Annotated in this window: 105 protein-coding genes, 3 tRNA genes and 2 pseudogenes (2 of these 110 only partly in view); 67 read left to right on the top strand and 43 right to left on the bottom strand. The window is 64.0% G+C overall.

The genetic code is table 11. The features are described 5' to 3' along the window. From infB to pnp, 5 genes are all read left to right on the top strand, one after another. A protein-coding gene (gene infB, locus B9N43_RS05660) for a translation initiation factor IF-2 (RefSeq protein ID WP_145841343.1) crosses the window boundary here: on the top strand, positions 1 to 1,872 show its 3' portion. 930 nt of this gene lie to the left of the window's left edge; 1,872 of the gene's 2,802 nt are visible here — the last part of the coding sequence; the start codon falls outside the window, past its left edge; its stop codon occupies positions 1,870 to 1,872. A 9-nt stretch (positions 1,873 to 1,881) separates the two neighbouring features. Then, positions 1,882 to 2,250, top strand: coding sequence for a 30S ribosome-binding factor RbfA (gene rbfA, locus B9N43_RS05655; RefSeq protein ID WP_145841342.1), 369 nt, complete (start codon positions 1,882 to 1,884; stop codon positions 2,248 to 2,250). Continuing rightward, the gene (truB, locus tag B9N43_RS05650; RefSeq protein WP_145841341.1) at positions 2,247 to 3,164 is read left to right on the top strand and encodes a tRNA pseudouridine(55) synthase TruB; all 918 of its coding nucleotides are present in this window, start codon (positions 2,247 to 2,249) and stop codon (positions 3,162 to 3,164) included. Before rbfA ends, truB begins: the two co-directional genes overlap by 4 nt. 159 nt (positions 3,165 to 3,323) lie before the next feature. Further along, complete coding sequence (gene rpsO / locus B9N43_RS05645) at positions 3,324 to 3,593, top strand: 30S ribosomal protein S15 (RefSeq protein ID WP_145841340.1); 270 nt, start codon at positions 3,324 to 3,326, stop codon at positions 3,591 to 3,593. 115 nt (positions 3,594 to 3,708) lie between these two features. After that, positions 3,709 to 5,835, top strand: a complete 2,127-nt coding sequence (gene pnp, locus B9N43_RS05640) for a polyribonucleotide nucleotidyltransferase (protein WP_222428818.1) — start codon at positions 3,709 to 3,711, stop codon at positions 5,833 to 5,835. A gap of 117 nt (positions 5,836 to 5,952) precedes the next feature. Here pnp and dksA read toward each other — a convergent pair whose 3' ends face one another. The 3 genes from dksA to queD all read right to left on the bottom strand — a co-directional run bounded on the left by dksA (position 5,953) and on the right by queD (position 7,197). Next, complete coding sequence (gene dksA, locus B9N43_RS05635) at positions 5,953 to 6,381, bottom strand: RNA polymerase-binding protein DksA (RefSeq protein WP_145841338.1); 429 nt, start codon at positions 6,379 to 6,381, stop codon at positions 5,953 to 5,955. Positions 6,382 to 6,563: 182 nt separating this feature from the next. Further along, positions 6,564 to 6,653, bottom strand: a tRNA-Ser gene (locus B9N43_RS05630). A 103-nt stretch (positions 6,654 to 6,756) separates the two neighbouring features. After that, positions 6,757 to 7,197: a 6-carboxytetrahydropterin synthase QueD gene (queD, locus tag B9N43_RS05625; RefSeq protein WP_145843459.1), complete on the bottom strand. Its 441-nt coding sequence runs from the start codon at positions 7,195 to 7,197 to the stop codon at positions 6,757 to 6,759. 256 nt (positions 7,198 to 7,453) lie between these two features. Between queD and B9N43_RS05620 the strand changes: the two genes are divergently transcribed. Further along, a complete protein-coding gene (locus B9N43_RS05620) occupies positions 7,454 to 8,098 on the top strand; it encodes a radical SAM protein (RefSeq protein ID WP_315904559.1) in 645 nt (214 codons plus the stop codon). Between the two features lie 12 nt (positions 8,099 to 8,110). On the opposite strand, the gene B9N43_RS05615 is transcribed toward B9N43_RS05620, so the two are convergent. Beyond that, a complete protein-coding gene (locus tag B9N43_RS05615) occupies positions 8,111 to 8,404 on the bottom strand; it encodes a helix-turn-helix domain-containing protein (protein ID WP_145841337.1) in 294 nt (97 codons plus the stop codon). Positions 8,405 to 8,609: 205 nt separating this feature from the next. Between B9N43_RS05615 and B9N43_RS05610 the strand changes: the two genes are divergently transcribed. Next, the gene (locus B9N43_RS05610; RefSeq protein ID WP_145841336.1) at positions 8,610 to 9,851 is read left to right on the top strand and encodes an aspartate kinase; all 1,242 of its coding nucleotides are present in this window, start codon (positions 8,610 to 8,612) and stop codon (positions 9,849 to 9,851) included. A 56-nt stretch (positions 9,852 to 9,907) separates the two neighbouring features. Further along, positions 9,908 to 10,000, top strand: a tRNA-Ser gene (locus B9N43_RS05605). 256 nt (positions 10,001 to 10,256) lie between these two features. Here the strand turns inward: B9N43_RS05605 and B9N43_RS05600 are convergent. The 4 genes from B9N43_RS05600 to B9N43_RS17520 form a co-directional block, all read right to left on the bottom strand. Further along, positions 10,257 to 10,733 (bottom strand): Arm DNA-binding domain-containing protein, encoded by a 477-nt coding sequence (locus B9N43_RS05600; protein ID WP_222428817.1) that lies wholly within the window; start codon positions 10,731 to 10,733, stop codon positions 10,257 to 10,259. Then, positions 10,718 to 10,945 (bottom strand): excisionase, encoded by a 228-nt coding sequence (locus B9N43_RS05595; protein ID WP_145841335.1) that lies wholly within the window; start codon positions 10,943 to 10,945, stop codon positions 10,718 to 10,720. The genes B9N43_RS05600 and B9N43_RS05595 overlap by 16 nt, the downstream gene beginning before the upstream one ends. 216 nt (positions 10,946 to 11,161) lie before the next feature. Further along, the gene (locus tag B9N43_RS05590; RefSeq protein ID WP_145841334.1) at positions 11,162 to 11,482 is read right to left on the bottom strand and encodes a hypothetical protein; all 321 of its coding nucleotides are present in this window, start codon (positions 11,480 to 11,482) and stop codon (positions 11,162 to 11,164) included. Continuing rightward, a complete protein-coding gene (locus B9N43_RS17520) occupies positions 11,479 to 11,607 on the bottom strand; it encodes a hypothetical protein (RefSeq protein ID WP_261379395.1) in 129 nt (42 codons plus the stop codon). Before B9N43_RS17520 ends, B9N43_RS05590 begins: the two co-directional genes overlap by 4 nt. Positions 11,608 to 11,632: 25 nt before the next feature. Here B9N43_RS17520 and B9N43_RS05585 point away from each other — a divergent pair, with 25 nt between their 5' ends. Then, the gene (locus B9N43_RS05585) at positions 11,633 to 12,283 is read left to right on the top strand and encodes a helix-turn-helix transcriptional regulator (RefSeq protein ID WP_145841333.1); all 651 of its coding nucleotides are present in this window, start codon (positions 11,633 to 11,635) and stop codon (positions 12,281 to 12,283) included. A gap of 55 nt (positions 12,284 to 12,338) precedes the next feature. Here the strand turns inward: B9N43_RS05585 and B9N43_RS05580 are convergent, their stop codons facing one another. Continuing rightward, entirely contained in the window at positions 12,339 to 15,002 is a 2,664-nt protein-coding gene (locus tag B9N43_RS05580; RefSeq protein ID WP_145841332.1) for an aldehyde dehydrogenase family protein, read from the bottom strand. 423 nt (positions 15,003 to 15,425) lie between these two features. On the opposite strand from B9N43_RS05580, the gene B9N43_RS05575 reads away from it, so the two are divergent. From B9N43_RS05575 to B9N43_RS05480, 20 genes are all read left to right on the top strand, one after another. Next, positions 15,426 to 16,085 carry a TetR/AcrR family transcriptional regulator gene (locus B9N43_RS05575; RefSeq protein WP_145841331.1) on the top strand — a complete coding sequence of 220 codons (660 nt, stop codon included), beginning with the start codon at positions 15,426 to 15,428 and terminating at the stop codon, positions 16,083 to 16,085. Positions 16,086 to 16,135: 50 nt separating this feature from the next. Beyond that, positions 16,136 to 17,311: a sulfotransferase family protein gene (locus tag B9N43_RS05570; protein WP_145841330.1), complete on the top strand. Its 1,176-nt coding sequence runs from the start codon at positions 16,136 to 16,138 to the stop codon at positions 17,309 to 17,311. Continuing rightward, positions 17,308 to 18,723, top strand: a complete 1,416-nt coding sequence (locus B9N43_RS05565; RefSeq protein WP_222428816.1) for a hypothetical protein — start codon at positions 17,308 to 17,310, stop codon at positions 18,721 to 18,723. The genes B9N43_RS05570 and B9N43_RS05565 overlap by 4 nt, the downstream gene beginning before the upstream one ends. 38 nt (positions 18,724 to 18,761) lie before the next feature. Beyond that, a complete protein-coding gene (locus tag B9N43_RS05560) occupies positions 18,762 to 19,619 on the top strand; it encodes an SDR family NAD(P)-dependent oxidoreductase (protein ID WP_145841329.1) in 858 nt (285 codons plus the stop codon). A gap of 19 nt (positions 19,620 to 19,638) precedes the next feature. Next, a complete protein-coding gene (locus B9N43_RS05555; protein ID WP_145841328.1) occupies positions 19,639 to 20,397 on the top strand; it encodes an SDR family NAD(P)-dependent oxidoreductase in 759 nt (252 codons plus the stop codon). A 23-nt stretch (positions 20,398 to 20,420) separates the two neighbouring features. Beyond that, a complete protein-coding gene (locus B9N43_RS05550) occupies positions 20,421 to 21,446 on the top strand; it encodes a TIGR03617 family F420-dependent LLM class oxidoreductase (RefSeq protein WP_145841327.1) in 1,026 nt (341 codons plus the stop codon). A gap of 60 nt (positions 21,447 to 21,506) precedes the next feature. Next, a complete protein-coding gene (locus B9N43_RS05545) occupies positions 21,507 to 22,715 on the top strand; it encodes an acetyl-CoA C-acetyltransferase (protein WP_145841326.1) in 1,209 nt (402 codons plus the stop codon). 31 nt (positions 22,716 to 22,746) lie between these two features. Next, complete coding sequence (locus B9N43_RS05540; protein ID WP_145841325.1) at positions 22,747 to 24,933, top strand: 3-hydroxyacyl-CoA dehydrogenase NAD-binding domain-containing protein; 2,187 nt, start codon at positions 22,747 to 22,749, stop codon at positions 24,931 to 24,933. 92 nt (positions 24,934 to 25,025) lie between these two features. After that, positions 25,026 to 26,117: an acyl-CoA dehydrogenase family protein gene (locus tag B9N43_RS05535; RefSeq protein ID WP_145841324.1), complete on the top strand. Its 1,092-nt coding sequence runs from the start codon at positions 25,026 to 25,028 to the stop codon at positions 26,115 to 26,117. A 13-nt stretch (positions 26,118 to 26,130) separates the two neighbouring features. Further along, on the top strand, positions 26,131 to 27,357 hold the full coding sequence (locus B9N43_RS05530; protein ID WP_145841323.1) for an acyl-CoA dehydrogenase family protein: 1,227 nt from the start codon (positions 26,131 to 26,133) through the stop codon (positions 27,355 to 27,357). 19 nt (positions 27,358 to 27,376) lie between these two features. Further along, positions 27,377 to 28,048 (top strand): nitroreductase, encoded by a 672-nt coding sequence (locus tag B9N43_RS05525; protein ID WP_145841322.1) that lies wholly within the window; start codon positions 27,377 to 27,379, stop codon positions 28,046 to 28,048. A gap of 36 nt (positions 28,049 to 28,084) precedes the next feature. Continuing rightward, a complete protein-coding gene (locus tag B9N43_RS05520) occupies positions 28,085 to 29,269 on the top strand; it encodes a CaiB/BaiF CoA transferase family protein (RefSeq protein ID WP_145841321.1) in 1,185 nt (394 codons plus the stop codon). 17 nt (positions 29,270 to 29,286) lie between these two features. Next, the gene (locus tag B9N43_RS05515) at positions 29,287 to 30,300 is read left to right on the top strand and encodes an LLM class F420-dependent oxidoreductase (RefSeq protein WP_145841320.1); all 1,014 of its coding nucleotides are present in this window, start codon (positions 29,287 to 29,289) and stop codon (positions 30,298 to 30,300) included. Between the two features lie 41 nt (positions 30,301 to 30,341). Next, positions 30,342 to 31,958: an AMP-binding protein gene (locus B9N43_RS05510; protein ID WP_145841319.1), complete on the top strand. Its 1,617-nt coding sequence runs from the start codon at positions 30,342 to 30,344 to the stop codon at positions 31,956 to 31,958. 70 nt (positions 31,959 to 32,028) lie between these two features. Beyond that, on the top strand, positions 32,029 to 32,793 hold the full coding sequence (locus tag B9N43_RS05505) for an SDR family NAD(P)-dependent oxidoreductase (protein WP_145841318.1): 765 nt from the start codon (positions 32,029 to 32,031) through the stop codon (positions 32,791 to 32,793). Positions 32,794 to 32,800: 7 nt separating this feature from the next. After that, the gene (locus B9N43_RS05500) at positions 32,801 to 33,613 is read left to right on the top strand and encodes an enoyl-CoA hydratase/isomerase family protein (RefSeq protein ID WP_145841317.1); all 813 of its coding nucleotides are present in this window, start codon (positions 32,801 to 32,803) and stop codon (positions 33,611 to 33,613) included. 249 nt (positions 33,614 to 33,862) lie between these two features. Further along, entirely contained in the window at positions 33,863 to 34,663 is an 801-nt protein-coding gene (locus tag B9N43_RS05495) for an SDR family NAD(P)-dependent oxidoreductase (RefSeq protein WP_145841316.1), read from the top strand. Between the two features lie 30 nt (positions 34,664 to 34,693). After that, entirely contained in the window at positions 34,694 to 35,554 is an 861-nt protein-coding gene (locus tag B9N43_RS05490) for an SDR family NAD(P)-dependent oxidoreductase (RefSeq protein WP_145841315.1), read from the top strand. A 225-nt stretch (positions 35,555 to 35,779) separates the two neighbouring features. Further along, positions 35,780 to 36,841 (top strand): hypothetical protein, encoded by a 1,062-nt coding sequence (locus B9N43_RS05485; RefSeq protein WP_222428815.1) that lies wholly within the window; start codon positions 35,780 to 35,782, stop codon positions 36,839 to 36,841. A 112-nt stretch (positions 36,842 to 36,953) separates the two neighbouring features. Beyond that, positions 36,954 to 37,892: an SDR family NAD(P)-dependent oxidoreductase gene (locus B9N43_RS05480; RefSeq protein WP_145841314.1), complete on the top strand. Its 939-nt coding sequence runs from the start codon at positions 36,954 to 36,956 to the stop codon at positions 37,890 to 37,892. Positions 37,893 to 37,955: 63 nt separating this feature from the next. Here the strand turns inward: B9N43_RS05480 and B9N43_RS05475 are convergent, their stop codons facing one another. From B9N43_RS05475 to B9N43_RS17355, 12 genes and pseudogenes are all read right to left on the bottom strand, one after another. Further along, positions 37,956 to 38,663 carry a TetR/AcrR family transcriptional regulator gene (locus tag B9N43_RS05475; RefSeq protein ID WP_145841313.1) on the bottom strand — a complete coding sequence of 236 codons (708 nt, stop codon included), beginning with the start codon at positions 38,661 to 38,663 and terminating at the stop codon, positions 37,956 to 37,958. A 273-nt stretch (positions 38,664 to 38,936) separates the two neighbouring features. Then, positions 38,937 to 41,480 carry a TonB-dependent receptor gene (locus tag B9N43_RS05470; RefSeq protein WP_186453993.1) on the bottom strand — a complete coding sequence of 848 codons (2,544 nt, stop codon included), beginning with the start codon at positions 41,478 to 41,480 and terminating at the stop codon, positions 38,937 to 38,939. A 348-nt stretch (positions 41,481 to 41,828) separates the two neighbouring features. Further along, a complete protein-coding gene (locus B9N43_RS05465; RefSeq protein ID WP_145841311.1) occupies positions 41,829 to 43,007 on the bottom strand; it encodes a hypothetical protein in 1,179 nt (392 codons plus the stop codon). A 33-nt stretch (positions 43,008 to 43,040) separates the two neighbouring features. After that, the gene (locus B9N43_RS05460; RefSeq protein ID WP_145841310.1) at positions 43,041 to 44,174 is read right to left on the bottom strand and encodes a phosphotransferase family protein; all 1,134 of its coding nucleotides are present in this window, start codon (positions 44,172 to 44,174) and stop codon (positions 43,041 to 43,043) included. 56 nt (positions 44,175 to 44,230) lie between these two features. Next, the gene (locus tag B9N43_RS05455; protein WP_145841309.1) at positions 44,231 to 45,274 is read right to left on the bottom strand and encodes a zinc-dependent alcohol dehydrogenase family protein; all 1,044 of its coding nucleotides are present in this window, start codon (positions 45,272 to 45,274) and stop codon (positions 44,231 to 44,233) included. Positions 45,275 to 45,283: 9 nt separating this feature from the next. After that, a complete protein-coding gene (locus B9N43_RS05450) occupies positions 45,284 to 46,243 on the bottom strand; it encodes a hypothetical protein (RefSeq protein ID WP_145841308.1) in 960 nt (319 codons plus the stop codon). 6 nt (positions 46,244 to 46,249) lie between these two features. Then, positions 46,250 to 46,678 carry a nuclear transport factor 2 family protein gene (locus tag B9N43_RS05445; RefSeq protein ID WP_145841307.1) on the bottom strand — a complete coding sequence of 143 codons (429 nt, stop codon included), beginning with the start codon at positions 46,676 to 46,678 and terminating at the stop codon, positions 46,250 to 46,252. Continuing rightward, positions 46,675 to 47,397: a molecular chaperone TorD family protein gene (locus B9N43_RS05440; protein ID WP_145841306.1), complete on the bottom strand. Its 723-nt coding sequence runs from the start codon at positions 47,395 to 47,397 to the stop codon at positions 46,675 to 46,677. The genes B9N43_RS05445 and B9N43_RS05440 overlap by 4 nt, the downstream gene beginning before the upstream one ends. 66 nt (positions 47,398 to 47,463) lie before the next feature. Then, positions 47,464 to 50,334 (bottom strand): molybdopterin-dependent oxidoreductase, encoded by a 2,871-nt coding sequence (locus B9N43_RS05435; protein WP_145841305.1) that lies wholly within the window; start codon positions 50,332 to 50,334, stop codon positions 47,464 to 47,466. 12 nt (positions 50,335 to 50,346) lie between these two features. Then, entirely contained in the window at positions 50,347 to 51,396 is a 1,050-nt protein-coding gene (locus B9N43_RS05430; protein ID WP_222428814.1) for a 4Fe-4S dicluster domain-containing protein, read from the bottom strand. 14 nt (positions 51,397 to 51,410) lie between these two features. Continuing rightward, on the bottom strand, positions 51,411 to 52,088 hold the full coding sequence (locus B9N43_RS05425; RefSeq protein ID WP_145841304.1) for an ethylbenzene dehydrogenase-related protein: 678 nt from the start codon (positions 52,086 to 52,088) through the stop codon (positions 51,411 to 51,413). 313 nt (positions 52,089 to 52,401) lie between these two features. Then, a pseudogene (locus tag B9N43_RS17355) lies at positions 52,402 to 52,677 on the bottom strand (ATP-binding protein); the annotation flags it as partial. A gap of 873 nt (positions 52,678 to 53,550) precedes the next feature. Here B9N43_RS17355 and B9N43_RS17515 point away from each other — a divergent pair. From B9N43_RS17515 to ald, 7 genes and pseudogenes are all read left to right on the top strand, one after another. Then, positions 53,551 to 53,661: pseudogene (locus tag B9N43_RS17515) on the top strand (IS3 family transposase); the annotation flags it as partial. 270 nt (positions 53,662 to 53,931) lie between these two features. After that, positions 53,932 to 54,740 (top strand): IS5 family transposase gene (locus B9N43_RS05410; RefSeq protein ID WP_145841302.1). Its coding sequence is split into 2 segments (ribosomal slippage): positions 53,932 to 54,280 and positions 54,280 to 54,740, totalling 810 coding nucleotides; the frame shifts between segments, so codons are not numbered across the junction. A gap of 226 nt (positions 54,741 to 54,966) precedes the next feature. Next, positions 54,967 to 56,238, top strand: a complete 1,272-nt coding sequence (locus B9N43_RS05405; protein WP_145841301.1) for an AAA family ATPase — start codon at positions 54,967 to 54,969, stop codon at positions 56,236 to 56,238. Beyond that, positions 56,238 to 56,912 carry an RloB family protein gene (locus B9N43_RS05400; RefSeq protein WP_145841300.1) on the top strand — a complete coding sequence of 225 codons (675 nt, stop codon included), beginning with the start codon at positions 56,238 to 56,240 and terminating at the stop codon, positions 56,910 to 56,912. Before B9N43_RS05405 ends, B9N43_RS05400 begins: the two co-directional genes overlap by 1 nt. Positions 56,913 to 57,328: 416 nt before the next feature. After that, complete coding sequence (locus B9N43_RS05395) at positions 57,329 to 57,604, top strand: hypothetical protein (RefSeq protein WP_145841299.1); 276 nt, start codon at positions 57,329 to 57,331, stop codon at positions 57,602 to 57,604. A 99-nt stretch (positions 57,605 to 57,703) separates the two neighbouring features. Next, positions 57,704 to 59,866, top strand: coding sequence for a DEAD/DEAH box helicase (locus B9N43_RS05390; RefSeq protein ID WP_145841298.1), 2,163 nt, complete (start codon positions 57,704 to 57,706; stop codon positions 59,864 to 59,866). A 45-nt stretch (positions 59,867 to 59,911) separates the two neighbouring features. Then, positions 59,912 to 61,021: an alanine dehydrogenase gene (ald, locus tag B9N43_RS05385; RefSeq protein ID WP_145841297.1), complete on the top strand. Its 1,110-nt coding sequence runs from the start codon at positions 59,912 to 59,914 to the stop codon at positions 61,019 to 61,021. Positions 61,022 to 61,317: 296 nt separating this feature from the next. Here ald and B9N43_RS05380 read toward each other — a convergent pair. After that, positions 61,318 to 62,072 (bottom strand): IS5 family transposase gene (locus tag B9N43_RS05380; RefSeq protein ID WP_145841296.1). Its coding sequence is split into 2 segments (ribosomal slippage): positions 61,318 to 61,751 and positions 61,751 to 62,072, totalling 756 coding nucleotides; the frame shifts between segments, so codons are not numbered across the junction. A 163-nt stretch (positions 62,073 to 62,235) separates the two neighbouring features. Here B9N43_RS05380 and B9N43_RS05375 point away from each other — a divergent pair. Further along, positions 62,236 to 63,384: an HD-GYP domain-containing protein gene (locus tag B9N43_RS05375; protein ID WP_145841295.1), complete on the top strand. Its 1,149-nt coding sequence runs from the start codon at positions 62,236 to 62,238 to the stop codon at positions 63,382 to 63,384. Positions 63,385 to 63,741: 357 nt separating this feature from the next. On the opposite strand, the gene pyrF is transcribed toward B9N43_RS05375, so the two are convergent. The 4 genes from pyrF to B9N43_RS05360 are packed head-to-tail and all read right to left on the bottom strand — an operon-like array spanning position 63,742 to position 67,391. Then, positions 63,742 to 64,776, bottom strand: coding sequence for an orotidine-5'-phosphate decarboxylase (gene pyrF, locus B9N43_RS05370; protein WP_261379394.1), 1,035 nt, complete (start codon positions 64,774 to 64,776; stop codon positions 63,742 to 63,744). Between the two features lie 5 nt (positions 64,777 to 64,781). Further along, entirely contained in the window at positions 64,782 to 64,949 is a 168-nt protein-coding gene (locus B9N43_RS17145) for a hypothetical protein (RefSeq protein WP_186453991.1), read from the bottom strand. Continuing rightward, on the bottom strand, positions 64,930 to 65,523 hold the full coding sequence (locus B9N43_RS05365) for an AAA family ATPase (protein WP_145841294.1): 594 nt from the start codon (positions 65,521 to 65,523) through the stop codon (positions 64,930 to 64,932). Before B9N43_RS05365 ends, B9N43_RS17145 begins: the two co-directional genes overlap by 20 nt. Before the next feature lie 2 nt (positions 65,524 to 65,525). Then, the gene (locus B9N43_RS05360) at positions 65,526 to 67,391 is read right to left on the bottom strand and encodes a glutamine--tRNA ligase/YqeY domain fusion protein (RefSeq protein WP_145841293.1); all 1,866 of its coding nucleotides are present in this window, start codon (positions 67,389 to 67,391) and stop codon (positions 65,526 to 65,528) included. Between the two features lie 111 nt (positions 67,392 to 67,502). Between B9N43_RS05360 and B9N43_RS05355 the strand changes: the two genes are divergently transcribed. After that, positions 67,503 to 67,982 (top strand): SRPBCC family protein, encoded by a 480-nt coding sequence (locus tag B9N43_RS05355; protein ID WP_145841292.1) that lies wholly within the window; start codon positions 67,503 to 67,505, stop codon positions 67,980 to 67,982. Here B9N43_RS05355 and B9N43_RS05350 read toward each other — a convergent pair. Next, positions 67,979 to 68,698, bottom strand: coding sequence for a pseudouridine synthase (locus B9N43_RS05350; protein WP_145841291.1), 720 nt, complete (start codon positions 68,696 to 68,698; stop codon positions 67,979 to 67,981). The genes B9N43_RS05355 and B9N43_RS05350 overlap by 4 nt on opposite strands. 227 nt (positions 68,699 to 68,925) lie before the next feature. On the opposite strand from B9N43_RS05350, the gene B9N43_RS05345 reads away from it, so the two are divergent. Both B9N43_RS05345 and crcB read left to right on the top strand, forming a co-directional pair. Continuing rightward, positions 68,926 to 71,361: a TonB-dependent receptor gene (locus B9N43_RS05345; RefSeq protein ID WP_145841290.1), complete on the top strand. Its 2,436-nt coding sequence runs from the start codon at positions 68,926 to 68,928 to the stop codon at positions 71,359 to 71,361. A gap of 117 nt (positions 71,362 to 71,478) precedes the next feature. After that, on the top strand, positions 71,479 to 71,862 hold the full coding sequence (gene crcB / locus B9N43_RS05340; protein ID WP_145841289.1) for a fluoride efflux transporter CrcB: 384 nt from the start codon (positions 71,479 to 71,481) through the stop codon (positions 71,860 to 71,862). 211 nt (positions 71,863 to 72,073) lie between these two features. On the opposite strand, the gene B9N43_RS05335 is transcribed toward crcB, so the two are convergent. From B9N43_RS05335 to B9N43_RS05325, 3 genes are all read right to left on the bottom strand, one after another. Continuing rightward, positions 72,074 to 72,697, bottom strand: a complete 624-nt coding sequence (locus B9N43_RS05335; protein WP_145841288.1) for a uracil-DNA glycosylase family protein — start codon at positions 72,695 to 72,697, stop codon at positions 72,074 to 72,076. Positions 72,698 to 72,702: 5 nt separating this feature from the next. Further along, the gene (locus tag B9N43_RS05330) at positions 72,703 to 73,101 is read right to left on the bottom strand and encodes a DUF488 domain-containing protein (protein WP_145841287.1); all 399 of its coding nucleotides are present in this window, start codon (positions 73,099 to 73,101) and stop codon (positions 72,703 to 72,705) included. Positions 73,102 to 73,175: 74 nt separating this feature from the next. Next, entirely contained in the window at positions 73,176 to 75,146 is a 1,971-nt protein-coding gene (locus B9N43_RS05325) for a monovalent cation:proton antiporter-2 (CPA2) family protein (protein WP_145841286.1), read from the bottom strand. Between the two features lie 69 nt (positions 75,147 to 75,215). Between B9N43_RS05325 and B9N43_RS05320 the strand changes: the two genes are divergently transcribed. From B9N43_RS05320 to B9N43_RS05300, 5 genes are all read left to right on the top strand, one after another. After that, on the top strand, positions 75,216 to 76,199 hold the full coding sequence (locus B9N43_RS05320) for an SIS domain-containing protein (protein ID WP_145841285.1): 984 nt from the start codon (positions 75,216 to 75,218) through the stop codon (positions 76,197 to 76,199). Then, entirely contained in the window at positions 76,199 to 76,720 is a 522-nt protein-coding gene (locus B9N43_RS05315; protein WP_145841284.1) for a KdsC family phosphatase, read from the top strand. The genes B9N43_RS05320 and B9N43_RS05315 overlap by 1 nt, the downstream gene beginning before the upstream one ends. Further along, the gene (gene lptC, locus B9N43_RS05310; RefSeq protein WP_145841283.1) at positions 76,717 to 77,295 is read left to right on the top strand and encodes an LPS export ABC transporter periplasmic protein LptC; all 579 of its coding nucleotides are present in this window, start codon (positions 76,717 to 76,719) and stop codon (positions 77,293 to 77,295) included. The genes B9N43_RS05315 and lptC overlap by 4 nt, the downstream gene beginning before the upstream one ends. Continuing rightward, a complete protein-coding gene (gene lptA / locus B9N43_RS05305) occupies positions 77,292 to 77,882 on the top strand; it encodes a lipopolysaccharide transport periplasmic protein LptA (RefSeq protein ID WP_145841282.1) in 591 nt (196 codons plus the stop codon). The genes lptC and lptA overlap by 4 nt, the downstream gene beginning before the upstream one ends. 304 nt (positions 77,883 to 78,186) lie before the next feature. Continuing rightward, a complete protein-coding gene (locus tag B9N43_RS05300) occupies positions 78,187 to 78,750 on the top strand; it encodes a phasin family protein (RefSeq protein ID WP_145841281.1) in 564 nt (187 codons plus the stop codon). An 80-nt stretch (positions 78,751 to 78,830) separates the two neighbouring features. Here B9N43_RS05300 and B9N43_RS05295 read toward each other — a convergent pair whose 3' ends face one another. From B9N43_RS05295 to B9N43_RS05280, 4 genes are all read right to left on the bottom strand, one after another. After that, on the bottom strand, positions 78,831 to 79,577 hold the full coding sequence (locus B9N43_RS05295) for a competence/damage-inducible protein A (protein WP_145841280.1): 747 nt from the start codon (positions 79,575 to 79,577) through the stop codon (positions 78,831 to 78,833). Between the two features lie 179 nt (positions 79,578 to 79,756). Continuing rightward, positions 79,757 to 80,476 (bottom strand): EI24 domain-containing protein, encoded by a 720-nt coding sequence (locus B9N43_RS05290; RefSeq protein ID WP_145841279.1) that lies wholly within the window; start codon positions 80,474 to 80,476, stop codon positions 79,757 to 79,759. After that, entirely contained in the window at positions 80,469 to 84,479 is a 4,011-nt protein-coding gene (gene hrpA, locus B9N43_RS05285; RefSeq protein WP_261379393.1) for an ATP-dependent RNA helicase HrpA, read from the bottom strand. The genes B9N43_RS05290 and hrpA overlap by 8 nt, the downstream gene beginning before the upstream one ends. Continuing rightward, positions 84,476 to 85,468: an integron integrase gene (locus B9N43_RS05280; RefSeq protein WP_145841278.1), complete on the bottom strand. Its 993-nt coding sequence runs from the start codon at positions 85,466 to 85,468 to the stop codon at positions 84,476 to 84,478. Before B9N43_RS05280 ends, hrpA begins: the two co-directional genes overlap by 4 nt. A gap of 133 nt (positions 85,469 to 85,601) precedes the next feature. On the opposite strand from B9N43_RS05280, the gene B9N43_RS05275 reads away from it, so the two are divergent. The 9 genes from B9N43_RS05275 to B9N43_RS05235 all read left to right on the top strand — a co-directional run bounded on the left by B9N43_RS05275 (position 85,602) and on the right by B9N43_RS05235 (position 90,664). Beyond that, a complete protein-coding gene (locus B9N43_RS05275; protein ID WP_145841277.1) occupies positions 85,602 to 86,045 on the top strand; it encodes a hypothetical protein in 444 nt (147 codons plus the stop codon). A gap of 113 nt (positions 86,046 to 86,158) precedes the next feature. Beyond that, the gene (locus B9N43_RS05270; protein ID WP_145841276.1) at positions 86,159 to 86,905 is read left to right on the top strand and encodes an SAM-dependent methyltransferase; all 747 of its coding nucleotides are present in this window, start codon (positions 86,159 to 86,161) and stop codon (positions 86,903 to 86,905) included. Between the two features lie 136 nt (positions 86,906 to 87,041). Then, positions 87,042 to 87,650: a PIN domain-containing protein gene (locus B9N43_RS05265; protein WP_145841275.1), complete on the top strand. Its 609-nt coding sequence runs from the start codon at positions 87,042 to 87,044 to the stop codon at positions 87,648 to 87,650. Positions 87,651 to 88,127: 477 nt separating this feature from the next. Continuing rightward, complete coding sequence (locus tag B9N43_RS05260; RefSeq protein ID WP_145841274.1) at positions 88,128 to 88,478, top strand: TM2 domain-containing protein; 351 nt, start codon at positions 88,128 to 88,130, stop codon at positions 88,476 to 88,478. A gap of 104 nt (positions 88,479 to 88,582) precedes the next feature. Beyond that, positions 88,583 to 88,978, top strand: coding sequence for a hypothetical protein (locus B9N43_RS05255; RefSeq protein WP_145841273.1), 396 nt, complete (start codon positions 88,583 to 88,585; stop codon positions 88,976 to 88,978). Positions 88,979 to 89,097: 119 nt separating this feature from the next. Continuing rightward, a complete protein-coding gene (locus B9N43_RS05250; protein WP_145841272.1) occupies positions 89,098 to 89,388 on the top strand; it encodes a BrnT family toxin in 291 nt (96 codons plus the stop codon). After that, positions 89,360 to 89,620 (top strand): CopG family transcriptional regulator, encoded by a 261-nt coding sequence (locus tag B9N43_RS05245; protein ID WP_145841271.1) that lies wholly within the window; start codon positions 89,360 to 89,362, stop codon positions 89,618 to 89,620. The genes B9N43_RS05250 and B9N43_RS05245 overlap by 29 nt, the downstream gene beginning before the upstream one ends. A 42-nt stretch (positions 89,621 to 89,662) precedes the next feature. Further along, positions 89,663 to 90,127, top strand: a complete 465-nt coding sequence (locus B9N43_RS05240) for a hypothetical protein (RefSeq protein ID WP_145841270.1) — start codon at positions 89,663 to 89,665, stop codon at positions 90,125 to 90,127. Positions 90,128 to 90,217: 90 nt separating this feature from the next. Next, on the top strand, positions 90,218 to 90,664 hold the full coding sequence (locus tag B9N43_RS05235) for a hypothetical protein (protein WP_145841269.1): 447 nt from the start codon (positions 90,218 to 90,220) through the stop codon (positions 90,662 to 90,664). On the opposite strand, the gene B9N43_RS17350 is transcribed toward B9N43_RS05235, so the two are convergent. The 4 genes from B9N43_RS17350 to B9N43_RS05210 form a co-directional block, all read right to left on the bottom strand. Then, the gene (locus B9N43_RS17350; RefSeq protein WP_261379392.1) at positions 90,568 to 91,128 is read right to left on the bottom strand and encodes a transposase; all 561 of its coding nucleotides are present in this window, start codon (positions 91,126 to 91,128) and stop codon (positions 90,568 to 90,570) included. The two genes, B9N43_RS05235 and B9N43_RS17350, sit on opposite strands and share 97 nt — an antisense overlap. Continuing rightward, positions 91,125 to 91,904 (bottom strand): transposase, encoded by a 780-nt coding sequence (locus B9N43_RS05220; RefSeq protein ID WP_145841268.1) that lies wholly within the window; start codon positions 91,902 to 91,904, stop codon positions 91,125 to 91,127. Before B9N43_RS05220 ends, B9N43_RS17350 begins: the two co-directional genes overlap by 4 nt. 103 nt (positions 91,905 to 92,007) lie before the next feature. Further along, on the bottom strand, positions 92,008 to 92,262 hold the full coding sequence (locus B9N43_RS05215; RefSeq protein WP_145841267.1) for a Txe/YoeB family addiction module toxin: 255 nt from the start codon (positions 92,260 to 92,262) through the stop codon (positions 92,008 to 92,010). After that, a complete protein-coding gene (locus tag B9N43_RS05210) occupies positions 92,259 to 92,510 on the bottom strand; it encodes a type II toxin-antitoxin system Phd/YefM family antitoxin (RefSeq protein WP_145841266.1) in 252 nt (83 codons plus the stop codon). The genes B9N43_RS05215 and B9N43_RS05210 overlap by 4 nt, the downstream gene beginning before the upstream one ends. Positions 92,511 to 93,335: 825 nt before the next feature. Between B9N43_RS05210 and B9N43_RS05205 the strand changes: the two genes are divergently transcribed. The 12 genes from B9N43_RS05205 to fumC all read left to right on the top strand — a co-directional run bounded on the left by B9N43_RS05205 (position 93,336) and on the right by fumC (position 105,210). Next, positions 93,336 to 94,208, top strand: a complete 873-nt coding sequence (locus B9N43_RS05205) for a hypothetical protein (RefSeq protein ID WP_145841265.1) — start codon at positions 93,336 to 93,338, stop codon at positions 94,206 to 94,208. Between the two features lie 189 nt (positions 94,209 to 94,397). Next, positions 94,398 to 97,460: a formate dehydrogenase-N subunit alpha gene (fdnG, locus tag B9N43_RS05200; protein WP_145841264.1), complete on the top strand. Its 3,063-nt coding sequence runs from the start codon at positions 94,398 to 94,400 to the stop codon at positions 97,458 to 97,460. Positions 97,461 to 97,480: 20 nt separating this feature from the next. Next, positions 97,481 to 98,368, top strand: coding sequence for a formate dehydrogenase subunit beta (fdxH, locus tag B9N43_RS05195; protein WP_145841263.1), 888 nt, complete (start codon positions 97,481 to 97,483; stop codon positions 98,366 to 98,368). Continuing rightward, positions 98,365 to 99,000 carry a formate dehydrogenase subunit gamma gene (locus B9N43_RS05190; RefSeq protein ID WP_145841262.1) on the top strand — a complete coding sequence of 212 codons (636 nt, stop codon included), beginning with the start codon at positions 98,365 to 98,367 and terminating at the stop codon, positions 98,998 to 99,000. The genes fdxH and B9N43_RS05190 overlap by 4 nt, the downstream gene beginning before the upstream one ends. A gap of 53 nt (positions 99,001 to 99,053) precedes the next feature. Beyond that, complete coding sequence (gene fdhE / locus B9N43_RS05185; RefSeq protein WP_145841261.1) at positions 99,054 to 99,992, top strand: formate dehydrogenase accessory protein FdhE; 939 nt, start codon at positions 99,054 to 99,056, stop codon at positions 99,990 to 99,992. A gap of 151 nt (positions 99,993 to 100,143) precedes the next feature. Then, positions 100,144 to 102,045, top strand: a complete 1,902-nt coding sequence (gene selB, locus B9N43_RS05180; RefSeq protein ID WP_145841260.1) for a selenocysteine-specific translation elongation factor — start codon at positions 100,144 to 100,146, stop codon at positions 102,043 to 102,045. 1 nt (position 102,046) lies between these two features. Further along, positions 102,047 to 102,142, top strand: a tRNA-Sec gene (locus B9N43_RS05175). Positions 102,143 to 102,178: 36 nt separating this feature from the next. Then, the gene (locus B9N43_RS05170) at positions 102,179 to 102,685 is read left to right on the top strand and encodes a superoxide dismutase family protein (protein WP_145841259.1); all 507 of its coding nucleotides are present in this window, start codon (positions 102,179 to 102,181) and stop codon (positions 102,683 to 102,685) included. Further along, a complete protein-coding gene (locus tag B9N43_RS05165) occupies positions 102,685 to 103,125 on the top strand; it encodes a glycine cleavage system protein H (protein WP_145841258.1) in 441 nt (146 codons plus the stop codon). Before B9N43_RS05170 ends, B9N43_RS05165 begins: the two co-directional genes overlap by 1 nt. Continuing rightward, a complete protein-coding gene (locus B9N43_RS05160) occupies positions 103,122 to 103,490 on the top strand; it encodes a DsrE family protein (RefSeq protein WP_186453990.1) in 369 nt (122 codons plus the stop codon). The genes B9N43_RS05165 and B9N43_RS05160 overlap by 4 nt, the downstream gene beginning before the upstream one ends. Before the next feature lie 79 nt (positions 103,491 to 103,569). Beyond that, positions 103,570 to 103,806 (top strand): DUF2789 domain-containing protein, encoded by a 237-nt coding sequence (locus tag B9N43_RS05155; protein ID WP_145841256.1) that lies wholly within the window; start codon positions 103,570 to 103,572, stop codon positions 103,804 to 103,806. Between the two features lie 9 nt (positions 103,807 to 103,815). Next, positions 103,816 to 105,210, top strand: a complete 1,395-nt coding sequence (fumC, locus tag B9N43_RS05150; protein ID WP_145841255.1) for a class II fumarate hydratase — start codon at positions 103,816 to 103,818, stop codon at positions 105,208 to 105,210. 46 nt (positions 105,211 to 105,256) lie between these two features. Here the strand turns inward: fumC and B9N43_RS05145 are convergent, their stop codons facing one another. Beyond that, positions 105,257 to 106,672 (bottom strand): MBL fold metallo-hydrolase RNA specificity domain-containing protein, encoded by a 1,416-nt coding sequence (locus B9N43_RS05145; protein WP_145841254.1) that lies wholly within the window; start codon positions 106,670 to 106,672, stop codon positions 105,257 to 105,259. Positions 106,673 to 106,867: 195 nt separating this feature from the next. On the opposite strand from B9N43_RS05145, the gene B9N43_RS05140 reads away from it, so the two are divergent. Beyond that, entirely contained in the window at positions 106,868 to 108,640 is a 1,773-nt protein-coding gene (locus B9N43_RS05140; protein WP_145841253.1) for a DEAD/DEAH box helicase, read from the top strand. A gap of 31 nt (positions 108,641 to 108,671) precedes the next feature. Here the strand turns inward: B9N43_RS05140 and B9N43_RS17510 are convergent, their stop codons facing one another. The 4 genes from B9N43_RS17510 to B9N43_RS05120 all read right to left on the bottom strand — a co-directional run. Then, on the bottom strand, positions 108,672 to 109,610 hold the full coding sequence (locus B9N43_RS17510) for a COG2958 family protein (RefSeq protein WP_145841252.1): 939 nt from the start codon (positions 109,608 to 109,610) through the stop codon (positions 108,672 to 108,674). A 136-nt stretch (positions 109,611 to 109,746) separates the two neighbouring features. Continuing rightward, on the bottom strand, positions 109,747 to 110,472 hold the full coding sequence (locus B9N43_RS05130; RefSeq protein ID WP_222428810.1) for a M48 family metallopeptidase: 726 nt from the start codon (positions 110,470 to 110,472) through the stop codon (positions 109,747 to 109,749). Positions 110,473 to 110,474: 2 nt separating this feature from the next. Continuing rightward, complete coding sequence (locus B9N43_RS05125) at positions 110,475 to 113,771, bottom strand: type I restriction endonuclease subunit R (RefSeq protein ID WP_145841251.1); 3,297 nt, start codon at positions 113,769 to 113,771, stop codon at positions 110,475 to 110,477. Next, positions 113,768 to 114,036 carry the 3' portion of a restriction endonuclease subunit S gene (locus B9N43_RS05120; protein WP_145841250.1) on the bottom strand. 964 nt of this gene lie beyond the right edge of the window, so the window shows 269 of its 1,233 coding nt (coding positions 965-1,233); its start codon lies off the right edge, out of view — the gene reads right to left on this strand; the stop codon is at positions 113,768 to 113,770. The genes B9N43_RS05125 and B9N43_RS05120 overlap by 4 nt, the downstream gene beginning before the upstream one ends.

Genomic DNA, 114,036 nt, shown 5'->3' with positions numbered 1-114,036 from the left:
CGCGGCGATACCGGTGGTGGCGCCGGCGGCTGGCGCGGCGGTCCACGCGGCCGGCAGGGCGGGCGGCAGGGCCAGGGCGAGCAGGCCGCGCCTCAGCAGGTGGAGGCCATCGTGCGCGATGTGCATGTGCCGGAAACCATCAGCGTCGCCGACCTGGCACACAAGATGGCGGTGAAGGCGGCCGAGGTCATCAAGACTTTGATGAAGATGGGCATGATGGTGACCATCAACCAGCAGCTGGACCAGGAAACCGCGATGATCGTGGTGGAAGAACTGGGCCACAAGGCTTTTGCCGCCAAGCTGGACGATCCGGACGCCTTCCTCGACGAGCACCATCATGAAGAGCACAAGGATGCCGAATTGCTGCCGCGCGCTCCCGTGGTGACCGTGATGGGCCACGTGGACCACGGCAAGACCTCCTTGCTCGACTATATCCGCCGCGCCAAGGTGGCGGTGGGCGAGGCCGGCGGCATTACCCAGCATATCGGCGCCTACCATGTGGAGACGGCGCGGGGGACGATCACTTTCCTCGACACGCCGGGCCACGAGGCTTTTACCGCGATGCGCGCGCGCGGCGCCAAGGCGACCGACATCGTGATCCTGGTGGTGGCGGCCGATGACGGCGTGATGCCGCAGACCAAGGAAGCGATCCACCATGCCAAGGCCGCGAACGTGCCGCTGGTGGTGGCGGTCAACAAGATCGACAAGCCCGACGCCAATCCGGATCGGGTCAAGCAGGAACTGGTGGCCGAGGGCGTGGTGCCCGAGGAATACGGCGGCGATTCGCCTTTCGTGCCGGTGTCTGCCAAGACCGGCCAGGGCATCGACGACCTGCTGGAAAACGTGCTGCTGCAGGCCGAGGTGCTGGAGCTGACGGCGCCCAAGGACACGCCGGCCAAGGGCCTGGTGATCGAGGCGCGGCTGGACAAGGGCAAGGGCCCGGTAGCGACGGTGCTGGTGCAGTCCGGTACCTTGCGCCAGGGCGACGTGCTGCTGGCGGGCCAGGTCTACGGCCGGGTCCGCGCGATGCTGGACGAGAACGGCAAGCCGATCAAGGAAGCCGGTCCCTCCATTCCGGTGGAAATCCAGGGTCTTTCCGACGTGCCCGCCGCCGGCGACGAGGCCATGGGCCTCATGGACGAGCGCAAGGCGCGGGAAATCGCCCTGTTCCGCCAGGGCAAGTTCCGCGACGTGCGTCTGGCCAAGCAGCAGGCCGCCAAGCTGGAGTCGATGTTCGAGCAAATGGGCGAGGGCGAGGTCAAGTCGCTGGCCCTGATCGTCAAGGCCGACGTGCAGGGCTCCCAGGAGGCGTTGGTGCATGCCCTGGTCAAGCTCTCCACCGACGAGGTGCGGGTCAATGTGATCCATGCCGCCGTGGGCGGAATCAGCGAGTCCGACGTCAATCTGGCCTCGGCCTCCAAGGCGGTCATCATCGGCTTCAACACTCGCGCCGATGCGGGCGCGCGCAAGGCCGCGGAAGCGTTCGGCGTGGACATCCGCTACTACAACATCATCTACGATGCGGTGGACGAGGTGAAGTCGGCCATGTCCGGGATGCTGGCGCCGGAGAAACGGGAGAACGTCATCGGCATGGTCGAGATCCGCCAGGTGTTCCGCATTCCCAAGGTGGGCGCGGTTGCCGGCTGCATGGTCACTTCCGGGGTGGTGCGGCGCAACGCCCACATCCGCCTGCTGCGCGACAATGTGGTGGTGCATAGCGGGGAACTGGACTCGCTCAAGCGCTTCAAGGACGATGTCAAGGAAGTTCGCGAAGGCTTCGAGTGCGGCCTTTCGATCAGGAACTTCTCCGACATCAACGAAGGCGATCAACTGGAAGTGTTCGAGATCCAGGAAGTCGCCCGGACCCTGTAAGCACCGCTCATGCCCAACCAGCGAGGTTTTTCCCGGTCGGACCGGGTCGTCGAGCAGATCCGCCGCGAACTGGCGGATCTGATTCGGCTCGAACTCAAGGACCCGCGGGTCACCCTGGTGACTCTGACCGCTGTGGAAATCACGCCGGATTACGCGCATGCCAAGGTGTTCTACACCACCCTGGCCGATGGGGAGCAGCGCGTGGAGATCGAGCGCGGGCTGAAGCGCAGCGCCGGCTTCCTGCGGCGCGAACTGGGGCGGCGGGTCCGCATCCACCATACGCCGGAACTGCATTTCGTCTACGACACCTCGGTCGAGCGCGGCGCCCAGCTTTCGCAGCTGATCGACGCCGCGGTCCAGTCGGACAAGCCTCAGTGAGCGCTCCGCGTCGCCCTCCACGCCGTCCGGTGGATGGCGTGCTGCTGCTCGACAAGCCGACAGGGCTGACCTCCAATGCCGCCTTGCAGAAGGCCCGCTGGCTGCTGAACGCGGCCAAGGCGGGCCATACCGGCACGCTCGATCCTCTGGCGACCGGCCTCCTGCCCCTGTGTTTCGGCGAGGCCACCAAGTTCGCCGGCGAATTGCTGGACGCGGACAAGGCTTATCGGGCCACCATCCGCCTGGGTATCACCACCGACACCGCGGACGCCGAGGGCCAGGTGCTGGAAACACGCCCGGTGCAGACGGGGCGCGACCAACTGGAGGCGGCGCTGGTGCGCTTTCGTGGAGAGATCGAACAGGTACCGCCCATGCATTCGGCCCTGAAGCGAGACGGCAAGCCTCTTTACGAATATGCGCGGCAGGGTATCGAAGTGGAGCGCCAGCCGCGCCGGGTCACCATTCACGCCCTTGATCTGCTGTCTTTCGACGGGGAGCTGGCGGTGGTGGACGTGGCGTGCAGCAAAGGCACTTATGTGCGCACCCTGGCCGCCGATCTCGGCGCGGTGCTGGAGTGCGGAGCCCATCTGGCGGCGTTGCGCCGCACCCGCATCGGCGGCCTGCGCGTCGAGAACGCCGTGACGCTGGAGGCGTTCGAAGCGCTTGCGCTGGAAGCGCGGGATCGCTGCCTGGCGCCGCCCGACACCCTGGTGGCGGATCTGCCGGTGGCGCGATTGACGGCCGCCGAGAGCGCTCGGGTGCTGCATGGGCAGGGCGTGCGCTGGGAAGGTAACGCGGGCGACCGGTGGCGCTACTACGGGGCCGACGGGACTTTCATCGGCCTGGGCGAGCTTTCCGCCGACGGCTGGCTCAATCCCAGGCGCCTGATCGCGGCGTCCACGACGCCCCGCTGAGTTGTGCCGCTGATTCGTTCTTGCGGCCGACGGGAGCGATCGTTATAATCCGCGCCTTCGCCCATGGCTCGATAGTTTGTGGGCGAAGGCAGCAGGGGATGCAGGGCTCTATCAAACCGGGGCGGCATCCTTCCATTCATAGCGTTTGAGAGATGAAAAATGGCTATTACCACCTCCGCCAAGGCCCAGATCGTGGCCGATTACCAGCGTGCCCAGGGCGACACGGGTTCTCCCGAAGTGCAGGTCGCCCTGCTCACCGCCCGCATCAATGACCTGACCGGTCACTTCAAGGAGCACACCAAGGATCATCATTCCCGCCGTGGCCTGCTCAAGATGGTCAGCCAGCGGCGCAAGATGCTGGATTACCTGAAGCGCAAGAACGCCGACAGCTATCGGGCGCTGATCGAACGTCTCGGCCTGCGCAAGTAAGCGGCGCCGATGCCCACAGGGGCAGACTGACGGGCCGGCTCGACCTCTGGTCGGGCCGGCTTTTTTATTGTTGTTGATGTTGTGATGTCCGGCGCGAATGGTCGTGCCGATCGAGATGAAAGGAAGAACAGTGCTGACTGCGATCAAGAAGAGTTTCAATTACGGTGCCCATACCGTCACCCTGGAGACGGGCGAGATCGCCCGCCAGGCCGGCGGCGCGGTGATGGTGAATATGGACGACACGGTCGTGCTGGCCTCCGTGGTGGGCGCCACCAAGGCCAAGCCGGGCCAGGATTTTTTTCCCCTGACCGTCGATTACGTCGAGAAGACCTACGCGGCCGGCAAGATCCCCGGCGGCTTCTTCAAGCGTGAAGGCCGGCCTTCCGAGAAGGAGACCCTGACCTCCCGCCTGATCGACCGCCCGATCCGCCCCCTGTTCCCGGACGGCTTCTACAACGAAGTGCAGGTGGTTTGTACCGTGATGTCCTGCAATCCCGAGATTGACCCGGATATTCCCGCGATGATCGGCGCTTCCGCCGCCCTGGCCATTTCGGGCATCCCGTTCAACGGCCCGATCGGTGGCGCCCGCGTCGGCTACATCGACGGCCAGTACGTGCTGTGCCCGACCAAGAGCCAGCTGGCCAACACGCAACTCGACCTGGTCGTGGCCGGTACTGCCGCTGCCGTGTTGATGGTGGAGTCCGAGGCCAAGCAGCTTTCCGAAGACGTGATGCTGGGCGCCGTGGTCTTCGGCCACGAGCAGATGCAGGTCGCCATCAATGCCATCAACGAACTGGTGGAACAGGCTGGCAAACCCGAATGGGACTGGCAGGCGCCGGCCAAGGACGAGGCCCTGATCACCCGCATCGACGAGCTGGCTGAAGCCGATATGCGCGAGGCGTATCGCATCACCAGCAAGCAGGCCCGCACCCAGAAAACCCGGGAGATCGCTTCCAAGGTGACCGAGGCGCTGTGCGTGGAAGGCGGCCCCGACGCCAACACCGTTGGCAATCTGCTGTTCGAACTGGAAGCCCGCATCGTCCGCAGCCAGATCCTCAACGGCGAGCCGCGCATCGATGGTCGCGATACCCGTACCGTGCGTCCCATTGCCATCCGCTCCGGTGTGCTGCCCCGTACCCATGGTTCCTCCCTGTTCACCCGCGGCGAGACCCAGGCCCTGGTGGTCGCCACCCTGGGCACCGGGCGCGATGAGCAGATCATCGATGCTTTGCAGGGTGAGTACCGCGAGCGCTTCATGCTCCACTACAACATGCCGCCCTATGCCACCGGCGAATGCGGCCGCGTCGGCTCCCCCAAGCGTCGCGAGATCGGTCACGGCCGCCTGGCCAAGCGCGCCCTCGTCGCCGTGCTGCCCAGCGCGGAGGAGTTCGCCTACTCCATGCGCGTCGTTTCGGAGATCACCGAATCCAACGGTTCCTCCTCCATGGCCTCCGTCTGCGGCGGCTCCCTGGCCCTGATGGACGCCGGCGTGCCCTTGAAGGCCCATGTGGCCGGCATCGCCATGGGCCTGATCAAGGAAGGCAACCGCTTCGCGGTGCTGACCGACATCCTGGGCGACGAGGACCACCTGGGCGACATGGACTTCAAGGTGGCCGGCACCGACAACGGCATCACCGCCTTGCAGATGGACATCAAGATCCAGGGCATCACCAAGGAGATCATGCAGGTGGCCCTGGCCCAGGCCAAGGACGCCCGTCTGCATATCCTGACCCAGATGCAGCAGTCCATGTCCGGCGCCCGCGAGGATGTCTCCGCCTACGCACCCCGCATGATCACGATGAAGATCAACCCCGAAAAGATCCGCGACGTGATCGGCAAGGGCGGCGCCACCATCCGCGGCTTGACCGAGGAAACCGGTTGCGTGATCGACATCCAGGACGACGGCAGCGTCACCATCTCCTCGGTCAATGCGGACGCGGCCCAGGTGGCCAAGAAGCGCATCGAGGACATCACCGCCGAGGTCGAAGTGGGCAAGGTGTATGAAGGCACGGTGCTGCGTCTGCTGGACTTCGGCGCCATCGTCCAGGTGCTGCCCGGCAAGGACGGCCTGCTGCACATCTCCCAGATCGCCAACGAGCGGGTCAACGCCGTGGCCGACTATCTCAAGGAAGGCCAGGTGGTGAAGGTCAAGGTCATCGAGACCGACGACAAGGGCCGCGTGCGCCTGTCGATGAAGGCGGTGGCCGCCGAAGGAGCGCCCGCTCCCGAAGCTGCCCAGTAAGTACAAGCTTCGGCACCAGCGAAAAGGGACGCCGCACGTCCCTTTTCGTTTCGAGTGGCACAGTCATTAAAAAAGCGCCCGAAGGCGCTTTTTTAATGACTGCACGAATCGCAGCGATTATTTGGCGACCTGCTTCTCCCGCAGTTCCTCCAAGGTCTTGCAGTCGATGCACAGCGTCGCCGTGGGGCGGGCTTCGAGACGCTTGAGGCCGATCTCCACGCCGCAGCTGTCGCAGTAGCCATAGTCGCCCGCCTCGATCAGAGCCAGCGACTCGTCGATTTTCTTGATCAGCTTGCGTTCGCGGTCGCGGTTGCGCAGTTCGAGGGCGATGTCGGATTCCTGGCTGGCCCGGTCATTGGGGTCGGCGAACACGGTCGCCTCGTCCTGCATCGTATGCACGGTGCGCTCGATGTCGTCCTGCAACTCCTCTTTCAGAGCCTGCAGGATTTCACGAAAGTGATTGAGTTGCTTGGCGTTCATATATTCCTCCCCTTTTTTGGCGGCATAGGGTGGGAACTGTTTCTTGTGCAGCAAATCCTCGGCCATTGTCTGGATCCGTTTATGCTTGAAAAACGGGCTTTATAAACGAATACCAGAAGCTGCGCAAGCTGGAGTCAAGGCGATGCCATTGGTCCAATGGCATGTCCATTCGGGGCGTTGGCAAATCCGGCGGGAGGAGGGGCGGATTCGACGAAGAAGATTGGTCCCGAACGGGGCGTTTCCTTGTCTGGCGGAGGCGGTGAGATTCGAACTCACGGAAGACTTTCATCTTCGCCGGTTTTCAAGACCGGTGCAATCAACCGCTCTGCCACGCCTCCGGTAAGGCCGTCACTCGATGGTTACCGCGACCGCGCCTGCGGTCGGCAAGCTCGCCGGAACGGGGCGGATTCTACCATCAGCGCCACAGCTCCCGACATGGTTTCAGGCAGTCATGTCCGCCCAGCAGTTGGGGGTTTCGTAAATACGGATGCGTTCGAGCCGGAGGCGATTGCCATAGTTGTCCCGGTAGAGCGGGGCGAGGATGGAAAAGGCTTGCTTCGCCAGATTTTCCGCAGTGGGAATGGCGTCCAGCAACACTGTTTTGTGATCGGGCAGGGACGCCAGAAATTCCACGACAGCCTTGTCGTGCCTGTAGGCCAGGAAAGCGTGATCCCACAGGTCGACCAGATGGGCCTTGGCGATTGCCTTGACGTCGGAGAAATCCATCACCATGCCTTCCTCAGGCGAACCCGCTTGCTGCATGACGTCGCCGGAGAGCGTCACTTCCAGAACGTAGCGATGGCCATGCAAATGCCGACACTGGCTCCGATGATTCGGGATGCGGTGGCCCGCGTCAAATTCCAGGCGACGGGTGATTTGCATGAAATGGACGATAATTGGCGAAACGCGAATTATATAGCCAGCCACTCAAGCTCATGAGCCCCGACAGCCTTCTGACCCCTGCCGCACACTCGCGGGACAGCGCGGGGTTGACCTATGTTTACCCGGTGATCTCTCGTCGGGCGGGGGGGGTATCGATCGGCATCAACCTGAATCCGAATAACGCCTGCAATTGGCGCTGCATCTATTGCCAGGTGCCCAACCTGACGCGTGGTGGCCCCCCCCCATTGATTTGGGGTTGTTGAGAAACGAACTTTACGGGTTTCTGGAAGACGTCGTGCGCGGCGATTTCATGTCGCGGCGCGTGCCTGCGGGAGCGCGCAAGCTGGTGGATCTGGCGTTTTCAGGAAACGGCGAACCGACCAGCGCCGCCGAATTTCCAGCGGCCATTGACGTGGCGGCCGAGGCCCTCGCGGCCCATGGCTTGCAAGGCAAGGTGATGCTGCGGCTGATCACCAATGGCAGCCTGCTGGACCGTCCCCGGGTGAAGGACGGTATTGCCCGCCTGGACGAACTCGGCGGTGAAGTATGGTTCAAAGTGGATGGCGCGACGCCAGCCGCGTTATGGCGCATCAACGATACCCGCTCCACACCGGAGGCGTTGGGGCGTCGTCTGCGGGTATGCGCGGAGCTTTGTTCGACTTGGGTACAAACCTGCGTGTTCACGCTCGACGGGCAGATGCCCGATGCCGCGGAAACCGATGCGTACGTGAATTTCTTGGCCAGATTCGCCGGGAAGATCGCTGGCGTGCTGATCTACCCCCTGGCACGTCCGTCTTTACAACCGGAGGGGACACGCCTGGGAACTCCCCCCGCTGACTGGATCAGCGTGCTTGCCGCCCGCCTGGAAGCAAAAGGGCTGACGGTGCGCGTCAGCCCTTGAGCCGGGGGCGCATCAAGCCGCCTTCTTATGGGCGCGGGCCTGCTTCTTGAGGTCCTTGAACAAGTCGGGATTGCTGGCCTTGAGGAACTCCACGACTTCGAAATCCTCTTTCTTGACCTTGCTGATATCGATCTGCTCGACATGCACGAGACGCAGCAACTGCTGAACGGGGCGCGGCATGTTCCGTCCGCTTTCATAACGGGAACCACCGCTTTGGGTTACCCCCAGCTTGGACCAGAACTGTTGCTGATTCAGACCCAGTTTATGGCGGATCTCACGGGCGTCAATTTTCTCGGGAGTTTTCATTTTCTCTCCTTGGGTACGGATGCTGTTGTGTTTAGATATATAACCGAAGTTATATATCCAAAGTATAGGGAATATATTTACAACATACAAGCTTGGCATTTTTGTGGGGTGGATCGGCTGTATCCCGAGAATCCTGGGAATCCTCCAGGGATCAGGTAAAATCCGGGCTCCTTTCCCGTTACACCGTCTTACATCTTTAATTCCAATGGCTTTGATAGTTCAGAAATATGGCGGCACCTCCATGGGGTCTCCGGAGCGTATCCGCAGTGTCGCCAAGCGTGTCGCGCGCTGGAAAGCGCGGGGGCATCAGATGGTCATCGTCGTCTCGGCCATGAGCGGCGAAACCAATCGCCTGATTGGCTTGGCAAAGGAGCTTTCCTCGAGCCCCGACGAGCGTGAGCTTGACGTGATGATTTCCACCGGCGAGCAGGTGACGATCGCCCTGCTGGCCATGGCGCTGAAGGATCTTGGCCTCAAGGCCAAAAGCTATACCGGCAGCCAGGTCAGGATCCTGACCGACAGTTCATTCACCAAGGCCCGGATTCTGGATATCGACGGCGCCAATGTGCGCCGTGACTTGGATGACGACACCGTGGTCATCGTCGCCGGGTTCCAGGGCGTGGATGAACAGGGCAATATCACCACCCTCGGTCGCGGCGGCTCCGATACCACGGGCGTCGCCCTGGCGGCGGCCTTGAAGGCGGACGAGTGCCAGATCTACACCGACGTGGATGGCGTATACACCACCGACCCGCGCATCGTGCCCGAGGCCCGCAAGCTGGACCGAGTCACCTTCGAGGAAATGCTCGAGATGGCCAGTCTTGGCTCCAAGGTGCTGCAGATCCGCTCGGTCGAATTCGCCGGCAAGTACAAGGTCAAGCTGCGCGTGCTCTCCAGCTTCGAGGAAGAAGGCAAGGAGACGGACGGCACGCTCATCACATTCGAGGAAGAAAGCAATATGGAACAACCGATCATTTCCGGCATCGCCTTCAATCGCGACGAGGCCAAACTGACCGTGCTGGGCGTGCCCGACCGCCCCGGCATCGCCTACCAGATACTGGGGCCGATCGCCGACGCCAATATCGACGTAGACATGATCATTCAGAACGTCGGACACGACGGCAGCACTGATTTCTCATTCACCGTCAATCGGGGCGAATTTGCCCGGGCACTCAAGATCCTGGAAGAGCAGGTCAAGCCTCATGTCGGCGCCCGCGCCGTCATCGGCGACAACAAGATTTGCAAGGTTTCCGCCGTGGGCGTCGGCATGCGCTCCCATCCCGGCATCGCCAGCCAGATGTTCCGATCGCTGGCGGAAGAGGGGATCAACATCCAGATGATTTCCACATCGGAGATCAAGATTTCCGTCGTGGTGGACGAAAAATACCTGGAGCTGGCGGTACGCGTTCTGCACAAGACCTTCGACCTGGACCAGGCAGCGGCCTGATTCATCGCCATCTGGTTTGACCTGAGGGGTGCAAGTCTTTATCATCGCCCCCCTTCGGAGACGTGGCCGAGAGGTCGAAGGCACTCCCCTGCTAAGGGAGCATCCGGGCAAAACCTGGATCGAGGGTTCGAATCCCTCCGTCTCCGCCAATAAAAATAAACCCAATCGATTGATTCGATTGGGTTTATTCATTTCAGGGGTTCGGTGTACTGCAAATCTACTGCAATATCAGTGAAGTCTAATGCTTTATTGACCGTCGCAAGATTCCTTCCCCGATCAGCTTTAGGGACCCATTTAGCGTAGTCCCGCAACATCACCTCTAGGGAGTGTCCGTGTTGCAAAGATACCCATAGAGGGTCAGCGCCAGCGGTCAAGGCAAGAGTGACTGAGGTATCGCGACACTCTTTAGGTGGGCGATAACGTATCTTGGCGCGGCAAAGAATTTTGGCCCATATGCTCCTTGGACAACATGGCAAGATGGCGGATAATTTTCTCGTGCGTGAGTTGAGGGATTGAGAGATCTCCGAAGTACTCTAGCCAGTAAGCATTAATGTGGCGCATGTAGATACGCATGGTCGAGTCTTCATGTTCTCGACCTGCGATCTCCTCCCACAATTTTGACCACTCCTTCAGAGTCCTACGCCGCGTCTCGCCTTGACACTCGTATTTATGGGCATTTTTATATTCTGGAAAGTGCGCTTCGAGATTGAATACATCGTCATTGATCTCATTGACGATCTGAGTACGCAGCCTCGATGCATGTTTAAGATTGCCAGCAGTGGGTTTTAAGTTAAGCGTAGGTCGGAGCGTTCTTCCCTTCCAGCGGAAATAAATTTGAATCCGATCGTTGAGTGGAACTACACCTTTCAGCTTTGAACCCATTTGTCATAGCCTAATACATCTACAAGAATTCGTCCGTCGGGCCCTCTTAAATATTCTTGACCTTCACGCCAGATGCCATCTTCGATCTTTCGCTGAAGAGCTTTCACAGAGTAGCCGGTGAGCTCCGAGAAAAGCTTCAATCGAACATACCTGGTGGAAAGTAAGGTGGACTGAGCAGGTACTTCATTCTTAATTGAATAGTCATTTTTCATAAAAAACCTTTTCATATTTGTGATGATGAAAAGATTTTCTGATCGAAGTGAAATTTTTGATCATCGGAATGCAGTAAAAAAATGCACATTCCGATTGGCCGTCCATTTTTCTGTAACCCAAGTCAATATTTGATTGGGGCATCAGCATCTATGGAAATTGCTATACGAAAAATTTTTACTCTCGAACCTAGCAATCATTCAGCAAATCCATTCACCTCACGGTTTCTGCTCCTTTGAAATCTTGGTGCTCCAACTCCTGGCTTTGTCCAACCCTTCTTTCCTGACCAGCCAGCCCAGTCCCCAGAGATGCCCTGCGACGATCACCAGTGCGCCAGCCACGACCCAAGCTTCTCCCATGGTGGAAACCCAGTCCACCCGATGTTCGCCCAGCAAAAAGATCACGACGCCGATCCCGATCAATCCGGCACCCAATACCGTTGAACCGGCAATTATCAATAGCGCCTTCAACATCCGCTGCATCGTCGGCGTCATCCATGAGCGTACGGTGCCTTTCACCGTTGTGTAGATATTGCTCATCCCAGCTTCCGCTCCTGAATTTCCTCCTCCTGCCGCGCCTTGGCCGCCACCTCCAACTCCAGCTGATCCAGCCAAGCCAACTGCGTCAGGGTTTCGGTGCCGGCCGCTGCTGGGCATAACGCCACTGAAACTGAGCACCCAGGGGACATCATGTTCACACCCCGTGGCACGCGCCTGATGTTGATGGCTCCCGGCGGCGCGGAGTCCTATCGGGGCATCTACTGTGCATTCTCTTCCACGCTGTTCGAGCAATTGACAGGATTCGTCGGCGACTGGTCCGTCGAGCAACTCACGGCCACGCTCAATGTGCGGGTGCCGATGATCAAGCGCGATCTGTACCGCATCGTCAAGGAAGTGTCGGAGTCCGGCTTCGGCAGGGAAAGGCTGGTCGAGGCGACCGCCCATGTCGCCCTGGTGGAATTCGCCCGCTACCTGAATCAGGCGGCGCTGCCGGTGCCGCCGGTGCGTGCCTCCCTGGCGGGATGGCAGATGCGGCGTATCACCGATTACGTGGAAGGCATGATCGATCACTGTCCGAGCACCGATGAACTGGCCCGACTTTGTGAAATTGGCCCGAGGCATCTGTCGAGAGCCTTCAAGGCGACAACCGGTCGCACGATCGGCGAGTATGTGCGGGATGTCCGCATGACCAAGGCCAAGAGTCTTCTGGCCGACACCGATCTTTCCCAAAAGGAAATCGCCTACCGTCTGGGATTTTCCGGGCCGAGCAGTTTTTGCGCGGTCTTCGGCAAAGATATCGGCATGACCCCCAAGCAGTTCCGAGGACGTAATAGGAACTGAACCGGAAAATCCCCGCAGCCAAGGCTGCGGGGGCTCGGTAATTGAAGCTAGGAGCTCAGATCGCGCTTTGAACGAAAGCCGCAACCGCTGCCGGATCATTCACCGGGCGAGGGTTGTACATGGCGCTGCCATCGCTCATGGTGCCTGCCACGAGTTGTTCCATCTGCGCCATGATCTTGTCCCTCTCGATAATTTCGGACAGGCGCATTGGCTGGCCGATGGTTTTCATCAGCGCTTCCACGGCGTCGGCGGCTGCATCGGCGGCCTCGCCATCACTCATGCCCGTGGTGTTGACACCAAGCGCGGTAGCCACCTCAGCCAGCTTGGCGCTGGCAAAGTCCCGATTGAAACGCATGGCGGCCGGCAGGGCGATACCGCAGCCGGTGCCGTGGTGTACGCCGAACATCATGCCTACCGTGTGCGCCAGGCAATGGGCGATGCCCAGACCTGGCCCCAGGGCGATGCCAGCCAGGGTCGAGGCCGCCAGCATGTTCTGGCGCGCGACGAGATCCGTGCCATCGGCCACGGCCTTGGGCAGATTGTCCCTGATCATACGGACCGACTGTAGCCCCACGGCGATGCTGATGGGGTTCCCCATCGGGTTCACCACGCTTTCGATGGCATGGGTCAGCGCATCCATGCCGGTACCGATGGTCATGGATTTGGGCAGGCCGGTCACCAGCGTTGGATCCAGAATGGCAACGTTCGGAAATAGCTTGAGGTCGACAATGAAAAACTTCTTGTGCAGGCGACTGTTGGTGATCACGCCCGCGCAGGTGACTTCGCTACCGGTGCCGTGGGTGGTCGGGATGGCGATGTGGGGCAACTGCGGCCCTTCGAGCCGGAATATGTTCATTGCCTGCAGCGCCGAGCAGCCGTTGGTCAGGGCGACCAGCGTGAGCTTGGCGCAGTCGATGGAACTGCCGCCCCCCAGGCTGACGATGCTGTCCGCGCCGACCGAGCGGCAGTAGTCGACCGCCGCCTGCGCGCATTCGTAGGTGGGGTCGGGGACCACCCCGTCAAAGACGCCGACGCAGCGGTCGCCGGCAGCGCGCACGGCCCGGTCAGCCAGTCCGGTGGCGCGGACGCCCGGGTCGGTGATGATTACCGCCCGTTTGGCACCGAGCATGCGCAATTCACTGTTGAGGTTGGTCAGTGACTTGGGCCCGCAGACGACTTTGGTTGGGGCAGTATGGGTGAAACTCTCCCCCTTGGGATAGTGAAACACCGAACCGAAAGTGGCGCGGTTGGCGCTGCCTTCGTTGGAGGTGTAGATGGTCTTGATCTGGGTGTAGCTCTTGAGGCCCTCTTCGCCGAATTCACGGCCGATGCCGCTGGTCTTGTAGCCGCCGAAGGGCGTGAAGTCGGAAAGCATGGCGATGTCGTTGATCGACAGAATCCCCGTACGGACCTGGTTGGCGATCTGGTGTGCCCGCCTGATATCGGTGGAATAGACGGAACCGGCCAGGCCGTAATCGCTGTCGTTGGCGATGGCCACGGCATCGGCATCGGTATCGAAGGGAATCACCACCAGCACCGGCCCGAAGATTTCCTCCCGGGCGACCCGCATGTCGTTGGTGACACCGGTCAGGATGGTCGGCGCATAGTAATAGCCATTGCCGTACTGGGGGCCGGTCAGGCGATGGCCGCCGCAGGCCACCTTGGCGCCCTCGGCTTTGCCGATTTCCACATAGCGCTCGACGGTTTCGAGCTGTTTCTTGCTGGACAGCGGACCCATCTTCGTCTCGGGCAGCAGTTGGTAGCCGATGGATAGATCCTGAACGCGCTTGGTCAGGCGCTTGATGAACTGATCGTGAATCTTGCGCGACAGCAGCAGGCGCGAGCCTGAAATGCAGATTTGGCCGGCATTGGCGAAGATGCCGGTGATGGCGCCATCGACGGCAACGTCGAGATCGGCATCGTCGAGGATGATGTTGGCGGACTTGCCACCCAGTTCCAGCGTTACCTGCTTGATGCCCTTGGCCGCCCGCTCCATGGTCTGCTTGCCGACGTCGCTGCTGCCGGTTAGGGAAATCTTGTCGACCCCGGGGTGCGCACACAATGCATCGCCCACGGTCCCGCCCGGGCCGGTAACGACATTGAGTACGCCCTTGGGAATGCCTGCTTGATTGGCCAGTTCGGCGATCATCAGCGCCGAGATCGGGGTGGACGAGGCTGGTTTGAGCACGAGGGTATTGCCCATGACCAGTGCGTGGGTGATTTTCCACATCGCCATGAGACCCGGTACGTTCCAGGGTGCGATGGAAGCACAAACGCCGATGGGCTCGTGGCGGACGATATTTTCGCCAAAGGCGAAGATCGAGCCGGAATGCTCGACGGTCTCCTCCCAAGTGAACTTGTTGGCGGCGTACCAGGCCAGGTTGCGCATCGAGTTGCAAGCCACCCACATGCCGCCGGCGGTTCCGCCCAGCGTATTGCCCATGCTTTGACTGTCGGCCATGCCGATCTTGCCGGAGTTGACCTCGATCAGGTCGGCAAACTGGAACATGATGTCGGCACGCTCACTCGGCGACAGGCCGCTCCATACGCCGGAATCGAAGGCTTTGCGAGCTGCGGTTACGGCCGCATCGACGTCACGCTCGTCGCAGCAGGGGACTTCCGCGAACGGCTGACCCGTTCCGGGATCGATGACTTGCATCGTTTTGCCGCTGATGGCGTCGACGGATTCGCCGGCGATAAACATCTTGTAGCTTTCCATGGGTGGCTTTCACATATCGTTATCGATAAGGAAAATAATAATTAAAAGTGACGGAAAGTGAAAGGGCAGGGATGCGGGGTGGTGGCTATGGGCGCCTTTCTGCCCAGCTTTTTTTTGGCGCGGGCCTGGATGCGTATGCGCCCTGCTCTTCGTCTGGATAGAACCCGACCCGGGAGTGGCGGACGATCGCTATTAATTGGTTATTAAATAACTTATCGAGACAGAAAATGTATAAAATGGCCTCTCGTAAAACCGAGCTCGCTCTGGTTGATGCTTATGGAATTGTTTCTGTTGCAGTTAGTGTTTTGATTATTAAGTAAAGAAATGAGTTTGTCGATTTTGGTTTTCATGTTGATAAACCGAGTAGACATGAGCCGGTGCGCCGGTTGAACATCCTGTCCTCAAACTGATTGCCGCAGAGTCATGACCACACAGCCCGCCATCCGCCGCAGGAACCCGATCCAGTCCCGGGCGGAGTTCACGCTGTCCGCGATCCGCGAAGCCGGCTTGAAGATCTTGGAGCAAAAGGGCGCCTCCCGTCTGACCACCAACTACATCGCCGAGGTGGCCGGCGTGAGCATCGGCGCCATCTATCAGTACTACCCGGACAAGTACGCCATTGTTGCGGACATCTGCAACGAACTGCTGCTGGCTGAACTGGGTGAATTCGACAGGATCGCCGATCAGACCATGCGCTGTGCCCGCGAATCGCTCGAGGAAACGGTGGGTTTCATGGTGCGGGAGAGCCTCGCCCGGCATCGCAAGCTCTATCGCTTCCTGAAGGAGTACTACCTCGAGATTCACTGGCGGTACGACTTCGAAGCCTATGTGGTGAAGAAGTATCCGGACCGCTACATGGCAACCGCCATGTGGCTGTCGCTCGTCCTGCAGCAACACGACGCCACGCTGCAGGTCCGGGAACATGCCCGGGCGGCCGAGCTGGTCGTCGACCTCATCAACGGCACCATTCACGCCACGCTCCAGCGACGGCCGGAGCGCATCTTCGACGAGCACTACGGCGATGACCTGGTGAACCTGGTGTTGCGTTATCTGAAGGATTCGGAAGCGTTGCGCGTGCATTGAGTTCGCGCCGTCCCTTTTTTGTTTTTCTGACCCCCAAAGTCCCAGCCGCCATGTTTTTCTATTTCGACTTCATCACCTGGTTCAAGTTGGTCCGCCTGGTTTCCCAGGAGAAAAAGGCCAAGAGAAGGCGCAGCGCCTATCGCTACCTGTTGCTGACGATTCCTCTTCGAGCGATGGGACATGCACTGTGCTTCTTCCTCGACGGCATCCTGTTCCCCGGCCTGTGGTTCACCAAGGTCAGGAACCCGGTGTTCATCATCGGCCATGCCCGCAGCGGCACGACCCTGGCCCACCGCCTGATGTGCGAAGACCAGCGTTTCAGCGCCTTCAAGTACTACGAACTGCTCTTGCCCTCGCTGATCGAGAAGAAGCTGGTGCGCTTGGCCGCCTGGGTGGACCGCACCATTCTCGGCCGCAGCATCGAGCGCCGCCTGCAGGCCTGGGAAGACAAGAAGTTCGGGCCGATGCGCCATATCCATAAGATGGGTCTGACCATTCCCGAGGAGGACGATCTGGTGCTGTTCAGTTCCTGTGCCTCGGGATTCTGGGCCACCCGGGTGCCCAATATGGACGACGTGGATTTCTTCCATATCGATCAGCGCCCCCCCGCCAGCCGGCGTCGCCTGATGGGTTTCTACCGGGAGTGCGTGCGGCGCCAGATGTATCTCAATGGCGGCAACGTGATCCATCTGAGCAAGAATCCCGTCTTCTGCGGCCGGGTCGAGGCGGTCATCGAGGCCTTCCCGGACGCCCGTTTCGTGGTGCTCTACCGCAATCCCTACGAGACCATTCCCAGCCTGCTCAAACTGCTACACACCGGCTGGAAGATACAAGGCGAGATCGACAAGCAAAAGGCGGCGCGGTCCAGTCGGGTCAGCGTGGAAATTTCCTACGAGAGCTACCTGCATCCGGACGAAGTCCTGGCCCGGCATCCGGAAGTGCCCCGCGCCATTATCGACTATCGGCAACTGGTGGCCGAACCCAAGGCCACCATGGAACGGGTCTACACCGAGCTGGGCATCCCGATGACCGAGCAATTCCGTCGGGTGTTGGAGGAAGAGCAAAACAAGTCCGGCCGCCACGAAACCGCCCATCGCTACAGCCTGGAAGAGTTCGGCCTCGACGACACGGAGATCCGCCAACGCCTGGCACCGCTCTTCGAGCGCTTCAACTGGGATGCGGACATGCCTGAAATCAAGAAACCCAAGGAGGCTGCGAAAGCATGAGCGAAACGAAAAAAACGGCAATGCCCGCTGCCGCCACCGAGGCGGCGGCCGTGCAACTTCGGGCATCCTGGGACAAGCTGATCGCCCAGCTGGAAGAAGCGCGCGACGCCATCGACGATCCGAAGCTCTGGCCGCCGCCGGCCACGCCCCGCAACCTGGCCGAAGGCTACCGCTACGTGCTGGGCTTCCTCTATGGCTCCCTGGCCCGCTGCCTGGGGCCGACCCAGGAGTTTCCTTATTTCGTCCGCGCCATCCAGCCGCTCAACCGCTCCACCATCGACAACGCCGATGCCATCTATCTGGCGGCACCCATCGACGGCAACTACAGCTACACCATCCGCGGCAAGGCCGGCGACACGCGCCACTGGCGCGGCGAGGCACCCGTCACGGAAGGCCGCAAGGCGCCCCACTACGTGATCTTCGAAGCGCCCAGCGGCTACTCCGGGGACAGCGGCAGCATCAAGGAAATGAAGCCGGGCAGCCGCACCAACTGCGATGTCCTGGACTGCAGCAAGTTGCAGGTCAATGCGGACGGCACTTTCGAGATCCTGCTGGCGCCGGAAAAGCCCGAGGGCTACAGCGGCAACTACATGCGCACGCGGGTGACCAAGACCCGCACCCGCAGCGACGGCAGCACGGAGACCAAGGAATACGTGACCCAGCTGGTGATGCTGCGCGAGCTCTGCTGCGACTGGCAGAACGAGGAGCTGCTGGACCTTTTCATCTACCGCAACGACCTGCTGGGCAAGCCCATGCCCACCTACACCCCGGAAGCGGCGGCGCAGCAGATGGAGGACATCGGCCGCTTCACCCGCAACCAGGTTTACTTCTGGAACGAGTTCTACGCCATCACCTGCGAGGCCTATGGCGACATGAACGGCGACGGCAAGTGCTTCATCCCGCGCAACGAGTTCAACCGGCCCAATGCCGCGTCCCTGGCCACTGCGGGGGGCATGGCCACCAACATCTACTGCGGCAGCATCTACGAACTGGCAGACGACGAGGCCATGATCGTGGAGCTGAACCAGCCCATCGAGCCCAACTACATCGGCTTCCACCTCAGCAACATGTGGGGCGAGTCCCTCGACTTCGCCAACTATCAGAGCAGCCTGAACGGTCTCCAGGCGCATCGCGACGCCGACAACGTGCTGCGCTACGTGATCGCTCATCGCGATCCGGGCGTCTGGAACTGGCTCGACACCACCGGCCACCCGGAAGGCTACATGGCGGTGCGCTGGGCCTATTCGGTGAAGCCCACCGAGAACCTGCCCTGGGCCACGGCGAAGAAGGTCAAGCTGTCCGAGGTGATGCAGCACCTGCCGGCGGAAACCCGATTGGCGACGCCGGAGCAACGCCGGGCCGCCATCGCCATCCGCCAGGAGCACGTGCAGCGGCGCTACCGCCAGCATTGATTCAATACCCTCAACAGAGTTCTAGGAAAGGAAAAACAATGACCCAACGACTCAAAGGCAAAGTGGCCATCGTCACCGGCGCCAGTCGCGGCATCGGCGCCGCGATCGCCAAGCGCCTGGCCTGCGAAGGCGCCAAGGTGGCCCTGGTGGCCCGTACCGTGGATCCCGGCACCAGCCGCCTGGCGGGCTCCCTGGCCGAAGTCGCCGACTGGATCAAGGCCCGGGGCGGCGAATGCATCTGCATCGGCGCCAACCTGGCCAAGGAAGACCAGCGCAGCCACATCGTGCCGGAAACCATCGCCAAGTTCGGCGGCGTGGACATCGTGATCAACAACGCCGCCTGGTGCCGCTATCAGACCACCCATGAGCAGGCCCTGAAGGATGTGCGCCAGACCTTCGAAATCAACGTGGTCGCGCCGCTGCAGCTGACCGCCCAGGCCCTGCCCAGCATGCAGGAGCGCGGCGGCGGCTGGGTGGTCAACCTCTCCAGCGCCACGGTGAATCATCCCAAGCCCGCGCCCTACGACTTCAATGAACGCTACACCCGCTTCAACCTCGAGGACGGCCCCTCCATGTACGCGGCCACCAAGGCGGCGCTGGAGCGCATGACCGCCGGCCAGGCGGTCGAGCTGGCCAAGTTCAACGTCGCCATCAACACCCTGGCGCCGGTCGAGGCCGTGATGAGCGAAGGCGCCGTCGAAATCGGCACGGTGGATGCCCAGGCCCATCTGGAGCCGGAAGAGGCGATGGCCGAGGCCGCCCTGGAACTGTCCTCGCGCGCCCCCAAAGAACTGTCCGGTCGGATCCTGTTGAGTCTCAATCTGTTGCGGGAGTTGGGCATTCATACCGTCAAGACCCTGGACGGCACTCAGACTCTGGCCAACTACATTTTCTGAGTCCACATAGGGGATCGACATGACAGCAACGAACGGGAAGGTGGCCATCGTCGCCGGCGGCGGCGGCATCGGCGGCGCCACGGCGCGCAAGCTGGCCGAGGTGGGCACGGCCGTGGTGATCGGCGACATCAGCGAGGCCAATGCCCAAGCCATTGCGCAGGGCATCACCGCCCAAGGCGGCCAGGCCCGCGCCATTCGTTGCGACATCAGTGACGAGGCCTCGGTTGCGGCGATGGTCCGCCTCGCGGTGGAGAGCTTCGGCGGCCTGGACCTGATCCATGTCAATGCGGCCGACCTGTCCGTCATCTTCCGTGACAGCAACGCCGTGGATGTCGATCTGGCGGTCTTCGATCAGACCATCGCGGTGAATCTACGCGGCCATCTGCTGTGCACCCGCGCCGCCATTCCCGAGATGCTCAAGCGGGGTGGCGGCGCCATCGTCTATACCACCTCGGGCGCGGCCTTCATCGGCGAGGAAGAGCGGCCCTGCTACGCCATGGCCAAGGCCGGGCTGAACGCGCTGATGCGCCATGTCGCCTCGCGCTGGGGCCGCCACGGCATTCGTGCCAATTGCGTGGCGCCGGGATTCGTGATCACCGAGAACAATCTCAAGACCTTGCCGGAGGGTTTTGCGGATGCAGCGGTGAAGCGCACCCGCAGCACCCGTCTGGGCCAGCCGGAAGACATCGCCGCGATGGTGGCCCTGCTGTTCTCCGAAGAGGGCATGTGGATCAACGGCCAGGTGATCAGCGTCGACGGCGGCGCGACGATGCGCTGAGTATTCATCAATCAGGAGTTTTCATGTTTGAAGTCTTCGCCTCCATGTCGGAGAACCTGGGCCTGGAATCCATCGCCGACTATGCCCGCAGGGTGGAGGCCATCGGTTTCGACGGCCTGTTCGTGCCCGACGCCATCCACGACGGCCTGCTGCTGGCCTGCCAGGCGCTGGGCGCCACCCGCCGCATCAAGGTGGCCACCTCGGTGCTGGTGGCCTTCCCGCGCAGCCCGATGAACGTGGCTCTGGCCGCCTGGGATCTGCAGAAAATGTCCGGCGGCCGTTTCGAACTGGGCCTGGGCACCCAGATCCAGCAGAACATCGAGGACCGCTACTCGTCCCGCTGGCTGCCGCCGGCCAAGGGCATGGCGGAATACGTGGGCGCCCTGCGGGCCATCTTTCACAGCTTCCGCACCCGCGAGCCGCTCAATTACGTCGGCGAGTACTACCGGTTCACCCGCCTGCAGCCTTTCTTCAATCCCGGCCCGATCGACGCGCCGGACGTGCCCCTGGCGCTGGGCGCCGTCGGGCCGAAGATGCTGGCACTGGTGGGCAGCGTGGCCGACGGCATGCATACCCATCCCACCAACACTTCGGCGTGCTACCTGCGCGAGGTGATCGTCCCCGCCGTCGCCAAGGGGGCGGAGTCGCGCCTGCCGGGGCTGGAAAAGCCCTTCATCGCCGCCAGCATCCTGGTGGCCACCGGGCCGGATGCTGAGACCGTCGCCCGCGAGCGGGAACGCTTCCGCAACACCCTGGCCTTCCTGTTCTCCACACCGGCCTACTGGCCCAGCCTGGAACTCTTCGGCTGGAAATCGGTGGGCGAGGAACTGTTGCAGCTGACCCGCGACAAGCGCTGGCGCGACATGACCTCGGTCCTCACCGATACGGTGCTGGACGAGTTCCTGGTCACCGGGTCCTACGCCGAGGCGGCACCGATTCTCAAGGCGCGCTTCGCGGGCCTGGTGGACCGCATCACCGTGCCGGTTCCCGAGGATTCCGCCCACGACTCGCTGGCGGCCGGTCTGGTGGCGGCCTTGCGCGCATCCTGAAACCCATCCGGAGGGTGCCCCGGGGCACCCTCCCATACAAGCAATCGACTGGAGCATTCAATGACTGACGTCTATATCTACGACCACGTCCGCACGCCGCGGGGCAAGGGTAAAGCCGATGGCGGCCTGCACGAGATCACGCCGGTGCAGCTGGCGGCGCAGGTGCTGGGCGCCGTGCGCGACCGTAATTCGCTCGATACCTCGCTGGTGGAAGACGTGTTCCTCGGCTGCGTGGTGCCGGTGGGCGAGCAGGGGGGCAACATCGCCCGTGTCGCCGCCCTGGTGGCGGACTACGACTACCGGGTGCCCGGGGTGCAGGTGAACCGTTACTGCGGCTCGGGCCTGGAGGCGGTGAATTTCGCCGTGGCCAAGGTGGGTTCGGGCCAGATCGACCTGGCGATCGGCGGCGGCGTCGAGAGCATGTCGCGGGTGCCGATGGGCAGCGATGGTGGCGCCATGGCCCTGGACCCGCAGGTGACCTTCAAGATGTATTTCGTCATGCAGGGGGTCAGCGCCGACCTGCTGTCGACGAAGTGCGGTTTTACCCGGGAACAGTGCGACGCCTACGCGGTGGAGAGCCAGAAGCGCGCCGCGGCGGCCTGGGCCAACGGCTACTTCGCCAAGTCGGTGATACCGGTGAAGGACATCCTGGGCCTGCCGGTGCTGGACAGGGACGAGACCGTCCGCCCCGACGTGACCCTGGAATCCCTGGGTGCGATGAAACCCGCCTTCGTGGACCTGGGCGAGAAATTCGGTTTCGACGGCGTCGCGCTGCAGAAATATCCGGAACTGGAGAGCATCATCCACATGCACCACGCCGGCAACAGCTCGGGCATCGTCGATGGCGCGTCGGCCGTGCTGGTGGGCAACAAGGAGATCGGCCAGCGCCTGGGCCTGAAGCCGCGGGCGCGGATCCGCTCGATCGCCACCGTGGGTTCGGAGCCGACGCTGATGCTGGACGCGCCGAGCTTCGCGGCGCAGAAGGCGCTGCGAAAGGCGGGCATGGGCGTGGCCGACATCGGCCTGTGGGAACTGAACGAAGCCTTCGCCTCGGTGGTGCTGTGCCTGATGGAGCGGCTGAACGTGCCGCACGACAAGATCAACGTGAATGGCGGGGCGATCGCCATGGGCCATCCGCTGGGGGCGACGGGGGGCATGATCCTGGGCACCCTGCTCGACGAGATGGAGCGGCGCCAGGTGGGCACGGGTCTGGTGACCCTGTGCGAAGCGGCGGGCATGGGTACCGCCACCATCATCGAGCGGGTATGAGCCTGCACCACGCATCCTGAAGGAAGAATTCATGAATCAAGTCATTCAAATCGTCATTGATGCCGACGGCGTCGCTACCCTGACCATCGATCATCAGCAGAATTCCATGAACGTGATCGACCAGCTGTTCATGGACGAGCTTTCCGCCGCCATCGACCAGGTGGCCGGGGACCCGGCCATCAAGGGCGGGATCATCACCTCCGGCAAGCCCTCCTTCGTCGCCGGCGCCGACCTCAAGCTCCTGGAGACCCTGCCCGAGCGCATGAAGGACATGCCGCTGGCCGACTTCCTGCAGCAGAACATGTCGCTGTCGATGCTGCTGCGGCGCCTGGAGACCTGCGGCAAGCCCTTCGTCTGCGCCGTGAACGGCGTGGCGATGGGCGGCGGCACCGAGATCGCGCTGGCCTGCCACTACCGCGTGGTGGCCGACAGCAAGGGCATCCTGCTGGGCCTGCCGGAAGTGCAGGTGGGCCTGTTGCCGGGCGGCGGCGGCACCCAGCGGGTGCCGCGGCTGATCGGGGTCCAGGCTTCGGCGCCGGTGCTGCTGGAAGGCCAGGCCCTTTCCGCCGAGAAGGCGCTGAAGATGGGCCTGATCCACAAGGTGGTGCCCCAGGCCGAGCTGCTGGCCGAGGCCAAGCGCTGGATCCTGGAGGAAGGCGACCCGGTGCAGCCCTGGGACAAGAAAGGCTTCAAGGTGCCGGGCGGCGCCGGCGCCATGTCCCCGGAGGTGGGCCAGATGATGATGGTCAGCAACGCCATGATCCAGGCCAAGACCTTCCACAACATGCCGGCGCCCTTGGCCATTCTCTCCTGCATGTTCGAGGGACCGTTCCTGCCGATGGACAAGGCCTTGCTGGTCGAGGGCAAGTATTCCGCGTTCCTCAACCGCGATCCCGTGTCGCGCAACATGATCCGCACCCTGTTCATCAACAAGGGCAAGGCGGACAAGCTGATGCACCGGCCGGCGGGGATTCCCAAGACCCAGTACAAGAAGATCGGCGTGGTCGGCGCCGGCCTGATGGGCGCGGGCATCGCCTTCACCTGCGCCAAGCTGGGCGTCGAGGTGGTACTGATCGATCGCGACCAGGCTGCCGCCGACAAGGGCAAGGACTACACCGCCAAGCGCCTCGGCCGCGATCTGGAGAAGGGCCGCACCACTCAGCAGAAGATGGATGCGGTGCTGGCCCGGATCAAGCCCACCACCGACTACAGCCATCTCTCCGACGTGGAAATGGTGGTGGAAGCCGTGTTCGAGGATCGTGGCATCAAGGCCGATGTGACCAAGAGGCTCGAAGCGGTGCTGCCCAAGCAGGCGGTGATCGCTTCCAACACCTCGGCGCTGCCGATCACCGAACTGGCCGAAGCCGGCAGCCGTCCGGAGAACTATGTCGGCCTGCACTTCTTCTCGCCGGTGGAGCGCATGCCCCTGGTGGAGGTGATCTGCGGCAGGAAGACTTCCGACGAGACCCTGGCCCGGGCCCTGGATTTCGTCGCGCTGATGAAAAAGACGCCGATCGTGGTCAATGACGGCCCCGGCTTCTACACCACCCGTTTCATCGGCGCCTACATGGGCGAGAGCATGGCCATGCTGACGGAAGGCGTGAATCCGGCCCTGCTGGAGAACGTCGCCAAGATGGCCGGGCTTCCCGTGGGACCGCTCACCATCACCGACGAGATCGGCCTGGACGTGGCCTACCACGCCGCCCAGAGTCAGCAGAAGGAGCAGGGGGCGAACTTCAAGATCACGCCGTCCGTCGTCGTCGTCGAGCAGATGGTGGGCAAGCTGGGGCGCCACGGCCGCAAGAACGGCAAGGGTTTCTACGACTACGCCGCCGACGGCAGCAAGAAGCTGTGGTCCGGCCTGACTGAACTCTGGCCGCGCAAGCCGGAGCAGCCGACGGTGGAGGAAATCAAGGCGCGGATGTTCTACGCCCAGTTGGTGGATGCCGCCAAGTGCATCGCCGACGGGGTGCTGCTCGATCCGGCCGACGGCGACGTGGGCGCGATCCTCGGCGTGGGTTTCCCTCCCTATCTGGGCGGCCCCTTCTCGATGATGGACACCATCGGTCTGCCGCAGGTGGTGGCCGAGTGCGACCGCCTGGCGGCCGCCTACGGCGACCGTTTCGCGCCGCCCCAGTTGCTGCGCGACATGGCGAAGAACGGCCAGACCTTCTACGGCAGCACGCGCATCACGCCGCCGGCGGCGAAGCAGGCTTGACGCTCGAGAGGCCGGAGGAGTGCGTCCGCCGGCCGCTCACGAGCCCCTCGATGTCAGCTTGAAAACGATTCGAAACGCAAAGGAAACGCATCGTGAATTTTGATTTTTCCGACGACCAGCGGCTGTTGCAGGCGGAAGTGGGCAAGATGCTGGCCGAGACCAGCACCTCCGCCGCGGTGCGCCAGGTGCTGGGCGGCCAGGCCGCCTACTCCGAGAGCGTCTGGCGCAACCTGATCGACATGGGCGCGGCGGCGGCGGCGATTCCCGAAGCCTACGGCGGCGCCGGGCTGGGTTACCTGGAACTGTGCCTGGTGGCCGAGGAGGCCGGGTGCCACCTGGCGGCCGTGCCGCTGTCGTCGTCCTTCTACCTCGCCGCCGAAGCCATTCTCCACGGCGGCAGCGAAGCCCAGAAGCAGCACTGGCTGCCGCGCATCGCCGCGGGCGAAGTGATCGCCACCGCCGCGCTGGGCGGCCACGAGACCTATCTGGCGACGCCGGCCCTGAGCTTCGACGGCAAGAGCGTCAGCGGCAAGGTCTCGGCCGTACCCGACGGCCTGGTGGCCGGCATGGCGGTGCTGAAGGCGGGCGACGATCTGCTGTTGGTGGACCTGGCTGCGCCCAGCGTATCCCGCAAGGCCCTGTCCTCCCTGGACCCGACGCGGCCCTACGCGGAACTGAGTTTCGCCAACACTCCGGCCGAGAAACTGACTGGCGGCAAGAGCGGGGCTGCGGTGGCGGCGCGGGTGCTGAACGGGGCCGCCGTGCTGCTGGCCTTCGAGCAGGTGGGGGGCGCCGCGCGGATTCTGGAGATCAGCCGCGACTACGCGCTGGAGCGCAAGGCCTTCGGCCGCCAGATCGGCAGCTTCCAGGCGCTGAAGCACAAGATGGCGGAGATCTACACCGCCAACGAACTGGCCCGGGTGCATGCCTACTACGGCGCCTGGGCGTTGTCCTCCGACGCCCCGGAACTGGCGTTGGCGGCAGGCGCGGCGCGGGTGGCGGCGACCACCGCGTTCAACCGGGCGGCGGAAGAGGGCATCGAGATCCACGGCGGCATCGGCTTCACCTGGGAGATGGACTGCCACCTGTACTACCGTCGAGCCCGTTATCTGGCGCAGCTGATCGGCAGCGAACATGCCTGGCGCGCCCAGTTGGCCGATGAACTTGTGAGGGAGGCCGCGTAAGCGGAGCGAGACTATGGATTTCAGAGACACCCCCGAAGAAGCTGCATTCCGCGCCCAGGTGCGGGCCTGGCTGGAGGCCAATGCCCAGCCCAAGAAAAGTGACGAGGATCGATTTGACAAAGGCATGAACGATGCGGAACGTATCGTCGCCGCGCGCGCCTGGCAGAAGAAGAAGGCGGCGGCCGGCTATGCCGCGATCACCTGGCCCAAGGAAGCCGGCGGCATGGGCGGCACGCCGATGCAGCAGGTGATCTACGGCCAGGAGGAAGCCCGGTTCCTGGTGCCGCGCATGATTTTCGAGAACAGCCTGGGCCAGTGCCTGCCCACGGTCGCCACCTGGGCCATCCCGGAACTCAAGGCCCGCCATGTGCCGCGCGGCCTGTCCGGCGACGAGATATGGTGCCAGCTGTTCTCCGAGCCGGCCGCCGGCTCCGACACCGGGGGCATCCGCACCCGCGCCGAGAAGCAAGGCGACGCATGGGTGATCAACGGCCAGAAGGTGTGGACCTCCGGCGCCCAGTTCTGTGACTACGGCATCCTCTTGGCCCGCAGCGACTGGGACAAGCCCAAGCAGGACGGGCTGACCATGTTCATCCTGGACATGAAGGCGCCCGGCGTCGAGGTACGCCCCATCCACCAGATATCGGACGAATACGAGTTCAACGAGGTGTTCCTCACCGACGTGCGCATCCCCGACAGCCATCGCCTGGGCCCCGAGTGCGGCGGCTGGAAGGTGATGCTGAGCACCCTGATGCACGAGCGCCTGTCGGTGGGGGGCAGCCTGCCCACCCATCTCCATCGCAGCCTGATCGACCTGGCGCAAAAGGCCCACTGGAACGGCCGGCCGGCGATCGAGGACAGCCGGGTCAAGGCCCGCATCGCCGATGCCTACCTGAGCCAGAAAGGGGTGGAGCTGACCATTTCCCGCGGCATCACGGCCCTGTCCAAGGGACGGGAGCCGGGGCCGGAGATGTCCATCCTCAAACTGGTGGCGGGCAAGGGCATCCAGGACATCACCAGCTTCGCGCTGGAGATGGCGGGCGCCGAGGGCACGCTCGGCCATCGCGACCTGGGTGGCGAATGGGAGTTCATCCAGCGCCTGTGGCTGTCGGCGCCCGGCATCCGGCTGGCGGGCGGCAGCGACGAGATCATGAAGAACATCATCGCCGAGCGCGTGCTGGGCCTGCCCGGCGAGATCCGCACCGACCGCAAGGTGCCGTTCCGCGACCTGGAACGCTGAGACAGGGGAAGGCAAAGTGATGAACGTCACCGAAGCCGTATTGAGCCGGGCCTCCGCCCGGGCCTATCTGGATCAGCCGGTGGAGCCGGAACTGCTGCGGGAGATCCTGGCGGCGGCGCTGCGCGCGCCCTCCGGCGGCAACCTGCAGCCCTGGCACGTCCATGTGCTGACCGGCGCGGCGAAGCAGAACTTCAGCCAGCGCATCCTGGACAGCTTCAGCAACAACCCGATGGGGGAGTCCCCCGATCCGAAGATGTATCCGGAGCCGTTGCCGTCGCCCTACAAGGAGCGCCGCGCGGTCTGCGGCACGATGCTTTACGACGCGCTGGCGATTCCCAAGGAGGACAAGCAGGCGCGCATCGTCCAGGCGCTGAAGAACTACGAGTTCTTCGGCGCGCCGGTGGGGCTGATCTTCACCATGCCGTCCTACATGGTGGAGGCGCAGGCGATCGACATGGGCATCCTGATGCAGAGCATCATGCTGCTGGCGAAGGATCGCGGCCTCGACACCTGTCCCCAGGTGATCTGGCGCATGTGGCCGCAGACCATCCGCAGCGCCTTGGATATCGGCGACGCGCAGCATGTGATGGGCGGCATGTGCCTGGGCTATGCCGACACCGCATCGCCGGTCGCCAATCTGGGCGTGCCGCGGGATTCCCTCGACGCCCTGGTCTCGTTCCACGGCGATTGAGGTCGCAGACAACTCTTTCAAATTGACGGAACACCCATGGCAAAGAAACCCTTAGAAGGCGTCAGCATCCTCGACTTCTCCCAGTATCTGCCGGGCCCGCTGTGCGCCCAGCATCTGGCGGACCTGGGGGCGGACGTGCTGAAGATCGAGAACCCCAAGGGCGGCGACCTGGCGCGGCCGACGCCGACCGGCGAGTCCGCCTCGCGCCAGTTCCTGGTCGTCAACCGCAACAAGCGTTCCCTGAGCGTCAACCTGCGCACGCCGGAAGGCGTCGAGATCGTGCGCAAGCTGGCGGCCGAAGCCGACGTGGTGATCGACGGCTTCCGCCCCGGGGTGATGGACCGGCTCGGCATCGGCTACGAAACCCTGAAGGCGCTCAATCCGCGCCTGGTGTTCTGCGCCATCACCGGCTACGGCCAGGACGGCCCCTACGCCCAGAAGGGCGGCCACGACATCAACTACCAGAGCCTCTCCGGGGTGCTGGAGCAGAGTGGCAGCGCCGGCGGCCCGCCGGCCTCGGGCAACTTCCAGATTGGCGACCTGGCCGGCGGCACCCTGACCGCGGTGATGGGTATCCTCGCCGCGCTGTTCGACGCCCAGCGCAGCGGCCAGGGACGTTTCGTCGACGTCTCGATGACCGACGCGGCCCTGGCCCACATGGTCTCGGCGCTGGCGACGGTGCAGACCTACGGCCATGGCCAGCCGATGCCCCGCGGCGAGGACTTCACCAGCGGCCGGGTGCCCTGCTACGGCGTGTATGAGACGGCGGACGGCCGCCATCTGGCCCTGGGCGCCCTGGAGCCGCAGTTCTGGCAGGCCTTCTGCAACGCGGCGGGCCGCCCCGATCTGATTGCCAAGGGCTTCGTGCTGGACGACAGCGCCGGCGCGGCGAAGATCGAAGTCGCGGCGCTGGTGAAGAGCCGCAGCCTCAAGGACTGGGCGGCCTTGCTGGAGGACGTCGACGGCTGTGCGACGCCGGTGCTGCGCCTGGACGAGGTGATGGCACATCCCCTGACCCGGGCCCGGGGCATGGTGCTGGAGGGAACAAGTCCCGACGGCATCGCCTATCCCCAGTTCGCCTTCCCGGTGAAGATGAGTGACTATCAATTCTCGGTAGAACGCCGTCCGCCCAAGCTGGGGGAACACAACCAGGAAGTGCTTGAGAGCTTGGGCTACGGCGAGGCAGACATGGCCGCATTCAAGGCCAAGGGCATCATCTGAACAGGAGTGAACGAATCATGAAACTGGGACTGCAATTGGGTTACTGGGGCTCCGAGCCACCCGCCGACGGCAACGTGAAACTGGCGCAGGAGGCGGAGGCCCTGGGCTTCGATTCGGTATGGACCGCCGAGTCCTGGGGCAACGACGTGTTCACACCCCTGGCCTGGATCGGCGCCCACACCACCAAGATCAAGCTGGGCACGGCGCTGGCCCAGCTTTCGGCGCGGACGCCGACCGCCTGCGCGATGAGCGCCCTGGCCATCGACCGCCTCTCCGGCGGGCGCATGATCCTGGGCCTGGGCGTCTCCGGCCCCCAAGTGGTGGAAGGCTGGTATGGCCAGCCTTTCGACAAGCCGCTGGCGCGCACCCGCGAGTACGTGGACATCATCCGCCAGGTGCTGCGCCGGGAAGCCCCGGTGAGCAACCCCGGCCCCCATTACCCGCTGCCCTACACCGGGCCGGGCGCGCTGGGCGTGGGCAAGCCCTTGCGCGCCAATACCCATCCGCTGCGCGCCGACCTGCCCATCTACCTGGGTGCCGAAGGGCCGAAGAACGTGGCCCAGACCGCCGCCATCGCCGACGGCTGGCTGCCGATCTACTACAACCCGTTCCGGCCGGAGATCTACGCCGACCAGCTGAAGGACGCCAAGCCCGGCTTCGAGATCGCGCCGCTGGTGATGGTCAATATTCACGACAACCTGCAAAAAGCGCTGCTGCCGCAGAAGATGGCGCTGGCCTTCTACGTCGGCGGCATGGGCGCGAAGGAACACAACTTCCACAAGAACCTGATGGCGCGCATGGGCTACGCGGCCGAGGCCGAGAAGATCCAGGACCTGTTCATGGCCGGCCGGCGCGAGGAGGCGGTGATGGCGGTGCCGGACCAGTTCGCCGACGAGATCAGCTTGTGCGGCCCCAAGGCCCGGATCAAGGAGCGGCTCCAGGTCTGGCGCGACTCCCCGGCCACCACCCTGCTGGTGATGGGCACCGGCGGCGCGCAGATGCTGCGTGACATGGCCGAACTGGCGCTGTGAGCGGAACCGCAGCGCGAACAAGAATTCAGGAGGAGAAAAGCATGACCCGAGCCAAGACCTTCAACCTGGCCGATCTGTTGCGCATCGCCGTGGACGCCGTGCCGGAGGACCGGGAAGCCCTGGTGTGCGCGGGGCGACGCGTCACTTTCCGCCAGCTCTACGAGCAGACGCAGAAGGTGGCCGGCTGGCTGCGCCGCCAGGGCATCGGGGCGGGGGACACCATCGGCATTCATGCCTACAACAGCATCGAGTTCGTCGAAGCTGTCTTTGCCGCCTACATGCTCAAGGCGATACCGATCAACGTGAACTACCGTTATACCGTCGACGAGGCGCGCTACATCTACGACAACGCCAAGCTGAAGGGGCTGGTTTACTGCGCTCCAATGGAGGATTGCGTCGCCGAGGCCATCGATGCCGTTCCGGGGCTCAAGGTGCTGCTGCGTATCGGTGGCGGCGCAGGCGGCATCCCCCATGCCGTTCCCTTCGAGCATGCGATTGCCACCGGCAGCGGCTCCCTGGATGACATCGAGCTCAGCGACGATGACCTGGTGATCCTCTACACCGGCGGCACTACCGGCATGCCCAAGGGCGTGATGTGGCCCCACAAGCCCTTCTTTTACGCGGCCCTGGGGGGTGGCAGCAGCTTGAATCCGGCGGGCCCCATCAAGACGCCGGAGGAGCTGGCGGATCGGATCAACACCACGTATCCCCTGCGCGTCCTGCCCTGCGGGCCGCTGATCCACGGCAATGGCATGTGGGCGACGCTGATCGGCCTGCTCGCCGGCTGCACCACCGTCCTCAACGACCGTCCCGATCTGAAGGCCGATCACATCCTCGATCTGGTGGTGCAGGAAAAGGTCTCGGTCATCAATGTCGTCGGCGACGCCATGGTGCTGCCCCTGGTTGATGCCCTGCGCGCCCATCCCGGACGCTGGGATCTTTCCCGCATCGTCTGCATTCCCAACGGCGGCGCCCTGCTGTCCCAGCATGTGGCCGATGCCTTCCGTGCCTTCCTGCCGCCAACGGCCATCATTCTCGACAGCATGGGTTCCTCGGAGACGGGGACCTCCGGTGCTGGCAGCAAGCCCGCGGGCGGAGGCCTGGTCCAGCTTCCTCCGGGGCCCACGGTGGCCGTGCTGGTGGATGGAGTCCGCTTTGCGCAGCCGGGCGAGACGGGCATCCTGGTGCGCATGGGCCATCTACCCCTGGGCTACTATGGAGATCCGCAGAAGACTGCTGCCACCTTTGTCACCATCGACGGCAAGCGTTGCGCCATCAGCGGCGACAGTGCCCGTCTGGAAGCGGACGGCTCCATCACCATCTTCGGCCGTGACTCCCTGTGCATCAACACCGGCGGCGAGAAAGTATTCACCGAAGAGGTGGAGGAGGTGCTGCGTTCCTACGACTCCGTGACGGATGCCCTGGTGGTGGGCGTTGCCGATCCCCGCTGGGGACAGAAAGTCGTCGGCGTGGTTTCCGTTCGGGCCAACGCTCCGCAGGATAGCGAGGCGTTGAAAAAACATTGCCGACAGAAGCTGGCCGGCTACAAGGTACCCAAGGATGTGATCTTCGTCAGCGAGATACCGCGTGGCCCCTTGGGCAAGGCGGATTACCGCTGGGCGCGCGCGGTGGCCGCGAAGGAACTGGCCGCAGCCTGAGTCGCGCTGGCAGCGACGGTGCGCCCGATGCGAATGTTTTCAAGAGCACAAGAACATAAGGAGTGACGCGATGTACCAAGTGAATCTGGAAGGAAAAGTGGCCCTGGTGACCGGCGGCAGCCGGGGTCTGGGGCGGGCGATGGTGCTGGGTCTGGCCCGGGCCGGCGCCGACGTGGTGATCGCCAGCCGCAAGCTCGACACCTGCGAGACGGTGGCGGCGGAAGTGCGCGCCCTGGGCCGCCAGGCGCTGCCCTTCGCGGCCCACGCGGGCCAGATGGAAAGCCTGGACGCGCTGCTGGAAGCCACCTACCAGCGCTTTGGCAAGCTCGACATCCTGATCAACAACGCCGGCACCAACCCGGTCACGGCGCCGCTCTCTGATCTGACCCCGGAGTTGTTCCAGAAAGTGTTCGAAGTGAACACCAAGGGCCCCTGGTATCTCGCCTCCCGCGCCGCGCCGCGCATGGCCAAGCACGGCGGCGGTTCCATCATCAACGTGATCTCCGTGGCGGGTCTGAAGCCGCCGGCCTACCAGGGCTTCTACGCCGCCACCAAGTCGGCGCTGCACGCTCTGACCAAGGTGATGGCCGCGGAATGGGCGCGCCTGGGGGTGCGGGTGAATGCCCTGGCGCCGGGGAGCATCCATTCCGACATGTTCGACAACTCCGCCGCGCAACTGCCGGGCTTCATGGAAGGCTCCGTCGCTGCCACGCTGCAAAAGCGCGTCGCCGACACCGACGAGATTCTCGGCTCGGTGATGTACCTGGCCAGCGACATGTCCAGCTTCACCACCGGCACCACCCTGGTCGCCGACGGCGGCTACCTTGCACTGTGAGATGACCATGGAAACCGTAACCTGCCGCACCCTCGAGGAAGGCATCCTCGAAGTCCGCATGAACCGCCCGGAGCGGCTCAACGCTATCAACCCAGCCCTGATCGGCGACCTGCTCGCAGTGTTCCAGGGCCTGCAGCTGGACCGCAAGACGCGGGTGGTGATCCTGACCGGGGAGGGCAAGGGCTTCTGCTCCGGCGCCGACCTGCAGGAATACGCCGGCCCGGGCGCGATTCCCGGCACTGACGGGATGGGCCAGCTGGGCTTCGTCTACAAGTTCCAGGAATACCTGGCGCAACTGATGCTCGCAATCCACGAATGCGACAAGCCAGTGATCGCCGCGGTGAATGGCGCGGCAGTCGGCGGCGGCTTGGCCCTCGCGCTGGCCAGCGACATCCGCATCGCCTCGACGGCAGCGAAGTTCGGTGCGGTGTTCATCAAGACCGGGTTGTCGAACTGCGACGTGGGGGTCAGCTATTTCCTGCCGCGCCTGGTGGGCGCGAGCACGGCGGCGGAGCTGATGCTGACCGGGCGCATCTTCAAGGCCGACGAGGCGCGGGAGATGAAGCTGGTGTCGCGGCTGGTGGCGCCGGAGGAACTGGAAGCGGCAGCCCTGGAGACCGCTAGGGCGATCGCCGAGAACTCGGAGTACGGCGTATGGATGACCAAGAAAGGTCTGTGGTCCAACGTCGATGCGACGAGCCTGCGCCAGGCGATGGAACTGGAGAACCGCACCCAGGTGCTGGGTACGTTCACCGGCTGCATGGAAGATGCGATGCAGGCCTTCGGCGCGGGCACCAAGCCGCGCTGGAAACCGCTCTGACGGGCGGGCCGTGCCACGTGCAGGGCGGGCATCCCCGCCCTGGCCCGAGCAGTGCCGCGGGGTGGGGCGGCGATGTGTCACGCAGCCGGGCTGCAGCCTAAGACCTGACAACACTCGGTTATGACATCTCCGGATTTACAAGATAGGACTGGCGTCTTATAAAGTCGTGGCGCCGAATCACCCGGTGCATCGGGACCCCGACACCGTGTGCCGTGGCCTGTCCGTTAATTCATGTTGGAGGTAGTGGAGATGGGGAGATTGTCCGAGCGGGTCGCCATCGTCACCGGCGCGGGCGCCGGCATCGGCAAGGGGATTGCGCGCCGCCTGGCGGCCGAGGGCGCGGCGGTTCTGGTGGCGGAGTTCAACGATGCCACGGGCAAGGCGGTCGCCGATGAGCTGCGGCGGGACTTCGGCGTCCGGGCCGAGGCGTTCCGGGTGGATGTCTGCGACAAGGGCCAGGTCCAGGCAATGGTGGCCGCGGCGGCGCAGCGCTTCGGCACGGTGGACATCCTGATCAACAACGCCTGGGCAGCCCGCCGCGGCAGCCAGCCGTTCATGCCGCTGGAAGCCAAGGCCGACGAGGATTTCGATCATGCCTTCAGGATCGGTCACATGGCGGCGTTCTGGGCGATGCAGGCGGCGTTTCCGATCATGCGCGACAAGCGCTGGGGCCGCATCATCAACATCGCCTCGTTGAACGGCGTCAATGCCCATCCATACACGGTGGACTACAACGCGGCCAAGGAGGCGCTGCGCGCCCTGACCCGCACCGCCGCCCGGGAATGGGCTGTCCACCAGATCTGCTGCAACATCATCTGTCCGGCCGCGGCCACCGAGTCCTACAAGACCTTTGCCGCCGCCCAGCCGGAGAACGCGGCCGAACTGCTGAAACTGAATCCCATGGGCCGCATGGGCGATCCGGAGTCCGACATCGGCAGCGTGGCGCTGTTCCTGGCCAGCGACGATGCCCGCTACCTGACCGGCAACACCCTGTTCGTCGATGGCGGCAGCCACATCAACGGCGTGCCCTGGATGGCCGGCGGCGCCTGATCCGATACCCAAGCTACGGAAGAACATACGATGAACAAACGACTCGAAGGCAAGGTGGCCATCGTCACCGGCGCCAGCCGCGGCATCGGCACCGCCATCGCCCAACGCCTGGCGGCGGAGGGTGCCCGCGTGGCGATCGTCGCCCGCGCCCCGGAATCCGGCAGCCAGCGCTTCTCGCCCGGCCTTCAGATAACGGCCGACCGCATCCTGGCGCAGGGTGGCGAGTGCCTGTGCATTTCGGCCGACCTCACGGACGCCAACGCACGGGCGCATATCGTCGATGAAGTGACTGCCCATTTCGGCGGCGTGGACATCCTGATCAACAACGCGGCCTGGGCGAATCTGCATTCCTCCCTGGACGAGTCACTGGAGAATGCGCGGTTGCAATTCGAGGTGAATGTCTTCGCGCCCCTGCAGCTTTCCCAGCAGTGCGTGCCTTCGATGACGGCACGGGGCGCCGGCTGGATCGTCAACCTGTCCAGCGGCTCGGCCCAGCACGTGGGGATCGCTCCCTATGCCGCGGATGACGAAGGCGCGCTGGTCATTCAGCGCCAGGTCACGCTCTACGGCGCGAGCAAGGCGGCGCTGGAGCGGATGACCAACGGCATGGCGCTGGAGCTTGCTGCGGCGAACATCGCGGTCAATGCCCTCTCGCCGGTGGCTGCGGTGGCAACCGAGGCCGCGCTGGAGGCGGGGGTGGTCCAGGCCGGTGCCTACTTCGAGCCCGTCGAAGCCATGGCGGAAGCCACTTTGGCACTCTGCTCGCGCCCGCCCGGCCAGCTCTCCGGCCGGGCGCTGGTGAGCCTGGGCTTGCTGCGCGAAATCGGCGCCACGGTGCACACCCTGGATGGGAGCAGCCCTCTGGCGGGCTATTCATTGCCCGCCGTGTGAGGCTCCCGCTGGCCGGACGTCGAACCGCCCAAGTGCCGGCCGGCCCCTGCGCATCTCCTTGGTCATGTCCATCATGGGGCCATTAATTCCTTGTGTCGATAATAAAATTACTGATAAAGTAATTGTCGGCGCTCGGGAACTCTCAGCGGGTTTCCGTTGCCGAACAAAAAATAATTCGACATTCGTCACGCTTGCGCGTGATGCCCCAACCAAGGAGATGCTGTCGTGGGAAAAATGGAAGATCTGTCGTTGGCACTGCGTCCGGTGGCGCCGCCCCGTGTACTCGACACGACCTATACGGAAGCGGAGTTCAAGATCCTGGTCGACGTGCTGCGTCGCTGCGGCCCGTGGGACCTGATCATCAAGCATCATTTCAGTTCGCTCGAGGAACTGGCGGCCAGCGTCGGTGCCAGCACCGACGGCAAGCTGTCGCTGAATTCGTTCGTGACCCAGGCTTTCCGGGGCTTTCTGGCCCACCAGGGCGTCTGCTATCACGACGAGCTGCATGAGATTTTCTACAACCAGAAGTTCCTGGCGCTTGCCCGGGAATACTGGGGCGGTGCGAAGTACGCGCAACCGTATCAGCTGCTGTTCAATCTGCAGGCGCCGACATATTCCTTCGATCGGGGGCACCTGGATTCCCCTGGCTTCCGCGGCATGTGGGGACAGGACACGCCGATCTGGCTGTTGAGTTCCATGGCACGGTCGGGCTTGTTCAGCCGCTGGATGCTGAAGACCGCCCAGGTCATCACCTGGTATTACGACTCGGATGTGGATGGCGGCTTCACCTACTGGCCGGACGGACCGCTCGCCGCACCCAAACGCCTGGCGGCGCCCATGTGGGGCCAGGGCGTGGTAGTGCAGAATGAGCTCAATTACCACCGGGGGGAGGCGTCCGGCCCCAAGTCGCAGCGGGACCTGCCGCCGGGGTTCACCTTCGACTCGACCGTCGCTGCCGATCCCGACAGTGCCGATGGCTGGTTGATCAAAAACGGAGAGCAGGTTCTGCGCAAGGTGCCGCACAAGGACATGCGGTATTTGTTCCATTGGAGTTGCGAGGTCTTCACCGATATGGCCGACATGAAACGCCGCCTGGACCACCTGGACGACATCACGCCGGAGCAGGCGATCGGCATGCTGGTGGATGATATGCGCCGCCGTGGCGTGGTGTTCGAGACGCCGACCGATCCGATGAAGGATCTCGCCTTCATCGATCGGGTCGGTCGAACCTATTTCATCTCGCCGACCCAGTATCCGGCGGAAGCGCCCCCGGACGTGCCGACCTGATACGCCGTATCCTGACAGGGGGCCGTGCGTCCGGCAGTCTGCAGTTTGGGAAGCACCATGTTGCGTCGGTCTGAAAACGGCGCCGATAAAAAAACGAGTGGAGGAGCTGACGATGAAAATGACGTTCGACGGCAAGGTCGCTATCGTGACCGGAGCTGGAGGCGGGCTGGGACGGGCCTATGCGCTGCTTCTGGCGCAACGGGGCGCCAGGGTGCTGGTGAATGACCTGGGCGGGGACTTCACGGGGCAGGGGGCGAATCCATCCTATGCCGCCGCCGTGGTTGATGAAATCCGCACCCTGGGCGGCATTGCTCTCGCCAACGGCGACAGCGTCGCCAGCCGGGAGGGCGCGGAGCGGATCGTGGCCGAGGCCATGCAGGCCTGGGGGCGCGTGGACATCCTGATCAACAATGCCGGGATCGTCACCAGCCGCGGGCCGCTGTGGGAGATGGCCGATGCCCAGTGGGACACGGACATCCGGGTGGCGGCGACCGGGACTTTCCAGATGTGCCGTGCCGTATGGAAGCACCTGTGGGACAAGGATTACGGCCGCATTCTGAACGTCTCCTCGGGTTCGTTCTTCGGTATGGGTAGCGGTCTGGGCTATCCGGCGGCAAAAGGCGCGACCTGGGGCATCACCCGCGCCCTGGCAGCCACCGCGGATCACCACCGAAAGAACATCCGCGTCAATTGCGTGATGCCGACGGCGGCCAGCCGCATGACCCATCTGCTGGGCGAGGACGTCGACGCGGCCATGAAGCGGGAATACCTGCCGGAGGCGGCGGCGCCGGTGGCTGCCTATCTGGTGCATGACGAGGTGCCGTGCAACGGCGAGATGTTCCGCATCGGCGGCGGCGGCTTCCGCCGCGTCTTCATCGGGATCACGCCCGGCTATCGCAGCAGCCCGGCCGATCTGGACATGGAGACGGTGCGCGACCATTTCGCCCAGGCCATGGCGGTGGACGGCTATACCATTCCCCGCAACAGCATCGATGCGCTCGATGCCGATGCCGGAGTAGACTGGAGCGCGTTCGGCCCCGGCATCATCTGAAACGCCCCGCCACGGCGAGGGAATGCCGCGGCGGGCGGCGCCCGCATCCGGCCCGGCGTCGGATCAGAGAAACACTTCGATGCCCTTGATCAACTGCGCAAACAGGGTATCGAAGATCTCCTTCTGCTTGAGCGACGACAACGCCTTCATTTTCAGCAGCATCAATTGTGAACTCTCAAGACCGAGTCCGTTCAGCTCTTCAGGTTTTGGGAGCGCCTCGGGTTTTCTGTATTCGGCGCTGACTGACACCGCATGGATCATCGCCGCGGCAGTGCTGGCAAAAAGATAGGACGCCAGGGCCAGGGATTTCTTCGTCAAGCCGAGCTGGTCGTGCATCAACTCCGTGACCGGCGCCGTGATCTTGAGCCAGCCGGCGGAGGTATGGCCATTGACGCCGATGATGGAAAGCATCACCGGATAGTGGTCGGCATGCTTCTTGACTGCCCAGAGCCAGGCCAGCAGGGTTTCCTGCCAGGTGTCCTGGGGCTTGGGCGGCTTAAACAGCAGGCAGACCTCGTCCGCCACTGCGATCAGCAATTCTTCCCGGCTGCCGAAGTAGTTGTAGATCGCCATGGATGCCGTGCCCAGTTCCTGAGCCACGGTCTTCACCATAAAGTCTTCTATCGGCGTTGTGGCAAGGATTTCCAGGGATTTCTGGAGTATGGCCTCACGCGAAATACGGGCCGGCCGGCCGGGCTTGCGCCTCAGCGGCAAGGCCTTTCTGGCGGCGAGAGGTTGGGCGGGAGATGGGGACTTCTTTGTCGGAGGCATGTCTGGTAAAAATCTGTTCTACGGATGGGGGGCGCCGCGTACCGCTGGAGCGGGGTGCGACTTGGTGGCATCTTGACCGTGGCCGGTATACCACTCAACACCGAGCATTGCGCGAAAAAGAACAAGTTTACCAATAAAGAAATAAGAGCGTGCGTCGGTGACGAATGCACTGGCGCCTGAATGGGAAAAAAACCCGCCGCTTGCGCGGCGGGCGAATCCAATGGAACCGCATCCCGGGGAGGATGTCGGCATGCGGTTCGAACTGGAGACCACTCAGAACCGGTAGGTCAGGTCGACACCGTAGGTGCGCGGTTCGCCCCAGGTGCTGGCGGCACCGAAAGGCGTCCCGAACTTGCCGTAGTCGATGACATAGGCGGGGTACTTCTTGTCGGTGACGTTCTTGATCCACAGGCCCACCGTCAGGTCGCCGTTGCTGCCCGGTCCGACCGGAATGCCTGCCATCGACAGCCGGGTGTTCCAAAGGCCATAGGCCGGCGTGGTGTAGTTGGTCGGATCGAGTCGGGAGACCAGTGTCGCCGTCCCGCCGCTGATGGTGTAGAGGTCGGAGACATTGGTGCTGGCCTTGTCCACATGGGCATAATCCAGGTGCCAGTTCAGCCGGCCCGGCCCGATCTTGCCGAAGGCGTAGTCGAGGGTGGCCGAGTAGGTGTTCTTCGCCGGCAGGTAGTGGAAGAACTGGGTGACATCCACGCCCTGATCGACGATCTTGTCGTAGTTGAACTTCACTTGCGAGAAGTTCAGACCCACGCGCAAGGCATTGGTGATGGAGGCCGCCACGTCGAGTTCGAAACCCTTGTAGGTGGACTTGCCGGCATTAACAACGTCATAGACGCGCAGTGCATTTCCGGCGATCGTCATCTGCTGGTCGGTGTACTTGCTCTGGAACACCGCCAGGTTGGTGCGCAGCTTGCGATCGAGGAACTCGCCCTTGAAGCCCAGTTCGGTGGAGGTCAGGGTCTCCGGACCGTAGCCCTTGGCGAAGTTCGCGCCATTGGCCGCCTGGTCGTTGAAGCCGCCGGAACGATAGCCCTTGGCAACCTTGGCATAGGCCTGCATATCCTCGGTGAAACGGTACTGGACGGTCAGGCTGGGCGAGGTCTTGGAGAAGGTGTTGGAGCCGGATGCCGGGGCTCCCGGGGCGCCGATGCGGGCCGGGGTGGCACCCGGCAGCCAGAGCAGGCCCGCAGGCATGGCCGAGGTTACCCCGAAGTTGGTGAGCGCGCCGGCGGGCAAGCCGTAGGGGGTGCTGAGATAGATGTCGCCGCCGCCGTAATACACCGACGCTTCGCGCTTGTCGCGGGTGTAGCGAATGCCCGGGGTGATGTCGAGCTTGCGGCTCAGGATGTCCGGGGTCCAGGTGAATTGGCCGAACATCGCCCAGGAACTGTTGTGGGCCTTGCCCGCTTCGCCGTTGAAGGTCGAGATCAGGGTCATGGGGGAGACGCCGCCCACGGTGACGCCGCCGCCGGCGAGGTTGGCGATCAGGCTCTGGCCGGCGGATTCGCTGATCGTGCCCTTTTCGTCGAAGTAGTAGAAGCCGGTGGTGTATTTGAAGTAGGGGCTGGGCCGGCCGATCAGCACGAACTCCTGGGACAAGTAGTCGTCATGGACCTGGTGCAGCTTGGCGCCCATCTGCAGGCCGGCGCTGCTGACGGGGCCGAAGACGCCGCCAAGACCGTTGGGGAGGTAGACATTGCCCGGGAAGTTGATGGCGGCGTCGCTCATCACCGTGGTGTTGCCGGGGAGAACGCCCCAGTAGTAGTTGTTGCGCAGGGAGCGGTAGCCGGTGATGGAGCGGAAGGTGGTGGTGTCGTTCATCGCCCATTCCACCGTCAGGTTATGGCCGGTGTTCTCCACGCCGCTTTCGGGGGCCATGGTGATGTTGGCGTTGTGGGGCATCGGCAACGAACTCAGCCGCTGCGAGGAGCACAAGCCGGGGTCTGCGGTGTAGGCCAGGGCCACCGGGGCGACGGGCTCGATGGGGCTCAGCTGATTGAGACACTGGTTGACGTTGGAGATGTAGCGGGTCTTGGCCCAGTCGTAGCCGTAGTCCACCGTCACCGTATTCGAGGGTTTCCAACGCAGGTCGAAGCGGCCTGCGTCGGCCTTGCGGTCGCCCCAGTTCTTGCCGCTGCCATTGCTGTCCCGGATGAAGCCGTCGCGCTCGTCGTGGACGTAGGCGATCTTGGCGGCCAGGGTTTCGGTCAGGGGAACGTTGAGCGAGGTCTTGGAGACCAGCTTGCCGTAGTTGCCGATGGTGATGTTCTGGGAGAAGCCGAAGTCCTGGCTCGGCCGCGCGGTCTTCAGGTTGATGGCGCCGGAGATGGCGTTGCGGCCATAGAGAGTGCCCTGGGGGCCCTTGAGGATTTCCACCGATTCCAGATCGGCCACGGTGAGGTTCATGCCGCTGCCGCGGGCGATGTAGACGCCATCGATGTGGATCGGCGTCGCCACGTCGATGAAGATGTTCATCGCCTGGCTGGGAATGCCGCGCATCTGCACCTGCAGGTCTTCCGAGGAAGCCGGGTAGGACTTGATCTCGACGGAGGGCGCCAGGGAGCGCATGTCCAGCATGCTGGTGACGTTGGCGTTTTCCAGGGCCCGGCTGCTGAAAGCCTGGATCGAGATCGGCACGTCCTGCAGGCGCTCGGACTGCTTCTGGGCGGTGACGACGATTTCCTCCAGGGCGGCGCCGCCGGTCTGGGCCAGGGCGGAGCATGCGCCGCCGGCCATGAACGCTGCTACCAGGGCCGGAATGGTTCGCACTGCGAACGTTTTCTGATATTGCTGCTTCATCTGCTTCCCTCCTCTATAGGCATCTATATGACTTTGGTTAATTTCCAAAGTCGCCCGAATTGACGATGAGTAGAACATTTGAGACTTGCCCGATTACGGCAAGGCAGTCACGAGTGTATCGATAAAATTATCAATAAGAAAACTATATTTGAAAATTTCTTTCCCGAGTTGCAAAGTCGCAACATAGCTGAGCAAGCTCGAAATTTCCGGAGTTTCATTTTGCGGTGCGGCAATGAGGCGCCGCGCCGCCGCAGCCTTCTGCGATTGGTGATTTAAGCGCCGGGGACAGGGGCGCCCTGTCACCGCTTCATGCTATGTCTATGACATGTTGCTGCGCCAGGTGGCCGGCTACCAGAAAGAGTCTTCCGCCTTCAGGCCCAGCCGCGGGTTGGCCCCGACCATGACCGGCTGCCAGTTGCCCCAGCCCACGCCGCCGCCGCCCGGATCCTTGATACGCACCACCGTGTCGCGGATTTGATGAAGCCGCTTGCTGCTTTCCCGCGAAGTGCAGTCCGGTATGCGCTCGCCGTCGGTGTGGAGGTTGCCTCGCCACTCGCCGTGGTAATGGCCGTCAAAACCGAAATAAAGACCTCCGCCAAGATGGAAGCCGGTGTCGGCAAGTACCTCCACTTCCATGGGACGCGAGGAGCCGTCGGCCATTTTGCAATGCAGCTTGCCGCCCTTGAAGCGCCGATTGACAGCGTCGTAATACAGTTCGGGTTCGATATCCACGATGCGCTCGATGCGGCCGTCCGGGTGCTCCACCGCGGACATCACCGTCTTGGTGCTGCCGTGGGGCGTATCGACCAGGGCGTAATTCAGGAACAGCGCGTAGTGGCTGCCGTCCGGCCGTTCCAGATAGGTCGGGCTCCAGAAGAACTCGTAGTTGCCGCCGATGCCGTCGCCCACCGGCTCCACATCGGCCAGCGGGTGGCCGACGCCATAGCGTACGCCCCAGGAGTGGTCGCGGGTGGACACCCAGGTGTCCGGCGTGATCTCGGTATGTACGCCGTCGACTTCGATCCAGCCGGAAGCGACGCCGGTCTGGTGATAGCGCACCAGTTCCGACATGATCCGGTAGCCCTGGCGGATGTGGGTGCGATCCTCGAAACGGGCCGGCACCCGGGCTTCGAACAGGCAGTCGAAGGCGATGGGCTGGACGTCGTTGGGCTCGAGGACGAAGCGCACTTTCTTCAGCGGTTCCACCACTTCATAGCGCACCGGACCGATCACCGTCAGGTTGGGATCGGGCGCCAGCTTGCGGCTGGCGCGCACCGTGATCTGTTCCTTGCCGCGGGAGACGCCGGCATAGCAGTCCATCACGTTGCGGTTGGCGTACTTGCCCAGGCCGAATCCCAACTGCAGGCTGCCGTCCCGAGCCATGGCCATCGCGCAGACCTTCTCGGTCCAGGACAGATCGGTGGAACCGACGCAGGCGAAGGAATCCATAATCTGGTGGCAGAACTGCTCGTCCGCCTCCCCTAGAGGGCCGATGGGGTTGCTGTTGGGACTGACGACATTGCTCATGAAACGTTTCCTCCTTGGATTGATGCGGGCGGTTCAGGCCCAGAGATTTTTCCGGCCGTCCAGCACCTGCTGGATCAGGCCGCGGCAGTAGATGTATTCGTCGGGACCGGCCGGGCGTTCCATCTCGCCGAACAGGATGCGGCGCTGGGACAGCCGGGTTTCCACGATGGCCTGCTGCAGCAGGGCATAGGTGATGTGCCAGTCGATGTCGTGGAGGCGGACGCCGGTCATGGCTTCATAGGCGGCCGCCACGTCGTCGCGGCACAGGAAGTCGGGCATCGCGTCGGTGCCGGCCATGATCTGGGCGACGTGGTGGAAATAGCGATGGAAGAAGATCAGGTAGCCGACGTCCATTTCGCGGGGGGCCATGGCCGCCAATTCCCAGTCCAGCACTGCCGTCGCCTTGAAGTCGCGCCAGAGCACGTTGGCCGGGCGGGCATCGCCCCAGTTGATGACGGCGGGACTTTCCCGTTCCGGCCAATGGGCTTCGAGCCAGTCGAACAGCCGCTCGATGGGTGCGAAGCGCATGTCGTTGCGGCCCCATGCGTAGAGCGCCTTTTCCCGCGCGAAGTGGCGCCGCAAGGGCGTGGCGCCGGGCTGGTCGAGCTGCAGGAAGGCGGTTTCCGCCGGCGTGGCCTCGATGCCGTGGATGCCGGCCAGGATGTTTACCAGTTCCTGCTGGACCTGTTGTTGTTGGGCCGGCGTCGCATCCAGGAGCCAGCCGCCGAAGACGTAGGGCGGACTGTCGGGCACCATCTCGCCGTCGATCCGTTCCATGATGAAGAACGGTACGCCCAGGGCGTCGGCGCTGCGCTCCTGCCAGGGCACCTTGGGTACCGGCACTTGGCTTTTGCCGCCGACCAGGCGCATCACGCCGACTTGCAGGTCGAAGTCGTAGCGGGGAAAGATCGGAAAGGCATCCTCCGGGGGCGGCAGGCGGCCGACGAATCGGCCGCTGCGTTCGACGCCGTTTTCCTGCCAAGTCATGTCGAAGAGCAGGGTCTCGCTGGACATGCCGGCCTTGCCGGGCGTCCCCAGGGGAGAGAGCTGCGGGTCGCTGCCCGGGCCGAGGGTGCGGGCGAACCAGGCGGTGAGCTGGTTGCGAAGTGCTTCGGGGTCCCGGTAGGAAGTGCGCTTCATCACCAGGGAGTCATCGACGGATTTCATGGAACGTCCACTTTCGGGTTCGGCAGGTGAGAGGGGGCGCGGGCGGGCGCCGGCGTTCAATGGCTGATCACCACCTTGCCGACGTGGGCGCGGCTGGCGAAATGGCGGAAGGCGTCGCCGGCCCGCTCGAAGGGGAACACCCGATCCAGGGTCGGCCGCAGCTTGTGCTGGGCGATCATCCTCAGCATGGCCTCCAGGTCCGCCCGGCTGCCCATGGCATTGGCGAAGACCGTCAGGGCCTTCTCGATGATGGGCAGCAGATGCACGTAGTCCAGGCTGCCCATGCCGCCGACCACGCCGATCAGGGTCAGGCGCCCGCCGACCCGCATGGAGCGGATGGATTGGGGCAGGGTGTTGGGCCCGCCGACTTCCACCACCAGGTCCACGCCTCTGCCCCCGGTGAGTTCGAGCACCTGCGTACTCCAGGCTGGGTGCTCGACATAGTTGATCACCGCGTCGGCGCCCATCCGCTTGAGCATGTCGGCCTTGGCGGCCGTGGATGTGGTGGCGATCACCCGACAGCCGGCCAACTTGGCGAACTGCAGCACGAACAGGGAGACGCCACCGGTGCCCTGGACCAGGACGGTATCGCCGGGCACGCAGGGCCGCCGCGCCGGCGGGCCGCCGAGCAGGCTGTTCCAGGCGGTCAGCCCGGCGCAGGGCAGGCTGGCCGCCTCTTCGAAACTCAGGTGGCCGGGCATGGCGACTACGGCATCCGCCGGCATCAGCGCGTATTGCCGCAAGGTGCCGTCCACCAGGCTGCCCAGGACGTTGCCGTAGGCTTCCGGCCGCGGTTCCCCCGCCAGCCAGTTCTGATGGGGATGGGCGATCACCCGGTCGCCATCCCGCCAGCTGCTCACCTCGGCACCTACCGCGGCGATCTCCCCGGCGCCGTCGAGCAGCGGCACCCGCCCCGCCACCTGGGGCAGGCGGCCGTGGAGGAAGATCAGGTCGGTGAAGTTGAGGGCGCTGGCGCGCATTCTCACCAGCACTTGCCCCGGACCGGGCTTGGGAATCGCTGATTCGCGCAGTTCGATGCCGAATGTCGCGCCGGGAACGCCGTCCAGCGGGGCGTCGGGGGTGAAATGGAAGCTCTTCATTGCCTTCTTCTATTCGCTTTCGGTGAGTTCGATATCAAAGCCGAGGATGGGCCTGGCGTTGAGCCGATAGCCGGTGGCGGACGGCGCATACGGCCCCTGGCCGGCATCCCGGCAGCCCAGGTATTCCCCTTGCGCCAGGGCAACGTCTTGCGCGGGCATGGCTGCCACGGCGGATTTCAGATCCCGCACCTGGAACACCGCGGTGCCGATTCCCTGTTCGAAATTCTCCAGATAGTCATGCCAGGGGCCTTCCGCCCGCAGCGGCTGGCAGTACTCCAGTTCCAGGCCCGCCAGGCGGATACGGGCGCTTTTGGCCGTTGCGTTCTGCCAGGCGTGATAGACCCCGCTCCGACAATCCGGGGAAATCAGCCGCTGCACGCGATCGAGGCAGCCGTCCAGATCATGGACCATCACCCGCAGCCTGAGCAGGCGTTCGATGCGCTCGCCGGTGCGGCGGGGAGACTGGCTGCCCAGGGCCTGCTGCCAGGCGGCGCCTTGCAGGGGCGATTCGCTGTATTCCAGGTCGAAGCCGAGCTGGTCGTGGGTGTCGGCGAAGATGCCGTCGCTCAATTCCTCTGCCGGCTTGGCGTTGCCGGGGCCGAGCAGCTGGTCCCAGGGCATCAGCGACAGGTGGAACTTGGTCAGGGTGCGCCCGCCGGCCGCGGCCAGCAGCGCTTCGGCATGGGGTACGTCGGCGACGCCGAAGTTCAGGTTGGTCAGGCTGGGGCCGATCTGCTCCAGGTAGCGCTGGTGGGGCTGGGTCTTGTCGATGACGCTGCAGAACTGGAACACCGCGCCGCCGCAGCCCATGTGGTCGATGTCCAGCACCACGCCGGTGATGGCGCGGACCAGCTGCTGCTCCACGCGCCTGGCGCCGAGGGTGCGTTCCATGAAGCCGCAGGCGGCCGGGACGTCGTGTACGGCCATTTCGATGTGCCGGCAGCCCTCCGGCAATAACTGGATGCTCATGGCGCGCTAGACACCGCCGCCTTCCATCTCGAAGGGCTGGTCGGGCACCAGGTGGCGTTCGGCAATGCGCCAGCCCTGGGCGGTGCGCACCACGCCATCCCGGGCGCGGAAGGTGGTGACCAGCTTGGGTTCCATGGGGCGGTGGCCGGCGAAGATGTTGATCAGGAAATAGTGGGCGTCGGCCTGGTCGCCGTCGCCCTCGATCCAGAGGTTGGTGACCACGTGCCGGTTCTTGCCCTCGGTCACCTTCTCCGACCAGCGGGCATGTTCGACCGACCAGTCCGGATCGTCGTAGGTGCCGACGCCTTCGATGATGTGCCTGGGGTTATCGGTATAGAGCGCCTTCAGCCCCGCGTAGTCGCAATAGTCGGAGAGGTGGCAGAACTTATGGACGAGTTCGCTGATCTCGATCTTGTCGGCGATGCTAAGGCTCATTGCAGGGTGCCCCCTTGCGGCGGGCTGTTCAGTTCCGGTTGCTCCGCCGACTGGCCGATCCGCTCCGTCAGCCGCGTTTCCTCGGCCCGCAGGAACCGCGCCAGGAGTTCGGTCAGCGCCGGGAAGAAACGCATCGCGTTCTTCTTGACGAGTTTTTGCCGCATGGCCGGAACCCAGGCGCCCGGATGGCGGGCGATGAAGTCCCGCTGGGCACGCAGCAGGCCGTCGGCGCTTTCGCCGGCGGCGATCAGCTGCGCTTCCTGGTAGCTCAGGTAGTGGAGGAACTCCAGTTCCGTGATCAGGTGATCGGGTTCCTCCTGCTGGCCGTCGGCCAGGGACAAGCCGAAGAAGTTGTAAAAGCGGACCAGTTCTTCCTTGGCCTCGGTCTCGCCGCCGCCGTAATGGCTGCCGTTCATCGGGCAGTCCGGCCCGTCCGGTCCCGCATCGAAGAGCCGGGTGAAATCCACCTGCAGCGCATCGTCGTCGGGGCCGGCATCCCGCAGGGCGGCCCAATCGGTGTCTTCTTCCAGGCGGGGGACAAGCAGCCCCAGGAGTTGCCGCAGGGCGTCGGCGAGAACGCCGGAACGGATGGCCTCGAGGCCTTCCCGGTCCGGATAGGCAAAGGCGGTGGCGAAGGCCGCATAGGCCAGGCTGCGGCTGGCATCGGCCCCGGCGGGCGGGCTTGCCGGCGCGGCTTGAATCGATTCTTGGCTCATCATGGCGATTCCACTGAGTGCAAGGAGGCGCCGCCCTTACTGCAGGGCAGGCGGCGCCGGGTTCGGAAATCAGGCGACGTATTTCCGCAGATCGACCCGGGTGTCGCGGTCGTTCTGGGTGGGGTCGAACCAGCCGACTTCATTCTTCAAATGACCGTGATTGCCGGCGAAGTTGGTCACCCGCATCGGACTGGGGCAAACGGCGTCATTGGACTTGCCGGTGACAAACTGGTTGGCCAGCCAGGCATGGTAGATATGCACCTGGCCCGGCCGCATGGCCGGGGTCAGCTTCACCCGCGCGACGAACTCGCCGACATCGTTGTGGACCGCCGCGTAGTCGTGGTCGCCGAGCCCCCGTGCCTTGGCGTCGCCCGGATTGACGAAGATCACCGGCTCGCCCCGCTGCAGGCGCAGCAGAATGTCCAGATCGCGCCACATGGTGTGGATGCTCCAGCGGGTATGGCCGCAGGTCATCACGAGCGGATAGTTGCCGCCGGCCATGGGCGGCGCCTTGTGCACCGGCAGGGTTTCGCCAACTTCGATGTAGATCGGATGGTCCACATAGAACTGTTGTCGGCCCGTGCTGGTGGGCCAGGGCTTCTTCTTCACCACCATGTCCTGGTAGGGCACCAGCGGTTCGTCCATCTTGTAGTCGCTGGTGCCGCACCACATCCGACCGCCCATGGGGCTGACGCCGGTATAGCGCATGACCCCCTTGTTGGCCCTCAATTTCTCCAGGGTCATGCCCTGGGTGGCCATCGATAGTTTCAGGATCATTCGCATCCATTTTTCGTCGTCGGTATGCCCGATACGACCTTTGTCGCTGTAACGCCAGGATGCTTGAGTCAGGTCATAGGGAACGCCCCGGTAGGTCTTCACCGTAGTGACATCGCGGCGTTTGGCTTCGGCGCTCACCCTTTCCATCAGCCGGGAAAGGATTTCCCAGTCAGACATGGATTCTCCCAGGGGCGCGACCGCCTTGTCCCCCAGGTGCAGATAGGGCGGGTAGGCGATGGAATACTTGAAGCCCAGCTTCTCGTAGGGCGCGGCGGACGGCAGCAGGATGTCCGAGTGTCGCGCCGTGTCGTCCATGCGCAAGGTGATGTCCACCACCAGCTTGGCCTTTTTGAACGTGGAGTCGGCCAGCCGGTCGCCCATCCGGTTGTGGCGGAAGGGGTTGCCGAACATGTTGAAGATGATGTCCGGGCTGCCCAGCTCCGGGCCGGGATAGTTGTGGATCTCGCCCTTGGCCAGGGCCTCCTTCAGATATTCTTCGGGCTTCCTGGGCAGGGTCGGATCGTTGTAGCGCGGATCCAACTGGGTGGCGTAAGTGCCGCCGTTGTTCAGCATCATCAGCGAGCCGGAGATATAGCCCGGTGTGGCGGCCTGCTCCGCGCCGATCGCCGCGAAGGCCCCCCAGAAGCCGGCCTGGTCTTCGATACTCAGGTCGCTGGGATGATCGTAGAGGGCGGAGACCAACATGCCCTCGAGTTCCCAGAAGGTCATCTCCTGCCAGCCGCCACCGGCGCGGCCGTTGTTGCCGGTGATCGCCGCCAGCAGGATGGTGGCGCGCTGTACCAGTTCCCCGTGCAGGATCTTGCCCATGCCCGCGCCAGCGTAGATTATCGCTGACTTGGCCTGGGCGAATTCCCGGGCGAAGCGCTGGATGACCTTCGGGTTGACGCCGGTGATCTTGGCGGCGCTGGCCAGATCGTAGGCGGCCAGCTTGTCGCGCAGGATCGAAAAGGCGCTGCGCACCTCCACGGTCTTGCCGGAGAGCAGTTTCACCTTGGCGCCCTTGGGCTCCAGGGCCGGGTGGTCGTCCGCCTTCAAGCGCAGGGTCTGTTTTTCCTTCTCGAAATCCGCCGAACTCGAAGACCAGACCACCTGTTGCGTCTTTTCATCCCACCAGCCGAAGCACTCCTTGCGCCCGCCCGGCACCACGTCGATTTCCCGCAGGAACTGCTGGGTGTCGCTGCGTACCAGCAACGGCAGGTCGGTCTGTTCGAGGATGTAGGGTACGTCGTGAAGGTTCTCGTCGATGATCACCTTGCACGCCGCCAGGGCCAGCGCGGCATCGGTGCCGGGACGGGGGTTGATCCACAGGTCGGTATGGATGGCGCTGGGATTGAAGTCCGGCGTGATGGAGACGATCTTCGCGCCACGGTAGCGGGCTTCGGTCATGAAGTGGGCATCGGGAATCCGGGTGGACACCGGATTGCCGAACCAGTTGACGAAATAGTCGGTGCGGAACCAGTCGTCCGACGAGGCGCCCGGCACCGGGTTGCCCAGCGCCAGGGTCGCGCCGGTCATCAGATCGCCGACGCCGCCGAAGTTTTCGGTGACGGGAATCCCCAGCGTCCTGAAGAAGCGCACCATGGCAATCCAGCTCGGGCCGAAGTCGCTGTTGTTGCCGTTTTCCACATAGGCGCCGGCGCCGCCCCGCGTCGACAGGGTATCCACCAGGGCCTTGGAAACTTCGTTCAGGGCCTCGTCCCAGCTGATCCGCTTCCAGCGGTTCTCACCCCGGGCGCCGACCCGCTTCAGGGGATAGCGCAGCCGGGACGGGCTGCGATACAGCGCGCTGGCCGAGGCACCCTTCTGGCAGCCGCGCGGGTTGTAGTCCGGGACGCTGGTATTGGTCTGGGTGTAGGGCGCGCCCTGTTCCTCGCGCCAGACGATGCCTTCCCGCACGTAGAGGTTCCAGGAGCAGCCGCCGCTGGCGCAGTTGAGACAGGTATGGGTGCCGACTTCGACGCGATCCCAGGTCCACTTCTTGCGATAGACGTCCTGGTAGTGCTTGTACTGTTTTGCGCCGGGAGGCAGGGTGCCGCCGGCGAAGGCCAGCTTCAGATGGGACAACTCCAGGGCCAGCGTCAGGGCGCCGGCCGCGCTGCCGCGCAGGAAAGTGCGCCGACTCGTATCGATGGAATGACTCACTTGATTCTCCTCCTAGCGCTTTTTGGTCCACTGGATCGTGGCGACCTGGACCTTGGACGGATCCTTGTCGAAGCCGCCGAACATGTTCTTCCACTCGTAGGCGATCAACAGGTCCATCAATTCCGACTTGCCCGTGGTCCGCTTTTTCTCCCGCTCCGCCTTGATGATGGACAGCGCGTCCAGCACCTTGGGGCCGAACAGGCTCACCAGATAGGCATCGGGAATCCGCGGCTGGCTTTCGTCGATATCGCCGGTTTCGTCGAAGACGGCCGGACCGATGGGCGGCACATAGAAGACGTTGGGGTCGGTGCCGTGTTCGGGATGCAGGGGGAGGGCCACTTTCCATTTATCCACCAGCTTCCAGATGGGCGCCTCCTGGTCGTCGCGATAGCCGACGAAACGGATCCGTCCCGGGCACTGGCGGGCGCAGGCGGGGGCGACGCCCTCATCGATGCGGGGGAAGCAGAAGATGCACTTCTGGGCCACCTTCTTCTGGTGGTTGAAATAGATCTTCTTGTAAGGGCAGGCCGCCTGGCAGAAGCGGTAGCCGCGGCAGCGATCCTCATTCACGGTGACGATGCCGTCCTCTTCGCGCTTCTCGATCGCACCGCGTGGGCAGGCTTCCTTGCAGGCGGCATGGGTGCAGTGGTTGCAGATGCGCGGCAGATAGAAATAGTAGGCATTGGGGAACTGGCCACCCCCCTGGTCCTCATCCCAGTTGGGGCCCCACTCCGGCGCGGCGCCCTTGATTTCCAGGTGGCGGCTGTCGCCCTTGCCGCCGTAATACAGCTCTTCATGGCTGAACTGCCAGGCATCGCCGTAGTCCTTGCGGCTGGGAATCTGGCCGGGTTTGGCATTGCCTGCGGCGTCGAAACCGCCGCCCATGGTTTCCCAGTCCTTCGGCGTACCCTTGCCGGGCATGGTGTTGACGGTGTTGAACAGCATGTACTCCATGCCGTCGTCCTTGGTCCACAAGGTCTTGCAGGCGACGCTGCAGGTGTGGCAGCCCAGGCACTTGTTGAGATCCATCACCATCGCCAATTGGCGTTTGCTTTTCGTCATGTCGTTCTCCAGGCTCAGGCGGCGCGATCCAGGCTCAGTTCATGCCAGCCTTCTTGCGGTCCGAGGGCGAAGGATTTGATACCGGCCCTTTCCTTGTGGCTGCCTTCCCAGATGGCGAAGCTGATGCCGATCCTGCCGCCGGCCTTCAACTGGGCGACGGGGGCCGGGCTATCGACTTGCAGGGGGCGGGCAATGACGACCCGCCAACTTCCGCTGTTGTACGACCCCTGGCCCTTGACCAGGCTCAGGTCGGCGGTGTCGGTGGTGCCCAGGCCCTGGGCGGTGACGTGGCGACCGCGGCCGTTCTCGTCGGCGCGCCAATACCACGCATTCACGGGCAGGCCGGGGGCGCCCATGGTCATCAGGGGCGCGCCGTTCCTGGTGGGGAACAGGATGGCGGCGCCATCGGGGAAACCGATGTCGTCCTGGCCGTCGGCACCGGTATCGGCAGAGGGATCCCGCCACTCGAGGCGGAAGGCGATGTCGGTGCCGTTGTGGACCGCGGCCACCGAGACGTTCTTGATGGCACCGATGGTGCCCTCGGGAAAGGCGACGCGCACCGCCGACGTGGGCTGCAGGGCCGACGGCGTCCCGGAGAGGGCCAGCGCTTCCGGTTTCGCCGCGCGCCAGACCCCGGCGTCGGGATCGAGCAGCTCCTTCAGGGGGACGCCCTGAACAAATTGCGCTTTCATTTCTCAGCTCCTTTGCTCACGCCGTCTGGCAAATCGATTGATTCGCTGACAAGCGGCGCGTTAGTAATTTTGTTAATTACTTTATCAGTACGGATACTGTGAAAGCAACTGTTTTTTGTGGGGGAATAACGCTCTTATTTGCACCGCCGGTGGCAGGGGCAGACGCTGTGCCCGGCGGCAGCTGGCGGCATCGAGCACGACAGAAAGGTTTCCCTGGGCGGCGATGGTGCCTGGCGCACCCCTCGCCCCGTCTACGCGGTGTCAGGGTCTCTGAAGTTGTTCAGGTAGTTGCGCACGATTTCCGGCGGCAGGGACTGGCCTCTTCGCGGCCGAAGGGGAGATAGCCGATCTTATCGATGACGAGGAGCCGCGGGCCGAGGGCGGCTCGGTTGAAATACTCTTTGAGCCGTCCCCGCCGGTTGGCGATACCCACCTGCAGCATCAAGTCGGCTACGGTGATGAACCGAGTCTTGATGCCCGCTTGGGTTGTCCGATAGCCCGCGATGGCCAGATGGGTTTTGCCGACGCCCGAAGGGCCCATCAGAATGACATTCTCGATGCGCGCAATGAAGGCACAGGACGCCAGTTCCAGACCCCATGCAGCGCATCCGTGCTCACTTTGTATTTCACCCTCGGCAGACTTGTTAACTATATGCCGAGCATCCATGCTCGGCAGACCGTAATTCCAGTGGCCACAATAGCGTCTGTACAGGGGGCATCCCGCAACGATATGCATCACTTTTCGACGTATTACACCGCGCCTGATCTGCCTCAGGGACTATATCTGGTGGTGGTTGGTGTTATTTGCACTATTAATTGTGTTTGTCAGGGAGGCACTACCTTCCGTGTTTAAAACGCCCAGTGCTCGGCAGACAGTATTTATTGGTCGTCCTCTCGGCAGACATATATGACTGCCGAACGCTATGCCACTTTGTTCGATTTTTTTGCCTTCCTCGACAAACGGTCTGCCGAGCTACTTACTACTTTTCGGTCTGCCGAGGTAGCGGTTGCCATTTTGCTGTTGCCATTGTGTTTATGTCATTTTGATTTTTGGCCCCGTTTTTATGACTTTTTACGGTCTGCCGAGCTATGTGCTTCGGCAGACAATAGATGTCTGCCGACCAAGCAGTCATCGATTTTCCTATATGTCATCTACTCAGGGCGCCTCTGATTTCTGCATGAGGTGATACATCAGTGAGCTGCATCTAGCACGGTTGTAGCATACGACAAGGTAGGGGGCGCCCCGCCCGACAACTGAGTCGTGCTAACTACCACCCGACGGCAGCACAGTCTTTTCGGCCGGCTATTCGTTGCTGCGATGCGATGCCTTTTACCGTGCTGCTACTCGATCAAGGCCGTCGAGGTGTTCTATTCCGAGAAACGCGCCTCCGACGTGAAGAAGGCAACGGACAGCATCGTCGTCTACGAGCAGTGGCGGGAATCCAAGGATCCCGAACTCCTCGAGTCCACCCCTGAAGTCGTGGCCATCGTCCCGGAGCGGGCCATGGGCGGGCAACAACTGGTACGCATTCTGGACCGAGTTGCCCACGTGCGTGGTCTCCCCAAAGCTATCATTGCTCGGGCACAGCAAGCTGGAGAGCAACGTCAGGTACCTCGGAATCGAGGTGGACGACGCACTGGAGATTTTTGAGCAAACCGAAATCTAGGTGGCGCCAACCTGTGGCCATGCGGGCGACACTGTATGGCCACAATCTGGCAACGTTGGGCACGCGAACTTCCGCCCAGAAATGGACTTAGAAGTCCTAACAAAAAGACGTATTACCCCCTGTTCACAGGGAGCGAAATTCGTTAACCTCTGCACAGTTTTTTTTGTGCAGAGGAAATGGCTAAACCGATATTGGACGACGAACTGTGGGCGTTGATCGCACCGCTGCTGCCGCCCCCGAAACCACGCCGAGCCAAGTATCCCGGGCGCAAGCCGCTGGACGACCGGGCATTGCTGACCGGTATCCTGTTTGTTCTGCAATCGGGCATCCCGTGGGAAATGCTGCCCCAAGAGATGGGTTGCGGCTCGGGCATGAGTTGCTGGCGCCGGCTGCGAGCATGGCAAGAGGCCGGTGTATGGCAGCGGCTGCACGAGGTGCTGCTGGCCAAACTCCGGGCTGCCGATGCCATCGACTGGTCACGCTGCATCGTCGATTCCTCCTCCATTCGCGCCGTGGGATCGGGTCAAAAACAGGACCCAATCCCACCGACCGCGCTTGTCCCGGCTCCAAGCACCACCTCATCACCGAAGCGCAGGGCATCCCGCTCGCAGTCATCCTGACCGGTGCCAACCGTAACGACGTCACCCAACTGCTGCCTTTGGTCGAGGCCATTCCACCGATCCGAGGTAAGCAAGGGCGACTGCTGCGCAAGCCGGTCATCGTCCAAGGCGATCGCGGCTACGATCATGACAAACATCGCAGGCCGCTCCACGCCCTCGGTATCCATACTGAGATTGCCCGTCGCGGAGAACCCCACGGCAGCGGACTGGGCAAGACGCGCTGGGTCGTCGAACGCTGCATTGCTTGGCTGCACAACTTTCGCCGACTGCGCATCCGATTCGAGCGCCTCGCCCTCATCCATGAGGCTTTTATCAAGATCGCCTGCTCCATCATCTGCTGGCGGCAACTCAAAAATGCTTCATGAACCATTTTGTTAGAAGTTCTTATCTCGTTGCAGTAGAACGCCTCCGCTTCATGTCGGCTATCTTTCCCATTCGCTGCCCCGCCTCACCTCTGTGCCAGCGTGTCTGAACGGTCTTGTGTTCGGTGGGCCTTCCGTCAAAAATTCAGCCATAAATTCGTAAATAAATTGATATTTCGAATATATAGTGCATAATTCGAATATATTTTTTAATAAATGGGTGAATACAATGCTGGTCGAGTTCCGCGTCAAGAACTTCCGCAGCCTGCGCGATGAGCAGGTGCTTAGTCTTGTTGCGGCCACCGACAAGACGCTGCTGGATACCCATACCCTCGCCACCGGGCTGAAGGCTGCCCCGCATTTGCTCAAGAGTGCGGTGGTATACGGCGCCAATGCCAGCGGCAAATCCAACCTCGTTAAAGCCCTGCAGTACATGCGCGGCGTGGTGCTGGAGTCAGCAGCCCTGCAGCCCGGGCAGACCTTTGATCGACTTCAACCCTTCAGGCTGGATGCTGCGTCAGGCAATCAATCCACGGAGTTTGAAGTCACCTTTATCTTGGACAGCGTACGCTACCAGTATGGTTTTGCAATGACCTCGCAACGCATCGTCAGCGAGCATCTCCTGGTTTTCAAGGCATTCAAGCCGCAACGCTGGTTCGAGCGTTACTTCGATACTGAGAGCGGCAAGGATGTGTACGACTTCGGTCCCGGCCTTAAGGGTGCCAAGAACTTGTGGGAGGGGGCCACTCGGCCCAATGCCTTGTTCCTGTCTATGGCGGTGCAGCTCAACAGTGATGCCCTGCGCCCAGTTTTTGACTGGTTCGCGAATGGGCTCGTGATCTTCAATGAACAGTCACCGCTGTCTCCGCAGTTTTCTGTACAGATGCTCAAGGAGGAAGCGCGGCGCAAGACCATTTGTGAGTTTCTGCGTGCAGCCGACATCAGCATAGCTGATATCGAAGTCACCACCAAGCAGGCCATGGTTCACAGCATTCTCTTTGATCTAGCCACTGGCAAGCGTGAGGAAGAAGCCAGCGAGCAGGCCGTCGACGAAGTGAAGTTCCACCACGTCACCGAACAAGGCAAGGCCGTTTTTGACTTAATGGATGAATCCAGCGGCACCCGCAACCTGTTGTTCCTGACTGGGCCAATTCTCGACATCCTCAACAAGGGGCTGACGCTGGTCGTGGATGAACTGGACACCAGCCTGCATACCCTGCTGGTGCAGGCATTGGTGCGCCTGTTCCACCGGACCGAAGTCAACACGGGCAACGCGCAGCTCATCTTCACCACGCACGACACCTCGCTGCTCGATGCCTACGGCTTGTTGCGCCGCGATCAGATTTGGTTTGTCGAAAAGCGGCCGGACCAAAGCTCATCGCTGTATCCGCTGCTCGACTTCAGCCCGCGTAAAAATGAAGCGCTGGAGCGCGGTTATCTGCAAGGGCGATACGGCGCACTGCCCTTCCTGCGGAATCAGTTGTTGGGAGTGAAGCACTGATGGGGCGCGACAACCAGCCCAAAGACAGGCAACTGCGACGCAAGGCTGCGAAGGAGGCACGCCGTGCCAGCTATGCCCGCATCCTGATCGTCACAGAAGGTAGTAAGACGGAGCCGCTGTACTTGGAGGAGATTCGCGCCACGCATCAGCTGCATTCAGCCAACGTAGAAGTGCAACCTGGCCAATTGGGCACTGCTCCCATCCAGGTGGTGCGTTACGCCCAGCAACTCTTTGAAGAAGGCGATTTACACAAAGGCATCCGCCCCAAGAGCTTTGATCAAATCTATGCAGTGTTTGACCGCGACGACCACGGCAGCTATTTCAACGCCCTGAACTTGGCGCAATCACTCGATGCCAAGCTGCGCAACGACGACAGACAGTTGGTCGGCTTCAGGGCCATCGCTTCCATTCCCAGCTTCGAGCTGTGGCTGTTGCTGCACTATGCGGACATTCAGGCACCCATCCATCGAGACGAGGTGATGCGACGCCTGAAACAGCACATCCCCGGATACGAGAAAGGCATGGGCGGCGCATTTGTTACCACCCGCGACAAACTTGAAATCGCGACGCAGCGAGCACAGACCTTGGCGGCAAGGTTCAATGCCTATACCGACCCAGAGCCTTTCACCGCACTCCATGAACTGGTCACGTTGCTGACCACGCTGCGCGCCTGATGCCGTGTCCAATCCAGCGTCGGCACGCCGAGTGCGCGAGATTCAGATCGCTCACACGGAGGACAGCAAGGGCACGCAGTACGCGTTCTCCGGATAGAGAAGCTGCCGTTCAGCGCTACTTGCGGCTGAGCGGCAGGTAACCGATACATTGCTGACCGAGTGTGCCGGCCAGCCGAATGGCGGCTCAGGCCGAGATGTTGACCTAGACTTTGGCTTGAATGAGCAGATGTTAGAAAAATATATGTAGAGTTCTACTGCAAAATCCACTGCAAATTGATGGGATCTAGGGGGAGAGTAGGGGAGTTAGAAAAATATAACGTTCTGTTTTTAAAAGGTTCTAATCCCCGTCAATCCCCGCAAATCCCCGACGGTTAGGGTTCGAATCCCTCCGTCTCCGCCAAAATACAAAAAAGCCCTTGTGGATCAAGGGCTTTTTTGTATTTACAAGCATGTGTTCGACGGCGATCCACTGTGGTGATCCAAAAAGTCTGACACATGCGCTTCCCGTCATACATCAGCAAGAGCCGGACAAACTGCTGCCTGTCGAGAAAATCGACAAGAAGCGCGACAGGGGCAGTGATGGCTACCCGCCATTCGCCGACAAAGAGCTGAAGCTAATGTCGAGCGCCCTGCATGCCCCGATGGAAAAGTCGCTGAATGGGCGGGAAAGCTTGCTTTTCACGCTAAAATGAGACTTCTTGACGGCAGCAGCTCCGAGTCTTGGCTCCCCCTTCTGTCCGCGCTGCCCATTTCGCTGCATCCCCCGCAGTATTTCCCGGTATTTCCCCCACATGTCCGCCATCGAACGCTTTGACCAGCTGGGTCTGTCCCCTTTTCTTTTGCAGGCCCTGGAAACCCTGGGCTACGAGACCCCATCGCCGATCCAGGCGGCCTGCATTCCGCAGTTGCTGGCCGGCCATGACATCCTGGGCGAGGCCCAGACCGGCACCGGCAAGACGGCGGCCTTCGCGCTGCCGCTCCTGGAGCGGCTCGACCTGACCGAGCGGCGGCCCCAGGCGCTGATCCTGACGCCCACCCGGGAACTGGCGATCCAGGTGGCCGAGGCCCTGCAGAGCTATGCCCACTTCATGCCCGGTTTCCACGTGCTGCCGATCTACGGCGGCCAGAGCATGGTGGTGCAGTTGCGCGCCCTGGACCGGGGCGCCCATGTGATCGTCGGCACCCCGGGCCGGGTGATGGACCATCTGGAGCGCAAGAGCCTCAACCTGGAGGGACTCAAGACCCTGGTGCTGGACGAGGCCGACGAGATGCTGCGGATGGGCTTCATCGACGACGTCGAGTGGATTCTCGAACATACCCCCGCCAGTCGCCAGACCGCGCTGTTCTCGGCCACCATGCCCGAGGTGATCCGCCGCGTGGCGCGCACCCACCTGCGCGAGCCGCAGGAGATCAAGATCAGGGCCGCCACCGCCACCGTCACCACCATCCGCCAGCGCTACTGGCAAGCCACCGGCAACAAGCTGGATGCGCTGACCCGCATCCTCGAAGTGGAGGAGGATTTCGACGCCGCGATCATCTTCGTCCGCACCAAGCTCGCCACCGTGGAACTGGCGGAGAAGCTGGAGGCCCGGGGTTATGCCGCCGCCGCCCTGAGCGGCGACCTGCAGCAGGCCCAGCGCGAGCGGGTGATCGAGCAGCTGAAGAACAAGACCCTGGACATCGTAGTGGCCACCGACGTGGCGGCGCGCGGCATCGACGTGCCCCGCGTCAGCCACGTGATCAACTACGACATTCCCTACGACACCGAAGCCTACGTCCACCGCATCGGTCGCACCGGCCGCGCCGGCCGCGCCGGCACCGCGATCCTGTTCATCGCCCCGCGCGAGAAGCGCATGCTGCGGGTGATCGAGCGCGCCACGCGGCAGCCGATCGAGCCGATGCAACTGCCCAGCATGGAGGACGTGGCCGACCGCCGCGTCGCCCAGTTCAAGCGCCAGGTGGTGGAGGTGCTGGGGGCCGAGGAATTGGGTTTCTTCGAGGACGTGGTGAGCCAGATCGAGCGCGAGCAGAACGTGGATACGGTGGAGATCGCCGCCGCCCTGGCCTGGCTGGTGCAGAAGGAGCGGCCCTTGCAGATGGCTCCCGGCCGTGCCGCCGATGCCGAGGCGCGCGTCGGCGAGAGCCGTCCGCCACGCGAGGAGCGCCCGGCTTTCCGCGAGGAACGTTCCGCCTATCGGGAAGAGCGTCCCGCGGTTCGCGCCGAACGGCCTGCCTTTGGCGAAGAGCGGGCTTTCCCCGTCCGCGAGGAGCGCCCGGCCTTCGGCGAACGTCCGGCGCGCCATGAGCGTCCTGCGCGTCCCGCCGCCGGCGGGCTGATGCGCTACCGCATCGAGGTGGGCCGCGACCATGGCGTCACGCCCAAGAACATCGTCGGCGCGATCGCCAACGAGGCCGGCATCGAGAGCCGCTACATCGGCCAGATCAACCTGTTCGACAGCTTCAGCACCGTGGAATTGCCCGACTCCCTGTCGGCGGAACTCCTCGGCCTGCTGCGGCGGGTACGGGTGCAGGGCCGGCAGTTGGAGATCGCGCCGGATCATGGCGACCAGCCCACCAGCCGTTCGCCGCGCGGCCCCCGTGGCGGCGAGGAGCGGGGAGGGCGGCCGTTCTCCTCTTCTTTCCACAAGAGTGGCGGGCACGAGCCGGCCCGGCGCGAGGGCGGCTTCGGCAAGCCGCCGCGGAGCGGGGGCTTCGATCAGCCACGCCGGGAGGCGGGCTTCGGCAAACCCTTCAAGGAGGGTGGTTTCGGCAAGTCTTTCAAGGAAGGCGGGCATGGCAAGCCCTTCAAGGACGGTGGTCACGGCAAGCCTTTCAAGGAAGGCGGCCACGGCAAACCCTTCAAGGAAGGCGGTTTCGCCAAGCCTAAGCGCGAAGCCGGTTTCGACACGCCGCGCAAACCCGGCGTGGTTCATAAGGGCAAACGCCACAGCTGACGCGGGTGTCCGGTGGCATACTCGAACCCCACGAGGGAGGCGAGCATGCATATCGGAGTGCCCAGGGAAATCAAGGTGCAGGAATACCGGGTCGGCCTGACGCCGTCCTCGGTGCGGGATCTGGCGGCGCGCGGCCACCGGGTCAGCGTGGAAAGCGGAGCCGGCGCCGCGATCGATTTCTCCGACGACGCCTATCGGGCGGCGGGAGCGCAAGTAGTGGCCACCGCCGCCGAGGTCTGGGCCGCCGAGCTGATCGTCAAGGTCAAGGAGCCCCAGCCCGTCGAATACGCCTTGCTGCGGCCGGGCCAGATTCTGTTCACCTATCTGCACCTGGCGCCCGACCCGCGCCAGGCGACGGCCCTGTTGCAGTCCGGCTGCATCGCCATCGCCTACGAGACCGTGACCGACACCCACGGCGGCCTGCCCCTGCTGGCGCCGATGTCGGCCGTGGCCGGACGCATGGCGCCGCAAGTCGGCGCCTATCATCTGATGAAACCGCAGGGCGGGCGCGGCGTATTGCTCTGCGGCGTGCCGGGCGTGGCGCCGGCCAGGATGGTGGTGCTGGGTTCCGGGGTGGTGGGCAGCCATGCCGCGCATGTGGCCGCCGGCCTGGGCGCCGACGTGACGGTGCTGGACCGCAACGTGGAGCGGCTGGACCTGCTGGATCGGGAGCTGTCGGGCCGGGTCAAGACCATCATCGCCAACGCGGCGACCGTGGAGCAGTGCGTGGTCGAGGCCGATCTGCTGATCGGTGCGGTGCTGGTGCCCGGCGCTGCGGCGCCCAAGCTGGTGTCCCGCGCCATGCTGAGGTCCATGAAGCGCGGGGCGGTGATCGTCGATGTGGCGATCGACCAGGGGGGCTGCTGCGAAACCTCCCGTCCCACCACCCATGCCGATCCGGTGTTCGTGGTCGACGGCGTGGTGCATTACTGCGTCGCCAACATACCGGGCGCGGTACCGCGCACCTCGGCACTGGCCCTGAACAACGCGACCCTGCCTTTCGTCGCCGCGCTGGCCGACAAGGGCTGGCGGCGGGCGCTGGCCGACGATCCGCATCTGCGCCGCGGCCTCAACGTCTGCGCCGGACACCTGACCCACGGCGCAGTGGCGGCGGCCCTGGGCCAGCCCCTGGTGGCGGCGGAAGACCTGTTGTGATCGACGGCGAAGAGGACAAGACCCCGACAGAGCTTTTCCGCCGCGCCGCCGCAAGGAAAAGCGGCACGCGGCGAAGCCGCAACGCGTCGGTGCCGCCACGAAGCGCCCCCAAACACCCGAGCGCAGCGAGCCGTATCGAACCCCCCGGAGGGGGGCGAAGGGGGGCGAGCCCTTGTGCACTGCGACTTGACCGTTCCGGGGTAGCCCGGTTAGACTGCCGGCCACCATAAAGAACCCGCGTTGCTGGCGCTTGGCGCCGCACCCCATCGAACAAGCGGGTCGATTCTAGAGCGTGTTCACAGTAGCCAGATATAGGTGCATGCCAGATGCAAGAATGCATTGAAGCGGTTGGCGAGCTTGTCGTAACGTGTGGCGAGTCGGCGAAATTGCTTGAGCCGATTGAAGAATCGCTCGACCAGGTTACGCGCCTTGTAGCGCTCTCGGTCGAACTCACGCGGCGTGGGGCGATTGCTGCGGGGTGGAATGACGGCCTCAGCGCCCATGCGGGCGATGGTGTCGACAAACGCGTTGCTGTCGTATCCCTTGTCGGCGACCACTGCGTCGGTAACCAAGGCATCGACCAGTGCGGGGCCTTGCGTAATGTCGGCCACCTGACCACCGGTGAGGATCAGGCGCAGCGGATTACCCAGGGCATCCACGCACGCATGGATCTTGGTGGTCAGTCCGCCACGCGACCGACCGATCGCCTGATCGCCACCGTTTTTTTTGATGCGCCCGCTGAGTGCTGGTGCGCACGTACCACTGTCGAGTCGATGAAGAGCTCTTCCAGGTCTGCTTCTCCTCGGAGGGCCTCGGCCACTCGCGACCAAACCCCATTGGCTTCCCATCGTGCAAAGCGCACATACACAGAGTGCCAGTTGCCAAACTTCGGCGGCAAATCACGCCAGGGGTTGCCTACCCGGGCGGTGTATAGCACCGCCTCAACAAATAAACGGTTATCCACGGCACGCCCTCCCTTGTCCGTGGGCTTCCCTGGCAACAACTCCGAAATCCGCGCCCACTGTGCATCGCTCAACATGTCCCGATCCATTGCTTACGTCCAAATTCCAGGATGTAAACACAAATCCGATACTGTGAACAGACCCTAATACTTCGGACGATCACGCCTCCTGACAGCACGGTCTCGTTTCCCTCGGGACCGTGCGGGTGGCCTGTCGTTCGTCCGTCGGAAGAGTTTGAAAGGAGCGGAACTCATGGCATGGACGCGACTAGTACCGGGACGACTCAAGCCGGGGCAACCCCTGCCGTTCAGCCTGCTCGACCGCCATGGGCGCGTGCTGCTGAATTGCGGTTTCGTCATCCAGCAGGAGGAGCAGCTGGCGCGCCTGATCGAGCGCGGCGCGTATTACGACGAGATCGAGACCGAGGGCGACGTGGTCGCGGCCGGTGCCGAGCGCGTCTGCATCCAGGAAATCATCGTGGGCATCATCCACGACTACGAAAGGGTACTGGATTGCCCGCTCGATGCGTTGCAGCCGGAAATCGTGCTCGATATCGCCCGGCGGGTCCAGATGGTCTGCCGCTTGGACCCGGAGCCCGCGCTGGCCTGCATCCAGTTGCAGCGGGCGAGCCGCTATTCGATGCGTCACGCGTTCCATACCGCGGTGCTGACTGAAATATTGCTGAGCCGGCTGGACCGCGATGACGCCCAGCGTCTGCCCGCGGTGGCCGGTGCCCTGACCATGAATGTGATGATGCTGGGTCTCCAGGACGCCCTCTATCACCAGAGCACGGCGCTGACGCCCGAGCAGAAGATGCAGATCGTCGTCCATCCCCGCGACGGGGCGCGGGCGCTGGCGGCGCGCGGCGTGGACGATCCGGTCTGGCTGGACGTGGTGGAACACCACCATGAAATGCCAGACGGCTCGGGCTATACGAAACGCCTCAAGGAAGAGGCGCTGAGTCTGGAGTCCCAGGTGGTGTCGCTGGCCGACCGTTACTGCGCGATGGTGGCGGAACGGGCCTATCGCGCGGGTACCCTGCCGCATCTCGCCGCCAAGGAACTGCTCAGCCGTCAGGGGAGCACCGTCGCACCGAATCTCGCCGCGGCATTCCTCAAGGAGATCGGCCTCTATCCGCCGGGCACGGTGGTGACCCTGAACAATGGCGAGATCGCGGTGGTGGTGCGGCGCACCCTCAATCCGGCGCAGCCGATCGTGCGCAGTCTGCGGGCACCCAGCGGCGTGCGCTATGAGTCGCCGCCCAAGCGCCAGACCAGCAAGGCCGTGTATGGCATCCGCGAGGTCCTCGGACCGGAACTGCTGCGCGGCTTCGATCTGACCGAACTGTGGCCCCGCGCCGAAGCCGAAGCCGCCGATGACGCGGCCGCCGCCGGGAGTTAGCGTAAACGAGCTTTTCCGCCGGGCCGTCCCAAGGAAAACCACGGCGACACGGCGGGCACGGCGAACCTCCTCCTCGCCCCGTAGGAGCGGGCCATGCCCGCGACAGTTGCGCGATACGATGCACCGATTCGCGGGCATGGCCCGCTCCCACACGCTGGGCTTCGACAGGTTCAGCCCGAACGGATGGTGATTGGTCAGCGCTTCCCCGGCAGAGCTTTTCCGCCGCGCCGCCGCAAGGAAAAGCGGCACGCGGCGAAGCCGCAACCTATCGGCGCCGCCACGAAGCGCCCCCAAACACCCGAGCGCAGCGAGCCATATCGAACCCCCCGGAGGGGGGCGAAGGGGGGCGAGCCTAACTCAACGCCAGCGGTTGATGGCGTCCCGTGTTTCCAGCGCCGCCTGGCGGGCGGCCTGGGCGTAGTCCTCGCCCTTGCCGGCGTAGAGGATGGCGCGCGAGGAGTTGATCATCAGCCCCGTGCCGGCGCCAGGCCCGGCGCCGATCCGGCCGGCCTTCACGGTGGCCTCGATGTCGCCGCCCTGGGCGCCGATGCCGGGCACCAGGAGCGGCAGGTCGCCGACGATTTCGCGCACCCGGGCGATCTCCGCCGGGAAGGTGGCGCCCACCACCAGGGCGCACTGGCCGGTGGTGTTCCATTCGTCGGCCACCAGGCGGGCCACCCGCTCGTAGAGTCGCTCCTGGCCACCGACATCGAGGAATTGCAGATCGCTGCCGCCGGGGTTCGAGGTGCGGCAGAGCAGGATCACACCCTTGTCCGGATAGGCCAGGTAGGGCGCCACGGAGTCGCGGCCCATGTAGGGATTGACGGTCACCGCGTCGGCATCGTAGCGCTCGAAGGCTTCCACCGCGTACTGCTCGGCGGTGCTGCCGATGTCGCCGCGCTTGGCGTCGAGGATCACCGGCACGCCGGGGTGCATCGTGTGGATGTGGGCGATCAGGGCCTCGAGCTGGTCTTCGGCGCGGCGCGCGGCGAAATAGGCGATCTGGGGCTTGAAGCAGCAGACCAGGTCGGCGGTGGCGTCGACGATGCCGGCGCAGAATTCGTAGATCGCCCGCGGATGGTTCCGCAGATGGGCGGGGAAGCGGGCCGGATCGGGGTCCAGGCCGACGCAGAGCAGGCTGTCGTTGCGCTGCCAGGCGGCGGCGAGGGTGGCGCTGAATGTCATTGACGTGTCCTTGCCGTCTTGGGTGGCGGGCGCCTGTCCGGCGGCCCGGGCCTGCTTCTGGCGCAGGCGGGCGTTCTTGTCCTCATTGGCGAAGACGTAGCGCCCGGCCAGCACACACCCCTTCATGCCCGGGTCGCAGGGCAGGTTGTTCACCTTGGAACAGGTGTCGTTGATTTCGTGGGGGCAGCCCCAGCCGGTGGATGCCATGGTTACTACTTGCCCTTGCTCCAGGCGTCCTTCAGGGGTGCGGCCGATTTCTTTATGGCGATGGTGCCACGGGAGAGTTTCTTGGCCGCCAGGGCTGCCTGGCCGACAGCTTTGTCGATGACTTCACCATTGCGGAAGGCCTGTTTTATGCGGTCACTGGTAGCCGTTTTCATGATGAGCATTCCTTAAAAATTTCCATGTGTCGGTTTGTGCAACATGGGTGGTTCGGGCGGAAGTGCCTTGGGCGATCAATTCGGGAGCAAACTCGCGGGAATTGTCGTAGGCCCGCCACTCGTCGACCACGGACCGGTAGAGTGTATTGAAATTGGCAATGCCTCGCCAATAGCGGCGCCGTATCACTTCGATTGGTATATTGTGCCCGCCTTCCCTTACCCTTCGCGCTACCCGGGCCTGGGCCGTTTCGGGAGAGTCTAGCCAAAGGTAAATGAGATAGCAGCGATATCCTGAGTTTGTTTTTAGTCTTTGCAGCAGTGGGGCAAAGCTCCTGCTTGCGAGGGTGGTTTCAAAGGCGAAATCCTGGCCTGATGCAGCCAGACTGCGGATGCGGGACAACATGATGCGTCCGGCTTCAAAGGCCGCACCTTCCGGATTGAAGGCGGAAAGTCCGGCTGCTATTTGATCGGCATTGACGAACTCATCAATGCCCAGGGTGTCGCGCAGAAGAAACGGTGCAGCGGTGGATTTGCCTGCGCCATTGGGTCCCGCGATGACCACCACGTTGGCCATGCTTACTTGCCCTTACTCCATGAATCCTTCAGGGTTACGGCGCGGTTGAACAGCGGCGCGCCGGGACGGGAGTCCACACGGTCGGCGACGAAATAGCCGTGGCGCTCGAACTGGAAGCGGTCCTCGGGCGCGGCGTCCTTCAGGGCGGGCTCCAACTGGGCGACGATCGTCTGGACGGAGTTCGAGTTCAGGTCGTCGAGGAAGTTCCGCTCCAGGCCCTCCGGGTCGCCCGCATCGTCACCCATTCGCCGGGCGCCCGGCGCCGGCATGGAGAACAGCCGGTCGTAGAGCCGCACTTCGCTCTGGTAGGCGTGGCGGGCGGAGACCCAGTGGATGTTGCCCTTGACTTTGTAATTGTCGGCGCCGGGCGTGCCCGACTTGGAATCCGGCAGCAGCTCGGCATGCACCGCCACCACGTTGCCGGCGGCGTCCTTCTCGCAGCCGGTGCATTCGATGACGAAGCCGTAGCGCAGCCGCACCCGGTTGCCGGGACGGGGGTCCCCGGCGGGTGTCGCGCCGGGGGGATACAGCCGGAAATAGCCCTTGGGGGGATCCTCGGCGAAGTCCTCGCGCTCGATCCACAGTTCGCGCGAGAAGGGCACCTGGCGCTTGCCCCACTCGGGCTTCTGCGGATGGTTGGGCGCTTCGCAGAGCTCCTCGTGATCCGCCGCGACGTTGGTGAGGACCAGCTTCAGCGGATCGAGCACGGCGATGCGGCGCGGCGCGGTTTCGTTGAGGTGCTCGCGTTGGCACTCCTCCAGCACGCTGATGTCGATCAGCGAGTCGGACTTGGTGACGCCGATGCGCTCGGCGAACATCTGGAAGCCCTCGGGCGTGAAGCCGCGGCGCCGGGCGCCGACCAGGGTCGGCATGCGCGGGTCGTCCCAGCCGGCGACGTGCTTTTCCTCCACCAACTGGATCAGCTTGCGCTTGGAGAGCACCACGTAGGTCAGGTTCAGGCGCGAGAACTCGTACTGGCGCGGCAATGGCCGGACCAGCAGGCCGGCCTCGGCCAGGCGCTCCAGCAGCCAGTCGTAGAACGGGCGCTGATCCTCGAATTCCAGGGTGCAGATGGAGTGGGTGATGTTCTCCAGCGCGTCCTCGATCGGATGGGCGAAGGTGTACATCGGGTACACGCAGAAACGGTCGCCGGTGCGGTGGTGCTCGGCGTGGCGGATGCGGTAGATGGCCGGGTCGCGCAGGTTGATGTTGGGGGCGGTCATGTCGATCTTCGCCCGCAGCACGTGGCTGCCGTCGGGGAATTCGCCGGCCTTCATGCGGCGGAACAGGTCCAGGCTTTCGGCCGCGCCGCGGTCGCGGTAGGGGCTGTCCCTGCCCGGCTCGGTCAGGGTGCCCCGGTTGGCCCGCATCTCCTCCGCGCTCTGGCTGTCCACATAGGCGTGGCCGGCCTGGATCAGGGATTCGGCGGCCTGGTACATGAAGTCGAAATAGTCGGAGGCGTGGTAGAGGTGCTCGACGCCATTCACCGTCCAGTCGCCGCCCAGCCAATGCACCGAGTCGATGATGGCATCGACGTATTCCTGCTCCTCCTTCTCCGGATTGGTGTCGTCGAAGCGCAGGTGGCAGACGCCGCCGTAGTCCCGCGCCAGACCGAAGTTCAGCAGGATCGACTTGGCGTGGCCGAAATGCAGGTAGCCGTTGGGTTCCGGCGGGAAGCGGGTGCGAATCCTGGCCGGGTCGGGCGCGCCGGCCTGCTGCTCGGGGCCCGAGCCGGGATGGCCGCACCAGCGGCGGGAGGCATGGGTGCCCGCCGCCAGGTCGGCCTCGACGATGTGGCGCAGGAAGTTGGCGGGTTTGACTTCGGAAGAAGTGGCGTCGGATTGGGGCTGGGATGGGGAATGGGCCATGGGGACTGCCGGCGGGAATGTCGCAAAGCGTCAATTCTACCGGGCCGGGGCGGTCTCCAGAAATCTGGAAGAGGCATAATCGGCAGCCCCGCAACCGATTCCCGTTTTTCCATGCACTTCGAGCATCTGGTCGAAATCAACGACTTTCGCATTCCGCTGCTGTTCCGCCTCGACCGCGCCCAGGTCTGGGCCGGGCTGATGCACCGGGTGGAGGACGCCCGGCCTTTCCTGCCCGGGCTGGACGAATGCCGCATCATGGCGCGCGGCGAGGGGACGCTGGAGCGCGTGCTGCGTTTCGGCGCCACCGAGGTGCGCGATCGGGTGAGCTATGCCGTGGGGGACTGGGTGCGCTTCGAGACCACCCCCTCGGAGCACCACGGCGGCGGCGTGCTGATCATCAGCATCGAAGAGCCCGAGACCGACAGCCTGTTCCTGCGCTTCCGCTACGAAACGCTGTTCGCCTCGGGGCACGAGGCCGAGGACGCGGCCTACGGGGAATTCCTGCGCCAGGCCTACGAGGCGGCCGACATCGACACGGTGCAGGTGATCCGGATGCTGGCGGAAACGGCCGACCGGCCCGCCCGGCATTAACCGCCGGATTTCGTCAATCGGCCGACTTCCTCGGGCGTGATCCATTGCCACTGCCCCGGCGCGAGGCCGGCCGGCAGGGCGAAGTCGCCGATCGCGGCGCGGTGCAGCGCCTCGACGCGGTTGCCGATGGCGGCGACCATGCGCTTGACCTGGTGATAGCGGCCGCCGGTGATGGTGAGCCGCAGCCGATGGCTGTCCACGGCCTCGCAGGCCGCGGCGGCGACCGCCTGCGGGTCGTCGCGCAGCACGACGCCCGCCAGCAGGCGCTGGATCTGGGTTTCGTCGATGGCGTGGCGCAGCGTCACTTCATAGACCTTGGGCATTTCCCGGCGCGGGGAGGTCAGCGCGTGGATGAACTGGCCGTCGTCGGTGAGCAGCAGCAGGCCCGTGGTGTCCTCGTCGAGCCGGCCCACGGGCTGCACGCCCCGGTTCAGGAGCGGCGGTGGCAAGAGCGACAGCACGCTGGGGTGATGGATCGGATTGCGCGAACACTCGTAGCCCGCCGGCTTGTTCAGCGCCAGATAGGCGTGCTCCCGCCAGCACCAGTCTTCGCCGTCGATCTGGAAATGAAGCCCCTCGGTTTCGAATTCGGCGAACGGGTTTTCGCAGACATCCCCATCGACGGCGACATGGCCATGACGGATCAGGGCGCGGCATTCCTTGCGGGAGCCGAATCCTTGTTGCTGGATCAGGCGTTCGAGGGGGAGATGGGGCATGGCGGGCGGCGACGGAAAAAAGAGGTGCGATGATCCCACAATTGCAGTCTGGGTATGCGCTGGTTGTGTTGTATGAACGCAAATTTGCTTGAGCGGATTTGTCGGTTTTTGAGAAAGGCGGACATAAACATATGTAAGATTCCGCCCCTGTCATTTCGCATCCACGCTGATGGCATGGAGTTCAAAAAAGTTCGTAGAACTATAACGACGAGCAAAGGAGATACTAGGTGAAACACAAGACCCGATTCATGGTGCGCACCATGCCCGCGATCCTCGCGGCCGCCTTTTCCAGCGCGGCCGCCACGGCTTACGCCGCCGGCGAAGCCCTGGAGGAAGTGATCATCACCGCTCAGAAGCGGTCGGAAAACCTGCAGGACGTGCCCATCTCGGTGATGGCCTTCGATGCCAAGGCGCTGGAGAAGAAAGGGGTCGTCACGCTGTCCGACATCAACGACGGCTCCGTGCCCGGCCTGAGCCTGGCGCCCTATCCCGGCAGCAGCGAGATCTTCTTCCCGACCTTCCGGGGGGTGACGACCAATTCCTCCTTCATCGCCAATCCGAACCCCATCGCCGTCCATGTCAACGGCGTGTACCAGTCCCAGCTGGTCGGCCTGAACAACCCGGCCGCCGACCTGGAGCGGATCGAAGTGCTGAAGGGGCCCCAGGGCGTGATGTCCGGCCGCAACGCCACCGGCGGCGCGCTGAACATCTACACCGCCAAGCCCGACCTCTCCGCCTTCGGCTTCAAGCAGCAGATCACCCTGGCCCAGCGCGAGCAGATCATTTCCAAGACCACCGTGAATGTGCCGGTGACCGAGAACCTGGCCTTCAAGATCGCCTATGTGACCAGTTCCCGCGACAACGAGGGCGTCAAGAACTCCGCCCCCGGCGGCGTCAAGTTCGGCCAGCGCGATGCGGAAGCGTGGCGCTTCGACGTGCGCTGGAAGCCCACCAACAAGGTGACGGTGGATTACGGTTACGACTACTCCCTGTCCAAGGGCTACGACACGCCGCCCCAGTGCTTGATGGCTTCGGCGAATCCTCTGTCCAATTATTTCGCGTTGGCCACGTTCGATGCCCGCGCGGCCACCTTCGTGAATGGCTGCCGCACGGATCGCCAGTCCAACCTTTACGGCCCCGTTGGCTTGCAGCAGAACAGCAACAAGGCCGAGGGCCACGCGCTGAACATCGAGTGGGAAGTCAGCCCGACGCTGACCGTCCGCTCCATCACCGGCTATCGCAAGGTCGATACCTCCAACCAGTACAACTACGGCGCCTACGTGGGCGGCCTGGATGCCCGTGCCGACAGCTATCCGCTGACCATCACCGATCCGCTGAACGTCAACGGCGGCGTCGGCCTCAACCTCGGCCATCCGGCGACGCTCTACAACGAGTCCTGGTCCCAGGAATTCCAGTTCCTCGGCGATCTGAGCAAGACCTTCAAGTACACCGCCGGCGTGTTCTTCGCGACGGAAAAAGGCAATCAACACTCCGGCCCCAACGTCGGCATGATCCTGCCTGGCGGCGGTGGCGCTTCCGGTGTCGACTTCCTCATGTTGGACAACAAGGGCATTAATTCTTCCAGGCTCGACTCCTGGGCCGTCTTCGGCCAGTTGAACTGGACGCCGGACATCCTGGATCGGAAGCTGGAAATCGTTCCCGGCATCCGCTTCACCAAGGATCACCGTCGCGTGACCGGCTATAACACCGGCTGGACCACCGGCTATATTGTCGTACCGACCGGTCCTGCCGCCGCAATGCTGGTTGCTTCGCCTTTCCCCTTGCCTGCTGGTTTGGCTGGGGCTGGTTTTGCCAGCGCCACGGGTGATCGCCGCTATTCGGAGACCACGCCGGCCCTGTCCGTCAATTATCACATCGACAAGAACGTGATGACCTATCTGAAGCTCTCCAAGGGCTTCACCGGTGGCGGCTTCGATCAGGTCTCTGGCGCGGCGACGGCGGCTGGTTTCGTCAAGGGTTTCGATCCCGAGACCATCAAGTCCGTTGAACTGGGCATGAAGGGCGAGTTCATGGATCGTCGCCTGCGGACCAACATGGCCCTGTTCCAGAGCAAGTTCGACAACGAGCAGAAGTCCGTCGCCAACGCTTTGGCGGGCTGGGCGACCGAGAACGTCGGCGGTTCCACCTATCGCGGCTTCGAGTTCGACCTGACGGCCAAGGTGACCGACAACCTGCGCGCCAATTTCAGCTATGCCACGCTGACCCACAAGTACGACAAGTGGACCGATTCCGCGACTGGGGCTGATGTCACCTCCCTGCGCAAGCTGGTCGTGCCGAAGAACGATGCCACCCTGACGGTGGATTATCGCTTCCCCGAGTTCGGTCTGCCCGGCAAGCTGGACGGCTCGCTCACGTTCTCCCATCGTGGCGCCTCATCTACGCCAATCAAGATGGAGAATCCCGATCCGGAGATCGAGCAGCACTCCACCGTGCCGTCCTTCAGCGTGGTCAACGGCCGTCTGGCGCTGTCCCGCATCAAGGTCGGTCCCGGCGGCAATGGCGACCTGACCGTGGCGCTGTGGGGCAAGAACCTGACCGACAAGAAGTACCTGGTCATGTCCAACCCGGGCTGGACCTCATACTGGTCCGGCAACTGGGGCGAGCCGCGCACCTACGGTCTGGACCTGATCTACCAGTACTGATCGCCGCGGCGCGATCGCAGTTCAAGGCGGCCCGGCGACGGGCCGCTTTTTTTTTAACGATTTCGCCTGGCGTCATTGCCGCTAGAATCCATCCGTTTTCATCGCATGCCATCCGCCATGAACTTCACCGCCCCTGCCGCCATCGCCGTCGGCGCCACCCTCGGCGCGTGGCTGCGCTGGGCGCTGGGGCTCTGGCTCAATCCGCTGTTCGCGCTGGTTCCCCTGGGCACCTTGGCCGCGAACCTCCTCGGCGGCTATCTGGTGGGCGCGGCGGTCGCGGTGTTCCAGATCAACGTCGATCTGCCGCCCGAAGTGCGGCTGCTGGTGGTGACGGGTTTTCTCGGCGGCCTGACCACTTTTTCCACCTTCTCCGCCGAGGTCGTCGGTCTGATCCGCACCGCCGAATACGGCTGGGCGCTGGCCGCAGCCAGCCTGCATCTGTTCGGTTCCCTGTTGATGACCGGGCTGGGCATCTGGACCATCCACCGCCTCGCCGCCTGAACGCCTCAATCCTCGCTCTAACTTTCATGATGCAGAAAGAACACTCCGCATCATGAAAAGACTCGCCCCCCTTCGCCCCCCCGGGGGGTTCGATACGGCTCGCTGCGCTCGATATCACGGGGAGCGCTGTAGCCGCACCGATAGGTTGCGGCTGGCGCCGCGTGCCGCTTTTCCTTGGGGCGGCCCGGCGGAAAAGCTCGTTTTTTTCACGCTAAACGAGGGCCGCCACTCGCTGTTGCAGGCGGGGCAGCAATTCGGCGGCGAACCACGGATTGCGGCGCAGCCATAGATTGTTGCGCGGGCTCGGGTGGGGCAGCGGTACGACATCGGGCCAGTAGCGGCGCCAGTCCGCGACCATATGGGTCACCGATCCGGCGGCGCCGGGGAGGTGGTATGCCTGGGCATGGCGGCCGATGACCAGGGTCAGGCGCACGCCGGGCAGCGCCGCCAGCAGCCGCGCCCGCCAGGCCGCGGCGCACTCGGGGCGGGGCGGCAGGTCGCCCGAGGCGCCGGTGCCCGGATAGCAGAAACCCATGGGCAGGATCGCGATGCGCGTCGGGTCGTAGAACACCTCGCGCGAGATGCCCAGCCAATCGCGCAGGCGGTCGCCGCTGACGTCATTGAAGGGGATGCCGGATGCGTGGGCTCTGCGGCCCGGCGCCTGGCCGGCGACGAGAATGCGGGCGGCGGGGTTCGCCTGCAGCAAAGGCCGGGGGCCGAGCGGCAGGTGGGCCGCGCATAGCGTGCAGGCGCGCACCGCCGTGAGCAGTTCCTCCAGTTCGGTCTGGGCCGTCTCGGCGGGAGCGGGGCGCGCAATGCCGGACGTGGACGCCATGCGTTTCAAGACCCCGGCGCGGCGAGCTTGGCGCCCTTCTGGATCAGGAGGTCGCGCAACGCCGAACGATGACAATGCGCCTCGTCCGCGCAGTAGCAGCCGACCGAGAAGTCGCTGTGATGGGAGAGCGCGGCGAGCAGTTCGATGGCGTGGCTGTTCTCGGGCGTCGCCATTTCGGCGCGGTACCGCTTGAAAAAGGCGCCCCACTGGGCGGGCGTCGTGGCGGCGTGGGCCAGCTTCATGGTGTCGAGACTCGGCGCCAGATTGGGAAACCACACGTCGTACCAGTTCTGCGCGGCGAACTCGGCCTTGGGCACGCCGCGCGGCGGCCGGCGCACCGTGCCGATGCGCAGTCCTTCATCCGGGTTTCTGGGGCTGCCGAGCCGGACAATGCGTATGGCCATGATTTGTGCCTCCTGCGAGATCGTTCGATGAGCCGATCATAGACCGTCCTGGCGGCCGTTGTTGTCTGAGGCTATCACCGGGGGCCGCGCAGCAGACGCTCCTCGCCCGCCGTCAGCGCCTCGGGGGTGCCCAGCAGCACCACCACGTCGTCCGCGGTCAGGGGGGCACCCGTCATATCGGACCGGGCGGGGCCTTTGCGACGGCGCAGCGCCGACACCGTGCAGCCGCATTCCCCCAGGCTCAACAGATCGAGCGGGTGGCCGATGGCGTAGGCGCCTTCGCCCAGCGTCACCGCGTGGAGACGCGCCATCTCGGACTCGTCGGCGCCGTCGCTGATGTCGCCGACGCCGTGGAAGAACCCGCGCAGCAGACCGTAGTGATGCTCCCGCAGCTCGCGCAGCCGGCGCAGCACCTTGGACATCGGTATTCCCAGCAGGGCCATCGCGTGGGTGGCGAGCATCACGCTGGACTCCAGGGCCTCGGGAATCACTTCGGTGGCGCCGGCCGAGACCAGCGGGTTCACATCCAGATCCTCCGCCGCCCGCGCCACCATCGGCAGGTCGGGGCGCAGGGTGCGCGCGTGATGCAGCACCCGCAGCGCGGCGGGCCGGTCGGCAAAGGTGATCACCAGCAGATGGGCGCGGGCGATGCCGGCCGCCACCAGGGTTTCGCGCCGGGTGCAGTCGCCGTAGCTGACCGACTCGCCGGCGGCGGCGGCCTCCTGCACCCGCTCCGGGTCGAGGTCCAGGGCGAGCAGGGAAAAGCCTTCCGGCTCCAGGATGCGGGCCAGATGCTGGCCGGTGCGTCCGTAGCCGCAGATGATCACGTGCTTTTCCGTGCCCATGGAACGGGCGGCGATCTGGGTCAGCTGCATCGAGCGCAGCAGCCATTCCGAGGCCACGAAGCGCAGCACGATGCGATCCGAGAAATGCACCAGCAAAGGCGCCACCAGCATCGACAGCACCAGGACCGCCAGGGTCGTCTGCTCGATGTGCGGCGGCAACAGGCCGCGCCCCTGGGCCAGCAGCACGAAGCCGAACTCGCCGCCGGCGCACAGCCACAGGCCGGTGCGCAGGGCGGTGCCCGGCGCGGCGCCGAACAGGCGCGACAGTCCGCCCACCAGGGCCAGCTTGGCGCCGAGCAGCGACAGCAGCCCGCCCAGCACCCAGGGCAGGTTGCCGGCCACGGCCCGCAGGTCCAGGAACATGCCGATGGTGATGAAGAACAGCCCCAGCAGCACGTCGCGGAACGGCTTGATGTCCTCTTCCACCTGATAGCGGTATTCGGTCTCGGCGATCAGCATCCCCGCCAGGAAGGCGCCGAGCGCCATCGAAAGCCCCGCCAGTTCGGTCACCCAGGCCAGCCCGAGGGTGATCAGGAGCACGTTGAGGACGAACAGTTCGGACGACTTGCGCCGGGCCACCAGCGCGAACCAGCCGCGCGCCAGGCGCTGCCCCAGGAAGATCACCGCCGCCAGCACCAGCGCCGCCTTGAGCACGGCCAGGCCGATGGTTTCCGCCATCATGCCGGCCGGCTGGGAGAGGACCGGCACCACGATCAGGAGCGGCACCACCGCCAGATCCTGGAACAGCAGCACGCCGATGACTTCGCGGCCGTGGCGCGAGTCCAGCTCCAGGCGCTCCGCCAGCAGCCGCGACAGCACGGCGGTGGAGGACATGGCCAACACCCCGCCCAGGGCGAAACCCAACCCCCAGCCGATGCCGGCGATGCCCGCGATCAGCGCCGCCAGGACCAGGCTCGCCAGCACCTGGGCCAGCCCCAGCCCGAAGACGATGCGCCGCATGCTGAACAGATGGGGCAGGGAAAACTCCAGGCCGATGGAGAACATCAGGAACACCACGCCGAACTCGGCCAGATGCCTGGCCAGGCCGGGGTCGGGCATCAGGTCGAGGGCGTGGGGGCCGATGACGATGCCCACCATCAGGTAGCCCATGATCGAGGGCAGGTTGATGGAGCGGAACAGGATCACTACCAACACGGCGGCAGCCAGCAGCAGCAAAATGATTTGCAAAGTCGATGTCATGGATGCCGACGGCTCCGGCGGGGTCAGAGGGCTGGGTATAATTCTTCACAATCATAACCGCCCCACGTCATGAGCCCAACGATTTCCACCGAACAGACCCTCGCTCTCGCCCGGCGCGTCCTGGGCATCGAGGCCGAGGCGATCCAGGCCCTGGCGGCGCGTCTGGACGGCGCTTTCGTCGAGGCGGTGCGCCTGATTCTCTCCTGCCATGGCCGTGTCATCGTCAGCGGCATCGGCAAGTCGGGGCACATCGCCCGCAAGATCGCCGCCACCATGGCCAGCACCGGCACGCCGGCGTATTTCGTCCATGCCGCCGAGGCGGTCCATGGCGACCTGGGCATGATCACCCGCGAGGACGTGCTGATCGCGCTCTCCAATTCCGGCGAGAACGACGAGCTGCTGACCGTCGTCCCGCTGATCAAGCGCCAGGGCGGGCGGCTGATCGCCATCACCGGCAATCCCGCTTCCGCGCTGGCGCGCGAGGCGGACGTGCATCTGGACGGCGGCGTGCGGGAGGAGGCCTGCCCCCTCAATCTGGCGCCGACCGCCAGCACCACGGCGGTCCTCGCCCTGGGCGACGCCCTGGCGGTGGCCCTGCTCGACGCGCGCGGCTTCGGCGCCGACGACTTCGCGCGTTCCCATCCCGGCGGCGCCCTGGGGCGCAAGCTGCTGACCCACGTCGCCGACGTGATGCAACCGCTGGCGGAAGTGCCCTGCGCCGCGGAGGACACCCTGGTGCCGGCCGCCCTCCTGGCCATGTCGCGCGGCAGCCTCGGCCTGATCGCCGTCGTCGATGGCGAACGCCGCTTGCGCGGGCTGTTCACCGACGGCGACCTGCGCCGCAGCCTGGAGCGCCTGGGCGACCTGCGCGGCATCACGGTCGGCGCCGTCATGACGCGCCAGCCGCGCACCATCGCCGCCCAGTGCCTGGCCGTGGAAGCGGTGGAGATGATGGAGCGGCACAAGATCAACCAGTTGCTGGTGGTGGATGGCGAAGGCCGCCTGGAAGGCGCGCTCAACATGCACGACCTGTTCCGCGCCAAGGTGATCTGATGGACGCCCAGGCCAAGGCCCGCCGCATCCGGCTGATGGGTTTCGACGTGGACGGCGTGCTGACCGACGGCAGCCTGTACTTCACCAGCCAGGGCGACGAGATGAAGGCCTTTTCCAGCCTCGACGGCCACGGCCTGAAGATGCTGGCGGCCAGCGGCGTCACGCTCGCCATCATCACCGGGCGGCGTTCCCGCGCGGTCGAATTGCGCGCCCGCAACCTGGGCATCGACCTGCTGCTGCAAGGCGTGGAGGACAAGCGCGGCGCGATGGCCGAGCTGCTGGCGGGACAGCGTCTGGCGTTCTCCGAGGCCGGCTACATGGGCGACGACGTCGTCGACCTGCCGGTGCTGCGGGCCTGCGGCTTTTCCGCGACGGTGGCCGATGGCCATGATTTCGTGCAGCGCCATGTCGACCTGGTGGCGCGGCGCCCCGGCGGCCGCGGCGCGGCGCGGGAAGTCTGCGAATTCATCCTGCGCGCCCAGGGCAAGCTCGACGCCCTGCTGGAGGCCTATCTGCAATGAGGGCTTCCGGCGCGGCGCTGTTCCCGATCACGCTGTTGGCGGCGCTGGCCGGACTCACCCTGTGGCTGTCGAACGCCGCCAACGTCGATGAATCCAACCGTCGCGCCAACCTGCGCCACGATCCGGACTTCATCGTCGAGAACTTCACCATCGAGCGCTTCGACGCCCAGGGGCAACTGCTGCAAGTCCTGAAAGCGCCCAAGATGAGCCATTTCCCGGACGACGACAGCACCGACGTCAGCCAGCCGGAACTGGTCCAGTTCACCGGCACCCGCCCGACGCGGGTGAATGCCCAGAGCGCGTGGCTCAGCAAGGACGGCAAGGAGGTGCGCCTGAAGGGCGGCGTCAAGCTGGTCAAGGCGGAGGGCGAGGGCAGTCCCCAGACCGTGCTGACCACCGAGGCGCTGACCGTGTTTCCGGACGAGGAACTGGCGCGCGGCAATGTGCCGGTCACCGTGCGCCAGGGCGGCTCGGTGATCACGGGCGACCGCATCGAATATCGGGGCAAGGAAAATCTGACCATCCTGACCGGCCGGGCCCGAGGCACCTTTCCAAGAACAAGAACGCAACCATGATCCGACACATTCGCTTACTGCCGGCCGGCCTGTTGTGCCTGCTGGCGCTTCCCGCCCTGGCGGAACGGGCCGACCGCAACCAGCCGGTGAATCTCGAGGCCGACCGCGCCACCGCCGACGACGCGCGTAAGGTCCATGTTTTCGAAGGCCGGGTGATCCTGACCCAGGGCACCCTGGTCATCCGCACGGACAAGCTGGTGGTGACCCAGGACGCGGAGGGGTTCCAGAAAGGCGTCGCCACCGGCGGCGCCGACGGCCTGGCCCGTTTCCGCCAGAAGCGCGAAGGGCGCGACGAATACATCGAAGGCGAGGCCGAGCGCATCGAATACGACGCCAAGACGGAAAAATCCGAGTTCTTCGACCGGGCCAAGGTGCGCAGCGGCACGGACGAGGTGCGTGGCCGCTATGTGATCTACGATGCCAAATCGGAAACCTATCAGGTGAACAACGGCCACGGCGCTTCCCCGGCTTCATCCGCCGCGAAACAGCCTGCCGTGCCGGAGCGGGTCCATGCGGTGATCCACCCCAAGCACAAGGAGGAGGACGCGCCTCCCGCCCCCGGGCCGGCTCCCGGTCCCGCCAATTGATCAGATCGGTTCGTCCGGAACCCTGCCGAAAGCCGCCCTCCGGGGCGGTTTTTTAATTTGCGCTGCCACAAAAAAATCATTCGATACGTTAAAATCGTGGAAATTATTCAATCAATACATTGATTTATATGTGGAAAAATATTTTTGTGCGAAGCACAAAAAAATCTTGACAGCCCGGTTTTGCTCTCTATAATTCGAACCATGATGCAACGCACCATTCGCACCATCGGATGTCCGACAAGGGTGGTGGTGCAGTTCGATGGCCCCTGGACTTGTGTCCTGGACTAAGGATAGGAGAACTTCAATGTACGCCGTTCCCGAGAAAATCGCCGCCGCCAACAAAGCCAGCATGGAAACCCTGCTGACCTTTGCCAACACCGCCTTCGCCAGCGCCGAGCGCCTGGCCGCGCTGAATCTGAATACCGCCCGTTCCTTGCTGGAAGATGCCGTGGCCAACACCAAGACCCTGCTTGGCGCCAAGGATCCCCAGGAGCTGGTCGGTCTTCAGTCCGCGATGGCCCAGCCTGCCGTGGAAAAGGCCGTTGCCTACTCGCGCAGCGTCTATGAAATCGCCACGCAGACCCAGGAAGAATTGAACAAGGTTCTGGAGAACCAGTACGCCGAGCTGAACAGGAATGTCGGCAGCGCCCTGGACCAGGCCGCGAAGAACGCACCCGCCGGTTCCGACGTTGCCGTGGCCGCCTTCCGCTCCGCCCTGGCCGCCGCCAACTCCGCCTACGACAGCGTGAGCAAGGCCGCCCGCCAGGTCGCCGAGATCGCCGAAGCCAACGTGGCCGCCGCCACCAACGCCACGGTCAAGGCCGTGAATACCGGTGCCGCCGCGCCCAGGGCGAAGAAAGCCGCCTAGTCGCAAACAGTTTGTCTCCTCCTCCGCCCCGCAAAGGGACGGTTTAAAGCCCTGATCCTCCGACCAGGGCTTTTTTTTATCTATTTTTCAGAAAACGCCAAGCCCAGCCGCGCCACCTCGGCGCGGATCTCCGCCATCGCCGGCGCGACCTGCGCCGGGGTGCCGCGCACGCCCAGCTCCACATGGCGGCGCAGGGTCGCGTCGCCGAGGAAGGGCAGGCTGAACACCGCGATTCCGGGGTAGTCCCGCTCGATGCGGCGCATCAGTTCCAGCAACATGCCTTCGTTGCCGTCCCAGATCTGGATTGCCGACTCGGCTTCTTCGCGCTGGTGGAAGCGGTCGCGGTAGCGGGTGTCGAGCACCCATTCCGCCATCGGCCACGCCATCTGCGGAAAGCCCGGCATGAAATGATGGTCGCCGACGCTGAAGCCGGGAATGCGGTTGAAGGGGTTCGGGATGATGCGGCTGCCGGCCGGGAACTCGCCCAGTTGCAGGCGGTTCGCGGTGACCTCGGCGCCGAAGCGGGCGCGGATCTCCGCTTCCGCGTCGGGGTGCAGGACCAGCGGCACGCCGGCCGCCTGCGCCGCGGCCTGGCGGGTATGGTCGTCCGGCGTCACGCCGATGCCGCCGAAGCTGAACACCACGTCTCCGCCGGCGAAACTGCGCGCCAGGGCCGCCGTCAGGCGGGCGCGGTCGTCGCCCAGATAGGTCACCCAGTCCAATACCAGCCCCCGGGTCGCGAGCAGCTCGCGCAGCTTGGCGAAGTGCTTGTCCTGGCGTTTGCCGCGAATGATTTCATCGCCGATGATCAAGGCGCCGAAGCCCATCGGTTCATCCTTTTCATGTCTTGATTGTAGATATTTTGGATACAATCTTTACGGTCGATCAAGTGTCTGAAATATCGATCCGCTACCCATCTGATGGTTGATTTTCGTAACTCTACCCTTGCCTTTAATTGTATCCATTTTGGAAACAATTAATGGTGTGGCCGGCGTGTCCTCCTCCGTCATTGACTCACCACGGCGCCGCCGCGCAGGCGGCGCAGGGCTTCCAGGGTGTAGTGGGCGAACAGCAGCGCCGCCAGGGCCGGCGCCAGCAGGCCCGCCAGGGGCACGGCGGCCAGCAGGGCGGGAACCGCGCCGAGGATCAGCAGGCGCGAGGCATGGACTTGCCGCAGGTGCCGGGACTCGTCGGCCGTGGCGTGCACGGCCAGGCAGTCCGGCGTGAAGGTGCGCCGGTTGAGCCAGGCCAGCCAGAACACCGGCAGCACCAGCGCCAGTCCCGGCACCAGCCACAGCGGCAAGGTCAGCAGCCAGCCCGCGCAAAAGCCCAGCGCCGCCACGAGACCATTGACCAGCGAGGCCAGCAGGCTGTCGCGGCCCATCGGCGCCAGGTCGGGGTAGTCGTGGCGGGCCACGTCGGCGAGCAGCCAGGGCAGCACCAGGGTGCTCGCCAGCACGGTGGCCAGCAGGTAGGCCAGGGCCAGCAGCGTCAGGGCGCTGCCCACGGTGGCGAGGAATCCGGCCAGGCCGGCCCAGTCCCAGCGCACCAGCCAGGACAGCGGCGGCGCCTGCAGCAGGGCGCCTTCGATCGCCGGGAACAGCCAGGGCGAGAGGCCGCCGCCGACCAGCAGCGCGAGCAGCGCCGGCGCCGCCAGATAGCGCCAGATTCGCGGCCGGCTCAGGCTGGAGAGCGTGCGCAGCAGGGCCAGCATTACTTCATCCATGACGACCTTCCCACATTTTTTGCAGACGTTTCAGCGAGACCGGCGAAGGCGTCTTCAGTTCCTGGGCGAACAGGGCCACGCGCAATTCCTCCAGCAGCCAGCGAAACTCCTCCAGGAAGGGATCGACCACGCCGCTCCGCGCCTGGGCCAGGCGTTCCCGCTCGAAGGGCCTGGCCAGGGTCTGCCAGTCGGCGAGCAGCCGGGCGTCCCGCGCCGGATCGGCGCGGGCCTTGTCCAGGCGCAGCGCCGCCGCCTTCAGGTAGCGCGGGTAATGCGCCAGCCGTTCCCACGGCACCGCCAGGATGAACTGCCGGCCGAGCAGGGCGGCCACCTGGGCGGCGATGTCCGCCGTCGCCTCGGGAAAGGTCTTGCCCATCGCCGCCAGCTTCTTTTGCAGGGCGGCGTGCTCGGTCAGCACCGTGCCCACCAGCCGCGCCACTTCCTGCGCCACCAGCGAAACGCGGCCCTTGGCCGCCGCCACCCGCGCCTCGAAGGTCGCCTTGTCGGTTGGCAGCGGCGCCATCATGCAGGTGCGGTCCAGGGTGGCGCCGACGATCTGCGCCTTGAGTTCCTTCTCGGTGCCCAGGCTCATGTACTGCATGCCCAGTTCGCGCGGCAGGCTCTTCTCGACGAACTTCACCTGCTCCTTCAGCGCCAGCGCGAACAGCCGGGAGAGGCCCAGGCGGTGCTGGTCGCGGGCCTTCTCCTCGGTGTCGAAGGCGCGCAGGGAAACGCTCTCGCCGTCATCCACCAGGGCCGGGAAGCCGATCACCTCGCGGCCGCCGACCTTCACTTCCAGCAGTTCCGGCAGCTCGCCGAAGCTCCAGGCGGTGAGCCCGGCGAGTTCGCCCTCGGCCGCTTCGCCCGCGCCCTCGCCGCGAATCTCGGCCTGGGCGAAACCCTGCTCCACGCGGCTGCCGTACTGGCCGCGCAGTTCCGCCAGGGAGCGGGAAAAGCCCAGGGTGCCGCCATGCTCGTCGAGCAGGCGGAAGTTCATCGCCAGATGGGGGCGCAGTTCGCCGGGGCGGAAGGCGTCCAGCGGCAGCTTCATCGCCAGCGTGTCCTCCACGGCGCCGGTCAGCGCCTTGACCAGGGGCTCGTCGCCGGCCCGCTGTTGTTCATGGCGATCGCAGAACTTCTCGGCGAAGCCGTCCAGCGGTTGCAGACGGTGGCGGTACTTCTGCGGCAGGGTCTTCAACAGGGCCACCACTTTTTCCTTCAGCAGCCCCGGCACCAGCCATTCGCAACGCGTGGCCGGCACCTGATTCAACAGCGCCAGCGGCAGGGCGAGCGTCACGCCGTCGTCGGCGGCGCCGGGGTCGTGCTTGTAGCCGAGCTTGTATTTCTGCCCGCGGTGCTCCAGGTGGGGCGGGAAGGCGTCGGTGGTGATGCCCTCGGCCTCGTGGCGCATCAGCTGTTCCTTTTCCAGGAACAGCAGCTTCGGATTTTCCTGCTCGGCCTCGCGCCGCCAGTGGTCGAAGGCGGCCAGGCTGGCGATGCCCTCGGGCAGCTTGGCGTCGTAGAAGGCGTGGATCAGTTCCTCATCCACCAGCACGTCGGGGCGGCGCGACTTGTGCTCCAGCTTCTCGATCTCCCGCATCAGCTTCTGGTTGTGTTGCAGGAAGCGCCATTTCTTCAGCCAGTCCTCGCCCACCTCGCCCCGCACCAGAGCCTCGCGGATCAGTATCTCGCGGGCGAGCCTGGGGTCCTTGGGGCCGTAATTGACGCGGCGCCGGGCGTGGATCATCAGCCCGTGCAGCGTCACCCGCTCCCAGGCCACCACCTGGCCCGGCCCCTTTTCCCAGTGGGGCTCGTAGACGTGGCGGCGGATCAGGTGGGCGCCCACTTCCTCCAGCCATTCCGGCTCGATGCGTGCCACGCAGCGGGCGAACAGGCGCGAGGTCTCCACCAGTTCGGCGGCGACGATCCAGCGCCCGGCCTTTTTCACCAGACTGGAGCCGGGGTGGATGTGGAACTTGATGCCGCGCGCGCCGAGGTAGTGCTGCTCTTCCTCGCTCTTCAGGCCGATGTGGCCCAGCAGGCCGGTCAGCAGCGCCTTGTGGATCGCTTCGTAGGAGCCGGCAGCTGGTGCCCCGCCGCCGGGCCGCCCCAAGGCGGGGGCGTCGTTTCCTGCTGGAGTGGAGCGAACCGATGTCACCCCCTCCCTCGGGGAGGGGGCCGGGGGGTAGGCGCTCGAAATTTTCCAGCCGTGCTCATGGCACAGCGTCATCAACTGGCCATGCACGTCGCGCCACTCGCGCATGCGCATCCAGGAGATGAACTCCCGCTTGCACCACTGGCGCTGCTTGCTGGAGGTCTCGTGGCGCCACACCTCGTCGGCGGCGGTCCACAGCTTGAGCCAGGAAAGAAACTCCGATTTCTCGTCCTTCCACTTGGCGTGCGCCTGGTCGGCGCCGCCGGCCTGTTCCTGCGGACGCTCGCGCGGGTCCTGCACCGAGAGGGCGGCGGCGATCACCAGCATTTCCTTGAGGCAGCCGTGCTCACGCGCCGCCAGGATCATGCGGCCGATCTTGGGGTCGAGCGGAAGCTTGGCGAGTTCGGCGCCCACCGGCGTGAGTTGCTTGTCCTCGTCCACCGCGCCCAGCTCGGCCAGGAGCTGATAGCCATCGACCACCATGCGCGGCAGCGGCGGCTCCAGGAAGGGAAACGCCTCCACGTCGCCCAGGTGCAGGGACTTCATGCGCAGGATCACCCCGGCCAGCGAGGAGCGCAGGATTTCCGGGTCGGTGTGCGGCGGGCGCTTGTTGAAGTCCTCCTCGGCGTAGAGCCGGAAGCACACGCCCGAGGAAACCCGGCCGCAACGCCCCGCGCGCTGCTTGGCGGCGGACTGGGCGACGGACTCCACCTGCAACTGCTCCACCTTGTTGCGGTGGGAATAGCGCTTGACGCGGGCGAGGCCGGTGTCGATCACGTAGCGGATGCCCGGCACCGTCAGCGAGGTCTCGGCCACGTTGGTGGCCAGCACCACGCGCCGCCCCTGGTGCGGCGCGAACACCCGGCTCTGCTCCTGCGCCGACTGGCGCGCGAACAGGGGCAGGATTTCCAGCCCCGGTGGATGGTGCTTGCGCAGCGCCTCCGCCGCCTCGCGGATCTCGCGCTCGCCGGGCAGGAACACCAGCACGTCGCCCGGCCCTTCGCGATGGGCTTCGCTCACGGCTTCAACAATGGCGTCGTTCACATCGACGTCCTTTCGGTCGTCGAAGGGACGGTAGCGTGTCTCGATCGGGTAAAGCCGCCCGGAGACCTCGATCACCGGGCAGTCGTCGAAATGCCTGCTGAAGCGCTCCGCGTCCAGCGTCGCCGAGGTGACGATCACCTTCAGGTCCGGCCGCCGGGGCAGCAACTGCCTCAGGTAGCCGAGCAGGAAATCGATGTTCAGGCTGCGCTCGTGGGCCTCGTCGATGATGATCGTATCGTAGGCGCGCAAGAGCGGGTCGCCCTGGGTTTCCGCCAGCAGGATGCCGTCGGTCATCAGTTTGATGTAGGTGTCGGGCGAGGCGCGGTCGGTGAAGCGGATCTTGAAGCCGACGTGCTTGCCCAACTCGCTCTTCAGCTCCTGGGCAATGCGCGTCGCCGTGGCCCGCGCGGCGATGCGGCGCGGCTGAGTGTGGCCGATCAGCCCGGCGCAGCCGCGGCCCATCTCCAGGCAGATCTTGGGCAACTGCGTGGTCTTGCCCGACCCCGTCTCGCCGCAGATCACCACCACCTGATGCGCGGCGATGGCGCGGGCGATCTCCTCGCGCCGCGCATTGACCGGCAGGGCGTCGTCGTATGCGATCGTCGGTCGGGCCGCGAGCCTCGCCTGGCGCCGGGCTTCGTTCGCTGCGGCCGGGGTTGCGCCCTTGACTGGTCCCCTGGCCGCATTGGTGGCACGCGTATGCGGGGTAGGGCGGTTCCGGGTGCCTGGTGCAGAAACGGAAACATCGGCCGCGGGCCGGCGATCGGCCATCAGCCGCTTGAGGTTCTTTAAATCTTTGCTCACAGTCGATCCAGGGGGCTGACAACGCCCTTGCCGCCCCGGTTGAGTACATGGGTGTAGATCATGGTGGTGGAAACGTCGGAATGGCCGAGCAGCTCCTGCACCGTGCGAATGTCGTAGCCCGATTCCAGCAGGTGGGTGGCGAAGGAATGGCGCAAGGTATGGGGCGTCGCGGGCTTGGTCAGCCTGGCGTGATGCACCGCCTGCTTGATGGCACGCTGCACCGCCTGATCCTGCAAATGGTGGCGCCGCTCGACGCCGCTGCGCGGGTCCAGGGAGAGTCCGGGGGATGGAAACACATACTGCCAGGCCCATTCCCGCCCGGCATTGGGATATTTGCGGTCCAGCGCGTAAGAAAGATGGACATCGCCGCGCCCTGCCTGCAAATCGCGCTGGTGCTGCGCCTCGACCAAACCCAGATGATTCTGCAAGGGCTCGACCAGCAAACGGGGCAGCATGGTCACGCGATCCTTGAATCCCTTGCCATCGCGAATCAGGATTTCCTGGCGCGCAAAATCGACATCCTTCACCCGCAGTCGCAGGCATTCCATCAAACGCAGGCCGCTGCCATAGAGCAGGTTGCCGATCAGCCAGTGCACCCCCTGCAACTGCTGCAACAGTGCCGCGGCCTCGACGCGCGTGAGCACAACCGGCAACCGCTTGGGCGCCTTGGCCTTTTCCACGTTATCCAGCCAGGGCAGCTCGGAACCCAGCACTTCGCGATAAAGAAACAACAAGGCACTCTTGGCTTGGTTTTGTGTGGAAGCCGCAACCCGGCCCGCCACTGCAAGATGGGTCAGAAATGCTTCAACCTCCACCGCCCCCATTTCCTTGGGGTGGCGCTTGCCATGATGCAGAATAAATCGTCTAATCCAATCAACATACGCCTGCTCGGTACGCAGACTGTAGTGCTTGAGACGGATTTTCGCCTTCACCTGATCCAGCAGTCGGGGTTCGGCCGTTTGATGGGAAGTAGAGTTATCGGGTGCCATTTATAGGCCCCACTAAAAATTGTAATGGCTTTGATTTTAATTAGTATTTATTGTCATATGTTGGTTTTATTAGCCCTAATGATGGATTTTTCTCCGTCTTTTAGGCGGTCTACTTAACGTTAGGGCGCCAGCGATGTCGCAACGATTGAATTGGGACAAGGTGGGCAGAACCAGTCGCGCTCAACGTCATGGAACCACCTCGGACTTCGAGGCCACTCTCTCTTATGAGCAAGCGGCGCGTCTCGACTATTCACCAAAGAAGCGATCCAAACCCAAGAAAAAGAAGAAGGCTCCGCCATCGGCCAGCGGCAGCTCGAAATGTCATGTAAAGCGCGCGCCAACCCGCGATGAGCGACTACACAACCTCAGAACACTGCTGCGAGAATTGACTGCAATCCCGAACACTCCGAGATGGACTAAGAATGGGCCAGAGTATCAAGGTCGCTTGCTTGGCCACCTCGCAAGCACACTCAATGCCTTGCTCAAGCTTGAGCCTTCAGCGAGTACGGAACCCACGTTCATCGAAGCAAACCGCATCCTGGCGCAGCAATCATTGGCCAACATCAGCACTGAATGAACGGCGCCCTAACCCATCAGTCGAGCGGACCTGCGCGAAAAGCCGCGCAGGCCGCTCACTTCCACGTTAGGCCGCAACCGAATCTATTCACGCAAGTAAGGAAATTTTCCGAAATGGATATCCCACGTATTTTCAACATCACTGAAAGTGCTCACCGCATCCACAACCCATTTACTCCCGAAAAGTTCGCCACTCTCGGCGCGGCACTGCGTCTGCAATCGGGGACCCGGGTGCTCGACCTCGGCAGCGGTTCGGGAGAGATGCTTTGTACCTGGGCACGCGATCACGGCATCATCGGCACCGGCATCGACATGAGCCAGTTGTTCTCCGAGCAAGCGGAACGCCGAGCCGTAGAGCTCGGCGTTGCCGATCGAGTCAAGTTCATGCATGGCGATGCGGCGGGCTATGTCTCTGACGAGAAGGTTGGCGTGGCAGCTTGTGTCGGTGCCACCTGGATCGCCGGAGGTGTTGCAGGCACTATCAAGCTTCTGGCGCAGAGCCTGCGCACTGGAGGGATCATCCTTATCGGCGAGCCGTTCTGGCGGCAGTTGCCACCGACGGAAGATGTTGCCAAGGGATGTCTTGCTCACTCAATCACTGACTTTCTCATGCTTCCGGAACTGCTCGCGTCTTTTGGCCGCCTTGGCTACGACGTTGTTGAAATGGTTCTGGCTGACCAAAACGGCTGGGACAGGTACGAAGCGGCCAAATGGCTCACCATGCGCCGATGGCTTGAAGCCAACCCCGACGACGAGTTGGCCAACGAGGTTCGAGCCCAACTGACCTCGGAACCCGAGCGCTACGCTGCTTACACGCGTGAATACCTGGGCTGGGGTGTGTTCGCGCTAATGCCACGGTGAGCTTCACATCTTGATTGCCGTCTCGCCAGCGCCGAGTTTTACGTCTATGTCTTTGGCTATCGGCCTAACCCATCATTCCACCGGACCTGCGCGAAAAGCCGCGCAGGCCGGTGAATTCAGACGTTAGGGTTCTCCCGTGACAACACGCACGAACTTCGTCCTCGTCGATTTCGAAAATGTTCAGCCCAAGGACATTGGCCTACTCAAGGACGGCCCGTTCAAGGTCAAGGTGTTTCTCGGCCCCAATCAATCCAAGATTCCTGTCTCTCTAGCGGCGGCACTGCAATCGCTTGGTGAATGCGCCGAGTACATCATTCTTGAGACTGCCGGAAACAACGCCCTTGATTTTCACATCGCCTATTACATTGGGGCTTTGTCTGCCGTCGAACCCACGGCTTTCTTCCACGTTATCTCGAAGGACTCCGGGTTCGATCCGCTGCTGAAGTATCTCAAGGGAAAGAAAATCTTCGCCCAACGCTCAACCTGCATCACAGACATTCCCTATTTCAAGCCATCTCTCCCTGTCGCACCGGAAGCACAGGTAGAGGCCGTGATTGCCGATCTTGTTCGCCGCAAAGCATCGAAGCCGAGAACGCAGAAGACCTTGCTGAGCACTCTTCACGCACTCTTCAAGAAGGAGCTTTCCGAGCAGCAGCTTGGTGCGTTGTTTGCCGCGCTATGTAAGCGTGGCGTCGTCAAGGTTGAGGGAGTGAAGGTGTCGTATGCCTTGCCAACCGAACCCTAACATGGCGGTCGACCTCGCTCCCTTCGGTCGCTGGACGCTGCGCGATAAAGCCGCGCAGCGCCGGTCACCTCTACGTTAGCGCCCATATGCAGCGCCTTCGCAGCCAGTTTGCGAACTTGCCGATGGTCGAGGTCTTCGCCATCAACTCCGGCCCATGTGTAAATCACCCGCAGGGCCGAGCGCATTTCTTCGGCGTGCCGTAGCGCGTCGAAAATATCGCTGTGCCCAAGCTCCGCGAGCATCCTTTGTGTTCGTGCCACCCGAATGGCTGGTTTGTTCGCGCTCATCTTTGTCCTCTGGTCGCTAACCCGGCGCTCAAGCGGGACCGTCCGCAAGCGGCCGGCCCCTTAGCTCTGCGTTAGGCTGCTATGATCCCCACGTATTTCGACCGATCCAATTCCGCTGTCAAGCTGCCGCGACAGATCGCCTGTTACATTCGCATAGTCTTATTGCATTACCTATCGAAGGGAGAACAACATGACCGAAGCAATCCAAAAAGCCGCCGACGAAAAATTCTGCTCTGAATGCGGTGGCATCATTAAGGCTAAAGCAGAAATTTGCCCCAAGTGCGGTGTTCGGCAGATGGCTCCTCCCTCAACCTTGGCAGCCACTGCACCAAATGGAAAGAGCAAGCTTGCTGCCGCGTTGTTTGCGCTGTTCCTTGGTGGAATTGGAATTCACAAGTTCTATCTAGGTCGCGTGGGTCAAGGAATCCTTTACCTGCTCTTCTGCTGGACATTTATCCCTGCGTTGGTCGGCTTCATCGAAGGCATTCTTTTTCTCGTTATGAATGACAATGACTTCAACGCAAAGTATGGCGCGGCCTAACCCGCCGCTCCAGGGGACGCCCTGCCGGCTACGCCGGCAGGTTACCTCCGGCCTTCGGCCTCCGGTCGCCCCTGAGCTAGCACGTTGGGCAACAGGAGGCAACCATGGCTGATGGCGTCGAACTACGAGCCGAAATGGACACAGAGACCGTCCGTGGCCTGCTGCTGATTAATGGCGGCGGTGCGGTTGCATTGCTGGCCTTCCTGGTAGGAATCATTCAGAAACCAGAGCTCGCTGTATTGGCCCGTGCAATTATTTGGAGTGTTTTTACTTTTCAACTCGGCCTCGTCGCCGCAGTTATTCACAATCGGCTCCGTCGACTGTGCTCCCTGGAATACGCCAAGAAAATTGAGAACCGTAAGAAGTGTTCGCTGTTCGGTCATGTCCTCAAGGAACCTTGTATTTGTCACTGGAGCATTGGTTTTATGTGGGCCTCAATCGGAGCGTTCCTCATCGGAGGCCTGCTCGTACTTGGGGCGGGGTTATGCGTTCTCCGTTAATGGTGTTGTCCAACCCATCCATCGAGAGGGACCGCCTATCGGCGGCCCCTCATGTCAAACGTTGGGGCTATCCATATCTCCGTATGGATTTTTGTATGGTCTAGTGCTACTCTGTGTCCATGGCAAAAACTCGCTTTGATTGGGACCCCGACAAGGACACCGAGAATCAGGGAAAGCACGGAGTCTCTTTCTCCCTTGCCCAATACGCCTTTGCGGACCCGCAGCGCGTGATTGCCAAGGACGAGACGCACAGCCAGACCGAAGAGCGGTTCTATTGCTTTGGCGAAGTCGATGGTGGTGTGCTCACAGTGCGGTTCACTTACCGCGCTTCGGTTATTCGAATCATCGGCGCCGGTTATTGGCGTAAAGGAAAGGCCATCTATGAGCGCGAAAATCAAATACACCGATGAACCCCTCGGCAAGGTTCAGGTGGTTGCAGACTTCCTCCCTTCACCCGCCGAATTGGCATTTCGGGAAGAGGGCGTGAAAGTAACCTTGGCTCTGAGCAAGAAGAGCATCGAGTTCTTCAAGTCCGAGGCCACAAAACATCACACGCAGTACCAGCGCATGATTCGCCGGCTTATCGATGCCTATGTCGATGCCCAGGCCCCAACCCGGCGGTCAACCGGGCCTCGCGCATAAGGCCGCGCGAGGCCGGTTACCTCTACGTTGGGCCTCTAATCCATGAGCAACTGGCAACCTCTAATCAATCTTCTTGCCGGCGTGCCTGTGGCACTTCTAACGGCGTGGCTGACCGTCAAGTTTGCGCTCCGGCGGTTTCAATCCGAAAAGTGGTTTGAGCGTCGAGTTGACGCATACACCAAGGTCATTGAAGCACTTCATTTCATGAAGCATTGCACCGAGCGGCAACTCCGTGCCGCTGAGTGCGGAACTGACATCCCCAAGGACATCGAAGAGGAACTGGTAACTTCTTACCGCAAAGGGTTATCGGATCTGCGAAGGCTCACCGACATGGGCGCGCTTTTATTTTCTCCAGAGGCTGTTGCAATACTTGATCGCTTGAACATCGAACTGCTTGCCGCTACCGACGAACAAACTTGGTGGGAGCATCTGGACGCCGAAGGTGCCGCAATCTCAAAGTCTCTTCGGGAGCTCAGGCCAATAGCGAAACGAGACCTCAATGCGTAACCCGAGGCCCAGCCCTTCGGTCCTTGGACGCTGCGCGATAAAAGCGCGCAGTGCCTGCAATCTCAACGTTGGGCGTCGAAAGGAGTACTAATGAATCGCGTCAAGAGCGTCTTCTTTACTGGAATATTCCTTGCCTTCGCGGCTTCCGCATCTGCACAGAGTTCTTATCTTTGTGCTGAAGACATGATTACTGGCTTCTCCTTCGATCGGGGTGCGCGCCAATGGAAGCGAGCGGAATTTAAGGCAGAAGCGAAGTACATAGTTACTCGTTCAACAGAGCCTTCGCGAAAATGGGAGGTTAAGGAAACAGGTTCTTCCTTCCCCGTTGCCATTTGCGAGAAGGACTTCGATGACAATGGAAAACTTCGATGCATAGGCATTGGCAAAGACTTTTTATTTAACCGGAAGTCCATGCGCTTCCTCACAACATATACGGTTGGTTATTGGAACGAAGACGCTCTCCGGGCTATCGTTCCGGCACGAAGCGAGGGCGACGACACGCCCGGTATGGCTATCGGGCGCTGTACAACTCTGTGAGGTCGACGCCCAACCCGGCAGTCCACACGGACGCTGCGCGATAAAGCTGCGCAGCGCCGGTGACTTCTACGTTGGGCATGGTGAGTGCCGTGCAAAATCGGCACGGGTGCCGCTCTTGGCCTTGCTGGCGTTACTGGGCAGTTGACGCCATCAATGGCGAACATTTCCCGACCGATCAAGCCCTGGCGGTCACACAAGCAGAGGATCTGAGCAAAGAGTGTGGCGATGTCCTCGCCCAGACCAGAGATAAAGGCGGCAATGGTGGTGAAGTGAAAAGCGGAATCCCCCGACAAGGCCATGAAGGTGATGTGTTCGCGGCAGGCCCGCTCTATCCCCCGGCTACTGACGATGCCCTGGCTGTAGGCGAACAGAACCACCTTGAGCAGCATGGCCGGCGGGTATCCATGATGGGCCAGCTTCTCGATGTTATGCACTAGGCAGAAGAGCTTCCACTGCCCATTCACCTTCTTCTGCCCTCGAAGGGTAAACCGGTATAGCCTTGAATGACGCCCTTGCTGGTGGCCATCTTGGCCGATTGGTTATCGGTGCGGTTGCTCTTGCGGATACTGCCACGACTCCCCTTGCGGTCTTCGGGGTTGGCCGCAAGCCAGTCGCGCAGTTGTGTCGCGTCATTGTGCAGACGGACCATGCGTTTCTGTGCCTTGGCGTCGAGGCCGAGTTCGGTCGGCAAGGCATCGTTCTCCCGGTGCCGGGCCAGCATGGCCTGGGCGGCAGCTTCGAGCTTGGCGGCCTGCCGTGCAAAGTCGGCACGGGTGCCGCTCTTGGCCTTGCTGGCGTTACTGGGCAGTTTGACGCCATCAATGGCGAACATTTCCCGACCGATCAAGCCCTGGCGGTCACACAAGTAGAGGATCTGAGCAAAGAGTGTGGCGATGTCCTCGCCCAGACCAGAGATAAAGGCGGCAATGGTGGTGCAGTGAAAAGCGGAATCCCCCGACAAGGCCATGAAGGTGATGTGTTCGCGGCAGGCCCGCTCTATCCCTCGGCTACTGACGATGCCCTGGCTGTAGGCGAACAGAACCACCTTGAGCAGCATGGCCGGCGGGTAGGCGGCAGCACCGGTGCGATCATTCTTGTAGCGGGCATCGAAGCCTGACAAGTCCAGTTCGTGGTCGATCAGGTGGTTCAGTGCATGCTCGAATGTGCCGGGCAGCAACTGCCGCTCAAGATCGACGGCAATGAAGCGTGGGCTGGTATCGATGGGTTTGTAGCGTGCCATGAGCGACTCCAAGATGAACTTCTGGTTGGAGCCTTGTTATTCCAATTGGTTCACAGCAGAATGCGTCCATGAAACTACTTTTTCTACAGCTTCGTTGGGCGTCTCAGTAGTGAAAACGCAACTGAGCTATTTGGAGTTGATTGCCTTCGACCCGATACACCATACGGTGCTCATCCGTGATCCGGCGTGACCAAAATCCAGAGAGGGCATGTTTCAGCGGCTCTGGCTTGCCTACGCCGCTGAAGGGTTCTCGCTGGATTTCGCGAATCAGCGTATTGATCCGCTCCACCATCTTTCTGTCTTGTTTCTGCCAGTACAGGTAGTCTTCCCATGCCTCGTCTGCGAATACCAGCTTCACTTGGCAAGTTTCCGCTCAACGCCTTTGCCGGCGTTCAGTTGCGCCGCCGCCGACAGAAGGCGTTTCGCGTTGGCCGGTGTGCGCAACAGGTAGGCGGTTTCTTCCAGTGCCTTGTAGTCTTCGAGCGAGAGCATCACCACCGACTGTTCTCCATTGCGGGTGATGATCAGCGCCTCGTGATCGTTGCAAACCCTGTCCATCGCACTCGCCAAATTTGCGCGTACCGTCGTGTAGGTAATCGTATCCATTTCGGGGCTCCTTATATGTACGTATTACTGTACATTCCTGTCGGCCATCTGTCTACTACAGTTGGCGGCCAGACGTGCAACTCGCCATTCCACCGGACCTGCGCGATAAAGCGCCGTGCAACGTCCCTGATTCAAACATTGGGCCTCACGTGCCGTGAACAGGTAACTTTGCCGCAACACATAGCACAGCGGTGATTGCCGATGAAGACTGGTGCAGATAGAATCCCGTCTTCGAGGGCTGGACAGTTTGTATTGATGTATCTTCTGGCCCGCCAGAAACAGAAAGCCCTTGTCATCGAGGGCTTTTCTCTTCAGATGGGAGCGCACGAGCCGGTCTTGCGGTGTGCTCCCGGTAGCGGCTTAGTCCGTCCAACGAGGTTGCTGACGCTGATGTCCATTGTCCGGTCCATCGCTCGCCATGCCGACGACGCCTTGCGCCATGCGCGCACGGGTGGAGTTGCCGGTGTGTGCATGCTCCGGCGCCGAACGCGCGCATGGACCAACCCGTTGGCCCTTCCATGCAACATCCAAGGGTCTCCCGCCGTGCTTTCCATGGCCGTGCGGGGCGACCAACAGGGCTAACCAGCCTTATCTCCCCCGCACGGCGCTTTGTCCAAGGATGCGTTTTCGCGCCTTGATCAATGTGCAGCCAGGGTGAGTCCTCCAATGCCGCCGATCCACGTGTGGGTCGCCAAGCCAGAGCCACGTCCCTCCATTTCCGCTCTCCGTCGATCGTCAGGACGGTAGCTGGACGATCCACTGCCAAGGCTGTGCTTCTTTCGCCGCGATGCGTTCGTGGCGTCAATATTGCACATCTCTATTGCCATGGATCTCACGAAGAATTTTCTCAAAGCCAAGCGCCCCTGTGCCGATGGGTTTCGCTGGTTCCTGCGCCATTATCACGAGGGGGGCGACTACCAAGACCTTCTCGACGCACTGGTCGCCGATGGTCGCGCCAATGACGCCTGCTGGCTGCTCACGCAGTTCGGTCCGACGGATGCCGTGCTGGCGGTCGACTCGATTGACGCCGCCGCGATCGTATTCGCCGGTTCATTGGAGGTGCGCGGCAATATCGAGACCGACTCGATCGTTCGGGCCGGCCGCACCATCCATGCCGGCGGCAGTATCCGTGTCGATGGACCCGTCGTCGCCGGCGAAGACATTCGTGCTGCCGGCGGCATCCGCAGCAAGGGCGCGCTCGAAGCCGGCGGCGACATCAAGGCAGGCTGGGGCATCGAGGCGGCGGGCGATATTTCAAGCGGCGGCGATATCCGGACGGCCTGGGAACTGCTGTGCGGCGGCAGGTTGAACCTCGCCGGAAACGCCTTCGTCGGGCGGGATTTGTTTTCCGAAGGGCCGATCCGGTGCGGAAAAAGTCTTCATGCAGGCGGCGATATCGTCGGCTCGGACAACATCGACGTTCGCAATGGAATCGTCGCGGGGGGTTCGATCCGGTGCGCCGGGCATCTTGAGGCCGGCTGGGGAATCAAGGCGGGCGGGACGATGGCGGCGGAAGGCGCCATCCGGGCCGGTGAGAGTCTTCACGCGCAGGAGACGATCCATGCAGGCAGGGGATATGGCGTCTTTGCCGGGTTGAACGTCCATACCGATGCCTGGGAAACCAGCGCGATGGTATCCGCCAGCACCAAGCCAGAAGGCTTGATGAGCGGCTGCTGGAGCGGGCCCTCGCTGGTTTGACGCGCACGACTCCCGCGCCCTTGTCATGATCCAGTGGAAGCCGGGGCCGGATGCGGGCATTGCGGCCTCCCGTGCTCGATGCGTCTTTTTGATGTGCTGCATCAAAAAGACGCTTTCATTGCTTGCCGGCGGGAACGGGGCTATGTTGGGAAAGCCTCGATCGCGAGGCCATAAAGGAGGAGCGGTCAAATGCAACTCAACCGACGCCAGTTCTTCAGAATCTGCGCCGCCGGGATGGGGGGATCGTCCGTCGCCATGATGGGCTTTTCGCCGGCCCCCGCCCTGGCGGAAGTGCGCAGCTTCAAGCTCGCCCGCGCTACCGAGACCCGCAATACCTGTCCCTACTGCTCGGTGGCCTGCGGGCTTCTCATCTACTCCCTGGGCGACAAGTCCAAGAACGCACAAGCCGAGATCGTTCACATCGAGGGCGATCCGGACCACCCGGTCAGTCGGGGCACCTTGTGTCCCAAGGGCGCGGGGTTGCTGGATTTCATCCATAGCCCCAACCGCCTGCGGTATCCGGAGGTGCGCGAGCCCGGCAGCAACGCGTGGAAGCGCATTTCCTGGGACGAGGCCATGAATCGCGTCGCCAAGCTGATGAAGGCCGACCGGGACGCCAATTTCGTCACCAGGAATGCCGCCGGCGCCACGGTGAATCGCTGGCTGTCCTCCGGTTTCCTGGCCGCCTCCGCCTCCAGCAATGAATCCGGCTACATCACCCACAAGGTGGTGCGTTCCCTCGGCGCGCTCGCATTCGACAACCAGGCCCGTGTCTGACACGGCCCGACGGTGGCCAGTCTGGCTCCGACGTTTGGCCGTGGCGCGATGACCAATCACTGGGTCGACATCAAGAATGCCGACCTGGTTCTGATCATGGGCGGCAACGCCGCCGAGGCGCACCCCTGCGGCTTCAAGTGGGTGGTCGAGGCAAAGAAGCACAACAAGGCAAAGCTGGTCGTCGTCGACCCGCGCTTCACCCGTTCGGCCTCGGTGGCCGACTACTACGCGCCGATCCGCACCGGTACCGACATCGCCTTCCTGGGCGGGATCATCAATTACCTGCTGACGAACGACAAGATCCAGCACGAGTACGTCAAGGCGTACACCGATTTCACCTTCCTGGTGAATCCGGGCTTCGGCTTCGACAACGGCCTCTTCTCGGGCTACAGCCCGGAAAAGCGCGGCTACGAGAAGTCGTCGTGGTCCTATCAGCTCGGTGCGGACGGCTACGTCAAGACCGATCCCACCCTGCAGGATCCTCGCTGCGTCTTCCAGTTGATGAAGCGGCACTACAGCCGCTACACCCCGGAAATGGTGGAAAGGATCTGCGGCACGCCCAGGGAGCAGTTCCTCAAGGTGGCCGAGATGATGGCGTCGACCGCCGTGCCCGAGCGGACCATGAGCATCATGTACGCGCTGGGCTGGACCCAGCACTCGCAGGGCTCGCAGATGATCCGCACGGGGGCGATGGTTCAGTTGCTGCTGGGCAACATCGGCATGGCCGGCGGCGGCATGAACGCCCTGCGCGGGCATTCCAACATCCAGGGCCTCACCGATCTCGGGCTGCTCTCCAATCTGCTGCCGGGCTACCTGACCCTGGCCGGTGAGAAGGAGACGGATTACCGCGCCTACATCGACAAACGCGCCTCCAAGCCGCTGCGTCCCAATCAGATGTCCTACTGGCAGAACTACGAGAAGTTCCACGTCAGCCTGATGAAGGCCTGGTTCGGCGATGCCGCGACCAAGGAAAACCAGTGGTGCTTCGACTGGCTGCCCAAGCTGGACAAGATGTACGACGTGCTCCAGGTGTTCGAGGACATGTACCACGGCAAGATGAACGGCTATCTCTGCCAGGGCTTCAACCCGCTGGCCGCCTTTCCCAACAAGGCCAAGCTCGGCGCCGCGCTGGCCAGGCTCAAGTACCTGGTGGTGATCGACCCCCTGGCCACGGAGACCTCCGAGTTCTGGCGCAATTTCGGCGAGTACAACGACGTGGACCCGGCCAAGATCCAGACCACGGTATTCCGCCTGCCCTCGACGTGTTTCGCCGAGGAGGACGGCTCCCTGATCAACTCCGGACGCTGGCTGCAATGGCACTGGAAGGCGGCCGAGCCGCCCGGCGAGGCGCGGAGCGACGCGGCCATCATGGGCGGCCTGTTCCAGCGCATCAAGGCCCTCTACCAGACCGAGGGCGGCGCTTTTCCCGATCCCGTCCTCCACCTTTCCTGGCCCTACCGGAATCCCGGCGAGCCGGCGGCGGACGAACTGGCCCGGGAATTCAACGGCAAGGCCCTGGCCGATCTGACCGATCCGAAAGACCCGACCAAGGTGCTGCGCAAGGCCGGCGAGCAGCTGGACGGCTTCGCCCAGTTGCGCGACGATGGCACCACCGCCTCCGGCTGCTGGCTTTTCGCCGGCTCCTGGACCCAGGCCGGCAACCAGATGGCCCGCCGCGACAACGCCGATCCCTGGAACAACGGCCAGACGCTCAACTGGGCATGGGCGTGGCCGGCCAACCGCCGCATCATGTACAACCGCGCCTCGGCCGATCCCGCCGGCAAGCCCTGGAACCCGAAGCGGAAGCAGATCTGGTGGAACGGCTCGGCCTGGACGGGCTCGGACGTGCCCGACTTCAAACCGGATTCCAACCCGGCCGAGGGCATGGGTCCGTTCATCATGAATCCGGAAGGCGTGGCCCGTTTCTTCGCCGTGGACAAGATGGCGGAAGGCCCATTCCCCGAGCATTACGAACCGTTCGAGACGCCGATCGGCACCAACCCGCTGAACACCAATCCGCAGGCGGTGAGCAATCCGGCGGCGCGGGTGTTCAAGGGCGACATGGAAGTGTTCGGCAAGGCCAAGGACTTCCCCTACGCGGCGACCTCCTATCGCCTGACCGAACATTTCCACTACTGGACCAAGCACGTGGAACTCAACGCCATCCTGCAGCCGGAACAGTTCGTCGAAATCGGCGCGGAACTGGCGGCGGAGAAGGGCATCGAGAACGGCGACAAGGTGCGGGTGCGCTCCAACCGCGGCCAGATCAAGGCCGTGGCGGTGGTCACCAAGCGCCTCAAGGCGCTCCAGGTGAACGGCATGCCGGTGCACCATGTGGGCATTCCCATCCACTGGGGCTTCACGGGCGTGGCGCGGATGGGCTTCCTGTCCAACACCCTGACGCCCTTCGTCGGCGACGCCAACACCCAGACGCCGGAGTTCAAGTCCTTCCTGGTCAACATCGAGAAGCTCTAGCCTGGATTCAGGAGAACGCCATGGCATTGCAATCGCTCGACATCAAGCAGCGCTCCGCCACCACCACGCCGCCGCCGCAGGCGCGCAAGACGGTGGAAGTGGCCAAGCTCATCGACGTCACCGCCTGCATCGGCTGCAAGGCCTGCCAGGTGGCGTGCATGGAATGGAACGACGTGCGCGACCAGATCGGCCACTGCGCCGGCGTCTATGACAACCCGACCGACCTGTCCGCGGACTCCTGGACGGTGATGCGCTTTTCGGAGGTGGAGCGGGACGGCAAGCTGGAGTGGCTGATCCGCAAGGACGGCTGCATGCACTGCGCCGACCCGGGCTGCCTGCGGGCCTGTCCGGCGCCGGGCGCGATCATCCAGTACGCCAACGGGATCGTCGATTTCCACGAGGAGAACTGCATCGGCTGCGGCTACTGCATCACCGGCTGTCCCTTCAACATTCCGCGCATCTCCAAGCGGGACGGCAAAGCCTACAAATGCACCCTCTGCTCCGACCGCGTGGCGGTGAACCAGGCGCCGGCCTGCGCCAAGGTCTGCCCCACCGGCGCCATCCAGTTCGGCAGCAAGGAGGACATGCGCGACTACGCCGAGGAGCGCGTCGCCGACCTCAAGGAGCGGGGTTTCGCCAAGGCCGGCCTGTACGACCCGCAGGGCGTGGGCGGCACCCACGTCATGTACGTGCTGCACCACGCGGACCAGCCCCGGCTCTACGCCGACCTGCCGGACGACCCGCGCATCAGCCCCCTGGTGTATCTGTGGAAGGGCTTCGCCAAGCCTTTGGCGAGCGCCGTCCTGGGCCTGGCGGTACTGGGCAGCCTGTTCCATTACGTCATCAAGGGCCCCAACGAGATCACCAAGGAGACCGAGGCGGCGGTCGAAGAGGAGGACGCATCATGACTCGCGATCCGCAACACCCGACCCGATACCTGCCACGCTATACGGCCGCCGAGCGGGCCAACCACTGGCTGGTCGGCATCTGCTTCATCCTTCTCGCCCTGTCGGGCCTGGCCTTTTTCCATCCGGCCTTCTTTCCGCTCGCCGCATTGTTCGGGGGCGGCGTCTGGGCGCGCATCCTGCACCCTCTCCTCGGCGTCTTGCTGGCCCTGTCTTTTCTGGCGCTGTTTCTGCGCTTCCGGGCCCACAACGCGATGACGCCAACGGACTGGGAGTGGATCCACCAGGTCCGCAGCATGGTGGCGACGGGGAACGACCGCGACATGCCGGAGCAGGGCCGGAACAACGCCGGCCAGAAGCTGCTGTTCTGGGCCCTGGCGGCCTGCATCCTGCTGCTGTTCCTCTCCGGGCTGCCGCTGTGGCGGACCTATTTCCAGTTGCCGGTGGCGCTGGTGCGCGTGGCGGCGGTGGTGCATGCCGCCGTCGGCGCGCTGGCGATTGGCCTGATCATCGGCCACGTCTATGCCTCCATCTGGGTCAAGGGCAGCAACCGGGCGATGTGGTACGGCACGGTCACCCGCGCCTGGGCACGCCAGCACCATCGTGGCTGGTATCGCGAGATCACCGGCAAATAGCGCCTCTCAACCGGACGAGCCCGGGAAAGGTATTCCGGGCCGAGGGAGCCTCCATGAACCACGTCGTGCAGTTCGATCCCGCATCCCGAGCCTTCAGCGATCCGCCCCGGGTCATTGCGCCCTCCCGCGCTTCCATGAGCGCCTCCATCTTCGCCGAGCGGGCGCGGCGCTTCCGGCAACTGGCCGAGGGTCATGCGCTGGGCGGTTGGCTGCGTTTCCTGGGGCGTCTGGCCCAGGCCCAGCACCAGGCGCTGGGCCGACTGGAAAGTCTGCCGCTGCCGGACGAAGCAGCCCTGGCCCGCGCCCGCAGCCATCACATGCCGCCGCTACCGGCCCGGCAGTGGCCCCGGCACCCGGCCTGGCGCGGCGTTCTGGCGCAATTGACGGAGGCTCTGCAAAGCGACGCCCCTGAGCCGGCACGGGCCGCCTGCCGCCGCTTGGCCGAGGCCGCACCGGAGACGCTGGAAGCGTTCGCCGACCAGGTGCTGGCGAACGAACTGGATGGCTCCGAAGCGCCGCTGCTGCCCTATGTGGCGGCCGCCCTGCAGGTCTATTGGACCGCTATGGCGGCGGACCTGGGGACCGCCGCGCTGCCGGTTCTCGACGTGCCGGGCGTGTGTCCCTGCTGCGGCAGCCTGCCGGTCGCCAGCGTGGTGCGCGCCACGGCGGAGGTGGACAGGCTGCGCTACCTGCACTGTTCCCTGTGCGGCACGGAATGGCACCTGGTGCGCGTGAAATGCGCTGCCTGCGATGCCAATGCCCGCATCGCCTATCGCCGGATCGAGGGTTCGCGCCTGACCAATGCCGGCGCCATGCGGGCGGAAACCTGCGACGACTGCATGAGTTATCTGAAGATCCTCTATCGGCACGATGCGCCGGACGGCGATCCGGTGGCGGACGACCTGGCGACCCTGGCGCTGGATCTGCTGCTGGACGAGGCCGGCTATGCCAGGGCCGGCCCCAACCTTCTTTTCGTGCCGGGCGCGACCTGACTGGATGCAACCAGACGCAACCAGACTCAAGCGCGGCATCCTTCCCGCAACCCTTTCTGCCCGGTCCGGGTGAAAGCATGAATCCACTTGCACAACTGCCTGCCATCGGCCGTCTACGGGCCCCTCCGGCACTACTCTGTGGGCTCGGGCCATGATCGTCGGCACCGCCGGCCACATCGATCACGGCAAGACCACCCTGGTGAAGGCGCTCTCCGGGATCGATACGGACCGCCTGCCGGAGGAGAAGGCGCGCGGCATCACCCTGGATCTGGGCTACGCCTACACGGACGACGGCCTGCTCGGCTATGTCGATGCGCCGGGCCATGAAAAGCTGGTGCACACCATGCTGGCCGGCGCCACCGGCATCGACTTCCTGCTGCTGGCGGTGGCGGCCGACGACGGCCCGATGCCGCAGACCCGCGAGCATCTGGCGATCGCCTCCTTGCTCGGCCTGACGCGCGGCGCCGTGGCTCTGACCAAGATCGATGCGGCCAGCCCCGAACGGCTCGCCGCGGCCCACGAGGAAGTGGCCGCCCTGCTGGCGGGCACGCCGCTGGCTTCGGCGCCGGTGTTTCCGGTCGCGGCGCGGACGGGGGAGGGCGTGGCGGCATTGCGCCGCCATCTGCTGGAAGTCGCCCGCGGCCTGGGGGAAACACAGGCGCGGGGCGGCTTCCGTCTGGCCATCGACCGCGTGTTCACGCTTTCCGGCATCGGTCTGGTGGTGACCGGCACCGCCTTCTCCGGGCGGGTCGGCGTGGGCGACACGGTGACGCTGACGCCGCCGGGGTTGACGGCCCGGGTGCGCGGGCTCCATGTGCACAACCGGGCGGCGCAGACGGGCCAGGCGGGGCAGCGCATCGCGCTCAATCTGGCCGGCGATCTGGAGAAACGCGATCTGGCGCGCGGCATGTGGGTGGTCGCGCCCGCGCTGCATCGGCCGGTGCAGCGTTTCCAGTGCCGACTGAGGGCGCTGGAGCCGCTGCGCCACTGGCTGCCGGTGCATGTGCATCTGGGGGCCGCCGACGTGACCGGGCGCCTGGCCCTGCTCGAAGACGACACCCTGCTGCCGGAACAACCGGCACTGGCCGAGATCGTCCTCGACAAGGCGGTGGGTGTGCTCGCCCACGACCGCCTGGTGCTGCGTGACCAGTCCGCCACCCGCACCATCGCCGGCGGGCTGGTGCTGGACGTGTTTCCGCCGACCCGCTGCAAGCGGACGCCGGAGCGTCTGGCGATGCTGCGCCTGCTGGCCGAGGAAGACCCGTTGCCGGCCCTGCGCGCGGCCCTGGAGCGGGCGCCGGCGGGCGTCGACCTGGGGCGCTACGCCGCCAACCGCAATCTCGACGATCCCCAGGCCCTGTGGCGTCGTCTGGGCCTCACCGTGGTGGAGGAGGGCGGCCAGACCACGGGTTTCACCACCATCGCCTGGCAGGCCCTCGGCGCCAGGCTGGAAGCGGCCCTGGCCGAGGAACACCAGCGGGCGCCGGACATGATCGGCGTGGAGCGGGAGCGCCTGCGCCGCCTGACCCTGCCGACCCTGGGGCGGGCCGCCTTCGTCCGTCTGGTGGCCGAGCTGCTGGCTACCGGCCGTCTCGCGCAGAGCGGCGGCTGGCTGCATCGGCCCGAGCACCGCGCGACCCTCGCCGCCGCCGACGCCGAGTCGTGGCGTCGCCTGCGTCCCCAACTGGAGGCCGCGCCTTTCCAGCCGCCCCGGGTGCGTGACCTGGCCCGCGCCACCGGCATGGCCGAGGAAGCCGTGCGCGGACTGATGCGGCGCGTCGCCCGGCTGGGGCTGGCTTATCCGGTGGCCCACGATCATTACTTCAGCGCCGGCGCGGTGGCCCAACTGGCCGCCCAGGTGGATGCCCTGTGCATCCGGGACGGCGCCGTCCGCGCCGCCGCCCTGCGCGATTGCATCGGCGGCGGGCGCAAGGTGGCCATCCACATTCTCGAATTCTTCGATCGCGTCGGCTACACTCGACGTGTCAAGGATGCCCACGTCCGCCGCGGCGCCAAAGACTCGGAAGCCGCTCGGCAGTGGGTGTTGTCATGAAGGAAGAGGTCGTCCCCCGGTGGGGCGGCCGGTCTTCAAAACCGGCGGGGGCTGCCAGGCAGTCCCTGGTGGGTTCGACTCCCACTCTCTTCCGCCATTAACGTTGTCTCGTTGTCTTCGGGAGGAGCTTGCCATGACCCGGAACCATTCCATCAGTCTCGCCCTCGGTGCCGCTTTCCTGCTGGCGGGCTGCGCTTCGATGTCCGCCGGCGGCCCCCGCGCCGAGGCCAGGCTGGAGCCGCGCTCCGGCAGCAACGTCAGCGGCATCGTGACCTTCGTCCAGATGGGCGAGAAGGTGCGCGTGGAAGCCGTGGTGAGGGGCCTGGGCCCTGGCGAGCACGGCTTCCACGTGCATGAGTCCGGCGATTGCAGCGCCGCCGACGCCAGCAGCGCCAAGGGCCACTTCAATCCCGGCGGCAAGCCCCACGGCGAGCACGCCGGCGACATGCCCAACCTGATCACCGACGCGGCCGGCGAGGCCCTGCTGATGGTGGAGTTGTCCCGCTTCTCCCTGGACAACGGCCCGAACGGCATTCTCGGCCGCAGCGTCGTGGTGCATGCCGATCCGGACGACTACCAGTCGCAGCCCGCCGGCAACTCGGGCAAGCGCATCGCCTGCGGCACCATCGTCCCGCGCTGATGCCCCGTTCTCCGTTTCGCGGCAGCGTTCCGGGAGACCGCCTCTACGATCCCCGCCATGATCTCTGGGTGCGGCGGGATGGCGACAATGGGACGGTGGTGGTGGGCATCACCGCCTTCGGCCTGTTCCTTTCCGGCGAACTGGTCGCCTTCACCGCGAAGCCGCGCGGCGCCCGGGTGGAGCGGGGGCGGGGCCTGGGCACGGTGGAAAGCTCGAAGACGGTGCTGGCGGTGCATGCGCCGCTTTCCCTGGACGTGCTGGACATCAACGAGATCGCGGAGGAGCGTCCGGGCCTGGTGAACCGCGAGCCCTACGGCGCTGGCTGGCTGTTGTCCGGCCTGCCCCTGGACTGGGACGCGGAACGGGCGTTCCTGGTGGATGGGTCCGCCTACATCGCCCATATCCGGGCCCAGGAGCCAGAAGCGGTGATCGAACCGTGAAAGGCCTGGCCATCCTGCTCTGGTCGGCCACGCCGGAGCGGCCGGACCGATGCGCGGCGCCCTTCGTCCATGCGATGGCGGCGGCGGCGCTGGACTGCGAGGTGGAAATCCATTTCTCCGGCGCGGCGGTGGCGCTGCTGATCGCCGGCGCCGCGGCCGAGGCGCATACCGCGGCCGGCAAGCCGCTGTATGCCTTCATGCAGGAAGCGGCGGCGCTGGGGGTGCGCTTCTATGCCTGTTCGATGGCGGCGCGCCAGCATCTGCCCCCGGATGCCGCCCTCGTCCCGGAATTCACCGGCCACGCCGGCGCGACGGCCTTCGTGGCGCGGACGCTGGACCCGGAGTGGCGTACCCTGGTGTTCTGAGCAGTCGCGCATCAGGGTGGCTGCTATGCTGGGCAGACGGGCAGGGATCGGATTCATGGCAGTTTTCGCGAGGTGAGAGATGAATGAACCAAACCACAACATGGAGCAACTGTTCGCGCAGCTCGGTCTGCCGTCGGACCCGGTGCTCATCCTGGGTTTCATCGAGACGCACAAGCCCCTCGACGCCGCGATGCGGCTCCATGAGGCGCCGTTCTGGTCGTCGGCCCAGGCGGACTTCCTGCGTGACGAGATTCTCGGGGACGCCGATTGGGCCGAGGTCATCGACGCGCTGAACCTCGAACTTCGTTCCCGCTAGGGCGCGGGCATGGTCGCCGTCCGTATCGAGACCGACACCTTCGGTCCCATCGAGGTGCCGGAGGAACGGCTCTGGGGAGCGCAGACCCAGCGCAGCCTGGCGCATTTCCGGATTTCCAGCGAGTCGATGCCGCTGGCCCTGATTCAGGCCCTGGCCCTGCTGAAGGCCGCCGCCGCGGGGACCAATACCGCGCTGGGGCTGCTCGACGCGGGCAAGGCGCGGGCCATCCGGCAGGTCGCCGAGGAGATCGTCGCCGGCCGGCACGCGGTGGAGTTCCCCCTCTCGGTCTGGCAGACGGGTTCGGGAACCCAATCGAACATGAACGTCAATGAGGTGATCGCCAACCGTGCTTCCGAATTGCTGGGCGGGACGCGGGGGCCGGGTCGCCTGGTGCATCCCAACGACGACGTGAATATGGGGCAGTCGTCGAACGACGCGTTCCCCAGCGCGATGCACGTCGCCGGCGCCCGCGCCATCCGCCAGGACGTGCTGCCCGCGCTGGAGCAGTTGCGATCGGCTCTGGCGGCGAAGGCCGAAGCGTTCGCCGCGATCGTCAAGATCGGGCGGACGCATCTGCAGGACGCCACGCCGCTGACCCTGGGCCAGGAGTTCTCCGGCTACGTCGCGCAACTGGAGCTTGCGCAAGCGGCGCTGGAGGCGGCCTTGCCGGGGCTCTACCGTCTGGCGATCGGCGGCACGGCGGTCGGCACCGGTCTCAATACCCATCCCGAGTTCGGCGCGCGCGTCGCCGCGGCGGTGGCCGGGACGACCGGCCTGCCGTTCCTGGCGGCGGACAACAAATTCGCCGCGCTGGCCGGCCACGAGGCCATGGTGGTGGCCCACGGCGCGCTCAAGACGCTGGCGGTGGCGCTGATGAAGATCGCCAACGACATCCGCTGGCTGGCGTCCGGACCGCGTTCCGGACTGGGGGAACTCGCGCTGCCGGAAAACGAGCCCGGCAGTTCGATCATGCCGGGCAAGGTCAACCCGACCCAGGCCGAGGCGCTGACCATGCTGTGCGCCCAGGTGCTGGGCAACGACGTGGCGATCGGCGTCGGCGCGGCCAGCGGCAATTTCGAACTGAACGTGTTCAAGCCGCTGCTGATCCACAATTTCCTGCAAAGCGCGCGGCTGCTGGCCGACGGCTGCCGCAGCTTCGAGACGCACTGCGTGCGCGGCATCCGCGTCAATGCGGAGCGCATCCGCGAGTTGCTCGAACGCTCCCTCATGCTGGTGACGGCGCTGGTGCCCCATATCGGCTACGATCGCGCCGCGGCCATCGCCAAGAAGGCCCATGCCGAGGGCACCACGCTGCGCGAGGCGGCGCTGGCCCTGGGCTACCTGACGGCCGAGGAGTTCGACCGCTGGGTCAGGCCGGAGCGGATGCTGGCGCCCGGGGGATGACCCGGCATGCTGCCGGGCCGCGCCCATGGCCGTCGCAATGCCCCGCCTACAGTTCGATGTGTTCGCCGTGCCGCGGCAGTAGCGGCCGGGGCCAGCCCAGACGCGTCTCGATGGCCTGGGCGAACGCGGTCGAGGCGCCGGTTTCGCCATGCACCACGGCGATCTGTTTCGGTGGCGTGTGGAAGCCGCTCAGCCACTCGATCAGGCCGTTCTGGTCGGCATGGGCGGAGAGCCCGCCGACGGTGTGGATCTTTGCCCGCACCGGCACCGGCTCGCCGAAGATGTTGACCGTGCGGGCGCCGTCGACCAGTCGCCGCCCCAGCGTGCCGGCGGCCTGAAAGCCGGTGATCAGCACGCTGCACTCGCTGCGCGGCAGGTTCTCGCGCAAGTGGTACTTGATGCGGCCGGCATCGCACATGCCGCTGGCCGAGATGATCACCGCGCCGCTGCGCACCGAGTTGAGGGCGCGCGACTGCTCGACGTCGGCGATGAAGTCGACCCTGATCTTGCCCCGATGGCCCTGCATCCAGTCGATCAGTTCGTGCGTCGGCTGGTCGATGAGTTCAGGGTGGCGCAGCGTGATGTTGGTCGCCGAGGTCGCCATCGGCGAGTCGACGAAGATCTTGAGCGGCGCGATGCGTTCGCGGCGCACCAGATCGGCGAGGATGAAGATGATCTCCTGGCTGCGGCCGACGGCGAAGGCGGGAACGATCAGGTTGCCGCGGGTTTGATGGGTGCGTTCGATGGCGGCGACGATTTCGTCTTCCGTCTCGGCCAGCGGGCGGTGCAGGCGGTCGCCATAGGTCGATTCGATCAGCAGCAGGTCGGCCTCGGCCGGCGCCGCTTCGGGATCGTGCAGCACCGGTCGGTCGCGCATGCCCAGGTCGCCCGAGAACACCAGATGGCGCGGCTTGCCGTCATGGTCCACCTTCACGTCCAGCCATGCGGAGCCGAGAATGTGGCCGGCGTCGTGGAAGCTGACGCTGACGCCGGCGACCGGATGGAACGCCTGCCGGTACGGCGCCGCCTTCAGCAGCTTGAGCGCGGTCTCCGCCTGCGCCACCGTGTATAGCGGCGATTGCACTTGCAGCCTGCTCTGGCTGTCGCGCCGATGCCGATGGCGCAGTTGCCACTCCGATTCCTTTTCCTGGATGTGCGCGCTGTCGCGCAACAGCACATGCAAAAGATCGATGCTCGCCGGCGTCGCATACACCGGCCCGCGATAACCGAGCACCGAGAGCAGCGGCAACAGACCCGAGTGGTCGATGTGCGCGTGCGTCAGCAGCACGAAGTCGATGGCGCGCACATCGAAACCGAAGCGCAAGGCATTGATGTTCCTGGTGCGCGCCTCGCGGCCGCCCTGGAACATGCCGCAATCCACCAGGAACCGGCACTCGCCGGTATCCACCAGGGTGCATGAGCCGGTGACCTCGCCGGCCGCGCCAAAAAATCCGATACGCAATTCCGTTTCCTCGACAAGGGGGCGGTCTTCGCCCGGTTGGGGGATTGTACGGACATACGGACAATCAGAAGCTGTCGTGGTTCCGACACGGCAGGGGATGGTCGGCTACCAGATCGAATCCCCGGAAAGTCAGCGCCTCGTGCCGCAGGAAAGCGAGGGGTGGTCGTGGCTATGTCGATCGGGTAGAGTAGCCCCATGGCTGTGCTTATCCCTTCCATTGGCAGTTGCACCTTCGACAGCGGCGGCGAACGCCGCCTGGCCGAGCGCCTGGAGCAGAAGCTGGAGGGCGACTACCTGTGCTGGTACAACGTCGCCCTCGGCCCGGCGGCGCTGCACCCCGACTTCATCGTCTTCCATCCCCGGCGCGGGCTGTTGATCCTGGAGGTGAAGGACTGGCGAGCCCGGACCATTCTTGCCGCCGACCGCGGCCAATTCACCATCCACACCGATCGCGGCCCACTGGGAGTGGAAAACCCGCTCGAACAAGCCCGCCACTATGCCCATGCCGCCGTGGACGTGCTGCAGCGGGACCCGCAACTGGTGTTCTCCAGCGGGCGCGAGGCCGGCAAGCTGGCCTTTCCCTGGAGCTATGGCGTCGTGCTGCCCAATTTCACGCGCCGCCAGTTCGAGGACGGCGGTTTGGGCGAAGTGATCCCGCCGCACCGGGTGATCTGCCAGGATGAAATGCTCGAAACCGTGGAACCCGAGGCTTTCCAGCAACGGCTGTGGGACATGTTTCCGGTGCGTTTCAAGGGCGCCCTGTCCCTGCCTCAGATCGACCGGGTACGCTGGCATCTGTTTCCCGAGGTGCGCATTCCGGCCCGGCAGGCCGAGCTGTTCGCCGACGCGGCGCCCATGGATCTGCTCCAGGTCATGGACTTGCAGCAGGAGCAACTGGCCCGCAGCCTGGGCGAAGGCCATCGCGTCATCCATGGCGTGGCGGGTTCCGGCAAGACCCTGATCCTCGGTTATCGCGCCGAACATCTGGCCCAGGGAGCGACCAAGCCCGTCCTGATCCTCTGCTACAACGAGTCCCTCGCCCGCCGCATCGACGCGACCATGCGCGCCAAGGGCCTACGGCAGAAGGTGCACACCCATCACTTCCACCAATGGTGTCGCGCCCAACTGGTGGCCTACCACGCCGGCCTGCCGGAATCGAACGATGACCTGCAAGCCTATTTCGCCGAAATGGTGGAACGGGTGATCCGCGCCGTGGACCGGGGCCAGATACCCGCCGCCCAATACGACGCCATCCTCATCGATGAAGGGCACGACTTCCGGCCCGAGTGGTTCAAGCTGGTGGTGCAGATGGTGGACCCGAAGACCAACAGCCTCCTGGTGCTCTACGACGACGCCCAATCGATCTACGGCGATGAGAAGCGCAAGAAATTCAGTTTCAAGAGCGTGGGCATCCAGGCCGCCGGCCGTACCACCATCCTCAAGATCAACTACCGCAACACCGACGCCATCCTGCGCTTTGCCCGCGATGTGGCGCAAAGCATTCTCGAACCGAGCGAGGCCGACGACGACGGCGTGCCCCTGCTGATGCCTCAATCCGCCGGTCGGGCCGGGATGGAACCGCAGATCATCAACCTGCCGACGCAGAAGGCCGAGGCCGAATTTGTCATTCAACGCATGAAGGACGCCCATCGCTCCGGCATTCCCTGGCGCGACATGGCCGTGATCTACCGCGAATACGAACGCGACGCCAAACTCATTCGCAAGCTGCTGCCCGCCCACGGCGTGCCCCTCATCTATTTCAGGGACGCCACCTACGCCAACACCGAGGACAAGGTGACCCTCATCACCATGCACTCCTGCAAGGGCTTGGAGTTTCCGCTAGTGGTGATCCCCGGCGCCGACAAGCTCAAAGGTACCGGCGAGCTGGCGCCCCAGGAGGCCAAACTGCTCTATGTGGCGATGACGCGGGCGACGAAGGAGCTGGTGTTGTGTGGAGTGGGCGAATAGCGAATAGGCGCCGTCTTACCATCGCCGACTTTTAGCTTTCGTCCCTCGGCAAATCCCAGTCGCCGCGCTTGACGTCGTCGGTCTGGTGGAACTGGCGCACGCTGCGGATGAAATCGCGGAAATCCGCATTTTCTTCAGCTAAACGGTTGCAAGCGTCCCAATCCACATCGGTGCGTTCGCGGGCGGGGATACGAATCTCACTGCCTTCCGTCGGGTCTTCCACGTCCAACACGATGAGGCCGATACCGTGGGCCGCCGCCAACAGGCGCAGTTCCTTCATCGTGTCCGCCCCCTCCACCTCGGCCGCCACCAGATAGCCCTGATTGGCCCAGGAAGAGTTTGAGACGGTCTGGAACCAGGCCTCGCGCACGTTGGCACGGGTGAGTTTGAGCTTCACCTCGAAGGACCACAGGCGGCAGCGCGGATCGCCGTAGTGGCGCACACAGTCGCGGATGTCCTTGTGCCATTCGGCGCCCAGGTCTTCCATGGCCACCAGGTCGGGAAACAGCCAGATATTGCCCTTGGGGCCGTTGCGGTTCGAGGCGCGCTTCTCGTCGATGCGCTTCGGGTAGAGGCCGAATTCCGCGTGCAGGTAGCGGCAGAGCAGGGGATAGAGGTTGTGCTCCGACGGTCCTATCCTGGCCGGCTTGGCCTTGCCTTCTGTGCGCGTTGCGGCGGACGGCGCTTCGCCATCCTCGGCCGCGTAGTAGTAGCGGCGCGGCCGTCCCTCCGTCGTACGGATATGCGGCTCCTTCTTCTGGATTTCCGGCCGGTTGGCGCCGATCTCGGCGACGAGCTGCTGTATCAACGCCGCATCGTCGCTCAAGTCCTGCTGGCTGTTGCGGCGCTTTTCCTCGCAGGCATCGCGCAGGTTCTCGAACATCCACAGTGCGATCTGCCTTGCCGTATGAGGCTGGCCGGGGCGGGCCTTGAGGAAGTCGATGACGGTCTGGCGGAGATTGAGTTTCATGGGCGTGTTCCGTTCCAGGTTGCAATAACGAGCCGACTTATTTCAAGAGTGGGGGCTTATTGCAATAAGCGAATGTCGTAGAAGTTAGAAAAATACCATGGTGTCCTCCTGCCAACGCCGACTTTTGCGGACTGGCTCAGCGATTGAGCAAATGGTCGGCCAGAGCATCCAGTTCTGCTTTCCTTCCCTGCCAATCCTCCATCAGGCCCGCGAGCAGTTCGTAGAAGTGGGGGCTGTGGTTGTGTTCCTTGAGGTGGCACAGCTCGTGGAGGATCACGTAGTCGATGCAGGGGGTGGGCGCCTTGACCAGCATGGGGTTCAGCAAGAGTCCCCCCTTGGGCGAACAACTGCCCCACTGGGTGCGCATCGTCAGCAGGCGAAATGCCGGCGCCTGCTTGATCCAGGGAGCCTGCACCGCGCATGTGGCAATGCGCCGGGCAAACACCTCATCGGCTCGCCGCCGATACCAGGCATCGAGCAGCGTGCGTACCTGTGCCGGTTTTCGTGCCGGCACGCGGATTTCCAGCCTGCCGCGCAGCAGCTTGACACCCGGTTCGTCCTTGGCCGCGACGATCACTTTCAGCACATGGCGCCGCCCGAGGTAGAAGTGGCTTTCGCCGCTGACGTACTCCCGCGGCAGCACGTGGCGGACACGCTCGCGGCCGGCGCGCAGGCGCAGCCAGACCCAGCGCACGCGGCGGCGCACGGCCGCCATGACCTCCGCGACCGCCGTGCCTTCCGGCGCGTCCACCGAGACCACGCCATCGGGTGCGATATGGATAGAGATTCGCTTGGCCGGGCGCGGCACGAAACGAATCGAGAAACCGATGCGCTCCTCGCCGTAGCTGATGTGCCGGCGCACGCCTAAAGCTTCCCGCGGGCGAGGCCGATGCGGACGATGTGGATCACCAGCTCGATGACTTCCTTCGCCTTCTCCAGCCCCATGCGTTCGAACAGGCGCGGCAGCAGCGCCTTGCGAATTGCCGCCTCGATGTTCTGCGGGTTGAGGGAGTTTTCCGCCACCGCCACGCGCACGGCAGCGTCGATAGCCAGGGCCTCGTCCTCCCAGGCTCCGGAAGCCGCGCCTTCGAAGGCATCTCCCAAGGCAAGACGGAAAGCGCCGAAGTAGGCCCGGGCATGATGGTTGTCGCCGAAGGCGTCGGGGATGCCGATCACCGCCCGCTGTTCCACCTGTTCCTCGAATTTTCGGAACAGTGCGTATTGCTTGAGCGGATGGTCGAACATCGCTTCGGCCTCGGCGATGGCCTGCTTCAGCAGCTCGGCGAACACCTTCTGGGCGTAGGGATCGTCAGCCAAGTCCTGCTCGATGGTCTTCTTCAGCCGGGTCTGGATCTTGTCCGTCTCGTTGCGGGTCTTTTCCGTGCTCCAGGTTTCGGGGTCTTCCGGCTGTCCGAGCTTGTGCACCAGATAGACGCCCTCCGGCTCGCGCACCTCCTGGCCGATCACCTGCTTGTCCACCATGCGGCGGATCTGTTCCTCGTAGATGCCGTAGTCCACGGTCTCCAGCGCGTCCTGGCGGGCGATCTTGCGCAGGCCGGTGAAGAAACGCAGGTCTTCCTTGTAGGTGCGCACGTCCTGTTCGGAGAAGTTGTTGTCCTCGAAGAAGCTGCGCGAAGACAAGGCCGTCTGCAGGCAGAGGCCGAAGCGCGTCAGCGCTTCGTAGAAATCCTCGCGCAGCTTCTGTCGTGTGTCGTAGGTCCCGCCGACCTCGCCCATTTCAGCATTGGGCTCGGGCGCATAGCGGGGCATCAGCACCTGGCGATACTGCTCCAGATCCTGGCGGTTCTTCACCTCCTTGAAGAAGGCCCAGAGCGCCTCGTGCAGGGCCGGCAGACGCTTGTACTCGGTGCTGAACTGGCGGTAGAGGCCCTCCAGGTCCGCCACGTCGAAACCGCCCTGGGTCTGGGTCGCCAGGTCCTGATAGGCGCGGATGGCGGTGTCCAGCTCCTTGAGGATGCCCCGGTAGTCCACCAGCACACCGTAGCGTTTGGCATCGTGCAGGCGGTTCACCCGCGCCACGGCCTGGATCAGGTTGTGGCCCTGGAGCGGCTTGTCGATGTAGAGCACCGTGTTGCGCGGTTCGTCGAAGCCGGTCAGCAGCCGGTCCACAACGATCAGCAGGTCCGGGTCGCCCTCGTCGGCAAAGCCCGCCAGTACGGCTTTTTCGTAGCCCTCCTGGTCGTGGCCGACATGGGCCTTCCACCACTTCTGCACCTCGGGAAGTTTGTCCTCATCCACCTCGCTGCTGCCTTCCCGAGTGTCCGGTGCCGAGATGATGATGGCGCTGCTCACCAGCCCGGTCTGCTCCAGCGCCTGCTGGTAGCGGATCGCGTCGCGCTTGCTGTCGGTGGCGATCTGGCCCTTGAGGCTCAGGCCCAGCTTCTTGATGTTCTCGTTGAAATGGACGGCGATGTCCCAGGCGATCAGCTCGATGCGGTTGGCCGCGCCGTAGATGGCGCCCTTGCGGGCGTATTTCTTCTTCAGGTCGGCCTTCTGGGTTTCCGCCAGTCCGGCGGTGATCTTGTCGAACCAGCGGTTCACCGCCGCCTCGTCGATGGTCAGCTCGGGCACCCGCTCCTCGTAGAGCAGCGGCGCCACGGTCTCGTCCTCCACCGCCCGCTGCATGGTGTAGGCATGAACGATGGGGCCGAACTTGTTGGCCGTCTTGTCCGCCTTGAGCAGCGGCGTGCCGGTGAAGGCGATGTAGGCGGCGCGCGGCAGGGCCTGCTTCATGCGCTCGTGGGTTTCGCCGCCGTGGCTGCGGTGGCCTTCATCCACCAGCACGATCAGGTTGGCCGAATCGTTGCGGCACTCGGGCAGCTTCGAGGCCGTGTTGAACTTGTGTACCAGGGTGAAAGTGATGCGTTCCGTGCCTTGGCCGATGCGTCGGGCGAGGTCGCGGCCCGACGTGGCCTTGCTCTTTTCGCCTTCCTTCTTGGTGGCGATCGCCGAGCCGAAGGCGCCGCTGGCAATGAAGTTCTTCGCCAACTGGTCTTCCAGGTCGATGCGGTCGGTGACCAGCACCACCCGGCATTCGGCCAGGGCCGAGTCGAGCAGCAGGGCCTTGCTGAGGAAGACCATGGTGAAGCTCTTGCCCGAGCCCGTGGTGTGCCAGACCACGCCGCCCTCCCGCCCGCCGTCCGGCCGTAGGCGGTGGATACGGTCCAGCAGCGCGCGGATGCCGAAGAACTGCTGGTAGCGGGCAACGATCTTTCCCACCCGCCTGTCGAAGAGCACGAAGCCGCGCAGGAACTCCAGCAGCCGCGCCGGCGTCAGCAGACTCGTCAGCAGCCGGTCCTGGTCCGTGGGCAGCATGGGCTGCGCCCAGAGCGATTCGAAATAGCCGCGCACCTTCTGCGGCTTGCCGGCGAACAGGGCGACGCGGGTGGCGAAGGGCAGGGGCTTGTTCTTGACGCGGCTGAAATGGGCCTCGTCGAACTCCTCCTCGCGCCAGCGCGCCCAGAATTTGGCCGCCGTGTGGGTGGTGCCGTAGCGACCGTCCACGTGGCTTACCGCCAGCAGCAACTGGGCGTAGGCGAACAGGGTGGGAATCTCGTCCGGCCGCTGGTTGCGCAGGTGCTGGCTGACGCCTTCCTCGACCATGGCCTTGCCGTCATGGCCGGATTCGGGCCGCTTGGCCTCGATCAGCACCAGCGGCAGGCCATTCACATAGCCCACCACGTCGGGAATCCGGTGGTGGGTGCCCTGGCTGGAAAGCACCTCCAGTTCCTCGGTCACCTCCCAGTGGTTGGCCGTCGGGTCGGCCCAGTCGATGACATGGATGGTCGGCTGGTGCTTCTTGCCGTCCGGCATGAACTCGGTGACGGTGATGCCCAGTGCCAGCTTGCCGTAAAGCCGCTCGTTGGCCGCGAGCAGGCCCTCGGCGAAATTGACGGCCGACAGCTCGCGTACGATCTGGTCGATGCCCGAAGGCGAGAGCGGATACCACGCCCTCTTGTACTCGAAGCGGCGCGTCTGCAACACCTCGATCAGGCGCGGCTTGAGCATCACCTCCCGCGTCGAGCCGCGCAGGGCCAGGCAGTCTGCGGCGGAGAGGAAGGACCAGCCCAGGTTGCAGAGCAGATGCAGCGCCGGAATGTGGGCGCTGTAGTGCTCGCGGGTTTGGGGGACGGGGCTCATGGCGTGGCCTCGCTGGCGGGAACGCGTACGCGGCGTTTGCCGGTGAGGAGTTGTTGCATGAGGGCTCGCTTTTCCTCCCTCAGCATTTCGAGTTTCTTCTCGATCAGTTCGATTTCCCGATCTGCCAGATCAATAAGCTCCGCGATGGCCCGCTGTTCGGGGAGCGATGGCAACGGGATGTGAATCTGCTTGAAGTCCTTCCAGCGCAAGCTGCCGCGACGATCCACCGACGAGTTGGTATTGGCCGCGAATATCTGCCGGTAAT

It is taken from the genome of Denitratisoma sp. DHT3 (assembly GCF_007833355.1).
Classification (GTDB): domain Bacteria; phylum Pseudomonadota; class Gammaproteobacteria; order Burkholderiales; family Rhodocyclaceae; genus Denitratisoma.
This window is presented reverse-complemented; position numbering and strand designations above follow the sequence as displayed.

Bases quoted from the DNA above. Each gene is read 5' to 3' on its own strand.
- B9N43_RS05600 (WP_222428817.1), bottom strand. From the start codon at position 10,733: ATGGGTTCAAAGCTGAAAGGTGTAGTTCCACTCAACGATCGGATTCAA.
- B9N43_RS05390 (WP_145841298.1), top strand. From the start codon at position 57,704: ATGTCCGCCATCGAACGCTTTGACCAGCTGGGTCTGTCCCCTTTTCTT.
- B9N43_RS05495 (WP_145841316.1), top strand. From the start codon at position 33,863: ATGGGGAGATTGTCCGAGCGGGTCGCCATCGTCACCGGCGCGGGCGCC.
- B9N43_RS05355 (WP_145841292.1), top strand. From the start codon at position 67,503: ATGCACTTCGAGCATCTGGTCGAAATCAACGACTTTCGCATTCCGCTG.
- B9N43_RS17510 (WP_145841252.1), bottom strand. From the start codon at position 109,610: ATGAAACTCAATCTCCGCCAGACCGTCATCGACTTCCTCAAGGCCCGC.
- B9N43_RS05250 (WP_145841272.1), top strand. From the start codon at position 89,098: ATGGCAAAAACTCGCTTTGATTGGGACCCCGACAAGGACACCGAGAAT.
- B9N43_RS05205 (WP_145841265.1), top strand. From the start codon at position 93,336: ATGGATCTCACGAAGAATTTTCTCAAAGCCAAGCGCCCCTGTGCCGAT.
- B9N43_RS05220 (WP_145841268.1), bottom strand. From the start codon at position 91,904: ATGGCACGCTACAAACCCATCGATACCAGCCCACGCTTCATTGCCGTC.
- B9N43_RS05590 (WP_145841334.1), bottom strand. From the start codon at position 11,482: ATGAGCAATATCTACACAACGGTGAAAGGCACCGTACGCTCATGGATG.
- B9N43_RS05440 (WP_145841306.1), bottom strand. From the start codon at position 47,397: ATGATGAGCCAAGAATCGATTCAAGCCGCGCCGGCAAGCCCGCCCGCC.
- B9N43_RS05140 (WP_145841253.1), top strand. From the start codon at position 106,868: ATGGCTGTGCTTATCCCTTCCATTGGCAGTTGCACCTTCGACAGCGGC.
- B9N43_RS05575 (WP_145841331.1), top strand. From the start codon at position 15,426: ATGACCACACAGCCCGCCATCCGCCGCAGGAACCCGATCCAGTCCCGG.
- B9N43_RS05570 (WP_145841330.1), top strand. From the start codon at position 16,136: ATGTTTTTCTATTTCGACTTCATCACCTGGTTCAAGTTGGTCCGCCTG.
- fumC (WP_145841255.1), top strand. From the start codon at position 103,816: ATGGTCGCCGTCCGTATCGAGACCGACACCTTCGGTCCCATCGAGGTG.
- B9N43_RS05125 (WP_145841251.1), bottom strand. From the start codon at position 113,771: ATGAGCCCCGTCCCCCAAACCCGCGAGCACTACAGCGCCCACATTCCG.
- B9N43_RS05365 (WP_145841294.1), bottom strand. From the start codon at position 65,523: ATGGCCAACGTGGTGGTCATCGCGGGACCCAATGGCGCAGGCAAATCC.
- B9N43_RS05500 (WP_145841317.1), top strand. From the start codon at position 32,801: ATGGAAACCGTAACCTGCCGCACCCTCGAGGAAGGCATCCTCGAAGTC.
- B9N43_RS05550 (WP_145841327.1), top strand. From the start codon at position 20,421: ATGTTTGAAGTCTTCGCCTCCATGTCGGAGAACCTGGGCCTGGAATCC.
- pyrF (WP_261379394.1), bottom strand. From the start codon at position 64,776: ATGGCATCCACCGGCTGGGGCTGCCCCCACGAAATCAACGACACCTGT.
- B9N43_RS05330 (WP_145841287.1), bottom strand. From the start codon at position 73,101: ATGGCCATACGCATTGTCCGGCTCGGCAGCCCCAGAAACCCGGATGAA.
- B9N43_RS05245 (WP_145841271.1), top strand. From the start codon at position 89,360: ATGAGCGCGAAAATCAAATACACCGATGAACCCCTCGGCAAGGTTCAG.
- B9N43_RS05405 (WP_145841301.1), top strand. From the start codon at position 54,967: ATGCTGGTCGAGTTCCGCGTCAAGAACTTCCGCAGCCTGCGCGATGAG.
- ald (WP_145841297.1), top strand. From the start codon at position 59,912: ATGCATATCGGAGTGCCCAGGGAAATCAAGGTGCAGGAATACCGGGTC.
- crcB (WP_145841289.1), top strand. From the start codon at position 71,479: ATGAACTTCACCGCCCCTGCCGCCATCGCCGTCGGCGCCACCCTCGGC.
- pnp (WP_222428818.1), top strand. From the start codon at position 3,709: ATGAAAGGAAGAACAGTGCTGACTGCGATCAAGAAGAGTTTCAATTAC.
- rpsO (WP_145841340.1), top strand. From the start codon at position 3,324: ATGGCTATTACCACCTCCGCCAAGGCCCAGATCGTGGCCGATTACCAG.
- B9N43_RS05565 (WP_222428816.1), top strand. From the start codon at position 17,308: ATGAGCGAAACGAAAAAAACGGCAATGCCCGCTGCCGCCACCGAGGCG.
- B9N43_RS05475 (WP_145841313.1), bottom strand. From the start codon at position 38,663: ATGCCTCCGACAAAGAAGTCCCCATCTCCCGCCCAACCTCTCGCCGCC.
- B9N43_RS05610 (WP_145841336.1), top strand. From the start codon at position 8,610: ATGGCTTTGATAGTTCAGAAATATGGCGGCACCTCCATGGGGTCTCCG.
- B9N43_RS05615 (WP_145841337.1), bottom strand. From the start codon at position 8,404: ATGAAAACTCCCGAGAAAATTGACGCCCGTGAGATCCGCCATAAACTG.
- B9N43_RS17145 (WP_186453991.1), bottom strand. From the start codon at position 64,949: ATGAAAACGGCTACCAGTGACCGCATAAAACAGGCCTTCCGCAATGGT.
- B9N43_RS05585 (WP_145841333.1), top strand. From the start codon at position 11,633: ATGTTCACACCCCGTGGCACGCGCCTGATGTTGATGGCTCCCGGCGGC.
- queD (WP_145843459.1), bottom strand. From the start codon at position 7,197: ATGCAAATCACCCGTCGCCTGGAATTTGACGCGGGCCACCGCATCCCG.
- B9N43_RS05350 (WP_145841291.1), bottom strand. From the start codon at position 68,698: ATGCCCCATCTCCCCCTCGAACGCCTGATCCAGCAACAAGGATTCGGC.
- B9N43_RS05260 (WP_145841274.1), top strand. From the start codon at position 88,128: ATGACCGAAGCAATCCAAAAAGCCGCCGACGAAAAATTCTGCTCTGAA.
- B9N43_RS05190 (WP_145841262.1), top strand. From the start codon at position 98,365: ATGACTCGCGATCCGCAACACCCGACCCGATACCTGCCACGCTATACG.
- B9N43_RS05295 (WP_145841280.1), bottom strand. From the start codon at position 79,577: ATGGGCTTCGGCGCCTTGATCATCGGCGATGAAATCATTCGCGGCAAA.
- B9N43_RS05360 (WP_145841293.1), bottom strand. From the start codon at position 67,391: ATGGCCCATTCCCCATCCCAGCCCCAATCCGACGCCACTTCTTCCGAA.
- rbfA (WP_145841342.1), top strand. From the start codon at position 1,882: ATGCCCAACCAGCGAGGTTTTTCCCGGTCGGACCGGGTCGTCGAGCAG.
- fdxH (WP_145841263.1), top strand. From the start codon at position 97,481: ATGGCATTGCAATCGCTCGACATCAAGCAGCGCTCCGCCACCACCACG.
- B9N43_RS05165 (WP_145841258.1), top strand. From the start codon at position 102,685: ATGCCCCGTTCTCCGTTTCGCGGCAGCGTTCCGGGAGACCGCCTCTAC.
- B9N43_RS05545 (WP_145841326.1), top strand. From the start codon at position 21,507: ATGACTGACGTCTATATCTACGACCACGTCCGCACGCCGCGGGGCAAG.
- B9N43_RS05505 (WP_145841318.1), top strand. From the start codon at position 32,029: ATGTACCAAGTGAATCTGGAAGGAAAAGTGGCCCTGGTGACCGGCGGC.
- B9N43_RS05515 (WP_145841320.1), top strand. From the start codon at position 29,287: ATGAAACTGGGACTGCAATTGGGTTACTGGGGCTCCGAGCCACCCGCC.
- B9N43_RS05455 (WP_145841309.1), bottom strand. From the start codon at position 45,274: ATGAAGAGCTTCCATTTCACCCCCGACGCCCCGCTGGACGGCGTTCCC.
- B9N43_RS05540 (WP_145841325.1), top strand. From the start codon at position 22,747: ATGAATCAAGTCATTCAAATCGTCATTGATGCCGACGGCGTCGCTACC.
- dksA (WP_145841338.1), bottom strand. From the start codon at position 6,381: ATGGCCGAGGATTTGCTGCACAAGAAACAGTTCCCACCCTATGCCGCC.
- B9N43_RS05460 (WP_145841310.1), bottom strand. From the start codon at position 44,174: ATGAAATCCGTCGATGACTCCCTGGTGATGAAGCGCACTTCCTACCGG.
- lptA (WP_145841282.1), top strand. From the start codon at position 77,292: ATGATCCGACACATTCGCTTACTGCCGGCCGGCCTGTTGTGCCTGCTG.
- fdhE (WP_145841261.1), top strand. From the start codon at position 99,054: ATGAACCACGTCGTGCAGTTCGATCCCGCATCCCGAGCCTTCAGCGAT.
- B9N43_RS05280 (WP_145841278.1), bottom strand. From the start codon at position 85,468: ATGGCACCCGATAACTCTACTTCCCATCAAACGGCCGAACCCCGACTG.
- B9N43_RS05520 (WP_145841321.1), top strand. From the start codon at position 28,085: ATGGCAAAGAAACCCTTAGAAGGCGTCAGCATCCTCGACTTCTCCCAG.
- B9N43_RS05430 (WP_222428814.1), bottom strand. From the start codon at position 51,396: ATGACGAAAAGCAAACGCCAATTGGCGATGGTGATGGATCTCAACAAG.
- B9N43_RS05235 (WP_145841269.1), top strand. From the start codon at position 90,218: ATGAATCGCGTCAAGAGCGTCTTCTTTACTGGAATATTCCTTGCCTTC.
- B9N43_RS05580 (WP_145841332.1), bottom strand. From the start codon at position 15,002: ATGGAAAGCTACAAGATGTTTATCGCCGGCGAATCCGTCGACGCCATC.
- B9N43_RS05400 (WP_145841300.1), top strand. From the start codon at position 56,238: ATGGGGCGCGACAACCAGCCCAAAGACAGGCAACTGCGACGCAAGGCT.
- B9N43_RS05525 (WP_145841322.1), top strand. From the start codon at position 27,377: ATGAACGTCACCGAAGCCGTATTGAGCCGGGCCTCCGCCCGGGCCTAT.
- B9N43_RS05155 (WP_145841256.1), top strand. From the start codon at position 103,570: ATGAATGAACCAAACCACAACATGGAGCAACTGTTCGCGCAGCTCGGT.
- B9N43_RS05275 (WP_145841277.1), top strand. From the start codon at position 85,602: ATGTCGCAACGATTGAATTGGGACAAGGTGGGCAGAACCAGTCGCGCT.
- B9N43_RS05325 (WP_145841286.1), bottom strand. From the start codon at position 75,146: ATGACATCGACTTTGCAAATCATTTTGCTGCTGCTGGCTGCCGCCGTG.
- B9N43_RS05270 (WP_145841276.1), top strand. From the start codon at position 86,159: ATGGATATCCCACGTATTTTCAACATCACTGAAAGTGCTCACCGCATC.
- lptC (WP_145841283.1), top strand. From the start codon at position 76,717: ATGAGGGCTTCCGGCGCGGCGCTGTTCCCGATCACGCTGTTGGCGGCG.
- B9N43_RS05490 (WP_145841315.1), top strand. From the start codon at position 34,694: ATGAACAAACGACTCGAAGGCAAGGTGGCCATCGTCACCGGCGCCAGC.
- B9N43_RS05465 (WP_145841311.1), bottom strand. From the start codon at position 43,007: ATGAGCAATGTCGTCAGTCCCAACAGCAACCCCATCGGCCCTCTAGGG.
- B9N43_RS05560 (WP_145841329.1), top strand. From the start codon at position 18,762: ATGACCCAACGACTCAAAGGCAAAGTGGCCATCGTCACCGGCGCCAGT.
- B9N43_RS05210 (WP_145841266.1), bottom strand. From the start codon at position 92,510: ATGGATACGATTACCTACACGACGGTACGCGCAAATTTGGCGAGTGCG.
- B9N43_RS05375 (WP_145841295.1), top strand. From the start codon at position 62,236: ATGGCATGGACGCGACTAGTACCGGGACGACTCAAGCCGGGGCAACCC.
- B9N43_RS05480 (WP_145841314.1), top strand. From the start codon at position 36,954: ATGAAAATGACGTTCGACGGCAAGGTCGCTATCGTGACCGGAGCTGGA.
- B9N43_RS05555 (WP_145841328.1), top strand. From the start codon at position 19,639: ATGACAGCAACGAACGGGAAGGTGGCCATCGTCGCCGGCGGCGGCGGC.
- B9N43_RS05510 (WP_145841319.1), top strand. From the start codon at position 30,342: ATGACCCGAGCCAAGACCTTCAACCTGGCCGATCTGTTGCGCATCGCC.
- B9N43_RS05445 (WP_145841307.1), bottom strand. From the start codon at position 46,678: ATGAGCCTTAGCATCGCCGACAAGATCGAGATCAGCGAACTCGTCCAT.
- B9N43_RS05170 (WP_145841259.1), top strand. From the start codon at position 102,179: ATGACCCGGAACCATTCCATCAGTCTCGCCCTCGGTGCCGCTTTCCTG.
- B9N43_RS05290 (WP_145841279.1), bottom strand. From the start codon at position 80,476: ATGGATGAAGTAATGCTGGCCCTGCTGCGCACGCTCTCCAGCCTGAGC.
- B9N43_RS05320 (WP_145841285.1), top strand. From the start codon at position 75,216: ATGAGCCCAACGATTTCCACCGAACAGACCCTCGCTCTCGCCCGGCGC.
- B9N43_RS05300 (WP_145841281.1), top strand. From the start codon at position 78,187: ATGTACGCCGTTCCCGAGAAAATCGCCGCCGCCAACAAAGCCAGCATG.
- B9N43_RS05255 (WP_145841273.1), top strand. From the start codon at position 88,583: ATGGCTGATGGCGTCGAACTACGAGCCGAAATGGACACAGAGACCGTC.
- B9N43_RS05335 (WP_145841288.1), bottom strand. From the start codon at position 72,697: ATGGCGTCCACGTCCGGCATTGCGCGCCCCGCTCCCGCCGAGACGGCC.
- B9N43_RS05425 (WP_145841304.1), bottom strand. From the start codon at position 52,088: ATGAAAGCGCAATTTGTTCAGGGCGTCCCCCTGAAGGAGCTGCTCGAT.
- B9N43_RS05315 (WP_145841284.1), top strand. From the start codon at position 76,199: ATGGACGCCCAGGCCAAGGCCCGCCGCATCCGGCTGATGGGTTTCGAC.
- B9N43_RS05530 (WP_145841323.1), top strand. From the start codon at position 26,131: ATGGATTTCAGAGACACCCCCGAAGAAGCTGCATTCCGCGCCCAGGTG.
- B9N43_RS05240 (WP_145841270.1), top strand. From the start codon at position 89,663: ATGAGCAACTGGCAACCTCTAATCAATCTTCTTGCCGGCGTGCCTGTG.
- B9N43_RS05450 (WP_145841308.1), bottom strand. From the start codon at position 46,243: ATGAGCATCCAGTTATTGCCGGAGGGCTGCCGGCACATCGAAATGGCC.
- B9N43_RS05470 (WP_186453993.1), bottom strand. From the start codon at position 41,480: ATGAAGCAGCAATATCAGAAAACGTTCGCAGTGCGAACCATTCCGGCC.
- B9N43_RS05595 (WP_145841335.1), bottom strand. From the start codon at position 10,945: ATGAAAAATGACTATTCAATTAAGAATGAAGTACCTGCTCAGTCCACC.
- selB (WP_145841260.1), top strand. From the start codon at position 100,144: ATGATCGTCGGCACCGCCGGCCACATCGATCACGGCAAGACCACCCTG.